Origin of the sequence: Rhodococcus sp. A14, from assembly GCF_011603105.1 — a bacterium.
Lineage (GTDB): Bacteria > Actinomycetota > Actinomycetes > Mycobacteriales > Mycobacteriaceae > Rhodococcus_F > Rhodococcus_F opacus.
Genome location: NZ_JAAOQS010000023.1, coordinates 1 through 99876, shown reverse-complemented (window position 1 = coordinate 99876; position 99876 = coordinate 1). Strand labels below are relative to the sequence as shown.

The window sequence follows — 99876 nt, the reverse complement described above, 5'->3', positions numbered from 1 at the left end:
CCCCGTTTCCCCACTTTCCCCCCTGTGCCCCGCGATGAACCGCGGGGTGGGGGCGTCGGCCCCTCGCGTTGTGCTTTCACCTGGGCTTTTACTGCTTTTTGGGCTGATGTGTGACCGAGCCCGATCGGCTCGGCTCGTGTCGGTGATCACGTCGGGAATTTTCCCCCACCTTCTGCAATAAGCGTTGACCAGCAAGTATTGGGCAAATTGGGCGACAACACGCTGTTATCCACCTTGTGAGTGGGGGAAAGTGGGGTACTGTGGTGCGCAGCGGGGAGCGAAGGTGAACCGCCCGGGCATACGGCGTTCGATACGAACGTGGTGGGAGGTGTCGAGTGTTTCTCGGTACCTACACGCCGAAGCTCGACGACAAGGGGCGGCTCACGTTGCCCGCAAAGTTCCGGGATGCGCTGGCGGGAGGGTTGATGGTCACCAAGGGTCAGGATCACAGCCTCGCGGTGTATCCCCGGGAAGAATTCACCGCTCTCGCACGCAAGGCCGCGGCCGCGTCGAGAAGCGATCCGGAGGCGCGAGCCTTCGTTCGCGGACTGGCGGCAGGTACCGATGAGCAGCACGCAGATGCCCAGGGGCGCATCACCCTCTCGGCAGATCACCGTCGTTACGCGGGTCTCTCCAAGGACTGCGTAGTGATCGGTTCGGTCGATTTCCTCGAAATCTGGGATGCGCAAGCCTGGCAGACCTACGTCGAGGCGAACGAGGAGAACTACTCGCAGGCAACAGGAGTCGCGCTCGGCGAGATCGTCTGAGCGTGACCGCGTCCCCGCGAATGCCGCGAGGCCTCTGTCCGACGGAACCCTGACGCACTTCCCCAGCGCCAGGTTTTCATTTCGGGCAGGGACCTCGAAGCATTCGCCACGGCAACTGGCCGACAAGAGAAGTTCGAGCAGTGAACCCCGGCTTCGGGCGCTTCACCCGCACCACAGAGCAGGAGCCGGAGGGATCATGGTGGATCACGAGGGGGAAGATTCCTCGCCCGCCGATGGTTTCGGTCACATCCCGGTTCTGCTTCACCGCGCAGACGAACTGCTGGGCCCCGCCCTCACCGTGAACGACCCGCAGGGCGGGGGAGCCGTCATGATCGACGCGACCCTCGGTCTCGGTGGTCATTCCGAGCACTTCCTGCGGACCTACCCTCAGCTGAGGCTCATCGCCCTCGACCGTGATCCGCACGCGCTCGAGATCGCCGGTGGCCGGCTCGCTCCGTTCGCCGATCGCATCACGTTCGTGCACACCCGCTACGACGGCATCGAGGATGCGCTCGCCCAGGCGGGCCTCCCCGCGCAGGAGTCGGTGCACGGGATCCTCTTCGACCTCGGTGTCTCCTCGATGCAGCTCGACGAATCGGATCGGGGATTCGCGTACTCGATCGACGCTCCCCTCGACATGCGGATGGACCCGACCACCGGCATCACCGCGGCCGAGGTCCTCAACACGTACAGCCACGGAGACCTCGCTCGCATCCTCAGCACGTACGGCGAGGAGCGCTTCGCAGGCAAGATCGCGTCGGAGATCGTCCGGCAGCGCGCGAAGGAGCCGTTCACCACCAGCGCAGCGCTGGTCGAACTGCTGTATCGCTCCATTCCTGCGGCGACCCGCCGTACCGGGGGACATCCGGCCAAACGGACGTTCCAGGCCCTTCGAGTGGAGGTCAACGGCGAGCTCGATTCACTGCGCGCCGCGGTCCCGGCAGCACTCGACGCGTTGACCGTCGGGGGACGCGTCGTGTTCATGTCGTACCAATCCCTGGAAGACCGGGTCGTCAAGCAGGAAATCACTCCCAGGTCGAAGTCGAAGAGCCCCGAGGGGCTTCCTGTCGAACTGCCGGGGATGGGACCGGAGTTCCGGATCCTCACACGGGGGGCGGAGCGGGCGTCCGAGCAGGAAGTCGAAGAGAACCCACGATCAGCCCCGGTGCGTTTGCGCGCTGCAGAAAGAATTGCCAGGAGGTCGGCGGCATGACGGTTCAGGTGAGTTCCACCGAGATGCGGCCCGCGCGGGCGGCCGCCCGGACGGGCGCGGCTGAGCGGGCGTACAAGAAGCGCACCCAGCGCGCGGCCGTGCACAGTGGATCCGCGATCGCCGTCTCCGGTAAGAACCGCACCGGCACGCTCACCGCCCGCATCCCGTTCGTGGCAACGATCCTCGTTCTGCTCGCGATGGGCCTGGCCATGACATTGCTGCTGACCACCCGGTCCGCGGAGGACTCGTACCAGCTGAGCGCCGCCCGCGCTCACAACCAGTCGCTCGCGGAGGAGAAGGCGGCACTCGAGCGTGACGTCGAGACCGCCAACTCCGCCCCGAAACTGGCGGAGGAAGCAGCCAAGCTCGGCATGGTGCCCGCCAACGATCCCGCTCGCCTCGTCGTCCACCCCGACGGCAGCGTCGAGGTCGTCGGAAAGCCGGCCCCGGCGTCGGGTGCACCCGTGCCGCCGCTGGACGTCGCCCCGCCCACCCAGCGTGGCAACGCCGTCGCGACCGCCCCCAACCGCGGGACGACGACGCAGTCGCCGCGCGCCACGCCGCAGCCCGGCAATGGCACCGAGATCCAAGCGCAGGGTGAACAATTGGTTCCCGTGATCCCCTCGACCACCGCTCCGACGACTGCTCCACCGTCCGGCGGTCGCCGGTGAGTCGAAGCGCACCGAGAAGTCGTCCCCGGCGCCCCAAGGGCGCCGGTTCGGCGTCCTTTCCGTTCAGACAACGGTACGGACGCCTGGTGATGTTCTTGGCGCTCGGCCTCGCCGCAGTGCAACTTCTGTGGATCCAGGTCATCGACGCACCACAACTGTCCGCGGAGGCGGCGAACCAGCGCACCACCACCGAGGTGGATCCGGCGCTGCGCGGGTCGATCACCGACCGCAACTCCAACCCCATCGCATTCACGATGGAAGCGAAGGCCCTGACGTTCCAGCCCGCACGGGTGCGGAAGGAACTCGAGGAGGCGAAGGCCAAGAGCGACACCGCCCCCGACGTCGACTCCCGTCTCGACGCTATCGCGAAGGAGATCCACGACCGGCTCGGCGACGCCGCACCCGAGAAGGATCTGAAGGAGAAACTGCACGGCGACGACACGTTCGTCTATCTGGCGCGCAGCGTCGACCCCAACATCGCCGCGCAGATCAGTGACAAGTTCCCGGAGGTCGGACTCGAACGCCAGGACATCCGCGAGTACCCCGGCGGATCCCTCGCCGCCAACCTCGTCGGCGCCACCGGCTGGGACGGTCACGGACTGCTCGGCCTCGAGGACTCGCTCGACTCCACTCTCGCCGGCACCGACGGCTCCCAGACCTACGACCGAGGTTCCGACGGCGCGGTGATTCCCGGCAGCTGGCGCGACAAGCAACCGGCGGTGGACGGGTCGAGCGTCGAGCTCACCATCGACTCCGACCTGCAGTACTACGTCCAGCAGCAGGTGCAGATGGCGAAGGACAAGTCCGGTGCGAAGGACGCGTCGGCGGTCGTGCTCGACTCCCACACCGGTGAGGTGCTCGCGATGTCGAACGACAGCACGTTCAATCCGGCGATCGGGGTGGGCAACAATCCGCGGACCGTGGAGATGGGCAACCTGCCGGTGAGCACGCCGTTCGAACCGGGCTCGGTCAACAAGATCGTCACCGCGGCGGCCGCGATCGAGTACGGGCTCACCACACCGGACGAAGTTCTCGAGGTCCCCGGCAACATCCAGATGTCGGGTGTGTCGGTGAAGGACGCCTGGGACCACGGGGTCGCCCCCTACACGGCCACAGGCGTGTTCGGTAAGTCCTCCAACGTGGGCACTCTGATGCTCGCCCAGCGCGTGGGGGAGGACCGCTACGCGGACATGCTGTCCAGGTTCGGTCTCGGCCAGCGCACCGACGTCGGGCTCCCAGGTGAGAGCGCCGGCAGCGTCCCCAGCCGCGACCAGTGGTCGGGGGGCACGTTCGCGAACCTGCCGATCGGCCAGGGCCTGTCGATGACACTGCTGCAGATGACCGGCATGTACCAGGCGATCGCCAACGACGGCGTCCGCATCCCGCCGCGCATCGTGAAGGCGACGGTCGACGCGTCCGGGAACCGGACCGAGACCGAGACGCCCGAGGAGGTGACGGTCGTCAGCCCCCAGACCGCGTCCACCGTTCGCGACATGTTCCGGTCCGTCACCCAGGACGACACGGGCAACCAACGGGGTACCGGGGTGCAGGCCGCCGTCGACGGATACCAGATCAGCGGCAAGACGGGCACCGCCCAGCAGGTCGATCCCGCCTGCAAGTGCTACTCGAACTCGAACTACTGGATCACGTTCGCGGGGATCGCCCCGGCCGACAACCCGCGGTACGTCGTCGGAATCATGCTCAACGCGCCGACACGCAGCGCGGACGGCTCCGGCGGGCAGTCCGCCGCACCGCTGTTCCACAACATCGCGTCCTGGATGCTGCAACGCGACAGCGTGCCGATGTCCCCGGACCCCGGACGCAGGCTGGTGCTGCAGGCCGATTGAGCGAAGGTCGGCCGAATCGGGTTCCGAGAGCTCTCGCGGTAATCTGACACGTCGGCCGTTCAGTGGACACGGACTTTTCCGTGGACGCAGGGAACTGCCGAGGTAGCACGCTGTATCGATCCGTGCACTACGCCGTTGTCAGTGAGAGTCGACATCCGAGAGGAGCCCGGTGCCTGTTCCGTCCCGCCCGCAGTCGGCGTCAGTGGAGGCGAAGGTCACAGACAGCCTTCGCCCCGCCCAGCCGGTCCGTACCACGGTGAGCGCTCTGGCAGCGCTCGCCGGAGCGAGGGTCGAGGCACCCACCGGAACCGCCGAGCACGTGATCGTCACCGGGGTGGATCTCCGCGCCCAGGGGATCATCGAGGGCGATCTGTTCGCGGCCCTTCCCGGGGCCCGCGCGCACGGCGCGGAATTCGCCGCCGACGCTCTCGCCTGCGGCGCGACCGCGATCCTCACCGACGAGGCCGGATTCGAGTTGGTGTCCGCACTGGGCTCCGACATGCCGGTGCTCGTCCACGACGACCCACGGGGTGTTCTCGGCGAGCTGTCGGCCACCATCTACGGCCGGCCCTCGGAGAAGATGCAGGTCATCGGTATCACCGGGACGTCGGGGAAGACCACGACCTCGTATCTCGTCGAGGCCGCGCTCACCGCCGCGGGGCGGACGACCGGTCTCGTGGGCACCATCGAGACCCGGATGAGTGGCCGCCGGGTGCCGAGCGCACTGACGACGCCCGAGGCGCCGCAGCTCCACGCCCTGTTCGCGGTGATGCTCGAGCAGGGCGTCGACACGGTGGTCATGGAGGTGTCCAGCCACGCGCTGTCGCTCGGCCGCGTCGACGGAGTCCGCTTCGACGTGGGCGCGTTCACGAACCTCTCCCAGGACCACCTGGACTTCCACCGCGACTTCGAGGACTACTTCGCCGCCAAGGCGCGGCTCTTCGCAGCCGATTCGTCCGTCCATGCACAGCACGCCGTCATCTGTGTCGACGACGTGTGGGGCCAGCGGATGGCCGACGTCGCGCGCGGCGCGCACTCGATGGTGACGACGGTGGGCACCACGCCGGAGAGTGAGGGCGCGGTGTGGACGGCGGGCCCGGCGACGGTGTCGTCCTCGGGCTCGCAGACCTTCGCGCTCACCACGGCCGAGGGCACCACACTCGACGTGGAGCTCCGTCTGCCGGGGCAGTACAACGTCGCCAACGCTTCCCTTGCCGTCGCGCTGTGCGCGGCGCTGGGTGTCGATCCGCGCGACGCCGTCGCGGGCATCGCCGGGGTCGACGTGCCGGGCCGGGTGCAGCGGATCGACCGAGGGCAGGACTTCCTCGCCGTCGTCGACTACGCGCACAAGCCCGCAGCGGTCGAGGCCGTGATCGCGACGCTGCGCGAGCAGGTGCACGGCCGCGTCGCCGTCGTCGTGGGTGCGGGCGGCGATCGCGACGCAGGCAAGCGGCCGCTGATGGGCGCCGCGGCCGCGCGCGGAGCCGACCTGCTGATCATCACGGACGACAACCCCCGCACCGAGGATCCGGCGAAGATCAGGGCCGCGGTCCGCGAGGGCGCTCTCGGAGTGCCCGAATCCGAGCGGGGACAGGTGTGGGAAGTAGCGGACCGAGCGAAGGCGATCGCCGACGCCGTCGGCTGGGCGCAGGCAGGCGACGTGGTTCTGGTCGCAGGCAAGGGACACGAGATCGGTCAGGAGATACACGGGGTGAAGTACCCATTTGACGACCGCGACGTACTGGGCGACGCGATCGAGCGACAGGTCGGAGGAGCGCGATGATCCCGATGACACTCGCTCGCGTCGCCGAGATCGTGGGCGGCGAACTGCACGACGTCGCCGATCCGTCGGCCGAGGTGACGGGAACGGTCGAGTTCGACTCGCGGAAGGTCACCGACGGGGGTCTGTTCCTCGCCCTGCCCGGCGCCCGAGTGGACGGCCACGATCACGCGGCCTCGGCGGTCGAGGCCGGTGCGGTCGCGGTCCTGGCGGCGCGCCCGGTCGGCGTCCCCGCGGTCGTCGTCACCCCGACACCGAGCGACATCCCGAGCAAGGCGATGGCACTCGAGCACGACACCGACGGATCGGGCGCCGCCGTGCTCTCGGCCCTCGCGAAGCTCGCGCGCGCATCCGTCGACGACCTCACCGCGAAGGGGCTCACCGTCGTCGGCGTCACCGGATCGGCGGGAAAGACGTCGACGAAGGATCTGCTCGCCGCCGTCCTGCGCCCCCTCGGCCCCGTCGTCGCGCCGCCCGGATCGTTCAACAACGAACTCGGCCACCCGTGGACCGCCCTCCGCGCGGACGCGGACACGGGATACCTGGTTCTGGAGATGTCGGCCCGCGGCCGCGGCCACATCGCCTCCCTCGCGACAATCGCACCCCCGAAGATCGGGGTCGTCCTCAACGTGGGTACGGCGCACCTCGGCGAATTCGGTTCGCGTGATGCGATCGCCGCCGCCAAGGGCGAACTCGCGGAGTCGCTGCCCTCGGCGGACGACGGTGGCGTCGCGATCCTCAACGCAGACGATCCGCTGGTGGCAGCCATGGCCCCGCGCACGTCGGCCCGGGTGGTCCTCGTCGGCCAGTCGGAGTCCGCGCACGTGCGGGCCACCGACATCGTGCTCGACGAGAAGGCAAGGGCGCGTTTCACTCTCACGGCGCCAGCGGGCAGTGTGCCCGTCGAGCTCGCCGTGCACGGCGAACACCAGGTCGGCAACGCGCTCGCCGCAGCGGCGGTGGCGCTCGAATGCGGGGCGGACCTCCAGCAGATCGCGCAGGCCCTCTCCGGTGCCGCCGCCGTCTCGGCGCGCCGGATGGACGTCCGCGACCGGCCGGACGGTGTGACCGTCGTCAACGATTCGTACAACGCGAACCCCGACTCGATGCGGGCGGCCCTGAAGGCGCTGGTGTCGATGGCCAGGACGGGCCGGGGTGCGGCGCGCCGGAGTTGGGCGGTGCTCGGAGAAATGGCCGAGCTGGGTCCAGAATCAGTGGTCGAACACGACGCCATCGGCAGATTCGCCGTCCGGCTGGACGTGAGCAGGCTGATCATCGTCGGAACCGGCAGGCCCGCCCGCGCCATGCACCAGGGTGCGGTCATGGAGGGTTCGTGGGGCGAGGAGTCGATGCTCGTCCCCGACATCGCCGGTGCGGTCGCCTTGCTCGAACAGGAACTGGCGCCGGGTGATCTGGTGCTGGTCAAGGCGTCGCAGTCCATCGGATTGTGGGAGGTTGCGGACACGGTGTTGGCGGGAAGCACGGGACAGAAGGGTTCGGAGGCTACGCGGTGAGACAGATCCTCTTCGCGGCGGGCATCGCGCTCGCCGTCTCGATTCTGCTGACCCCCGTTCTCATCAAAGCCTTCTCCCGTCAGGGATTCGGCCAGGAGATCCGTGTCGAAGGTCCGGCGAGCCACCAGTCGAAGCGCGGCACCCCGACGATGGGTGGCGTCGCCATCCTCGCCGGACTGTGGGCCGGCTACTGGGGTTCGCACCTGATCGGCATCGGCTACAACGCGGACGGGCCGTCGGCATCGGGACTGCTGGTTCTCGGTCTCACGACGGCGCTCGGCGGGGTCGGATTCCTCGACGACTTCATCAAGATCCGCAAGCAGCGCAACCTCGGTCTGAACAAGACAGCGAAGCTGGTCGGCCAGCTCATCGCGGCAGTGGCGTTCGGCATTCTCGCGCTGCAGTTCCGGGGCGCCAACGACCTCACGCCGGGCAGTGAACACCTGTCGTACGTGCGTGACATCGCGACGGTCACGATGGGCTCCGTCGTGTTCGTCGCGTTCTGCTACCTCCTGGTGAGCGCCTGGTCGAACGCGGTCAATCTCACCGACGGACTGGACGGTCTCGCTGCCGGTTCCATGAGCCTGGTGCTCGGCGCGTACGTGATCATCACGTTCTGGCAGTACCGCAACGCGTGCGAGACGAGTCCCGGCAAGGGCTGCTACGACGTCCGCGATCCGCTCGACCTGGCCCTGATCTGCGCGGCCGGTGCCGGTGCGTGCATCGGATTCCTGTGGTGGAACGCGGCGCCCGCCAAGATCTTCATGGGCGACACCGGTTCGCTGGCACTCGGCGGCATGCTCGCCGGACTGTCGATCACGACGCGCACCGAACTGCTGATGGTCGTGATCGGCGCGCTGTTCGTCGCCGAGGCGGCATCGGTCGTGATCCAGGTCGCGGTGTTCCGGTCGAGCCGAAGACGAGTGTTCCGGATGGCTCCGTTCCACCACCACTTCGAACTCGCCGGGTGGGCGGAAACCACGGTGATCATCCGGTTCTGGTTGCTGGCCGCCATCGCTTCCGCGATCGGGCTCGCGCTGTTCTACAGCGAGTACCTGGCAGCGATCGGGGGCTGACGACGTGGCAGAGGAACACGGCGGGCTCGACTGGTTGCGGGGTCGCAGCGTCCTCGTCGCCGGTGCGGGAGTCTCCGGCCGGGCCACCATCGAACCGCTTCGTGACCTCGGTGCGCTCGTCACCGTCACCGACGCGAACGTCGACGCCCTCGCCGAGTGCGCGCGTCTCGGCGCCGCGACCGTCCCGATCGACGATCTGCTCACCGAGCGGGACCGCGTCGCCGAGTTCGCGCTGGTCGTGACGAGCCCGGGGTTCCGTCCGGACGCGCCGCTGCTCTCGCTCGCCGCCGGGGACGGGGTGCCGATCTGGGGCGACATCGAGTTCTCCTGGCACGTCGACCGGGCCGGGCTCTACGGCCCGCCCCGGCGGTGGCTGGTGGTCACCGGAACCAACGGCAAGACCACGACGACCTCCATGCTGCAGTCCATCCTCGAGGCGGCCGAGCTGCCGAGTCTGGCCTGCGGCAACATCGGGCTTCCGGTACTCGACGCCCTGCGGCAGACCGAACCCCGGGCAGAGGTGCTGGCCGTCGAACTCTCATCGTTCCAGCTGCACTGGGCGCCGTCGGTCCGGCCGACCGCAGGCGCGATCCTCAACATCGCCGAAGATCATCTGGACTGGCACGGCGGGATGCAGCCGTACATCGATGCGAAGGCCCGCGCCCTGACCGGTGAGGTCGCGTTGCTGGGGCTCGACGACGAAGTCGCGTCCTCTCTCTTCTCCTCGTCCCTCGCAGACCGGACCCTGGGTTTCCGGCTCGGTGTGCCGGCGTCAGGCGAACTGGGTGTCGAGGACGGGTATCTCGTCGACCGCGCGTTCGCCGACGGCGAGCGGCTTGCCCCGGCCGAGGGGATCACCCCGCCCGGGCCTGCCGGACAGATGGATGCCCTGGCCGCGGCGGCTCTGGCCCGGGCGATCGGAGTTCCGCCGGACGCCGTCGCTGCAGGTCTGGCCGCCCACGTCGTGGGCCCGCACCGCGCGGCACACGTCGCCGACGTCGGGGGAGTGACATTCGTCGACGACTCCAAGGCCACCAACCCGCACGCCGCCCGCCCGTCGATCCTCGCCCACGAGCGGGTGGTGTGGATCGCCGGTGGTCTGCTGAAGGGTGCGCGGGTCGACGACCTCGTCCGCGAGGTGGCGGGTCGCCTCGCCGGCGCCGTCCTGCTCGGCCGCGACGCGAGGCAGATCGCAGAGTCCCTTGCGCGACACGCCCCCGAGGTTCCCGTGGTCACTGTCGAAACGGGAGACGATGCAGGTGTGAGTGCAGTCCCGCAGACCGCGACGCACCGGCTGGTGCTGCCGGCGGACACCGACAGCGACGCCGTGATGAGTGTCGTCGTGCGCGAAGCGGCTGCGCTGGCAACGGCGGGGGATTCCGTCGTCCTGGCGCCCGCGGCGGCCTCGCTCGACATGTTCGACAGTTACGGCCACCGGGGGCGCAGCTTCGCGGACGCCGTCGGCAGGCTCGACGAGTCGGACATCTCCAGGACGCTGCGATGACCTCCGCCGGAGCCCGCACCCGCCGCGTCCCCGAAGGACGGCGGTCCCCGCCCCGCACGGCGGCCGCCCCCGGGGTGGCGAAGCGTGCACCGTCGAGTCCCCGCACGCGCACGGCACCTCCGCGTGGCCCGCGCACCCGGATCGGGGCCTGGCTGTCGCGGCCTCTGGCGTCGTTCCACCTCGTGGTCACCATCGCGTTTCTGCTGACGGTCCTCGGCCTGGTGATGGTGCTGTCGTCCTCGAGCGTCGAGGCCTACGCCTCCGACGGTTCGGCATACACCCTCTTCACCCGGCAGGCGCTGTTCGCGGCTCTCGGGCTCGGCCTGTTCTACGCGGCGCTGCAGATCCCGGTCCGGGTGATGCGCGCCCTGTCGTTCCCGGCCTTCGCGGTCACGATCATCCTGCTGGTCCTGGTCCTCATACCCGGCATCGGCACCGTGTCCCAGGGCACCCGGGGTTGGTTCGTCGTGGCGGGATTCTCGTTGCAGCCCGCCGAGCTCACCAAGATCGCGCTGGCAGTGTGGGGTGCGCACATCCTGGCGTCGCGGCGCAGCGACATCTCCAGTATCCGGGACATGCTCGTTCCGCTGGTGCCGGCCGCGCTCGTCGCGTTCGTCCTGATCATCCTGCAGCCCGACCTCGGAACGACGGTCTCGCTGGCCATCATCCTGATGGCCCTGCTGTGGTTCGCGGGCCTGCCGCTGAAGCTGTTCATCGCGATCCTCGGGACCGGCTTCGGAGGAATCGTGATCCTCGCGCTCACCGCCGGCTACCGCTCCGCTCGCGTGCGCGAGTTCCTCAATCCCGGTTCCGACCCGCAGGGCATCGGGTACCAGTCGCGGCAGGCGATGTATTCGCTCGCCGACGGCGGCATCCTGGGGCGAGGGCTGGGGCAGAGCCGCGCGAAGTGGAGCTACCTGCCGAACGCCCACAACGACTTCATCTTCGCGATCATCGGCGAGGAGCTCGGATATCTGGGCGGCGCCGCCGTCCTCGGCTTGTTCGGACTGTTCGTGTACACGGGCCTGCGCATCGCGGCCCGATCCGCCGACCCCTTCCTACGCCTGCTCACCGGAACTGCGACGGTGTGGATCACCGGACAGGCATTCATCAACGTCGGATACGTGATCGGGCTGCTGCCCGTCACCGGCCTGCAGTTGCCGCTGGTGTCCGCCGGCGGAACGTCGACGGCCACCACACTGTTCATGTTCGGCCTCGTCGCCAACGCGGCGCGGCACGAACCGGAGGCGGTCGCGGCGCTGCACTCCGGACAGGACGGCCCGTTCGGTCGTCTCCTGCGGCTCCGCAAGCCGGAGGCGTATTCGCCGGTGCGGGCCGACGCGGCACGCGCCGAGGCGGTGCGCCGCGCCGAGGCCCGCCGGCGGGCCGGTCGGGAGATGGCCCCACGGACCCGCAGCGTCACATACGAGAAGGGCCGCCCCGAACGCGGCAAGGGCCGCACCCCCGAACGAGGTGCACGTCAACAGCGAAGCTCGGGTGGCCGAGCAGGAGAGCGAGGATTTCGTAGGTGAACGGCGACAAGTCCACCCTGTCGGTGATCGTGGCCGGTGGTGGTACCGCCGGGCACATCGAACCGGCTCTGGCAGTGGCCGATGCGATCAAGGCGATCGACGACACCGCGGTGGTGACCGCTCTCGGTACGGCGCGTGGCCTCGAAACCACCCTGGTTCCCGAGCGGGGCTACCCGCTCGAGCTCATACCGCCGGTGCCGCTGCCCCGTAAACCCACCCTCGACCTGCTGCGACTTCCCGGTCGGGTGCGCGCGTCGGTGCGCCGCACCCGCGAGGTGCTCGATGCGACCGGTGCCGACGTCGTCGTCGGATTCGGCGGGTACGTCGCGCTGCCGGCATATCTGGCGGCCGGCCCCGGACTGCTGCGCCGTCGGCGCCGCATTCCGATCGTGGTGCACGAGGCGAACGCCAGTGCCGGGATAGCGAACAAGATCGGTGCCCGCCGGGCCGCCCGGGTCCTGGCCGCGGTCGCCGGTTCCGGAGTCTCCGCACGCGGTCGCTCGGACGCGGAGATCCTCGGGATCCCGGTCCGGGCGTCGATCACCGGTCTCGACCGGGCGGCCCTGCGGGCGGAGGCGCGCGCACATTTCGGGCTCCCCGCCGACGGTCCCGTACTGCTCGTCTTCGGTGGTTCGCAGGGCGCGCGGTCGCTCAACGAGGCCGTGTCGGGCGCGGCCGAGTCGCTGGCAGCGGCCGGTGTGGCCGTCCTGCACGCGCACGGACCGAAGAACACCCTCGACGTTCCCGCGACACCGGGCGGCCCGCCGTACGTGGCCGTTCCCTACCTGTCGCGGATGGACCTCGCCTATTCGGCCGCGGACGCGGTGATCTGCCGGTCGGGTGCGATGACGGTGGCGGAGGTGTCGGCGGTGGGGCTTCCCGCGGTGTACGTGCCGCTGCCACACGGCAACGGGGAGCAGGAACTGAACGCGCGACCGGTGGTCGCCGCCGGAGGTGGAATGATTGTGGCCGACGGAGACCTGTCCGCCGGATTCGTCGCGGAGACCGTGATCCCTCTGCTGCGTGATCCCGCACAGCTCGAGGACATGGGGCGACGCGCGGCCGGCGCGGGTCACCGCAGCGCAGCCACCGAGGTTGCGCGCATCGTGCTCGACGTGGCCGCGCTGACAAGGGGAACCCGATGACCGACCTGCCCGCGGAGTTGGAACGTGTCCACATGGTCGGGATCGGCGGCGCCGGAATGTCCGGAATCGCGCGGATCCTGCTGGCCAGGGGTGGGCAGGTGTCCGGATCGGACGCCAAGGAGAGCCGCGGCGTCCTCGCGCTGCGTGCCCGCGGCGCGCACGTGCGGATCGGTCACGACGCCGGCGCGCTCGACCTGCTGCCCGGCGGCCCGACCGTCGTGGTCACCACGCACGCCGCCATCCCGAAGGACAACCCGGAACTCGTGGAGGCGGCCCGGCGCGGCATACCGGTGATCCTGCGACCCGCGGTGCTGGCCTCGCTGATGCAGGGGCACCGTACCCTGCTGGTGTCGGGCACCCACGGTAAGACGTCGACCACGTCGATGCTGGTGGTGGCGCTGCAACACTGTGGTTTCGATCCGTCGTTCGCAGTTGGCGGCGAACTCAACGAGGCCGGAACCAACGCCCACCACGGCAGCGGCGACGTGTTCGTCGCGGAGGCCGACGAGAGCGACGGTTCGCTGCTCCAGTACGAACCGGACGTCGTCGTCGTCACCAACGTCGAAGCCGACCACCTCGACTACTTCGGCAGCACCGAGGCGTACATCCAGGTGTTCGACGATTTCGCGGCGCGTCTGTCGCCCGGCGGTCTGCTCGTCTCCTGTCTCGACGATCCGGGGTCCGCGGCGCTCGCGCAGCGGGTGGCGGCGCGGGGACTGCCCGGTGTGCGGGTGCTGGGATACGGCAGCGCCGAGAACACCGACGGGGCCTTCGCACCCGTCGACGGCGTCGAGGTCGGCGCGCGGTTGCTGAGTTTCGAGGCCCGGGACGTCGGCGGAGTGCTGCAGTTCCAGCTGGCCGGCGAACAGTCGCCGAGGACGGTCCGGATGGGTGTGCCCGGCAGGCACATGGCGCTCAACGCTCTGGCCGCTCTCCTCGCCGCCCGGGAAGCCGGTGCCGACGTGGACGAGATCCTCGAAGGCATTGCCGGATTCGGGGGAGTGCACCGCCGGTTCCAGTTCACCGGCCGCGAGCACGGGGTCCGCGTGTTCGACGACTACGCGCATCACCCCACGGAGGTGCGTGCCGTGCTCGGCGCCGCCGCCGATCTGGTGCGCCAGCCCCACGAGGCCGACCGTCGCGAATCCGAGGACTCGGTGCGCAGCGGCAAGGTCATCGTGGTGTTCCAGCCCCACCTGTACTCCCGCACAGCAACATTCGCGGAAGAATTCGGGCACGCGCTCGACCTCGCCGACGAGGTCGTGGTCCTCGACGTGTACGGCGCGCGGGAAGAACCGCTCCCGGGTGTCAGTGGCGCCCTGGTCGCGCTGTCGGTGTCGAAGCCGGTGCACTACCAGCCCGACCTGTCGCAGGCGCCGCGGCAGGTCGCGGCCCTCGCGACCCCCGGGGACGTGGTGATCACCATGGGTGCCGGTGACGTGACGATGCTCGGCAACCAGATCCTCGACGCTCTGCGTGCGGCTCCGCACCACCACCCGTCGCGATGACGCGGGAGCGTCGGGGCCGGTCGGAGCGGCCGGACCGCCCTGTCCGCCGCGACGTCCAGCGCAGTCCGAGGCCGGGGCGTGAGGCCGGTGCCCGCGCGACGGCGAGCGATCGGACGTCCTCGCGTCGGCGCACCTCGACGGTCACCGACCCCGGAACGCGGCGCACCCGCGAATCGGCTTCGGCGGCACGGAAGCCCGCGGCGGCGGAGACGTCGCAGCGACCGTGGTACCGGCGGCCCGCGGTGATGGGCGTCGTCGGTGTCGTCGTGGTCGTGGCGCTCGGCCTCGTCGCCTGGTTCACGCCGCTGCTGTCGGTGCGGGAGACGGACGTCGCGGGGGCGACGTCCGTCTCCGAGGAGCAGATTCGCCAGGTGCTGGCGGTGCCGCAGGGGCAGCCGTTGCTGCGTGTCGACACGGAGGGCGCGGCTCAGCGGGTCGCCGCGATCCCGAAGGTGGCGTCCGCGCGCGTCCAGCGGGTGTACCCGTCCACCATCCGGGTCACGGTAACCGAGCGGGTGCCCGTCGTGTTCGTCGACAACCCTGGCGGTACCCATCTTCTCGACGCGGAGGCCGTGGACTACGAGATCGCACCGCCGCCGCCGGGGGTGCCGCGTCTGGTGACGGAGACGCCGGGGTGGGGCGACCCGTCGACGGAGGCTGCGATCGAGGTGCTGGAGTCGATGCCGCCTCAGCTCCGCGGTCAGGTGGGACAGATTGTGGCGAAGTCGATTTCGGATATCGCGGTGACGTTGCTCGACGGCCGGACCGTGGTGTGGGGCGGCACGGAGAAGTCCGAGCGCAAGGCTGCGGTCACCCTGCCGCTGCTCACCCAGCCCGGGCAGACGTACGACGTGTCGAGTCCCGACCTGCCGACGGTGCGGTGAGGGGTCGTGACCCGGATGCGAAAGAGTTGCGGGCGAGTTCGTCAAATAACTCGGCGCGTCTCGGCGCGCCTAATGGCGTATCCGTATGGCGGTGCATAGCGTTTCGCTCTAGTCGGGCAGCACTTGACATAACCGTAACCCTATGGTTGAGGTTGAGGGTTCAGGCTGGACTGATCTGTACGAAAGCGTGATACACACTCATGGAAGGCGAGAGCCGATGACGCCCCCGCACAACTACCTCGCCGTAATAAAGGTCGTCGGCATCGGCGGCGGCGGCGTGAACGCAGTCAACCGGATGATCGAGCAGGGACTCAAGGGAGTCGAGTTCATTGCCGTCAACACCGACGCGCAAGCGCTGCTGATGAGTGACGCCGACGTCAAGCTCGACGTCGGCCGGGAGCTCACCCGCGGGCTCGGAGCCGGCGCGGATCCCGAAGTCGGCCGCAAGGCCGCAGAAGACCACAAGGACGAGATCGAGGAAGTCCTCAAGGGCGCCGACATGGTGTTCGTGACCGCAGGCGAGGGCGGCGGCACGGGTACCGGCGGCGCACCGGTCGTGGCGAGTATCGCGCGCAAGCTCGGGGCCCTCACCGTCGGTGTCGTCACCCGCCCCTTCTCCTTCGAGGGCAAGCGCCGCGGTGGCCAGGCCGACACCGGCATCCAGTCGCTGCGTGAATCGTGCGACACCCTCATCGTGATCCCGAACGACCGCCTCCTGCAGCTCGGTGACGCCGCAGTCAGCCTCATGGACGCGTTCCGCAGCGCCGACGAGGTCCTGCTCAACGGTGTCCAGGGCATCACCGACCTCATCACCACCCCCGGTCTGATCAACGTCGACTTCGCCGACGTCAAGGGCGTCATGTCCGGCGCGGGTAGCGCGCTGATGGGCATCGGATCCTCGCGCGGCGAGGGCCGGGCCATCAAGGCCGCGGAATCGGCGATCAACTCTCCGCTGCTCGAGGCGTCGATGGAGGGTGCGCGCGGCGTGCTGCTCTCGATCGCCGGTGGCAGCGACCTCGGCCTGTTCGAGATCAACGAGGCGGCGTCGCTGGTGCAGGAAGCTGCCCATATCGACGCGAACATCATCTTCGGCACCGTCATCGATGATTCGCTCGGCGACGAGGTGCGGGTCACCGTCATCGCCGCCGGGTTCGACGGCGGCGCCCCCGCCCGTCGGCCGGTCGAGTCGGGCGCCGCCGGTCGCAGTGCCATCGGTGCCGGGCGGGCGGGCGAGGTCGGACAGCAGGCCGAGCAGCAGCACAGCGAGCCGATGTCGGTGACCCGAGAGACGATCAGCTCCCACCAGAGCCCGAGCAGTCTGCCGCCGCTTCCGGGAAACGGTCAGTCCCGTGCGGTGCCGGTGTCCGACGAGGAGGGTGAAGACGAAGTCGACGTGCCCTCCTTCATGCGTCGTTGAGTTCGTCGTCAGCCCCCGATTTCAGGGTTCGCCGGGTCGTCACCACCCGTGCCGGCGGGCAGTCCGTCGCACCGTACGACACGTTCAACCTCGGTGATCACGTCGGCGACGATCCGGCCGCGGTGGAGGCGAACCGGCATCGGCTGGCCGACAACATCGGCGTGGCCTTCGACCGCTTGGTCTGGATGGAGCAGATCCACAGTCGCAACGTGACCGTGGTCGACGGGCCCACCGACGTGCCGGTGCCCGCCACGGACGCGCTGGTGACGACGGTGCCGGGGCTCGCACTCGCGACCCTCAGCGCCGACTGCGTCCCGGTGCTGCTGTCCGACGACGAGGCCGGGGTGATCGCCGCCGTCCACGCCGGCCGGATCGGCGCCCGCATCGGCATCGTTCCGCGGGTGCTCGACGTCATGGTCGAGCAGGGGGCGCGGGTCGACCGGATCGGCGCGTTCCTGGGTCCGGCGGCGAGCGGCCGACAGTATGAGGTCCCCGCGGCGATGCAGGCGGACGTCGAGAAATTCCTTCCCGGCAGCGCCACCCGCACCGTCAAGGGGACCCCCGGCCTCGACCTGCGGGCCGGTCTGCGGAAGCAACTGCTCGACGCGGGTGTCTCGGGAGTGGCGGAGGATCCGCGCTGCACCATCGAGGACCAGACGCTGTTCAGTCATCGCCGGCAGGCCCCGACCGGTCGCCTCGCGGCGGTGATCTGGATGGATACTGGGCAAGACAGCATGTGACGACGGCCGCCGGTGGGCGGCGAGGATTCGGCGTGGGAGTGGAAACGATGGGCAGGGTCGGGGAGATCGAGGCTGCGCTGGGCGCTGTGCGTGCACGGCTCGACGCGGCGTGCCGGGACGCCGGCCGCGACCCCGCGGAGGTGTCGCTGCTGCCCGTCACCAAGTTCTTCCCCGAATCCGACGCGCGGATCCTGTACGACCTCGGGTGCCGCGAATTCGGGGAGTCACGTGAGCAGGAGGCCACGGCCAAGATCGCGGAGTTCCGGACCGCGGTGACGGATCCGTCGGTGCGGTGGCACATGATCGGACACCTCCAGCGCAACAAGGCGAAGGCCGTCGCGCACTGGGCGTACGCCATCCACTCGGTGGACAGCGAACGACTCGTCGGCGCCCTCGGCCGCGCGGCGACCGCGGCTCTCGAGGCGGGGGAGCGGCCCGAGCCGCTGCGGGTGCTGCTGCAGGTCAGTCTGGACGGCGATCCGCAGCGCGGCGGTGCCGCGATCGCCGACCTCGAACACCTTGCGGCGGAGGTGCAGTCGTCGCCGGGACTCGAATACCGCGGGCTGATGGCGGTTCCGCCGATCGACGCCGACCCGGACGCGGCGTTCGAGGAACTGGAGAAGATACACGCGCGGCTCAGGCGCGACCATCCGGATGCGACGGACCTCTCAGCAGGCATGACGAATGATCTCGAGCACGCTGTCCGACACGGGTCGACGTGCGTGCGTGTCGGAACCGCGCTGTTGGGTTCGAGGCCTATAACCTCGAAATAGATCGCCCAGGTGATCGCCAACCCGTCCACACCGCTGCGACCGGTCGCAGTTGGATCCTGTCCGCCGCGCCAAGGAAGGTCGATCAATGAGCAGTCTGCACAAGTTCAAGGCTTACTTCGGCATGGTTCCCCTCGACGACTACGAGGACGAGTACCTGGACGAGCCGGAACCTGCGCGCAGGCCCGCTCGCCCGGCGCGTGACAGTGGACGTGATCCGTACCTCGACCGCGACGACCGTGACTTCGCGGAGCCGGCCTTCAGCAAGGCCGCCTATGCTCCCGGCCGCCGGGACGACCTCGACGACGACTTCGACCGGTACGACGGCCCGCGGCACTCGTCCCGGGTCGAACCGGTGGCCGTCCGGTCGGCCCGTCCCAGTGCGAGCGGTGCTGTGCGCGGCAGCACCCGCGGCGCGCTGGCGGTCGACACGCGGTCCGAGCGGGTGGAGAGTCGTCGCGGACCCCTCTTCGACGAAGGGGGCCCGCTGTCCAAGATCACCACGCTGCGTCCCCGCGACTACGGGGAGGCCCGGACCATCGGCGAGCGGTTCCGTGACGGCACCCCCGTCATCATGGACCTCGTCGAGATGAGCAACGCCGACGCCAAGCGCCTCGTCGATTTCGCCGCCGGACTGGCATTCGCGCTGCGCGGGTCCTTCGACAAGGTGGCCACGAAGGTGTTCTTGCTCTCACCCGCAGACATCGACGTCTCCGCCGAGGAGCGTCGCCGCATCGCGGAAACCGGCTTCTACAGCCAGAAGTAAACCGGGGAGCGGGGGAAACGACCATCGGGATCCGAACGTCCGAAACGACGCGGGCCGCGGCGGCTGTGGCGGAGAAAGCCCTGGCCACGCGGCTCGTTTTGATCGGCCGGACATTCTCAGGCAGAGTGAAGGTGTGGCCTTGTTCTCGGTGATCTACTTGATACTGTTTGTCTTTTGGCTGCTACTCATCGGCAGAATCATTGTCGAGTTCGTACGGACCTTCGCACGAGACTGGCGGCCAACCGGCGTCGTGGTCGTCATCCTCGAAGCGATTTTTACGGTCACCGATCCTCCGGTCAAACTGCTCCGGCGGTTGATCCCCCCGATCAATCTCGGGGGGGTGCGGTTGGATCTATCCATCATGGTCTTGCTGTTCATCGTCTTCATCCTGATGTCGATCGTTCAGGGACAAGCGCGTGCTACGGGTCTGGTGTGACAGAATGGACCCCATTGATCCAGTCTTGTTTCACCGTTACGTAGACTGCGCTGTAACTGAATGCTTGCTAGACCGCCAAATGACGCGTGAAGGGATCCTTCCATGCCGCTGACTCCCGCTGATGTGCACAATGTCGCGTTCAGCAAGCCACCGATCGGTAAGCGGGGCTACAACGAAGACGAAGTCGATGCGTTTCTCGACCTCGTCGAGCAAGAGTTGTCGCGCCTGATCGAGGAGAACGCCGACCTTCGGCAGCGAGTAGGGGAGCTCGACAAGGAGCTCGCCGATGCGAAGAAGGCTCCACGCTCCGCGTCCGCAGCACAGACTCCCGCCCCCAAGGCGGAGCCGGCTCGTGTCGTCGAGCAGCCCAAGGCTCCCGCGCCGGCACCGGCTCCCGCCGCTGCGGCTGCGGCCGCTCCTGCACAGGGCGCCGACGCACACATGCAGGCCGCCAAGGTTCTGGGTCTCGCCCAGGAGATGGCGGACCGCCTCACGAGTGACGCGAAGACGGAGTCCGAGCAGCTGCTCGGCAACGCGCGCACCAACTCGGAGCAGCTGGTCAGCGATGCACGGACCCGTTCCGAGACGATGATCGCGGACGCCCGCCAGAAGTCGGAAGCGCTGATTACCGACGCTCAGACCCGGTCCGAGACCCAGCTGCGCCAGGCCAAGGAGAAGGCCGACGCGCTGCAGGCGGACGCGGAGAAGAAGCACACCGAGATCATGGCGACGATCAACCAGCAGCGTTCCGTGCTGGAGGGTCGTATCGAGCAGCTCAAGACATTCGAGCGCGAATACCGTGTGCGCCTGAAGTCGTACCTGGAGTCGCAGCTCGAGGAACTGGAGCAGCGGGGATCCGCGGTTCCGGTGGACGGCGGTCAGGATTCGTTCGCGCAGGGTGGATCGCAGTCCAATTACAGCCAGTCCTACGCCAAGGGCAATAGCTGACTGAGCGCGCGGTAGTTGCCCAGCCAGCGGCCCGGATAGAGGTTGAGCCGTGCTGGTCGTGACACTCGCTCTTGCAGCGGTGGGGTTCGCTCTCCTGGTGGTGGCTCTGATGACCGGTTCGGTCGTGTGGGCCTGGGGATGCATCGTAGTGTGCGTCGCCGGAGCGGTCCTGCTGCTCGTCAGCGCCCTCGCGGGCAAGAAGGCGGCGACCGTGCCGGGGCAACCCGCGAGCGGTGTTCCCGGTGAACGCGGTCCCGCTCGGGACGCGGACACGACGCCCGGTTCCGACGAGGGCGACTGAGCTGCCGCACGCCGGTGGCGGCTAGACTGCATTCAGCGAATAATTCAGTAACCGAGTTTCGCGGCGACGATCCGGCCATCACCGGGGAGCCTTCGGAAGAACGGCCGGTACGCCGGCTCAGTAGAACCGAACGGGTGGGCCCGTCACAGCCTGGCACCGAGAGGCGCCCTCCGGGGTGCAAGCGGGGTGGTACCGCGGTGGTGACGCAGGAGGCGTCTCCGTCGTCCCCGTGCCGAGTACGTCAGGCACGAGGAGATCGCGGTGACCGACACCAGCAACGTGACCAGCAGCAACGAGTCCTACCCCAAGGTCGACTACGGCGTCTCCCAGGATGCGGGTGTCCGGTTCCCCCAGATCGAGCAGCGTGTGCTGGCCGGCTGGGACGAGGACGACACCTTCCGGGCATCGGTCGCCCAGCGCGACGACGCCCCCGAATTCGTGTTCTACGACGGTCCGCCGTTCGCGAACGGTCTCCCGCACTACGGCCACCTCCTGACGGGGTACGTCAAGGACCTGATCCCGCGGTTCCAGACCATGCGCGGCAACAAGGTCGAGCGCCGATTCGGCTGGGACTGCCACGGACTGCCCGCCGAACTCGAGGCGGAGAAGCAACTCGGGATCAAGGACAAGTCCGAGATCGACGTCATGGGTCTCGAGAAGTTCAACGAGTACTGCAAATCCTCCGTGCTGCGGTACACGGACGAGTGGCGCGACTACGTCACCCGGCAGGCCCGGTGGGTCGACTTCGACAACGATTACAAGACCCTGGACCTCGACTTCATGGAGTCGGTCATGTGGGCGTTCAAGGAACTGTTCGACAAGGGCCTGATCTACCAGGGCTTCCGTGTGCTGCCGTACAGCTGGTACGAGCAGACGCCGCTGTCGAACCAGGAGACCCGGCTCGACGACGCGTACAAGATGCGCCAGGATCCCGCCGTCACGGTCGACATGCCGCTGCACGGTGAGGGCCCGCTCGACGGCGCCAACGCGATCATCTGGACCACCACGCCGTGGACGCTGCCGTCCAACCTCGCTGTCGCGGTGCACCCGGACATCGACTACGTCCAGGTGACGGGCGCCGACGGCAAGCGCTACGTGCTCGCCAAGGATCGGCTGGGTCACTATGCCCGCGAACTCGGCGAGGCACCCGAGGTGCTGTCGGAGCACAAGGGTTCGGACCTCGTCGGGCTCCGCTACGACCCGCCGTTCGACTTCTTCGTCGGACACGAGAACGCGCACCGCGTCATCTCCGCCGACTATGTCACCACCGAGTCCGGTACCGGAATCGTCCACCTCGCACCGGCTTTCGGTGAAGAGGACATGGAGTACTGCACGGCGAACGGAATCGAGATCGTGCAGCCGCTCGACCCGGGCGGCAAGTTCACGGCGATGGTGCCGCCCTACGAGGGTCTCCAGGTGTTCGACGCGAACCCCGTGATCATCAAGGACCTCAAGGCTGCTGGAAAGTTGCTGCGGCACGAGACGATCGAGCACTCGTACCCGCACAGCTGGCGCAGCGGGCAGCCGCTGATCTACATGGCGGTCCCGTCGTGGTTCGTCGCGGTCACCAAGTTCCGCGACCGCATGGTCGAGCTGAACCAGGACATCACGTGGGTCCCCGAGCACATCCGCGACGGACAGTTCGGCAAGTGGCTCGAGGGCGCGCGCGACTGGAACATCAGCCGCAACCGATACTGGGGCAGCCCGATTCCGGTGTGGGTGTCCGACGACCCGGCGTACCCGCGCACGGACGTGTACGGCTCGCTCGACGAACTCGAGCGCGACTTCGGGGTGCGCCCGACGGATCTGCACCGGCCGATGATCGACGACCTGGTGCGTCCGAACCCCGACGACCCCAGCGGGAAGTCGATGATGCGGCGCGTGCCCGAGGTCCTCGACTGTTGGTTCGAGTCCGGGTCGATGCCGTACGCGCAGGTGCACTACCCGTTCGAGAACCGCGAATGGTTCGACAGCCACTTCCCGGGCGATTTCATCGTGGAGTACAACGGCCAGACCCGCGGCTGGTTCTACACGCTGCACGTGCTGGCGACGGCGCTGTTCGATCGTCCCGCCTTCAAGACCGTTGCGGCCCACGGCATCGTCCTGGGCGAAGACGGACTGAAGATGAGCAAGTCCAAGGGCAACTACCCGGACGTGAAGGAGGTGTTCGAGCGCGACGGCTCGGACGCCATGCGCTGGTTCCTCATGTCCTCGCCGATCCTGCGCGGGGGGAACCTCGTCGTCACCGAACAGGGCATCCGCGAGGGTGTCCGGCAGGCGCTGCTGCCGCTGTGGAACGCGTGGAGCTTCCTGCAGCTGTACGCGCCGACGTCCGGTGAATGGCGCACGGATTCGACGAATGTCCTGGACCGGTACATCCTCGCGAAGCTGGCCGGAACCCGGGACGCCATCACCGGCGCGCTCGAGACGAACGACATCGCCGGGGCGTGCGACGAACTGCGCACGTTCTGCGACGCGCTGACGAACTGGTATGTGCGGCGGTCGCGTTCGCGCTTCTGGGACGAGGACAAGGACGCCGTCGACACCCTCCACACGGTGCTCGAGGTGGTCACCCGGCTCGCCGCTCCGTTGCTGCCGCTGGTCAGTGAGGTGATCTGGCGGGGACTGACCGGCGGACGGTCCGTGCATCTCGCGGACTGGCCTGCCCAGGGTGAGCTGCCGGCTGATGCGGAGTTGGTGTCGGCGATGGACGAGGTGCGGTCGGTGTGCTCGACGGTGCTGGGCCTGCGCAAGGCGCAGAACCTTCGGGTGCGGCTGCCGCTGCCCGAGGTGACGGTCGCGTCCGACGACGCGGAGCGCCTGCGCCCGTATCTGGGTCTCATCGCCGACGAGGTCAACGTCAAGAAGGTCGACCTCACCACCGACGTGGACGTGCACGGCCGGTTCGAGCTCGTCGTCAACGCGCGCGCCGCGGGGCCGCGCCTGGGCAAGGACGTGCAGACCGTCATCAAGGCCGTCAAGGCCGGTGACTGGTCGGAGAACTCGGACGGCGTCGTCGTCGCGGCGGGGATCGAGTTGCTGCCGGAGGAGTACACGCAGCGGCTGGTCGCCGCCGAACCGGAGTCGACGGCAGCCCTGCCCGATGGGGCCGGTTTGGTCGTCCTGGACTCGGCGGTCACCGAGGAACTGGAAGCCGAGGGGTGGGCGAAGGACCGTATCCGCGAGTTGCAGGACGCGCGGCGCGCCGCCGGGCTCGAGGTGTCCGACCGGATCACCGTCGTCCTCGACGTGCCCGCGGAACGGCGGGACTGGGCGCTCGCGCACCGGGAGCTGATCGCGGGCGAGATCCTCGCCGTCGAGCTGGAACTGGCCGAGGCGCCGGGCGACGCCGTCGAACTCGGTGAGGGTGTGCGGGCGGCGATCGCCAAGGCATGACCTGTCGGACCGGGCGGGTATTTTGCACCAGGTGAGTCGTCGGTGGGTGTTGCACCTCGACATGGACGCGTTCTTCGCGTCGGTCGAGCAGCTCACCCGGCCGACGCTCCGCGGCCGCCCGGTTCTCGTCGGTGGTCTCGGCGGACGCGGTGTCGTCGCCGGGGCCAGCTACGAGGCGAGGGTCTTCGGCGCGCGTTCGGCCATGCCGATGCATCAGGCCCGCAGGCTGGTGGGTCCGGGCGCGGTGGTGCTGCCGCCGCGGGGCCGCCTCTACGGCATGTTGAGCAAGTCCGTGTTCGACGCTCTCCGCGGCCCGATGCCGGTGCTTGAGCAACTGTCGATGGACGAGGCGTTCGGCGAACCGACCGAGCTGGCCGGGGCGGATGCGGCCACGGTGCAACGCTATTGCGAGGGACTGCGCGCCCTCGTGCTCGAGGAGACGGGACTGGTCGCGTCCATCGGCGCCGGGTCGGGCAAGCAGGTGGCCAAGATCGCGTCCGGTCTGGCCAAACCCGACGGGATCACGGTGATCCCGCCGGACGAGCAGCATGCCGTGCTGGACGAGCTTCCGGTGCGGAAACTGTGGGGCATCGGCCCGGTCGCGGAGGAGAAGCTCAAGCGGCTCGGCATCGAGACCATCGGCGGTTTCGCGCGGACCCCGGAATCGGAGGTGGCGTCCATTCTGGGCACCACGGTCGGACCGGGCCTGCACCGGCTGGCGCAGGGCATCGACAATCGGCCGGTCGCCGAACGCGCCGAGTCCAAACAGGTCAGTGCGGAGACGACTTTCGCCACCGACATCGTCACGATGGCCGAGTTGCGGGGTGCCGTCGAGTCGAGCGCGGCGTCCGCGTTCGGGCGCCTGCAGAAGGACGGCCGGGCCGCGCGGACGGTGGTGCTGAAGCTGAAGAAGGCGGACATGAGCATCGTGACGCGCTCGGTCACGCTGCCCTACGCGACCCTCGACCGTCAGATCCTCGTCGCGGCGGCGCAGCGGCAGGTGATCGATCCGCTCGAACTCGGGCCGGTGCGTCTGGTCGGGGTGGGATTCGCCGGACTGTCGACGGTCCGCCAGGGTTCGCTGTTCCCCGAACTGGACCTGGACGTCCCGGGCTATCAGGAGTCGAAGATCACGGAGGCGGGCCCCGACGACGGCCTCTCCGCGCCCACTCCCGCACCCGCCCGGGCGATCGACACGCGGTGGCATCCCGGTCTGGACGTGACGCACCCGGACTTCGGTCACGGCTGGGTGCAGGGGGCCGGCCACGGTGTCGTGACCGTCCGATTCGAAACGCGCACAACGGGTCCGGGGAAGGCGCGGACCTTCAAGGAGGACGACGTGCAACTCGAACGGGCCGATGTGGAAGGCTCGCTCGAGTGACCGGACCCACCGCCCGGACGACGGAGTGGAGACCGGCTCCACGAGAAGGTAGCCTCGGGCGCTGATGCTTACCCTTGGGTAACGTTGGCCCGGGTAGCGATAGATGCTCAGATCGTCCGAGAACGAACACCGAGAATGAAGAGGTTATTGAGTTGAAGCTTCGTAAGATCACGGTTGCCGGAGTAGCAATCGCCGCAGCCCTCACGATGTCCGCGTGTGGCTCCGACGAGAGCGACACGGCGACCAAGACCACGACGACGACTTCCGCAGCTGCCGAGACCTCGGAAGCCATCGAGGTGCCCACCGCGGCCGATCTCAACGCGCTTCTGGTGCAGGGCCTCGATCCGGCCACGCCGCTCGAGGTCAAGTCCGCCATGGTCGAGGGTTCGGAGCAGGATCCGGAGCTCATCAACCAGGTCGCCGCCGCCGCGAAGGCCAACAACGCCGAGGTCACCGTTCTCGACCCGGTCATCGACAATGGTGACGGCACCGCCAGCGGCCAGCTGCAGCTGACCGTCAACGGCCAGGTCCAGCAGGGTGGCGTTCCGGCCATCTTCGTTCCCGGCGAGAACGGAACGTGGAAGCTGTCGAAGATCACCGCATGCCAGATCGTGTCGCTCGCGCAGCTGACCTCGCCTGCATGCCCTGCCTGATTCCAGGCCGAACTGTGCGGTCCTGACGGATCGCCGCGTTCCCGCACCGATGCCGGTGTCCCCTCGGGGACACCGGCATCGGTCGTTCGTGGCCGGTCGGTTCAGCCGGCAGGTGCGGGCGCGAGCTTCGATACGGCGGTGCTCGTCAGGTCGCCGAAGACGCCGGCGTCGATCGGGTCCTGGCCCGTCGCGACCAGTTGGGTGACGGTGCTCCCGACGACGACCACCACCACGTCCGAGACCAGACTGACGCCCTCGCTGGTGGTGACGAGCCGGAACGCCACCGACGCGTCACCGGCGGGCTGCTGCTCGCGGCCGCCGACCCGGTACTGCACCTGCACGCCGTCGGCGTCCGTGCCGGCGTACTCGGTGCATCCAGCCAGCCGGTCCTGCACCACCGCGAAGGCCTGGGATGCGTCGGCGCCGGTGCCGTAGCTCGCCGCGTCCTGGTCGATGGTGGCGAAGTCCGGGCCGGTGAACCAGCCGGACGCCGACGCCACCGCGCCCGCACGCTGATCCGCGACGGGCGACAGCACCGCGCCGCATTCCGCGGGATCCGTGCTCGACTTGTCGGAGTCCGCCGACTCCGACGCCGGAGGCAGCCCCAGATCGTCCTCGGGGTCGGGCACGGGGGTGAATCCGACAGGAAGGTCGCCGACGTCGAGGAGGGCCGCCTTCAGTGCGGCCGGATCGGCGAACGGTGTGCCCGCCGCGTCCGGTGCTGCGGTCACCACCGGTCCGAGCGGCACAAGTGAGGCGGTGCCGCCGGCGTCGCCGGACGCGTTCGACGAGCACGCCGACAGCGCGAGCACGGCGAACAGGGAGCACGAGGCGGCGACGGGTCCGCGGCGCATCAGGAACCCCACCGGACCGAGTTCGACGTGGTCTGGTGCAGGCGGGTGGCGCCGTCGGGGTCGCTGTACTCCTGGTCGCCGCCCACGGTCACCGTCCCGGCGACGGGCAGCGGCAGGCCGAGGTCGACGGTCATGGTGCCCGAACCGTGCATCACGTACTGGTCGACGTTCAGCGTGCCTGCCTCCCCGGGCAGCTCCCAGACGGGGGACTTCGGCTTCTGGTCGATCGTGTAGTCGACGGTGAGGCGGTTGCCGTCCCGGGCGGTCAGGGTGGCCACGGTGGTCTGGTCGAGGGCGATGCCGCTCATCACCTGCTGACGGATCGTCCACTGGGCGCCCACTCCGACGGGCTCCGCCGGAAACGGGACCGTGCGATACACGGCCTGGTAGAACGCCTGCTCGATCGCGGAGCGCGCGATGTCCTGGGCTTCGGCGTCCGGACGCAGTCGCAGCGCGGTGATCGCACCGGTGGGGTCGACCGTGAAGCCGGCGCCCGAACCGGCGCTGGCTTCGAGCGCGCTGCCGAGGCGGTCGTCGGGGCTGGTGACGTCACCGAGCGTGAGGTCGACGGTGGTGCCGCCATCCGTGTCGTCGGTGGCCTGCCCGACGGCGGCGGTGAGGGGGAGTGTGATCTCGGGTGAGGAGAAGTCCTGGGCGGGCTGGTCGTCGATCTGCTGGAACACCTGCGCGCCGGTGGTCAACTGCACCTGCTGCGTGACCCCCGCCGGCGGTCTGCGTTGGATCACCTCGCGCGGCTCCTCGCCGGGCTGGATCAGTTCGACGGTGGTGGCGGAGATCGGGACGGTCACTTCGGCGGGAGTGGACGTGGACCCTGCGGGGTTCGACTCCGAGGAGTCGCCGTCACCTCCGCACCCGGCGGTCAGAGCGACCAGGGAGAGGGTTGCGGCGAGTAGGCAGAATCCGGGTCGCAGAGCTTTCGAGAACAGTGGCACGCCCCCAGGTTAGTGCGCGCGGGAGCGCGTGAACGGAGGCTTGCCTCCGTAGTGGATGATGAACGGGTGAGTCAAGACCCCACGGCAGAGAACGAGACCGACGCAGAAGACCGAAACGACGGTGACACGTCCGGCACCGCAGCGCCCCGGCCGGTGAAGCATCAGCGCAGGCTGCTGCTGTTCGTGATCGCCGGTGCCGTCCTGGCCGCGGACCTGTTGACGAAGATCCTCGCCGTCGCCAACATCGAGCCCGGCCGGCCGGTCTGGCTGATCGGGGACATCGTCTCGCTGCGGCTCGTGCGCAACCCGGGTGCGGCGTTCTCCATGGCCACCGGCATGACGTGGCTGCTCACGCTCGTCGCCGTGGGTGTGGTGATCGGCGTCGTCCGTATCGGCCGCACGCTGCGGTCGCCGTGGTGGGCGCTCGGTCTGGGGCTGGTACTCGGAGGCGCCCTCGGCAACCTCGTCGACCGGTTCTTCCGGGCGCCGGGAGTGATGCAGGGTCACGTCGTCGATTTCGTGTCCGTCGGCTGGTGGCCGGTGTTCAACGTGGCGGATTCCGGCATCGTGTGCGGTGCGATCCTGCTCGTCGTGCTCACACTGATAGGGCTGGAACCGGACGGAACACGTAAGGGGGTAGAGAAGTGAGGGAGACACGGTCGATGCCGGTCCCGGACGGGCTCGAAGCGATGAGGGTCGACGCCGGCCTCGCTCGACTGCTCGGTCTGTCGCGCACCGCGGTGGCTCAGCTCACCGAAGAGGGTTCGGTGCTCGTCGACGGCGCACCCGTCGGCAAGTCCGATCGTCTGTCCGCAGGCACCTGGCTCGAGGTGGAACTGCCGGAACCGCCGCGGCCGCTGACCATCGAGGCGGAACCCGTCGAGGGCATGGAAATCTTGTACGCCGACGACGACGTGGTCGCCGTCGACAAACCGGTGGGTGTGGCCGCCCACGCCAGCGTGGGCTGGACCGGTCCGACGGTGATCGGAGGTCTCGCCGCCGCGGGCTTCCGGATCTCGACGTCCGGTGCGCACGAACGCCAGGGCATTGTGCACCGGCTGGACGTCGGCACGTCCGGGGTGATGGTGGTGGCCACGTCGGAACGCGCCTACACCCTCCTCAAGCGCGCATTCAAGCAGCGGACCATCGACAAGCGGTACCACGCGCTGGTGCAGGGTCACCCGGATCCGAGCAGCGGAACCATCGACGCGCCGATCGGCAGGCACCGCAGCAACGACTGGAAGTTCGCCGTCACCGCGGACGGCAAGCCCAGCATCACCCACTACGACACGGTCGAGGCGTTCCAGGCGGCGAGCCTGCTGGACATCCACCTCGAGACGGGCCGGACCCATCAGATCCGCGTCCATTTCGCCGCACTGCGGCACCCGTGCTGCGGCGACCTCACATACGGGGCCGATCCGCGGCTGGCGGAACGTCTCGGGCTGGAGCGGCAGTGGCTGCACGCCCGGTCGCTCGGTTTCGCGCATCCCGCGGACGGGCGGTGGGTCGAGATCACGTCCAAGTACCCGAAGGATCTCGAGGACGCTCTCGGGGTTCTGCGGGCGAGCTGAGGTGAGGCGCCCGTACCCGAGCGGTACCGCGGTGCCGGCAGTGCTCACCGCCGTCGCCCTGATCGCGGTGACGGTCGTGCTCGGAGTACTGCACCCTGTCCGCCGGGCGCCCGTGTCGACGGACACGCTGGGCCCGGACAACGGGGAAGTGGTGGCCGACTACCTGGCCCGGGCGGACCGGTCGCTCGACGCGCCGGACGCGCGCCGCGAGCACTGGGCGCTGGTCTCGTTCACGCGTCCGGTGACGACGGAGGTCGTCCGGGACGCCGCGTCCGGCACCCGGGTGTCGCAGGTTCTCTTCCGTGTGCCCCTGGACCGGGTGCAGACCCCCCTCGTTCCCGTGTCCGTCGCGGCAGGCGATGCGGCGCTCGCACGGGCGAGCGTCCTGGCCGCCGGACGCGCCCAGGCGATGACGGGCGAAACGGAGCGGCAGGCGCAGATCGCGGCGGTGTCGTCGGAGGAACTCGCCGGGAACTGCGCGTGCGTGATCGGTGTCGTCGTCCGCGGTGATCACGAAGCCCTCACCGCGCTGCGGTCCGCCCCGGACGTCCGGGCGGTCGAGGCACTCGGAGCCGACGCCGTCGCCGGGCGGTTCGCCGTGCGCCCGCTGCTGCCGGAGCAGGTCGAGATCGTCGCGCCCGGCCCCGACGACGGCATCGTCCCGGGGAGCGGTTCGTGAAGGCGAGGAAGGCGGAAACCGTGGGCGCCGCCTGCGGAGTCGGCGCCTACGTGCTGTGGGGCGCGTTCCCGGCGTTCTTCGGATTGCTCGGCCCGGCCGGGTCGGTGGAGATCCTCGCGCACCGGGTGGTGTGGACGCTCGCGCTCATGTTCGTCGTCCTCGCGGTCTCGGGCCGGCTCCGGTCGCTGCGCGGGCTGAGTGTGCGCACCTGGCTCCTGGTCTCGGCCGCGTCGACGGCCATCGCGGTGAACTGGGGCACCTACATCTACGGGGTCACCTCGGACCGGGTGGTCGAGACCGCGCTCGGCTACTTCATCAACCCGTTGGTGAGCGTGCTACTCGGGGTCGTGATCTTCCGGGAACGGCTCGTCCCCGCCCAGATCGTCGCGCTCGCGCTCGCCGCAACCGCGGTGATCGTGATCACCGTCGACTACGGGCATCCGCCGTACATCGCGCTGACCCTGGCCGCGTCGTTCGCCCTGTACGGGCTGTGCAAGAAGGTGATGCCGCTCGACCCGCGGACGAGCCTGACCGCCGAGGGAATCGTGGCCGCGCCCGTCGCGATCGGTTACCTCGTGTTCCTCGCCCTCACCGGGGCAGGCACGTTCCTCGGGTTCGGGATCGGTCACACCCTGCTGCTGCTGGCCGCGGGACCGGTGACCGCGCTGCCGCTGTTGCTGTTCGGCGCGGCCGCGCAACGGGTGCCGTTGCGCACACTCGGCATGCTGCAGTACCTGACGCCTGCGCTGCAGATGGCGTGGGGCGTCGCCGTTCTCCACGAGGACATGCCCGCGTCGCGGTGGATCGGTTTCGCGCTGATCTGGGTGGCACTCGCGATCTTCAGTACCGATGCGCTGGTACGGGTCCGGCGCGAGCGGCGAAATACCGAACCGTCCCAGGCGCCCGTCCAGTAACTCGCGTCACGACTTCTCCGACATCCGCCGTCGGCGACCGGTGCTGTCGGTCCGAGGGCCTACACTCGTGAGGCTCCCAGACCTTCAGAGAGGCGCACGTGGCTGACTCGTTCGTACATCTGCACAATCACACCGAGTACTCGATGCTCGACGGTGCGGCCAAGGTCGGCCCCCTGTTCGAAGAGGCCGAGCGACTGGGGATGTCGGCGGTCGGCATGACCGACCACGGCAACATGTACGGCGCCAGCGAGTTCTACAACGTGGCGAAGAAGCAGGGCATCACGCCGATCATCGGCATCGAGGCGTACATCGCGCCCGAGTCCCGCTTCAACACCAAGCGCGTGCTGTGGGGCGACCGCAGCCAGAAGTCCGACGACGTCTCCGGTAGCGGCGCGTACACCCACATGACGATGGTCGCGGAGAACGCGACCGGTCTGCGGAACCTGTTCAAGCTGTCCTCGCTCGCGTCGATCGAGGGCCAGCTCGGCAAGTGGGCGCGGATGGACGAAGAGCTCATCGCCACCCACCACGAGGGCATCATCGCGACCACGGGCTGCCCGTCCGGTGAGATCCAGACCCGGCTGCGACTCGGCCACGACCGCGAGGCGCTCGAGGCCGCCGCCAAGTGGCAGGAGATCTGGGGCAAGGACAATTTCTTCCTCGAGCTGATGGACCACGGACTGTCGATCGAGCGACGAGTGCGTGAGGGCCTGCTCGAGATCAGCAAGAAGCTCGAGATTCCGCCGCTCGCCACCAACGACTGCCACTACGTCACCAAGGAAGCCGCGGAGAACCACGAGGCGCTCCTCTGCATCCAGACCGGTAAGACGTTGTCCGACCCCACCCGGTTCAAGTTCGACGGCGACGGCTACTACCTGAAGCCGGCCGCGGAGATGCGCGCGCTGTGGGACGACCAAGTGCCCGGCGCGTGCGACAACACACTGCTGATCGCCGAGCGGGTCCAGTCGTACGACGACGTGTGGGCGCACCACGACCGGATGCCGATCTTCCCGGTCCCCGAGGGCGAGACGCAGGGCACCTGGCTGCGCAAGGAGGTCATGCGCGGACTGGACCGCCGGTTCCCCGACGGACCGCCCGAGGAGTACCTCGCCCGCGCCGACTACGAGATCGGCGTCATCCTCGAAATGGGTTTCCCCGCCTACTTCCTCGTCGTCGGCGACCTCATCAACCACGCGCGGGAGGTCGGCATCCGCGTCGGCCCCGGCCGAGGCTCGGCGGCCGGTTCGCTCGTCGCCTACGCGATGGGCATCACCAACATCGACCCCATCCCGCACGGCCTGCTGTTCGAGCGGTTTTTGAACCCCGAACGCGTCTCCATGCCCGATATCGATATCGACTTCGACGATCGCCGTCGCGGCGAGATGGTGCGCTACGCGACGGACAAGTGGGGCAGCGACCGCGTCGCCCAGGTCATCACGTTCGGCACCATCAAGACGAAGGCGGCCATCAAGGACTCCGCCCGAGTCCAGTTCGGCCAGCCCGGTTTCGCGATCGCCGACCAGATCACGAAGGCGCTGCCGCCGCCGATCATGGCCAAGGACATCTCGGTGTCCGGCATCACCGACCCGAACCACGAGCGCTACAAGGAAGCGGTGGAGGTTCGCGCCCTCATCGACTCCAACCCGGACGTCGCGAAGATCTACCAGACGGCCAAGGGGCTCGAGGGCCTGATCCGTAACGCCGGCGTTCACGCCTGCGCGGTGATCATGTCGTCCGAACCGCTGATGGACGCGATTCCCGTGTGGAAGCGCGCCCAGGACGGTGCCATCATCACCGGCTGGGACTACCCGTCGTGCGAGGCCATCGGCCTGCTGAAGATGGACTTCCTCGGACTGCGGAACCTCACCGTCATCGGTGACGCCATCGACAACATCAAGGCGAACCGGGGGATCGACCTCGATCTCGACACCCTCGCGCTCGACGACCCGGCCACGTACGAACTGCTCTCCCGCGGAGACACTCTCGGCGTGTTCCAGCTCGACGGGAGCGCGATGCGCGACCTGCTGCGCCGCATGCAGCCCACCGGCTTCGAAGACATCGTCGCGGTGCTCGCTCTGTACCGGCCCGGTCCGATGGGCATGAACGCGCACAACGACTACGCCGACCGCAAGAACGGGCGGCAAGAGGTCAAACCCATCCACCCGGAGCTCGAGGAGCCCCTGAAGGAGATCCTGGCCGACACGTACGGCCTGATCGTCTACCAGGAGCAGATCATGCAGATCGCTCAGAAGGTGGCCGGGTATTCGCTCGGACAGGCCGACATTCTCCGCCGAGCCATGGGTAAGAAGAAGCTCTCGGTGCTGGAGGAGGCGTATGCCGGCTTCCGCGAGGGCATGCTCGCCAACGAATTCTCCGAGCCCGCCATCAAGGCGCTGTGGGACACCATCCTCCCGTTCGCCGGGTACGCGTTCAACAAGTCGCACGCGGCCGGGTACGGCCTGGTGTCGTTCTGGACCGGGTACCTCAAGGCCAACTATCCGGCCGAGTACATGGCCGGTCTGCTCACCTCGGTCGGTGACGACAAGGACAAGGCCGCCATCTACCTCGCGGACTGCCGCAAGATGGGGATCACCGTGCTGCCGCCGGACGTCAACGAATCCGAGGTCAACTTCGCCTCCGTCGGTGAGGACATCCGGTTCGGCATGGGCGCCGTCCGCAACGTCGGCGCCAACGTCGTGGGCTCGATCATCAAGGCGCGCAAGGAGAAGTCCAAGTTCGTCGACTTCTCCGACTACCTCAACAAGATCGACGCCGCCGCCTGCTCCAAGAAGGTCACCGAATCGCTGATCAAGGCAGGCGGATTCGACTCGCTGGGCCATCCGCGCAAGGGACTCATGCTCGTCCACGCCGACGCCATCGACGCGGTGATGGGCACCAAGAAGGCGGAGGCGATCGGACAGTTCGACCTCTTCGGCGGCGACGACGCCGACGAGTCGATCTCCTCGGTGTTCAACGTGAAGATCCCCGAGGAAGAGTGGGACTCGAAGCACCGGTTGGCGCTGGAACGGGAAATGCTGGGCCTGTACGTGTCCGGGCACCCGCTCAACGGCGTCGAACACGTGCTGTCGGCGCAGTCCGACACCGCGATCCCGACCATTCTCGAAGGCGACATCAAGGACGGCACCCAGGTCACCGTCGGCGGCATCCTCGCGTCGGTGAATCGGAGGATCAACAAGAACGGTCTCACCTGGGCGTCCGCGCAGCTCGAGGATCTGACCGGTGGTATCGAGGTGCTGTTCTTCCCGCAGGCCTACTCGGTCTACGGGATGGATGTCACGGAGGACTCCGTTGTGCTCGTCAAGGCGCGCGTGTCGATCCGTGACGATCGGATCTCACTCATCGCCAACGACCTTGCGGTGCCGGATCTCTCGGCAGTGGGGGTCGCGAAGCCACTGGCGGTCAGTCTGCCGCTGCGTCAGTGCACCAAGGACAAGATCGGCGCGTTGCGTCAGGTGCTCACACGCCATCCGGGCACGTCGGACGTGCACGTGCGGTTGATCGGCGGCACCGAGATCACGTTGTGGAAGGTGGACGACGTGCTCCGGGTGGAACCGTCGTCGGCGTTGATGGGTGATCTCAAGGCGTTGCTCGGACCGAGCTGCCTGTCCGTGTGACGGCTAGGGGCGCGGCGGGAAGAGGCGCCGCGCCCACCACACCACGACGGCCACCGCGGCGGCGGTGAGTACGGCCGCCTGCAGCGTCTGAGTGACGACGAGGATCGTGACGAAGACCAGCAGCGCGACGGCCAGTGCTTCCAGCTTGTAGAGGGGCCACTCGGCGCCGGCGAGATCGACGGTGCGCGCGGGGTCGCTGCGGCGAACCTCGCGGCGCAGCCATGCGTCGTGTGTCGTCATCGCAGGTCACCTCACTGACGGGGACCGGGGGAGTGGACGTCCCCCGCGTGGGATCAGGGTACTCGGAACCCGGAGTTCGGCGCAACGAACAAACGGATGCGGTTCTTCGCATGTGCGCTCGTTCGGTGGAATCGGTGGCGCGTTGTCGCGGATCAGGTGTTGACTGGACGCATGCCACTCACAGGTGAATACGAGCCCAGTCCGTCCAAGTGGGCAGCAGATCAGGCCGAGTTGATGGAATCCACCGATGGAGCCGAGGGCACGACGCTGGGCGGCAGGCCCGTCGTCCTGCTGACCACGCGCGGCGCGAAATCCGGCAAACTCCGCAAGACGCCGTTGATGCGTGTCGAACACGACGGGACGTACGCGATCGTCGCCTCGCTCGGCGGCGCACCCAAGAACCCGGTCTGGTACTACAACGTGAAGGCCGAGCCGCACGTCGAACTCCGCGACGGCTCGACCACACAGGACATGGTGGCCCGTGAGGTGACGGGCGAGGAGAAGACCGCTTGGTGGGACCGCGCCGTCGCCGCGTTCCCGGACTACGCCGAGTATCAGAAGAATACCGATCGGGAGATCCCGGTGTTCGTGCTCGAACCCGCCTGACGCCCGCACTGCCGCTGTCCTTCGCCGTTCGACCGTCCCCCGACCGGAGGCCCGATGAGAGCGAAAACCGTTGCCGATCAGCTGGTACGTCAATTACAGGACGCCGGCGTCCAGCGGATCTACGGAATCGTGGGCGACAGTCTCAATCCCGTCGTCGACGCGGTCCGGCGGTCGGGTGGCGCGGCGAAGGGTGGAATCGACTGGATCCACGTGCGTCACGAGGAGGCCGCCGCGTTCGCCGCGGCAGCGGAGGCGCAGGTCACCGGCAAACTGGCGGTGTGCGCCGGCTCGTGCGGTCCGGGAAATCTGCACCTGATCAACGGTCTCTACGACGCGGACCGCTCGGGGGCGCCCGTACTTGCGATCGCGGCGCAGATCCCGAGCGAGCAGATCGGTCTCGGCTTCTTCCAGGAGACCCACCCGGACCGCCTGTTCGTCGAGTGCTCCCGGTACGCGGAGCTGATCGGCAGTCCCGTCCAGGCGCCGCGCGTGACGGCGTCCGCCATCGCGCACGCGACCGCGCTGTCCGGTGTCGCGGTGATCACCCTTCCGGGCGACATCGCGGACCGCCCCGCCGAGGGGAAGGCGCCGTCGGTGCCGCACACCGGCGTACCGGCGATCGTGCCCGACCAGGCCGACGTGCAGGCGCTCGCCGACGCCGTGAACGGGGCGGGAAAGGTCGCGATCTTCGCCGGCGAGGGCGTGCGGGAGGCTCGCGAGGAGCTGCTGAGCCTGGCCGACGCGATCGGTGCGCCGATCGGCCACACGCTCCGCGGGAAGGAATGGATTCAGTACGACAACCCCTTCGACGTCGGTATGACGGGACTGCTGGGATACGGGGCGGCCCACGACGGCATGCACGGCGCCGACCTCCTGCTGCTCGTCGGAACCGACTTCCCGTACAACCAGTTCCTGCCCGACGGAGTCCGCACCGCGCAGATCGACTGGGCCGCACAGCGAATCGGCCGGAGAACGAACGTCGACCTGGCCGTGCACGGCGACGTGGCGAGCACGCTGCGTGCCCTAGCCCCGTTGATCCGGCGGAAGGACGATCGCCGATTCCTCGACGACATGCTCGAGAAGCACCGGACGCTGATGAACAAGGTGGTCGGTGCGTACACGAAACCCGCGAAGCAGCGCATCCCGATCCACCCGGAATATGCGGCGTCGATCCTCGACGACCTCGCCGCCGAGGACGCGATCTTCACCACCGACACGGGAATGTCGAACGTCTGGACGGCGCGCTACCTGACGCCGAACGGGTCGCGGCGTTTCCTGTCCTCGGCCCTGCACGGATCGATGGCGAACGCCCTGCCGCACGCGATCGGCGCCCAGGTGTGCGCGCCGGGCAGGCAGGTGGTCTCCGTGTCGGGCGACGGCGGGCTGTCGATGCTGCTGGGAGAACTGGTGACGGTCGCGATGTACCGGCTCCCGGTCAAGATCGTGGTGTTCAACAATTCCACTCTGGGCATGGTCAAGCTGGAAATGCTGGTGGACGGGCTGCCGGATTTCGGGGTGGACGTCGCGCCCGTCGACTACTCGGCGGTGGCGTCGGCACTGGGCATCTTCGCCCGCCGGATCGAGGATCCGGCCGACATCGAATCGGGTCTGCGGCAGGCGTTCGATCACGACGGACCGGCGCTCGTCGATCTGGTCACCGACCCGCTGGCGTTGTCGCTGCCGCCGACCATCACGGGCGGGCAGGTCACCGGTTTCGCGTTGGCGCTGTCGAAGATGGTGATGAACGGCGGTGTCGGCGAGGCCGTGAAGATGGCGAAGTCGAATGTCCGCAACGTGCCGCGACCGTCCCAGTTCGATCCGCGCGGCTGAACCCGACTGGTATCCCATGGCTGGAGAGTGGGAACATATCCGGGTGTCCACATCGCCCGATACCGCAGCCCAGAACATCACCTCGCCCCTGACAGTGGGCGACATCGACGCTGCCATCGAGCGAATTTCCCACGTGATCGACGCGACCCCGCTGCAGCGGAGCGAGCGCCTGTCGTCGCTGACCGGCGCGAACGTCTACCTCAAGCGCGAAGACCTGCAGGTCGTCCGCTCCTACAAGCTGCGCGGCGCCTACAACCTCATGGCCCAGCTCGATGCCGGCGAGCGTGCGGCCGGAGTGGTGACGGCCAGCGCGGGCAACCATGCGCAGGGCGTCGCTTTCGCCTGCCGGACAATGGAAATCACGGGCCGCATCTACGTTCCGTCGAACACCCCCAAGCAGAAGCGTGACCGCATCCGCGCGCACGGCGGCGAGTTCGTCGAGCTGATCCTGACGGGGGAGACGTACGACGCCGCTGCCGCTGCGGCCGCGGCCGATGTGCGGCGGACGGGCGCGACTATGGTGGCGCCGTTCGACGACGCCCGTACCGCGGCCGGACAGGGCACCATCGCCGCCGAGATCCTCGCGCAGCTCGGTGCGGCCCCCGATTCCGTGCTGGTCCCGGTCGGTGGCGGCGGATGCATCGCCGGCATCGCCACGTATCTGCGTGCGCACGCACCCAATGCGGCCATCGTGGGGGTGGAGCCGACGGGGGCGGCGTCGATGACGGCGGCCCTGGTGGCCGGTGGTCCCGTGACGTTGACGGAGATCGACCCGTTCGTCGACGGCGCGTCGGTGAAGCGGGTCGGCGACCTTCCCTACGCCGTGGTGTCCGCCCTCGGCGCCGAGGTCGCGACGCACACGTCGCTGGGCCAGTCCGACCGGTCGACCACGATCCGGCTCGATCCCGAGAGCTTCGTGATGGCCAACCTCGACGAAGGTGCGTTGTGCACCACGATGCTCGAGCTGTATCAGAACGAGGGCATCATCGCGGAGCCCGCGGGCGCCCTGTCGGTGGCTGCCCTCGGCAACATCACGTTCGAGCCGGGTTCCACGGTGGTGTGCCTGATCTCCGGGGGCAACAACGACGTCTCGCGGTACGGCGAGATCCTGGAACGCTCGCTGGTGAATCTCGGCCTGAAGCACTATTTCCTCGTCGATTTCCCGCAGGAGCCGGGCGCGCTGCGCCGCTTCCTGGACGAGGTGCTCGGGCCCGAGGACGACATCACCTTGTTCGAGTACGTGAAGCGCAACAACCGGGAGACCGGTGCCGCCCTGGTGGGTATCGAGCTGGGGAAGGCCGAGGGGCTCGGCGACCTGCTCGAGCGGATGGAGCAGTCCCGGATGCAGGTGGAACGCCTGGAGCCGGGGAGCCCCGCGTACCGCTACCTCACCTGAGCCGCTACTTCTGCAGCAGCCGCGCGACCACCTTGTTGTACAGCTCGGGCTCGGGCATGGGGAGCCCGAGCAGTGCGGACAGGTAGATCCCGTCGCCGACGAGCCGCACGATCTCGGCCTGCACGGGGTCGTCGATCTCGCTCTGGAGACCTTCGTCCCAGCCGCGCATCACCTCGGTGACGGCTTTCTGGATCTCGTCGTGCTGACCGTCGACGCTCCGTAGCGCGGCGATGGTCGAACGATAGAGGGCGAGTTCCTCGGTGGTGCTCGCGTCGGGAACCTGCAGATACCACTCGGACAGCGAGGTGCCGCCGGAGACGGCGTCGGCGAGCTGGGCGTCCGCCCGTTCGCCGAGCCGGCGCACCATGGCGGCGAGCAGCGCTTCCTTGCTGGGGAAGTGGTAGAGCAGTCCGCCTTTGGACACCCCGGCCTCCGTAGCGACCGCTTCGAGGGTCACCTGGGCTATCCCCACGTCGAGCAGCAGCTTCTCGAGGGCGTCGAGTATTCGATCGCGCGTACCGGCAGCCATGAAGAGGGACTGTACCCGGGAAATAACTTTACCGTCCGGACGGTTCACGGTAATGTAACGGAACTGTACCGGCTGGACGGTTCATCACCGTGTCAGTCTCTCGAATCGGAAAGTCGCAGGAAGATAAATGTCTGTCTCCACGGATCGCGGGATCAACGACGCCTACGGCGCGCCAGGTCAGTCCTCCGCATCACGCCGAGACTGGCTCGGATTGGTCGTCCTGGCCTTCGCCGTCCTCCTGATCGCCGTCGACGGCACCGTGCTCGACCTCGCACTGCCGTTCATCAGCGCCGACCTCGAACCCAGCAGCACGCAGCTGCTGTGGATCATCGACGTCTACTCGTTCGTCCTCGCCGGCCTGCTCATCACGATGGGCACGCTCGGCGACCGGATCGGGCGGCGTCGCCTGCTGCTCCTCGGCGCCGCCGGATTCGGCATCGCCTCGCTGATCGCGGCGTGGTCGCCGACACCCGAGATGCTGATCGCGGCCCGCGTTCTGCAGGGAATCTCGGGTGCGACGCTGATGCCCGCGACACTCGGTCTGATCCGCACGATCTTCGTCGACCCGCGCCAGCGGACCCTCGCCATCGGCGTGTGGGGTGCGATGGCCGGTGGCGGCACCGCGGCGGGCCCGCTGATCGGCGGCTGGCTTCTCGAGCACTTCTGGTGGGGCTCGGTGTTCCTGATCAACATCCCCGTGATGCTGGTTCTGATCGCCGTGGGACCGCTCGTGATCCCCGAGTCGAAGGACCCCGCCCCGGGACGCTTCGACCTGCTCAGCGCGGCGCTGTCGATGACGACGATGCTGCCGTTGGTGTACGCGGTCAAGGAGACCGTGGTGCACGGTGTCGACCCGGTGCTCCTCGTCGTCGGACTCGTCGGCGTCGTGTCCGGTGTGGTGTTCGTACGCAGGCAGAAGGCGATGAAGGACCCGATGATCGACATCGGCCTGTTCGCCAAGCCGGCGTTCTCGACCGCCGTCCTCACCAATCTGCTGTCCATCTTCGCGCTGGCCGGTGTGCTGTTCTTCGGCTCGCAGTACCTGCAGTTGGTGCTGGGCAACAGCGCATTCGAATCCGGTGTGCTGATGTTGCCCGGCATGCTGATGAGCGCGATTACCGCACTCGCGGCGGCCTGGATGGTGCGCCGGTGGGCCACCTCGCGCGTGCTCGGCGGCGGTCTCGCGATCGCGGCTGTGGGTGCGGCACTGATGCTCACGCTCGGTGTGGACGGCGCCCCGACGATGTTCGTGATCGGCTTCGGCCTCGCAGGCGCCGGTGTCGGTATCGCACTGACCCTGACGTCCGACCTCGTGGTCAGCGCCGTCGAGCCCGAACGGGCCGGCGCCGCCTCCGCGGTGTCCGAGACCGCATACGAACTCGGCATCGCACTCGGCGTCGCGGTGCTCGGCAGCGTCGTCATGGCGATCTTCCGGAACGGCCTCGACACGTCGATGCTGCCGCCGGAACAGGTCGAGCCCGCCCAGGGCACGCTCGGCGCCGCCGTCGCGGAGGCCCAGCACCTGCCCGAGGCGGCCCGGTCGGTGTTCCTGGAGTCCGCGCAGTCGGCGTTCGTCGACGGCATGCACGTCGCCGCCGGCGCGACGGCCGTGATCCTGTTCGCGACCGCCATCCTCGTCCTGCGGATGCTGCGCGACCGTCAGGGTGAGCTGTCGAGCACCACGAACGAGTGACCCGGTAGCACCGTCGCCGACGCAGTCTCGTCCTGAGTCGGCGGCTCCCACCACAGCACGGGGGAGCCGCCGACCGGGACGCTCACCGGTTCGGCGCCCAAGTTGCACGCGAGACGAAGCGCACCGCGGTGCACCACGATCCACTGCTCCGCCTCGTCGTAGTCGACGGACAGGTTCTCGAGCCACGGATCCGTCAGCTCGGCGCGGTCCCGACGGAGGTGCAGCAACGAGCGATAGCAGTCGAGCAGCCGGGCATGCGGTTCGCGGACCAGTTCGTCCCAGTCGAGCTTCGACCGCTCGAACGTCTCCGGGTCCTGCGGGTCGGGAACATCGTCCGTGCTCCAGCCGTGCTCGGCGAACTCGGCCTTACGCCCCTCCGCCGTCGCCCGCGCGAGTTCCGGTTCGGGGTGGGAGGTGAAGAACTGGAACGGGGTGCTCGCCCCCCACTCCTCACCCATGAACAGCATCGGCGTGAACGGCGAGCACAGCACGAGCGCGGCCTTCACGGCGAGCTGCCCGGAATCGAGATACGTGCCGGGACGGTCGCCGACCGCCCGGTTGCCGATCTGATCGTGCGTGCACGTGTACGTGACCAGCGAACTGGCCGGGGTCCGGCGGGTGTCCAGCGGCCTGCCGTGGGTGCGACCGCGGAACGTCGAGAACGTGCCCGCGTGGAACCACCCCTGGCGCAGGGTGTCGGCGAGGCAGGCCATCGAACCGAAATCTCCGTAGTAGCCCTGTCTCTCGCCCGAGACGGCGGCGTGGATGGCGTGATGCACGTCGTCGTCCCACTGGGCGTCGAGGCCGCAGCCGCCTGCCGACCGCGACGTGATCAGGCGCGGATCGTTGAGGTCGCTCTCGGCGATGAGCGTCAGCGGCCGCCTCAGGTGCGCGGACAGCCTGCGGGTCTCGATGGCCAGGTCCTCGAGAAGGTGGGTGGCGGTGTGGTCGACGAGCGCGTGGACCGCGTCGAGGCGCAGCGCGTCGATGTGGAACTCGCGGAACCACCGCAGCGCGTTGTCGATGATGTAGCGGCGGACCTCGCCGCTGTCCGGTCCGTCCAGATTGATGCTCCGGCCCCACGTGTTGGCGCCCTGCGCCAGGTACGGCCCGTACCGGTCCAGGTAGTTTCCCGACGGTCCGAGGTGGTTGTACACGGCGTCGAGGACCACGCCGAGACCGCGGGCGTGGCACGCGTCGACGAGGGTCTGCAGCCCGTCCGGTCCGCCGTAACCCTCGTGCACCGTGTACCAGAGAACCCCGTCGTATCCCCAGTTGTGGGTCCCGTTGAACCCGTTGACGGGCATCAGTTCCACGAAATCGACGCCGAGGGCGACGAGATGGTCGAGCTTGGCGACGGCAGCCGCGAACGTGCCCTCCGGGGTGAACGTGCCGACGTGCAATTCGTAGACGACGGAGCCGGCGAGCTGCCGCCCGGTCCACCGCGAGTCGGTCCAGAGGCTCTCGTCGAGCGTGTGGAGCTGCGACGGACTGTGGACTCCGTCGGGCTGGCGCGGTGACCGGGGATCGGGAAGCGGGGTGTCGCTGTCGTCGAGGACGAACGCGTACCGGGAATCCGGCGACGCGTCGACGTCGGCTCGCCACCATCCGTCCGGTGACGGGGTCATGTCGTGGCGTCGGCCGTCGACCTCCACAGAAACGGATTCCGGAATCGGGGCCCATACCTCGAATGTGTGCACCCGATCAGCATGCCTCGACGCGGCGGGCCGCGCAGGACAGTCAGCTTTCGGGCGTGCCGGAGTCCTCGACCTCCTCGATGATCTCGGCGCCGAGAACGGACAACCGGTGTTCCTCGGCGTCCTGCACGGTGCCGAAGTCCTGCTCCTCGAGTACGTTACGGTCCTTGTCGAGGTATCGATACGTAGCCATGTCCCCACGATGGCACACGCCGGCAGAGATGGCGGCGAGTCGGCCCTTTCGCCCCGGTTCCGGAAGTAGCAAGCTGGGAGTACGGACTCGAACGTCGCGAGGAGCAGACATGCACGTAGCAGTGGGAGACCGGTTGCACGTTCAGGGCAGGGTGGTCGGAGTGCACGAGACGACCGCCGAGGTCGTGGAGGTACACGGAGAGAACGGCGCACCGCCCTATCTCGTCCGGTACGACGACGGCCACGAGGCGCTCGTGTTTCCCGGATCCGATGCCTGGGTGGAACACCCGAAGTCGTAGGTATCGGGCGTTTCGCCTGGTCGATGCGCGGCGAATCGCTGTGCCACATTGGTTGCACGATTGATGTATCGAATGCGTCTATCGTGAGCCCATGCCCGAAACGGCCAAGAGGCCCTACAGTTCGCCGCTGCGAGCGGAATCGGCGCGCCGGACCCGTCTCCTCGTCCGGGACGCCGCGGCCCCGGCTGTTCATCGACCGCGGATACGTCAGCACGACGGTGCGGAACGTGGCCGAGGCCGCCGGGGTGTCGACCCGCACGGTGTTCACCGCGTTCCCCGGTGGCAAGGCGGAACTGTTCCACGAGGTACTTCACGCCGCCATCGAGGGTGATACCGCCGCGGCCCACACGCCCGTGCCCCGGGACGGCGACCCCGTCGAACGGATCCTCGACCAGATGGTGGGATTCAGCACCGACGTCCTGGAGCGGGCCGGGACCCTGATGACGACGTCGATCGAATCCTCGGGAGCGGACGACGACATGCGGCGGTTCGCCGACGAGGGGGCGCGGGCCTCGGCCGAGAATGCGATGACGCTCGCCGAGGGACTCGCCGCGCACGAACTGCTGCGTCCCGAGATCTCCGTCCAGCGGGCCGCCGACGTGCTGTTCACGGTCGTGTCGCCGCAGGTGTACTCGATGCTGCGCCGGCAGTGCGGGTGGGACGTCGACGAGTACCGGAACTGGGTGAAAGCGACGATCCGGGCGAGTCTGCTCCACTGATGGGGCGCGCCTACGGCAGCAGGATGAATTTGCCCGCCGCGTGCGGCTTCCGAAGATCGGCGTGCGCGCGCGCCGCCTCGGACAGCGCGTACGTGCGCGCGACGCGCACCCGCACGTCGCCGTTGCCCGCGAGGTCGACGAGGAAGACGCGGGCCCGCTTACGCGGTTCCATCCCGTCCGGCCCCCGCGCGCCGACGATCCGGAAGCCCGCTTCGGCAGGCCAGGGCCCGGGGACGGTCGTCACCAACCGCGACCGGTCCCGCACCAGTTCCACGGAGACGTCGATCGACTCGTCACTGCCCGCGGTGTGGATGACGGCGTCCACTCCGTCGGGCGCCAGGACGCGGACCCGATCGCCCAGACCGGCGCCGTAGGACACGGGGGCGGCGCCGAGCGACCGGACGTAGTCGTGGTGCTCGGGGCGCGCCGTGCCGATGATCGTGGCGCCGCGGGCACGCGCCAACTGCACGACGAACGACCCCACGCCACCGGCCGCTCCGTGCACGAGCAGCAGGTCGCCGGCGCCGACGTGCGCCGTGTCGAGGGTGTCGACCGCGGTGGCACCCACCGCGAGAAGTCCGGCAGCCTCGTTCCACGGCAACGACGCCGGTTTCGGGATCACCGAATCACCGGACACGACAAGTCGATCCGCGTACGACTCGGACACCGGATACACGATCACCTCGTCGCCCACCGAGATCGGGCCCACCGGTCCCGCCGCGGCGTCACCCACCTCGGCGACGACGCCCGCGGCCTCGCTGCCCAGCCGCAAGGGCAGGGCGTCCGGGTCGGCGCCGAACGCGCCGCTGTAGAGCTTGTAGTCGATCGGGTTGACCCCGATGGCGCGAACCTCGATCACCACCTCGCCGGGGGCGGGATTCACTGCCTCGGCGTCGACGAGCGCGAGGACCTCCGGCCCTCCGTACGCCCGGGCAACCACACGGCGCGACATACAAGAGCCAGTACCCCTGTGAGTACTTGTTAACCGCGGGCGGTTAACAAGTACTCACAGGGCCAGAAGCGCAACGGGATAGCGGGAGAACAGTGTCGACGTGTCGACTCGGCCGCCGGTGTACGTCGCGGACGTGAGCAGGTCGGTCCAGGAGCCGTCCGGGAGGGAAACGGTGGTGTCGCCCCAGCCGCGTTGCTCCAGGCCGACGGTGTGCCGGGTGGCCAGCGCCACGACGTCCGCGGACGACCCCTGGGGGCCGCGGGCGAAACCGATCAGATGCTGCGCCGCGGTCCCCGACGCGAAGACCGGCGCATAGGTCCCGCCGACGAAGCTGTCCGGACGTTCCCGGCGCAGGCGCAGAGCCGTGCGGACGACGTGCATCTTCGCCGCGCCCGTCGCATCGAGCGGAGGAGTGCCGAGTCCCGCGAGCACGCTCCGTCGCACGTCGTAGTCGACGGGACGGCGATTGTCCGGGTCGACGAGCGAGTCCTCCCACAGCTCGGTTCCCTGGTACACGTCCGGGATCCCCGGTCCGCACAGCTGCAGGAGCTTCTGGCCGAGCGAGTCCGACCAGGCGTGCGGGGCCAGCTGGGTGCACAGTGAACCGAGCGCCTTCCCGACCGTGCCGTCGATCACCGTGTCCAGCCAGCGGTGGAGGTCGCTCTCGAAGTCCTCGTTCACGTCGTGCCACGACGTCCGGGTTCCGGCCTCACGGACCGCTTTCTCCGCGTAGGCGTGGACGCGGTCGCGGAAGTCGGGCACGTCGCCCGCAGCGCGGCCGTCGACCGGCCACACCCCGAACAGGTTCTGCCACAGGAACAGTCCGGTGACGGGATCCGGGCTGGGTGCGATGCGTTCCCACTGATCGACGCATTCGGCCCACAGGTCCGGCACCTGCGACAGGATGCCGATCCGGGCCCGGACGTCCTCCCCGCGCTTGGTGTCGTGCGTCGAGAGCGTCGTCATCGCCCGCGGCCACCGGGTGGCTCGCTCGGCTGCGGCCAGGTGGAATTCGGCGGGGGAGACGCCGACGTTCGCCGGATTGCCACCCACCTCCTGCAGTGACACCAGCCGGGCGGTGCGGTAGAACAGGCAGTCCTCCACGGACTTCGCCATCACCGCACCGCACACCTGCTGGAATCGGGTGGCCGCCTCACCGCCGGCGATCAGGGCGGCGGCGAGGGCGGACAGCGCGTCGGACCGTTGCGGTTCACGCCGCAGGACGTCACCGATCACGCGCTTCGCCAGCCCGGCCAGCGGACTGTAGTCGGACCGGTACACGGGCATGGCCGCGACGACGTCCGTGACGGCGTCACGCAGGTCCGCATCGCCGCAGTCGGTGCCGGTCTCCGCGCGGATCGCACGGACGAGGCGCCGGACCTCGGGGTCGAGGATGGTTCCGGCGACGTCACGTTTGATCGCGGTTTCGTGCTCGTGAATCCACGTCGCGTCACCCCGGTCACCCGTGCGGGACGCCGACAGGGCAGTGAGCGCGGGAGCTCCTGACGTGTCGACGAAGATGCCGCCGAGTTCGGCCAGTGCGTCGTAGCCGGTGGTGCCCGCGATCGGAAGGTGGTCGTCCAGTGGTTCGGTGTGGCCGAGGATCTTCTCGATCACGAGCCACCGGTCCGCGCCGATCAGCCCGCGCAGCCGGTCGAGATACTCGGCCGGATCGGACAACCCGTCGGGATGGTCGATGCGCACTCCGTCGATCAACTCGTCCGCCACCCAGTTCCGCAGTTCGCGGTGCGCGGCCTCGAACACGCGCGGGTCTTCCTGGCGGATACCGGCCAGTTCACTGACCGCGAAGAATCGGCGGTACCCGATGAGCCCGGAGTCCCACGGGACCAGGCGGTAGGACTGCGCGTCGTGCACCGACGCCGGTTCGGCCGCGTCGGTGCCGGGGGCGATCGGGAACCGGTGCTCGTAGAACGCGAGCAGGGGCTCGGGTCCCGAGCGGTCGACGGTGAGGGACTCGAGATCGGCGTCCGATCCGAGGACGGGCAGCGCGAGTCGCCCGCCCGCGCCGTTGTCGTCGCTCCAGTCGATGTCGAAGAAGTCGGCGAACTCGGAGCGGCGACCGTGCGTGAGGACGTCCCACCACCACGCGTTCTCACGCGGATTCGCGACACCCACATGGTTGGGGACGAGGTCGACGACGATGCCCATGCCGCGGCCCCGCAACTCCTGGGCCAGCGCGGCCAGCGCCTCCCGCCCGCCGAGCGCCGGGGACACGCGGGTCACGTCGGTGACGTCGTAACCGTGGGTCGATCCGGTCGTGGCCGTCAGGATCGGCGACAGATAGACGTGGGAGATCCCGAGGTCGTCCAGGTAGTCGGCGACGGCGGCGGCGTCCGCCAGGGTGAAGCAGTCCCCGCGCAGTTGCAGTCGGTACGTGGCCGTGATCGACATCGTCGTCCCCGGCTCAGGCGGTCCGGCGCAGCACGACCAGCGACCGGGCCTCGACCTGCAGCGAATTCCCGGCCTTGATCACCGCTTCCTTCGCCCCCGTCGGGACGGCGGTGTCGAGCACGACCGCCCATTCGTCGGCGTAGTCGGAGTTCGGCGTGGAGAACTCGATCTCTTCGTCGTGCGCGTTGAAACACAGCAGGAACGAGTCGCCGACCACGCGCTCGCCGCGGTGGTTGGGTTCGGGAATGCCCTCGCCGTTGAGGAATACCGCCAGCGACTTCCCGAAACCGCTGTCCCAGTCCTCTGGGGTCATCTCCTCACCGGCTGGGGTGAGCCACGCGATGTCGCGGGTCTGGTCACCGCTGCGGATGGGTGTGCCCTCGAAGAACCGGCGACGACGGAACACCGGATTCTTCATGCGCAGTGCGATCACCCGTTTGGTGAACTCGACCAGGTCGGCGTTGGAGTCCGCCAGCGACCAGTCCATCCACGACAGTTCCGAGTCCTGGCAGTACACGTTGTTGTTGCCCCGCTGGGTGCGGCCCATCTCGTCGCCGTGCGCCAGCATCGGCGTCCCCTGGCTCAGCAGCAGGGTGGCCAGGATGTTGCGGCTCTGCCGCCCGCGCAGATCGAGGATCTCCGGATCGTCCGTCGGTCCCTCGACGCCGCAGTTCCAGGACCGGTTGTGGCTCTCGCCGTCGTTGTTGCCCTCGCCGTTGGCCTCGTTGTGCTTCTCGTTGTACGACACCAGGTCGCGCAGGGTGAACCCGTCGTGGGCGATGACGAAGTTGATGCTCGCGCCGGGGCGGCGCCCGGTCGCCTCGTAGAGGTCGGACGAGCCGGTGAGCCGGGACGCGAATTCGCCGAGCGTCGCGGGTTCGCCGCGCCAGTAGTCGCGGACCGTGTCCCGGTACTTGCCGTTCCACTCCGTCCACAGGCCCGGGAAGTTGCCCACCTGGTACCCGCCCTCGCCGATGTCCCACGGTTCGGCGATGAGCTTGACCTGGCTGACGATCGGATCCTGCTGGACGAGGTCGAAGAACGCGGAGAGCCGGTCGACGTCGTGCAGTTCACGGGCGAGCGTGGACGCGAGGTCGAACCGGAATCCGTCGACGTGCATCTCGGTGACCCAGTACCGCAGCGAGTCCATGATCAGTTGCAGCGTGTGCGGGTGCCGGGCGTTGAGACTGTTCCCGGTGCCCGTGTAGTCCATGTAGTGCTCGGCGTCGCCGTCGACGAGCCGGTAGTAGGCGGCGTTGTCGATGCCGCGGAACGAGATGGTCGGACCGAGGTGGTTGCCCTCGGCGGTGTGGTTGTAGACGACGTCGAGGATGACCTCGATGCCCGCCTCGTGGAACGAGCGGACCATCGCCTTGAACTCCGACACCGCGGCGCCCGGCTTCTCCGCCGACGAATACCCGGTGTGCGGGGCGAGGAAGCCGAAGGTGTTGTAGCCCCAGTAGTTCCGCAGCCCCTTGTCGAGCAGCGTCTGATCGTGCATGAACTGGTGCACCGGCATCAGTTCGATCGCGGTGACACCGAGGTCGACGAGGTGGTCGATGATCACCGGATGCGCGAGGCCCGCATACGTGCCGCGAAGCTCTTCCGGCACACCGGGATGCGTCGCCGTCATGCCCTTGACGTGGGCCTCGTAGATCACGGTGTCGTGGTACGGGTGTTTCGGTGCGCGGTCGGCAGCCCAGTCGAAGAACGGGTTGATCACCACCGTCGTCATCGTGTGGCCGAGCGAGTCGTGTCCGGGCAGTCCCGGCGTCGAGATGTCCTCGGGCTCCGCTGCGAGCTCGGCGGCGTCCTCGGCCTCGATGTCGTCGTCCGAGTCGACGGCCTCGACGGCATCCTCCGATTCCTCCGGGGCGGGCTCGGCGGGCGCGTCGATGTCGTAGGAGAACAGGGACCGGTCTCCGTCGAACTCGCCGTCGAATGCCTTGCCGTAGGGGTCGAGGAGGAGCTTGCTGGGGTCGCAGCGGTGCCCGGCCGCGGGATCCCAGGGACCGTGGATCCGGTACCCGTACCGCTGACCGGGAACGACGGTCGGCAGGTACGCGTGCCACACGTAGCCGTCGACCTCGTCGAGGCGTACGCGCGTCTCCGTGCCGTCCTTCGCGATCAGGCACAGGTCGACCGCCTCGGCGACCTCGGAGAACAAGGAGAAGTTCGTCCCGGCCCCGTCGTAGGTGGCGCCCAGGGGGTAGGCGCTGCCGGGCCACACGGGAATGGGCGTGGTGCCGGTCGACTCGCTTGCTTCCATACCGAGAACACTAGCCCGCGTTCGCGTCGCTCTCAGCTCGACGAGAGCGGGCTATCGGCCCGGGGTGGAGCTCCGTGCGGCAGCAAGCATTCCGGTTGTGATCTTCCGCACGTCCTCGCTGGTGCACACGTACGGCGGCATCGCGTAGATCAGGTTCCGGAACGGCCGCAACCAGACCCCGGCGGCCACCGCGGCGTCGGTGGCGGCACGCATGTCGACGGGTTCGGCGAGTTCGATCACGCCGATCGCGCCGAGCACCCGGACGTCCCGGACGCCGGGGAGTTCCCGGGCCGGTGCGAGTCCCGATTCGAGTTCGCGGCGCACGGCCTCGACCTCGCCTCGCCAGTCGCGCGACAGCAGGAGTTCGATCGACGCCACCGCGACGGCACAGGCGAGCGGGTTGGCCATGAACGTGGGACCGTGCATCAGTCCGCCGGCGTCCCCGGCGCTGATCGTCTCGGCGACGTCGGTGGAACAGAGCGTCGCCGCGAGGGTCATGTACCCGCCGGTGAGGGCCTTGCCGACGCACATGATGTCGGGTCGGGCGCCGGCGTGGTCCGCGGCGAACAGCTCGCCGGTGCGGCCGAAACCGGTCGCGATCTCGTCGAACACCAGCAGGAGCCCGTGCTCGTCGCAGATCCGCCGCAGCTCCGACAGGTACCGGGGGTCGTGGAAGCGCATGCCACCGGCGCCCTGCACCACCGGTTCCACGATGACGGCCGCCAGTTCGTCGGAGTGGGAGGCCACCAGACGCTCGAACTCTGCGACGTACCGCGGGTCGAACTCGCGGGGCGGGGGTCCGGCGAAGACCTGCCGTGCCAGGACGTCCGTCCACAGGGAGTGCATGCCGCCGTCCGGGTCGCAGACGCTCATCGGGGCGAACGTGTCGCCGTGATACCCGCCGCGCCAGGTGAGCAGCCGGTGTCGCTCCGGCCTGCCGCGACTGCGCCAGTACTGCAGGCACATCTTGACGGCGACCTCGACGGACACCGAACCGGAATCGGCGAGGAACACCTTGTCGAGTCCGTCCGGGGTGATCTCCACGAGCAGCTGGGCCAGTCGCGCGGCCGGTTCGTGGGTGAGCCCGCCGAACATCACGTGGCTCATCCGCCCGAGCTGCGCCGTCGCCGCCGCGTCGAGGACGGGATGCCGGTAGCCGTGGACCGCGGCCCACCACGAACTCATGCCGTCGACGAGTTCACGTCCGTCGGCGAGAGTGAGGCGCGTCCCGCTCGCCTCGGCCACCACGAGCGGGGTGGTCGAGGCGGGGAAGGCGCCGTACGGATGCCAGAGCAGCGAGGCATCGAGGGACGTGATGTCGTCGACGGACAGGCTCGGGGAGGTCACGGTCTCGACCCTAGCCACCCGAAGAAAACCGGGCCCACCCGGGTTGAACACCGTTCAAGTCGCGTATCGTGCCGGGGGTGAGTACCGACCGCACCTTCACCACCTGGCTCGACGACGTCGAGGACCAGCGGCGCGCCGCGGGACTGCGCCGCGAGTTGCGTCCACGCGCGCCGGGCAACGCGCTCATCGATCTGGCATCCAACGACTACCTCGGACTCGTACGGCACCCGGAGGTGCTGCACGGCGCGATGACCGCGCTGCGCCGCTGGGGTGCGGGGGCCACCGGCTCGCGTCTGGTCACGGGATCGACCACCGAACACGAACTGCTCGAGACGGAACTCGCCGAGTTCGTCGGCGCCGAGGCCGGGCTGGTGTTCTCCTCCGGTTACACCGCGAATCTCGGTGCCGTCACCGCACTGTCCGGCGCCGGATCGCTGATCGTCTCCGACGCGGGCAGCCACGCGTCGCTGGTCGACGCGTGCCGCCTGTCCCGGGCCCGCGTGGCCGTCGCACCGCACGCCGATCTCGACTTCGTCCGCAGCGCACTGGCCACCCGGACGGAGGAGCGGGCGCTGGTCGTCACCGATTCGGTGTTCAGCGCGGACGGTGATCTCGCACCCCTCGTCGACCTCCACCGGGTGTGCCGCGACCACGGGGCGTTCCTCGTCGTGGACGAGGCGCACGGCGTCGGAGTCCGCGGCGCAGGGGGCCGCGGACTCGTGCACGAGGTGGGGCTCGCCGGCGAACCCGACATCGTCGTCACGGCCACGCTGTCGAAGTCGCTGGCCAGTCAGGGCGGTGCGGTGCTGGCGTCGGAGAAGGTGCGTGCGCATCTCGTCGACGCCGCGCGCACGTTCATCTTCGACACCGGACTGGCCCCCGCGGCCGTCGGCGCGGCGCGGGCGGCACTCGCCGTTCTGCGGCGGGAACCGCACCGTGCCGAGTCCGTCCTGGACCGTGCGCGGGATCTCGCGCGGTTCACCGGAGCAGGGGCACCCGAGTCCGCCGTCGTCTCCGTGATCCTCGGCGACCCGCAACGCGCCGTCGACGCCGCAGCCGCCTGCCGCGAACAGGGACTGCACGTCGGCTGCTTCCGGCCCCCGTCGGTGCCGGAGGGCACGTCGCGTCTGCGGCTCACGGCGCGCGCGACGCTCGACGCGGACGAACTGGCGCGGATTGAAGCCGTGCTGACCGACGTCCTGGCGGGAGCGTCGGCGTGAGCATCCTGGTGGTCACCGGCACGTCGACGGATATCGGTAAGACGGTGGTCACGGCGGCGCTTGCGGCGGCTGCACGCGAGGCCGGCCTGTCCGTGGCGGTGTGCAAGCCCGCGCAGACCGGCGTCGCCCCGGGAGAACCGGGCGATCTGGCCGAGGTGACCCGACTGTCCGGCGTGACGACGGTGGTGGAGCTGGCCCGCTACCCCGAACCACTCGCCCCCGACACCGCGGCCCGGCGCAGCGGGCAGCCGATGCTGCGGTGCGCCGACGTCGTCGAGACGGTCCGCGCACTCGACGACCGGCACGATCTGGTGCTCGTCGAGGGTGCGGGCGGCCTGCTGGTGCGATTGGGCGCCGAGGGCTTCACGCTCGTCGATCTCGCGCGCGCCCTCGACGCACCGGCTGTCGTGGTCGCCGCGGCCGGGCTCGGCACGCTCAACCACACCGAGCTCACGATCCGGGCACTGTCGTCGGCCGGTCTCGCCTGCGCCGGAACGGTGATCGGGTCGTGGCCGGACGAGCCCGGGCTCGCCGAGCGGTGCAATCTCGACGACCTGCCGGCCGTGACCGGGGTCGACGTCGTCGGCTCGGTGCCCGCGGGCAGCGGACGCCTCGGCTCCGCGTCGTTCGGCGCGGCCGCCTCCACGTGGTTCGACGGCACCTGGCTGAAGGCGACGCTCGCGGGCCTCTGAGCTGGGGCGGTCAGGATTCGGCGAGCACCGACAGCACGTTGCCGGCGGGGTCGGTGAACCAGGCGATGTCGGGACCGTTGCCGCGCATGATTCCCTTGTCGTCCTGATCGAAACTGCCGTACCGCAGGAACCGTATCCCGCGCTCGGTGAGCGCGTCGACGGCCTTCTCGACGTCGTCGACGGCGAAGTTCAGGATGGTGAACGTCGCCGGCGTGTGGTCGGGTTTGGGATAGATCAGCACCACTGGCCCCTGGGGGAGGTGCAGGCCCAGCAGGCCCATCTCCTCTTCGGTGACCTCGAGGCCCAGGGCGTCGGTGTAGAAGGACTTGGCCGCGGCGATATCGTCGACGGCGAATCCGCTGAATGCTCTCGCATTGCTCAACATGGCTGTTCTCTTTCCGTGCTGTCGGTCAGGACATCTCGGCCCGCGCCTGCGCGCTGAGCTGGATGATCTGGACGTAGTTGCCGTCGGGGTCCACGGCGGTGCCGAACCAGCTGCCGTCACGATCCTCGAGCGGGGACAGCCACGTCGCGCCGAGTTCGTCGATCCGGTCTGCTGCGGCGCGGGCGGCGGTGACCTCGACGTTGAGGAGTACGCGTCCGGGTTCGGGATTCGTGTCGCCGACGTCGTCACGCCGGTCGAGCATGATGTAGAAGCCGTCGAAGTCGAGGACGTCGTAGCCCGGCTCGCCGGGGGTGCGTTCGACCTTCGGCGAGAACGCGGCGGTGTACCAGTCCCGTAGTCGGTCGGGCTGAGTGCTGGCGAGCAGGATGCTTCCGATCGTGGCGTCGGCCATGATGTCCTCCCGGTGGGTGTGCGTTGTCGGTGGTCCTGCAGATATGGACTCGGCCGCCCCGCGAAATTCATCGCCACGGAGTTTCCGAGGTTCCGAAAGCTGCACCGTCCCCTCCGAATGTCGGTAGTGTGATTCGTGTCACGGCTACATCCGGCTGGGTTGGGAGGGGTCACATGTCGACCTCCGAAATGCTCGAATTGAATCGCACCATCGACCGCCTTCGGCGCGCTGTCGGTTCGTTGCGATCGATGTACGGCGACGCCGCATCCGTGCGGCGACTGAGCAACGATCTGGAGCGGCTCGAGATCGACGCGCGGGACCTCGACTCCTCGCCACCGAACGTCGTCCACCGGGAACCGGTGGAGCGAATCAAGGTGTCGGACACCCCGTACGACGCGTCGATGTGGCTCGGTGTCGACGACGAGGGGCTGGGCGGGCTCCACTACGAGCGCGGATGAGCGCGCCGCCGAAGAATCCCGAAAGTGCCGGTGTGGGGGCGCCGACGCGTGCCCGGATCGCGGAACGCACGCTCCGCACCGACCGGTGGTGGCTCGCCCCGCTGCTGACGGTGCTCGGCCTGTCCGTCTTCGTGGTGTACGCATCGGTCCGGTCGTGGGTCCGCACCGCGTACTTCGTCGAGGACTATCACTACCTGACGCCGTTCTACTCGCCGTGCCTGAGCGATTCGTGTGTGCCCGGTTCGAGCGACTTCGGGACACCCATCGGCGAGTTGCCGATGATCATCCCGCTCGGGTTCCTGGTGCTGCCGTTCCTGCTCGGCTTCCGGCTCACCTGCTACTACTACCGCAAGGCCTATTACCGGTCGGTATGGTTCTCGCCGCCCGCGTGCGCGGTCGCGGAGCCCCATCGAACCTACACCGGTGAGACGCGCCTGCCGCTGATCGTCCAGAACGCACACCGCTACTTCTTCTACGTCGCACTCGTCGTCTCGCTGATCAACACGTACGACGCGATCCGCGCGTTCCACGGCGCCGACGGCGGATTCGGAATCGGGCTCGGCACACTCATCATGGTCTGCAACGTGATCCTGCTCTGGGCGTACACCGTCTCGTGCCATTCCTGTAGGCATGTCACCGGCGGCAGGCTCACCCACTTCTCCAAGCACCCGATCCGATACCGGCTCTGGACCTGGGTCAGCACACTGAACACCCGGCACATGCAGCTCGCCTGGACCACCCTCGCCACACTGATCGTCACCGACTTCTACGTGATGCTCGTGGCCAGCGGGACCATCTCCGACCTGCGCCTGATCAACTGACTTCACCGAAGAGGGAGTGGAATGACGGAAGTCGAACGGCACCAGTACGACGTCGTGGTCATCGGTGCCGGCGGCGCCGGACTGCGAGCGGTCATCGAGGCCCGGGAACAGGGCCTGTCCGTCGCCGTCGTCTGCAAGTCGCTGTTCGGCAAGGCGCACACGGTCATGGCGGAGGGTGGCTGCGCCGCCGCGATGGGAAACGCCAACGAGAAGGACACGTGGCAGACCCATTTCCAGGACACGATGCGGGGCGGCAAGTTCCTCAACAATTGGCGAATGGCCGAACTGCACGCCCGCGAGGCTCCCGACCGGGTATGGGAACTCGAAACGTACGGCGCCCTGTTCGACCGGACCCCCGACGGCCGGATCAGCCAGCGCAACTTCGGCGGTCACACGTATCCGCGGCTCGCCCACGTCGGTGACCGCACCGGACTCGAACTGATCCGCACCATGCAGCAGAAGATCGTGTCGCTGCAACAGGAAGATTTCGCCGCCACCGGCGACTACGAGGCCCGGATCAAGATCTTCGCCGAGTGCACCATCTCCGAGCTGACCAAGGACGGCGACCGGATCTCGGGTGCGTTCGGATACTGGCGCGAGAGTGGACGGTTCGTTCTGTTCGAGGCACCGGCCGTCGTGATGGCCACCGGCGGGATCGGCAAGTCGTTCAAGGTGACGTCGAACTCGTGGGAGTACACCGGCGACGGTCACGCCCTCGCCCTGCGCGCAGGCGCCAACCTCATCAACATGGAGTTCGTGCAGTTCCACCCCACCGGCATGGTGTGGCCGCCCAGCGTCAAGGGCATCCTCGTGACGGAAGGCGTCCGCGGCGACGGCGGGGTCCTGAAGAACTCCGAGGGTGAGCGGTTCATGTTCTCGTACATCCCGCCGGTCTTCAAAGGGCAGTACGCGGAGACCGAGGAAGAGGCCGACGGCTGGTACAAGGATTCCGACAACAACCGCCGCACACCGGATCTGCTGCCCCGCGACGAGGTGGCCCGCGCCATCAACTCCGAGGTCAAGGCCGGGCGGCAGACCCCGCACGGCGGCGTGTACCTCGACATCGCCTCGCGCATGCCCGCCGACGAGATCGTCCGGCGGCTGCCCTCGATGTACCACCAGTTCAAGGAACTCGCGGACGTCGACATCACCAAGGAGCAGATGGAGGTCGGGCCCACCTGCCATTACGTGATGGGGGGCATCGAGGTCGACCCCGACAGCGGGTCCTCCAGCGTCGCGGGTCTGTTCGCCGCGGGGGAGTGCTCGGGCGGGATGCACGGCTCCAACCGGCTCGGCGGCAACTCGCTGTCCGACCTCCTCGTGTTCGGGCGTCGCGCCGGACTGGGGGCGGCGGAGTACGTGAAGTCGCTGCAGGAGCGGCCGGTCGTCTCCGCGGACGCCGTCGATGCGGCGGCGCGGATGTTGTTGTCGCCGTTCGATCCCGCGGTCGGGGATGGCGGCACCACCGAGAACCCGTACACGCTCCACACCGAACTGCAGCAGACCATGAACGACCTCGTCGGCATCATCCGGAAGGAAGACGAGATCGTCCGTGCCCTGGAGAAACTCACGGAGATCAAGGGCCGCATCGGGGGCGTGGAGGTCGAGGGGCACCGCCAGTTCAACCCGGGATGGCACCTCGCCGTCGACCTGCGGAACATGGTGCTGGTCAGCGAATGCGTCGCGCAGGCGGCTCTGCTGCGCACGGAAAGTCGCGGTGGGCACACCCGCGACGACCACCCGAGCATGGAGGCCGAGTGGCGCAACACTCTGCTGGTGTGCAGCGTGGTCGGCGACATGTCCGCGCATCCCGATTCGGTGGTGCCGGACGTCACCGTCACCCGCGAGCCCCAGCTCCCGATGCGCGCAGAGCTGTTGGAGCTCTTCGACATCGACGAACTGGCCAAGTACTACACCGACGCCGAACTCGCGGAACACCCGGGAAGGAAGGCCTGAGATGGGTTACGACGCGCAGTTCCGGGTCTGGCGCGGCGACGCCGACGGCGGCGCACTCCAGGACTACTCCATTCCCGTCAATGAAGGTGAGGTGGTGCTCGACATCATCCACCGGTTGCAGGCGACGCAAACCCCGGACCTGGCGGTGCGATGGAACTGCAAGGCGGGCAAGTGCGGCTCGTGTTCCGCGGAGATCAACGGCCAGCCACGGCTGTTGTGCATGACGCGGATGTCGACGTTCACGGAAGACGAGGTGGTGACGGTCACACCGCTGCGGGCGTTCCCGGTCATCCGGGATCTCGTCACCGACGTGTCGTTCAACTACGCGAAGGCGCGGGAGATCCCGTCGTTCACCCCGCCGCCGGGGCTCGGGCCGGGCGAGTACCGGATGCAGCAGATCGACGTCGAACGGTCGCAGGAATTCCGCAAGTGCATCGAGTGCTTCCTCTGCCAGAACACCTGTCACGTCATCCGTGATCACGACGACAACAAGCCGGCGTTCTCCGGGCCCCGCTTCTTCATCCGCGTCGCCGAACTGGAGATGCATCCACTCGACACGGCCGACCGTCGTGAGGCGGCGCAGGAAGAGTTCGGCCTCGGGCTCTGTAACATCACCAAGTGCTGCACCGAGGTGTGCCCCGAAGGGATAAAGATCACCGACAACGCCATCATTCCGATGAAGGAGCGGGTGGTCGACCGACGGTACGACCCCATCGTCTGGTTGGGCAACAAGCTCTTTCGCCGCGGTTAGCGCCTCCGGCACCCGTGAGTACTTATTAACCGCGGGCGGTTGATAAGTACTCACGGGCGCGTCAGCGCACGGCGTGGAGGTTGCGGGCGGTGGGCGACTTCTCGACCGATTCGGGGTCGGGGTCGGTGCCCAGGATCCGGTCGGCGGTTCCCGAGGTGGTGACGGTGAACCAGTAGTGCTCGTTCTTGTAGTGGTGATGGCGATGGTTGCGCCAGATCGCGCGGTACAGGCGGGAGTTCGGCTTGTAGTCGCTGTGGATGAGGTAGTGCGTCCATTCGTAGAGGACACCCAGGACGCTCAGCACCGCCAGGAACGTCAGTCCGAGTCCGGTGCGCGGGAACGCGAGCAGTGAGACGGCTACGAGAACCGGGATCAGCCACATCAGTGTCTGCCACGGGATGAAGACGAGCGGTACGTCCCGGGGGTCGACGTGGTGCTCGCGGTGCTTCCGGGCGAGCAGTGAATCGACGGTCAGGCCCAGGACCTTTCGGGGCTTCCAGTGCAGGATGCAGACGTGGATGACCCATTCGGCGAACGGGAACACGGCCAGCATCACCAGCGGAAGCACGGCATCGGTCAGCTGCCAGTCGCCGACGATCAGGCGGGCGGCCACCGCGGCGACCAGCATGCCGCCGATCATCCACGGGGAGGGGTGGCGGCGGAACTGGTCTGCGGCGTCGCGGAGGGTGATCGACCTGCGCTGGCGGCGATCTGCGGGAGGTTTCGTGGTCATGTGTCCTTCTCCGAATCGTGTTGGTGCAGTGCGTCGATTACGGCGGTCACGGCCGCCGTGCCGAGGTCGAGGAGGGTGGTGGCGGTCTGGGCCGCGGCGACTTCGTCGTGGGCGGAGATCGCCTCCGCCAGCTGGGAGTACAGGTCGGTGCGGCCGACTTCCGCGACCATGACGGCGGCCATCGCCGTCATGGTCGGTTCGTACGCGTTGCGGAGGCTGTTGAAGATGAGCCGGAATGCGATGGAATCGGCCGTGTCGACCACGCGCTCCCAGAAGGCCAGGGCGCCGACCTGCTGCGCGACCGGGTCGCTGTCCGAGGCGAGACGATCCACGGCGACGCGGAGAGCGGCACCCGACTCGTCGGTCGCCCGGCCGGCGGCGAGCCGCGCGACCTGCACGCCGATCATCCGCCGGGCCTCGAGGACGCTGCGGACCACGGCCCAATCGGGTACGCCGTCGCGGACCAGCAGCTGGGACAGCAGTTCGGGCCCGCCGTGCTGCCGGAAGTCGCGCACCGAGGTGGCGTCGCCCTGCCGGACCTCGACGAGTCCGGCCTGGGCCAGCTTCTGGATCGCCTCCCGGACCGCGGGCCGGGACACCCCGAAGGCTTCGGCCAGACGTCGTTCGCTCGGCAGGGCGTCGCCGGCGGCGAGGTCGCCGCCCAGCACACGCGCGGTGATCTGGTCGAAGACTTCGGTGGAGGCGGATTTCCGCGCGATCGGCTCGAACATCATGACCACGACACTAAGGCGGCGATAGGTAAGAGGTCAAGTGGTCTTACCAGTGGCTCACGTGCCGAAAAGGCTCCGGACGAACGCACTGGTGTCGGGCAGGGACGCGGGCATGGTGTACAGATGGCCGGTCGGATACGTCCGGAACACGAACTGCTGCCCGTTCGCGGTGAGGTCGGCCGTGAGTTTCCAGGTGAGGGGGATGGGGACGACGTCGTCGAACAGTCCCTGTCCGATGAACAGCGGCCGGTCGTAGCCCCGCACGGGAACTCCCAGCGTGATGCGCAGCGCCGCCAGGACCGCCGGGTCGTCGAGGGGGCGGGACATCAACTGGCCGATCGAGATCCCGTCGAGTTGCGGGGCCGCCTCTTCGTAGCAGAGCGATTCGACGCGATTCAGGACGTCGACGCCGAGCGGTGTGAGGTAGCTGTCGATATCGAGGTCGGGCCGCGACGCACGCAATCCGGCGAGCGCGTACGCCACGAACACCGTGCTCCCGGTCAGGGGGAGCTGTGGGAATCCGGGGCCGACGAGCGGTGCGAGGTTCTCCAGATTGGACGGGGCGCCGGTGGCGACGGTGCCGCGGAAGTCGAGGTCGGGTGCGTACGTGGTGGCCATCGAGGCGGCGACGAGAGCGGCGTGACCGCCCTGCGATTGGCCGATTGCGACCCACCGGTTCGACAGGGACGGCGTGACGGTCCGCGCCGCGCGCACCATGTCGATCACGCTGTGCGCCTCCGTCGGGCCGTCCAGGTACGGGTGCACACCGGGTGTGCCGAGGCCGACGTAATCCGTTGCGACGACGGCGTAGCCCTGGTCGAGCCAGTGCTGGACGTACGGTCCGACGAGTTTTCCCGTCACCGTCGGCGCGCACTTGTCGGCGATGCCGACCGTTCCGTGGGCCCAGGACACGACGGGCCACCCGCCGGGCGGCGCCTCACCGGGGGGCAGTAGGACCGCGCCGGTGCTGAGCGCGGGTTCGTTCATCGGCCCCGTCGTCCAGTAGGTGACGTACGTGGCGTCGGCGACGCCCGGAGGCCGCGCGTCCGGCGCCACCGGCGTCGCGACGACGACGGCACCCGGATCGCCGCCCGCAGTCTGTGCTGCCGCCGGGGTGGGCGCGCCGAGGAGCGACAGTGCGAGTGCCGCCGCGAGAACCGTTCCGGTGCGGCGGCCGAGCGAAGACGTCATCGCGTCCGTCCCTGGGCCGTCGGAGGCGCCGCGCGGTCCTCGAGTGGCCGACGCGGCGTCGACTCAATTGTGCGCGCTCAGGGGCGGTGGGCGGAGTCTTTCAGTCGTGCGCGAATTCCGTCGACGAACAGCGACAGGCCGAAGTCGAACCGGACCGCGGGATCGCCGGCGAGGAGATCCTCGTCGTACGCCGCGATCGGGGACTGCGGGGCGTCGGGGGAGAGGGCCGCCCGGGTGAGGGCGCCGGCCGACTCCATCTGCGCCCGCGACTGCTCGTCGACCGTGTGGCCGAGGACGTAGTATAGCAGCGAGTAGGACGACAGTTCCGCGTGTTCGCGGGACAGTCCGGATCGCAGACCGACTGCGGCGAAGCTTTCCCGGACCCGGGAGTTGGTCATGCGGGACGCATACGTGGCGGAGACCAGTTCGGCGCCGTCGCGGTGGGCGAGCAGTGCGGTGCGGAGCCGGTGGGCCAGTTCGGTGAACTCCGCGTCCCAGCCGGGGGCCGTGACCGGTGCGTCGACGTCTTCGAGGATCTTGTCGGCGAGGGCCCCGAGCAGGGTCTGCTTGTTGGGGAAATGCCAGTACAGCGCACCCGGCTGCACGCCGAGGGCCGTCGCGAGTCTGCGCATCGTGAGGTCGGCGAGGCCGAACTCGTCGAGGATGGCCATTGCGCCGTCGAGTACGTCGCCGCGTCGCAACTGCACTGTGTGATCTCCCAATCTTGTCGAAAGCCCGCTTCGGCTTTGACAGTATTCCACCACGGATCTAACGTGAACACCGTTCAACTTGTACGGTGTTCAATTTTTCGGTCCAGTCGATTCACAGCACGTGATCGGCCCCGTTTTCCAGGAGATACGTGTGACATCGGCCCCGGTACAGACAGATATCCTCGCCCTCGCGCGTGAGCAGGTTCTCGAGCGCGGTGACGCGCTGAACGAGAGTCAGGTGCTCGAGGTTCTGCAACTTCCCGACGACCGGCTCGAGGAACTGCTCGCCCTCGCGCACGACGTGCGCATGAAGTGGTGCGGTCCCGAGGTCGAGGTCGAGGGCATCATCAGTCTCAAGACCGGCGGCTGCCCCGAGGACTGCCACTTCTGCTCGCAGTCCGGCCTGTTCCAGTCGCCGGTCCGCGCGGCGTGGCTCGACATCCCGTCGCTCGTGGAGGCCGCGAAGCAGACCGCCAAGTCCGGCGCCAGCGAATTCTGCATCGTCGCCGCCGTCCGCGGCCCCGACGAGCGGCTGCTCGCCCAGGTCGCTGCCGGCATCGAGGCGATCCGCAACGAGGTCGACATCCAGATCGCCTGCTCGCTGGGCATGCTCACCCAGGAGCAGGTCGACCAGCTCGCCGCGATGGGTGTGCACCGCTACAACCACAACCTGGAGACGTCGAAGTCCCACTTCCCGAACGTCGTCACCACCCACACGTGGGACGAGCGCTGGAACACCCTCCGCATGGTGCGCGAAGCGGGCATGGAGGTGTGCTGCGGCGGCATCCTCGGCATGGGCGAGAGCCTCGAGCAGCGCGCCGAGTTCGCGGCCAACCTGGCCGAACTCGAACCCGACGAGGTGCCGCTGAACTTCCTCAACCCGCGTCCCGGAACCCCGTTCGGCGACCTCGAGGTCCTGCCCGCGAGCGAGGCCCTCAAGTCGGTCGCCGCGTTCCGCCTCGCGCTGCCCCGCACCATCCTCCGCTTCGCAGGCGGTCGCGAGATCACGCTCGGGGACCTCGGAGCCAAGCAGGGCATCCTCGGCGGCATCAACGCCGTCATCGTCGGCAACTACCTCACGACCCTCGGCCGCCCGGCCGAACAGGACCTCGACCTGCTCGTCGATCTGCAGATGCCGATCAAGGCCCTGAACGACACCCTGTGACGATCCGGGCAGAGGCGACCATGGGCGACCGCCCCGAGGATCGGGTCGACCGCCCCGAGGATCGGGTCGACGGCACCGAGGAGCGCTACAACCCGTACACCGGCCGCCGCGTGGTGGCCGGTGTGGACGACGCGGTCCCCACCGCCGCGCAGCTGGGGCTTGAGCCGCCCCGCTTCTGCGAGGCGTGCGGCCGCCGGATGGTGGTGCAGATCAGCCCGGACGGCTGGTGGGCGAAATGTTCCCGCCACGGTGTGTTCGACTCGATCTACGGCGGACGGCGGTAGCGTCGGACGGGTGACCACGCTCCCGCGCTTCAGGCTTCGATCTGCCGCCGGAATCTTCTGCGGGACGGTGGTGGCGAGCGCGCTCGCCGGGGTGTTGTGGGGAGTCCTCGCACCGCCCGAGCACCTGCTGGTGGTCGCCCCCGACCGTGGGGTGTCGCTGACAGGGGAGAGCCTGCACCGGTTCGACGCGATCGGGATGTTCGCCTGCGCGGGCCTGGTGGTCGGCATCCTCACCGCGGTCGCGGCGTGGACGGCGCGGACGAGTCGCGGCCCGGTGGCGCTGGGCGCGGTCCTGGCAGGCAGTGTGGTCGGGGCCGGGGTGATGGCGCTCGGTGGAATCGGCGTGGCTGCGCTGCGGTTCCCCGACCCCGACACCTCGACCGCAGGCACCGTCGTGGCGGTCGCGCCGGGAATCGGAACCCTGCTGGTGCTGATCTTCCAGCCCCTCGTCGCCTGCGCGGTGACGTTGGTGCTCGCCGCGCTCAACCCGTACGACGATCTCGGTGTCAGCGATCCCCCGGTCGAACTCGACGAGCCGGAGGAGCGCGACGCGTCCGTTACCTCGTGACCGAGGTCCGCATCCGTACGTCACCGAGGAGGCGCCCGCTGGCGAGAGCGCCGATGCGGCGGGTCGCGAACCGGGTGCTGACCGACGACACCCAGTTCATCAGCCCGGAGACGACGCTCGGCGGGGTGCTGCGCCGGTCCAGGGCACGCAGCGCTGTCGTGACCACCTGATCCGCGGTCTGCATGCGGCCGACGGCGGCGTCCTCGGAGCCGACGACGTCGAAGAACTCGGTGCGGGTGGGGCCCGGGCAGACGGCGAGCACGGTGAGGCCCGTGCCTCGCGCCTCGGCCCACAACGCCTCCGTGAAATTGAGGACGAACGCCTTCGTCGCCCCGTAGACGGCCATGCCCGGAGTCGGCTGGAACGCTGCGGTGCTCGCGACGTTCACGAGTGCGCCGCGTCCCCGGAGCAGGTCGGGCAGGAACGTGTGCGACAGCTCGACGAGGGTGGTGACGTTGAGCTGGATCTCGGAGGTGAGGCGCTCCAGGTCGGCGGAAGCGAAATCTCCGTGCGTTCCGAATCCCGCGTTGTTGATCAGTGAGTCGACGCGGATGTCGCGGGCGGTGAGTTCGCTGCGCAACCGCTCGCCGGCACCTTGTGTCGCGAGGTCGAACGGGAGCACGGTGACCGACACGTGGTGCGCGGCGCGGAGTTCGGTGGCGAGTTGTTCGAGGCGGTCGGCGCGGCGGGCGACGAGGACGAGATCTGCTCCCCGCTCGGCGAACCGGCGGGCGAATTCGACGCCGAGGCCCGCGCTCGCGCCGGTGATGAGGACGGTGGTTCCGGATATGTCGAAGGACATGTCTGCTCCTAGCGGTGGGGTGCCTCGAATGTAGTCAGTGTCATCTATGTAGGCAATGACAACATTTTGCTAGGCTGGCGGCATGTCCGTCGCCGAACAGCCCTACCACCACGGGAGTCTTCGTCGGGTGCTGCTCGCGCGCGCCGAGAGCACGCTCGAGAAGGACGGTGTCGACGGACTCTCCCTCCGGCAGCTCGCTCGTGAGGCCGGGGTCAGTCACGCCGCACCCAGCAAGCACTTCCGGGACCGTCAGGCGCTGCTCGACGCACTCGCGGAGTCCGGTTTCCTGCGCCTCACCGCCGCTCTCGAACGCGCGGTCGAGGAGGCGGAACCCCACGCCCGGGCCCGCTTCGCCGCGCTCGCCGGCGCCTACGTGAGCTTCGCGCTCGAGCATCGCGAGTTGCTGGCCCTGATGTACGGCAACAAGCACGCGCCCGGAGCCGCCTCCCAGGTCGTGGAGGCCGGCCACGCCTCGATGGACCTGACGGTCCGTATCGTCACCGAGGCCCAGGCCGCGGGCGACATCGGACCCGGGGACGCGTCGCGCATCGCCCTCATCGCGTTCGCGACGTTCCACGGGATCGCGACCCTGGCCGCCGGCGGAATGCTCGACGGCGCGCCGGTGGACGAAGTCGTCACCGCCGCATCGGACACGTTCTGGCGGGGTCTCGCCCAGGCGTGAGTCCGACGCCCTGACGTGTGGAGGCGGCCTGACGCGCGGGGTCAGCTCGGCGGTCGAAGCGCCGCGAACTCGTCCGTCACCCGCAGCGTGGAGTCGGTGAACCGGTAGAGCGCGGCCGGGCGCCCACCGGTGCGGCCCGACGGTGCCGTGTTCCCGGTAGGAGTCAGCACCCCACGTCGTCCGAGGACGCGCTGGAGATTGGTCGCATCCACCTGGTACCCGAGTGCGGCGCAGTAGATCTCACGCAGCGTCGACATGGAGAACTCGTCGGGGGCCAAACCGAACGCGATGTTGGTGTAGGAGAGCTTGGCCGCGAGGCGGGTCCGGGCGTGCCGGACGACGGTGCCGTGGTCGAACGCCATCTCGGGGAGCGCGGACACCGGGTGCCACGCGGTGTCCGGCGGCAGCTGCGGGTCGGCGGGGAGGGGCACGAGCCCGAGGAAGGTCGACGCGATGGTGCGCGGGCCCGGCACTCGATGCGGATCGCTGAACACCGACAGCTGCTCGAGGTGGGAGACCTCCTGCACGTCCACCTTCTCGGCCAGCTGGCGTCGCGCGGACGTGGTGAGGTCCTCGTTCTCGTGGAGCAGTCCGCCGGGTAGGGACCAGGCGCCCGCCTGGGGATCGAGGGCCCGTTGCCACAGCAGCACGGCGAGCTCACCGGTGCCCGCCGCGTGACGCGCATCACCGCCTTGACCTGCGGTGATGTGGTCGGGGAAGTGGCGAACCTGGAACACCGCGGTAAGCACTTCATGCGTGGTGTTACTATTGGGCATGTTTTCGATCCTAAGTCGAAAACCTCGATTGCGGAAATTCGGGCCAGCCCGCCCGAGTTCACGGTGAAGGAGCAAGCCATGACGACCACGACGTTGTGGGCGGGTACCAACCCGCAGATTCAGGACGGTCCCGGCGGTTACGCGGGCGTCGAGGCGAGCGAAGAGTGGGCTGCCGAGATCAAACGGCTGGCACGTGAGCGGGGAGCGACCCTCCTTGCGCACAACTACCAGTTGCCCGCCATCCAGGACGTGGCCGACCACGTAGGCGACTCCCTGGCACTCTCGCGCATCGCCGCCGAAGCCCCCGAGGACACCATCGTGTTCTGCGGCGTGCACTTCATGGCCGAGACCGCGAAGATCCTCAGCCCCGCCAAGACCGTCCTGATCCCGGACGAGCGCGCGGGCTGCTCGCTCGCCGACTCGATCAACGCCGATCAGCTGCGGGAGTGGAAGGCGGAATTCCCCGACGCCGTCGTCGTGTCGTACGTCAACACCACCGCCGAGGTGAAGGGTCTGACGGACATCTGCTGCACGTCGTCCAACGCCGTCGACGTGGTCGCGTCGATCGACCCCGACCGTGAGGTCCTGTTCCTTCCCGACCAGTTCCTCGGCGCACACGTCAAGCGCGTCACCGGCCGGAAGAACATGCAGATCTGGGCGGGTGAGTGCCACGTCCACGCCGGCATCAACGGCGACGAACTCACCGCGCAGGCCAAGGCGCACCCCGGTGCCGAACTGTTCGTGCACCCCGAATGCGGTTGCGCCACCTCGGCTCTCTACCTGGCCGGCGAAGGGTTCGTGCCCGAGGACAAGGTGAAGATCCTCTCGACGGGCGGCATGCTCGACGCCGCCCGCGCGACCGGGGCGAAGCAGGTTCTCGTGGCCACCGAGGTCGGGATGCTGCACCAGCTGCGCAAGGCTGCGCCGGAGGTCGACTTCCAGGCCGTCAACGACCGCGCGTCCTGCCCGTACATGAAGATGATCACTCCCGCGGCCCTGCTCCGCTGCCTGCTCGAGGGCAAGGACGAGGTTCACGTCGATCTCGAGACCGCAGAGCGTGCCCGCAAGTCGGTGCAGCGCATGATCGAGATCGGAAACCCGGGCGGCGGCGAGTGAGCAGCCCGGCCCGGGGGATTTCCTGGGAAGAGCACGCCGACCTCGTGGTGGTGGGCGGTGGTGTGGCCGGACTGACGGCCGCACGCACCGCCTCGCTGCGCGGACTGACCGTGCTCACCGTCAGCAAGGGCGGGGTGACGGACACCGCGACGCAGTACGCGCAGGGTGGTATCGCGGTGGTGGGTGACGCCCTCACCGATTCGGTGGCCTCGCACGTCGCCGACACGTGCGAGGCCGGGGTGGGCCTGTGCGACGAGGACGCCGTGCGGTCGATCGTGGCGGGCGGCCGTGATGCCGTGGCCGCGTTGACCGATCTGGGCGCGGTGTTCGACCGCGGCCGCGACGGCGCCGTCTCGCGCACCCGCGAGGGCGGCCACAGCACCCGGCGGATCATTCACGCCGGCGGGGACGCCACGGGCGCGGAGGTGCAGCGCGCTCTGGGTGCCGCCGGCCTTCCGGTCCTGTTCGACAGTTGCGCCGTACGGGTGCTCACCGATGCGCGCGGCGTCACCGGCGTGCTCGTGGATTCGCCGCGCGGACTCGGCGTCGTCCACACACCGGCCGTCCTCCTGGCGACCGGCGGACTCGGGCAGCTGTACGCCTGCAGTACCAACCCGCCCGGAGCGACCGCGGACGGCATCTCTCTCGCGCTCGACGCGGGCGCAGCCGTCGCCGATCTCGAGTTCGTGCAGTTCCACCCGACCGTCCTGTTCACTCCCGGCGGTCTCGGACGGCGTCCGCTGATCAGCGAGGCCGTCCGCGGCGAGGGCGCGATCCTCGTAGACGCCAACGGCGATTCGGTGACCGCGGGTGTGCATCCGCGCGGCGACCTCGCCCCCCGCGACGTCGTGTCGCGGGCGATCGCGTCGAGGCTCCGGGACCTGGGTCACGACCACGTCTACCTCGACGCGCGTCACCTGTCCGGGTTCGCGCAGCGGTTCCCGACCGTGACGGCGTCGTGCCTGGAAGCCGGGATCGACCCGCGCGAACAGCTGATCCCGGTCGCGCCCGCCGCGCACTACTCGTGCGGCGGAGTGGTCACCGACGTCGACGGACGCACCGCAGTCCCCGGTCTCTACGCAGCGGGAGAGGTGGCCCGCACGGGGCTGCACGGAGCGAACCGGCTGGCCTCCAACAGTCTCCTCGAGGGCCTGGTGGTCGGCGAGCGGGTCGGCGGCGCGGCCGTCGACCGCGCCGGCCTCCGCGTCGAGGCAACCGCCCCCGAGCAGCGTGCCCTGCCGTCCGCACCGCGGGAGCTGGTGCAGCAGTTGATGACCGGCAACGCCTCCGTCGTCCGGGACGGTGCCGGCCTCGAGGCGGTGGCCGCCGCCCTCGCCGGCGCGCCGCGCACGGTGCCCGAGGGGGAGACCGCGCTCGAAGACGCCGCGTTGACCCTGACGGCGTCCGCGCTGGTACTCGCGGCCGCCGCGCGGACCGAAAGTCGTGGTTGCCACACCCGCAGCGACTACCCGCAGACGTCCGACGAGTGGCGCCGCAGCACGCATGTACGCCTCCGTGACGGCGAACTCGAGCTTCTCGAACCCCAACTGACAGGAGTGCTGTGATGTCCGACCATGTCCTTCCCGACGGTCTGGACGCGGCCGAGGTGCGTGCGCTCGTGCGTCTCGCCCTGGACGAGGACCTGCGGTACGGACCGGACGTGACGTCGTCGTCCACGGTCCCGGCGGACGCGGTGGCGAAGGCGTCCGTGGTCTCCCGTGCGCACGGCACCGTCGCCGGCCTCGACGTGGGACTGCTGGTGCTCGACGAGGTGATCGGGGCGGGCCGCTACCAGATTCTCGACCGGGTCGCCGACGGCGCCCGCGTCGTGCCGGGCCAGGCCGTGCTGACGGTCACCGCGCCCACGCAGGGGCTGCTCACCGCGGAGCGGACGATGCTCAACCTGGTGTGCCACCTGTCCGGCATCGCCACCGCGACGTCCGCCTGGGTGGACGCGGTCGAGGGCACCGGGGCGAAGATCCGGGACAGTCGCAAGACGCTGCCGGGACTGCGCGGCTTGCAGAAGTACGCCGTGCGGGTGGGCGGCGGCGTCAATCACCGCATGGGCCTCGGCGACGCGGCACTGATCAAGGACAACCACGTCGCGGCCGCCGGTTCGGTGGTGGCGGCGCTGCGGGCGGTGCGCGCGGCGGCACCGGACATCGAGTGCGAGGTGGAAGTCGACAGCCTCGAGCAGCTCGACGAGGTGCTGGCCGAGAACGTCGAACTGGTGCTGCTCGACAACTTCCCGCTGTGGCAGACGCAGATCGCGGTGCAACGCCGCGACGCGAACGCCCCCGGCACCAAGCTGGAGTCGTCGGGCGGACTCACGCTGGACGTCGCGGCCGAGTACGCCGGGACCGGAGTCGACTACCTCGCGGTCGGCGCGCTCACCCATTCCGTCACCGTGCTGGATCTCGGCCTCGACATGTGAACCCACCCGTGAGTACTTCTCAACCGCCCGCGGTTGAGAAGTACTCACGGGTCAGACGGCGCGGCGGACTGTCGCCAGGAATGTGGCCGCGACGAAGAACAATCCGGAGAACGTCCGGTTGGTGGCGCGCTGCTGGCGTGGTGACCGCATCAGCCGCAGGACCTTCGACGCCAGCCCGGTGTATCCGGTCATGACGACGACGTCGACCGCGATCATGGTGGCGGCGATGATCAGGTACTGGGGGAGCAGGGGCGCCGACGGGGTGATGAATTGCGGGAGCACCGCGAGCATGAAGACGACGGCCTTCGGGTTGCTGGCATTGACCAGGAACCCGCGCAGGGTCATCGCGGGCCCGCTGGTCTCGGCGACCTCGCCGTCGACGCCGGACACATCGGTCGCATTCGCCCGCCACTGGCGGATGCCGAGATACACCAGGTAGGCGACGCCGAACCACTTGATCACCGTGAACGCGAGGGTCGAGTTCGCGAGCAGCGCCCCGAGTCCGGCGGCGACCACCGCGATCTGCAGCAGCAACCCCAGCTGCAGACCCGCGATGTTCCAGTAGCCGCGTCGGAGCCCGAACCGCATCCCCGTGGCCATCGACGCGATCGCGCCGGCCCCCGGGGACAGACTGATCACGCACGAGGCCCCGAGCACTGCACACCACATCTGCCACGACACCAGGTGATGGTACGTCGCGCCCCGGGCGGTACTCGTTCTACGGGGGATCGATACAGCTGAGGGGCGGATCCACGAGGGAACAGAGTGCGGCAGGGCGTTCGGGTCCGTAGCCGGGCGGGAGACCGTTCGCGACGAGGTCCCGGTAGGTGGTCACCGCTTCGGTCGGTCGCCGGGTGAGGGAGGGGTCGGTCAGCGCGTCGACGGTGAACAGACCGAACCGGGGACGGTACGTGCCCCACTCGTAGTTGTCGGTGATCGACCAGTAGTTGTATCCGATCACCGGGGCGCCGTCCGCCCGCGCCCGCTCCAGCCAGTAGACGTGATCGCGGAGATGATCGGACCGGGTGTAGCCGTCCGGGCGCGGTTTTCCGTCGTCGGTGGGCATGCCGTTCTCCACGACGTACAGCGGTAGTCCCGGGAATTTGCGGGTGTACCGCATCAGGGCGTGGTAGATGCCGTCCGGTTGGGGGCTGATGTCGTAGAAGGCGTCGGTGACCGCATTGGCCGCGGTGACGTTGTCGGGGGAGAGGCCGTAGTAGTAGTCGACGCCGAGGAAGTCGAGCTTGTCGCGGACCCGGTCGACGAAGGTGGCGTCGAGCGCGTCCATGGCGGCCGGGACGTACGCGAGGTTGCTGCTCACCCGGGCGCCCGGGTCGTTCTCGTGGATCAGGTCGTAGGCGCGGCGGTGGACCTCCACGAGCCGGTCGAGCATCTGCGGGACCCGGTCGGGGCCGACACCGCCGAACGTCAGCTCCTTCTGCACGTACACGGTCGGTTCGTTGATCGTGATCCAGAGCGCGCCGAGACCGGAATAGCGCTCGATCACCCTCTGCGCGTTCGCGAGCCAGTCGTCGACGGTGTCCGGGTTCGTCCACCCACCCTGATCGGCGACCCACCCCGGATACACCCAGTGGTCGAGCGTGATCATCGGGGTCATCCCGCGGCTGGTGATCTCGCGGACGACGTCGTCGTAGTACCGCAGTTCGGTCTCGTCCCACACGCCCGGGGCGGGCTGCACGCGGGCCCATTCGACGCCGAACCGGAAGACGTCGACACCCAGGTCCGCGGCGCGGGCGATGTCCTCGGTGTACCGGTGACGGAAGTCGACCGAGTTGCCGATCGCGTCGTGGGTCCGCCCCGAGTCGGAATACCGCCGCCAGTTGCTGTCCGGTGAGGAACCCTCCGATTGGAACCCGGACGTTGCCACGCCCCACAGGAAGTCGTCGGGGAGAGGGGCGGCGTGCGCCGCGGTGGCGGGCGCCAGCAAGCACAGCAGGACCGCGCCGGCGCCCAGGAGTCGCGAGGGAGTCCGCATCGGCCGAAGAGTAGCGGAAACGCTGTCCCGACTGCGCCGATTGGGGGATACTGATGAGTAGGACTACCCGCCAGTAGGAGGCGCGTCATGGTCGACACCTCAGCTCCGAAGGTCACCGAAGAAGAAGCACGAGCGGTCGCGGAGGAGGCGAGGGAATCCGGCTGGGACAAACCCTCCTTCGCGAAAGAACTGTTTCTGGGACGGTTCCGGCTGGATCTGGTTCATCCCTTCCCCCGCCCGGCTACCGAGGACGCCGCGAAGGCCGAGGAATTCCTCACCCGCCTCCGCGCCCACTGCGAGGAGATGGACGGCAGCGTCATCGAATCCCAGTCGCGCATTCCCGACGAATACGTCCGCGGCCTCGCCGACCTCGGCTGCTTCGGCCTGAAGATCTCGGAGGAGTACGGCGGCCTCGGACTCTCGCAGGTCGCGTACAACCGGGCGTTGATGCTCGTCGCGTCGGTGCATCCGAGCCTGGGAGCGCTGCTGTCGGCTCACCAGTCGATCGGCGTCCCCGAACCACTCAAGCTGGCAGGCACCCCCGAGCAGAAGCGCGAGTTCCTGCCGCGCTGCGCACGCGGAGCTATCTCCGCGTTCCTCCTCACCGAACCGGACGTCGGTTCCGACCCCGCGCGCCTGGCGTCCTCCGCGACCCCGATCGAGGGCGGTGCCGCCTACGAACTCGACGGCGTGAAGCTGTGGACGACCAACGGCGTCGTCGCCGAACTGCTCGTCGTCATGGCGCGGGTACCCAAGAGCGAAGGTCACCGCGGCGGCATCTCCGCGTTCGTGGTCGAGGCCGACACCCCGGGCATCACCGTCGAACGACGCAACGCGTTCATGGGACTGCGGGGGATCGAGAACGGCGTCACCCGGATGTACAAGGTCCGCGTTCCCCGCGAGAACCTGATCGGCCGGGAAGGTGACGGACTCAAGATCGCGCTCACCACCCTCAACGCGGGCAGGCTGGCGATTCCGGCGATGTGCGCCGGGGCCGGGAAGTGGTCGCTGAAGATCGCCCGCGAATGGTCCGGGGTACGGGTCCAGTGGGGCAAGCCCATCGCCGAGCACACGGCCGTCGCCAACAAACTGTCGTTCATGGCCGCGACCACCTATGCCCTCGAGGCCGTGGTGGACCTGTCGGCGCAGATGAACGACGAGGGTCGCAACGACATCCGGATCGAGGCGGCGCTCGCCAAGCTGTGGTCGTCCGAGATGGCCTGCGTCATCTCCGACGAGCTGATCCAGGTCCGCGGCGGTCGCGGATACGAGACGGCGGCGTCGCTGGCCGCCCGCGGTGAACGCGCGGTGCCGGTGGAACAGCTGGACCGCGACCTGCGCATCAACCGGATCTTCGAGGGTTCGAGCGAGATCATGCGGCTACTGGTCGCGCGCGAGGCCGTGGACGCGCACCTCACGGCCGCGGGCGATCTCGCGGACCCGCACGCCGACACGGGTGCGAAGGCCCGCGCGGCCGCCAAGGCGAGTGGGTTCTACGCGAAGTGGCTGCCGCAACTCGTGGCAGGCAAGGGGCAGGTGCCGACGTCCTACAGCGAATTCGGTGTCCTGGCCAAGCACCTGCGGTTCGTCGAACGGCACTCCCGCAAGCTGGCCCGCTCCACGTTCTACGGGATGGCCCGGTGGCAGGCGGCGCTGGAGAAGCAGCAGGGCTTCCTCGGCCGGGTCGTCGACATCGGCGCCGAACTGTTCGCGATGTCCGCCACGTGCGTCAAGGCGGAGATGCAACGCGAGGAGAACGAAGCCGAGGGCGCGGCCGCCTACGAACTCGCCGACGTGTTCTGCCGGCAGGCGGCGCTGCGGGTCGAGAAGCTGTTCGACGGTCTGTGGCACAACACCGACGACGTGGACAAGCAGGTTGCGCACTCGATCCTCGAGGGACGTTATGCGTGGCTGGAGCGGGGAGTGGTCGACCCCAGCGAAGGCACCGGTCCGTGGATCACCGAGTGGACCCCCGGCGCGTCCACCGAGGAGAACCTGGCGAGGAGGTTCCTGCACTCCACCCGCCTCTAGGCCGTCCGGTTCCCCGCCACGGCTCGGCGGTACCCTCCGAGGAGACGCGCACACCAGCGTGGCACCCGCCTGCGTTCTCGGACGCGGGCGGGACGAGCCGAGGGACCACCAGTGCGCAGCTTCATGTGTCGTAAATGCGGCCAACGACTGTCGTTCGAGAACAGTCTCTGCCTGAAATGCGACAGCGCTCTGGGATTCCACCTGCCGAGCCGGTCCATCGTCGTCCTCGACGGCGCGGACCGGGCGGTGGCGGATGGCGCGGACCGCGCGGTGGTGGACGGCGCGGACCGCGCGGTGGTGGACGGCGAGACCTGGGTGCGGTGCGCGAATGCCGGCCCGGCGAAGTGCAACTGGCTCGTCCGGAAAGACGACGTCCAGAGCCTGTGCACGTCGTGCCGGCTGACGCGGACGCGTCCCGCGGACGGTGACGACGCGGGCATGGCCGCGTTCGCGACCGCCGAGACCAACAAGAGGCGGGTCGTTCTCGAACTCGACGAACTCGGTCTCCCGATCGTCCCCAAGTTCGAGGACCCGGACACCGGGCTGGCCTTCGACCTGCTGTCGAGCGCACGGACCCGGGTGGTGACCGGGCACGCCGGCGGGGTGATCACCCTCGACCTGGCCGAGGGCGACGACGTGCACCGGGAACAGCTGCGCGTCGAGATGGACGAGCCCTATCGCACGCTCGTCGGCCATTTCCGGCACGAGATCGGGCACTACTACCAGTTGATGCTGATCCGGGGCGACGCCGAGCGCACCCGATTCGAGGACCTGTTCGGGGATCCGGACCAGGACTACCAGGCCGCGCTGAAACGTCACTACAGCGAGGGCGCGCCGAAGGGCTGGGGCCGGCTCTACGTGTCGTCCTACGCCACGATGCACCCCGCCGAGGACTGGGCGGAGACCTTCGCGCACTACCTACACATTCGTGACGCCCTGGACACCGCGGCAGCCTTCGCGATGGCGCCCGCCGGAGCGACGACGGGCAGCGAACTCAGCGGTGACGTGGGGTTCGACCAGATCATCGACTGGTGGCTGCCGCTGTCGTGGGCGCTGAACCAGATGAACAGGTCGATGGGCCACCACGACCTGTATCCGTTCGTGCTACCGGCCGCGGTGCTGGAGAAGATGCGGTTCATCCACTCACTGATCCAGCCCGCCCCGGTGTGGGACGAGCCGGCACCGGTGTCGACGGAAACCCGGTCGGCCGCCGACCGGTGAAAACGGGGTGCGCCTATCCTGGATAATCGGTGTCGAGCCCTGTTCTTCGCAGAACAGTCCGCTCGTCCGAGACACCGTGTCCCGACAGTCGCAGAGAGGACCTCTCATGCTCGCCCGCACCGACCTTCGTGGTCGTACCCCTTCCACGGCCGAACTTCGCGCCGCACTTCCTCGAGGTGGAGTGGATGTGGACGCGGTCCTGCATCAGGTTCGCCCCGTCGTCGAGGCGGTCCGGGAGCGCGGCGCCGACGCGGCGCTCGAGTTCAGCGAGAAGTTCGACGGCGTCCGTCCCGCGCAGGTGCGGGTGCCGCAGTCCGAGTTGGACCGCGCGCTCGGCGAACTCGATCCGGCCGTCCGCGCCGCCCTCGAGGTCGCGATCGAACGCACCCGCAAGGTCCACGCCGACCAGCGTCGCACCGACACCACCACCGAGGTCGTCCCGGGTGGCACCGTCACCGAACGGTGGGTGCCCGTCGACCGTGTCGGGTTGTACGTCCCCGGCGGCAACGCCGTCTACCCGTCCAGCGTCGTGATGAACGTGGTCCCGGCGCAGGCCGCCGGTGTCCGGTCCCTCGTGGTGGCGTCGCCGCCGCAGTCGGAGTTCGGTGGTCTGCCGCACCCGACCATCCTCGCCGCGGCCGCCCTTCTGGGCGTCGACGAGGTGTGGGCCGTCGGCGGCGGACAGGCCGTCGCCCTGCTCACCTACGGCGGCACCGACACGAACGGCGCCGAACTCGCCCCCGTCGACCTCATCACCGGCCCCGGCAACATCTACGTCACTGCCGCCAAGCGCCTCTGCCGTGGCCTCGTCGGCATCGACGCCGAGGCGGGCCCCACCGAGATCGCGATCCTCGCCGACCACACGGCCGACCCGGTGCACGTCGCGGCGGACATGATCAGCCAGGCCGAGCACGACGTGATGGCCGCGAGCGTGCTCGTCACCTCCAGCGTCGAACTCGCCGACGCCGTCGACACGGCGCTGGCCGCGCAGCTCGAGATCACCAAGCACAAGGAGCGCGTCACCGCCGCGCTGTCCGGCACGCAGTCGGGCACCGTCCTGGTCTCCGACGTCGAGGCCGGACTGCGGGTGGTCAACGCGTACGCCGCCGAGCACCTCGAGATCCAGACCGAGAACGCCACCGCCGTCGCCGCGAAGGTGACCAGTGCGGGTGCGGTGTTCGTCGGCCCGTGGGCGCCGGTCAGCCTCGGCGACTACTGCGCCGGGTCCAACCACGTCCTGCCCACCGCGGGCTGCGCCCGGCACTCCTCGGGCCTGAGTGTGCAGACGTTCCTGCGCGGCATCCACGTCGTCGACTACTCCGAATCCGCGCTGAAGGAGGCCTCCGGCCACGTCATCACCCTCGCGAACGCCGAGGACCTGCCCGCACACGGTGAGGCCGTGCGGCTGCGGTTCGAGGCGCTGCGGTGACCGCGGCGAACGTGCCGGGTTCGTCGATCGGGGTGGACGCCCTGCCGATCCGGGAGAATCTGCGTGGCAAGTCGGCATACGGGGCGCCGCAGCTGACCGTCCCGGTTCAGCTGAACACCAACGAGAATCCGCACCCGCCCACGAAGGCCCTCGTCGACGACGTCGCGGAGTCCGTGCGGGAGGCAGCGCGGGAACTGCACCGCTACCCGGACCGTGATGCGGTGGCTCTGCGCACCGACCTCGCCGCGTACCTCGTCCGCCAGACGGGGGTGCCGGTGACGGTCGACAACGTGTGGGCGGCCAACGGGTCCAACGAGATCCTGCAGCAGCTGCTGCAGGCGTTCGGCGGTCCCGGTCGCAGCGCGATGGGCTTCGTGCCGTCGTATTCGATGCACCCGATCATCGCGGACGGCACCGAAACCGAGTGGCTGCCGATCTTCCGGCGCGCGGACTTCGCGCTCGACGTGGACGCCGCGACCGCGGCGATCGCCGAGCGCAGGCCCGACGTCGTGTTCGTGACCAGTCCCAACAACCCGACCGGGCACAGCGTCGGCATCGCGGAACTGCGCCGGGTCCTCGACGCCGCACCGGGCGTCGTGATCGTCGACGAGGCGTACGCCGAATTCTCCGACGCCCCCAGCGCCCTGACGTTGATCGACGAGTACCCGTCGAAGCTCGTCGTGTCGCGGACGATGAGCAAGGCATTCGCGTTCGCCGGCGGCCGACTCGGATACCTCGCGGCCGCACCGGCATTCATCGAGGCGCTGCTCCTGGTCCGGCTGCCGTACCACCTGTCGGTGGTCACGCAGGCCGCTGCCCGCGCGGCGCTGCGGCACGCGAACGAGACGCTCGCCAGCGTGCACGCTCTCGCAACGGAGCGGGTGCGGGTGTCGAAGGCATTGGAGGACACGGGGTTCCGCGTCATCCCCAGCGACGCGAACTTCATCCTGTTCGGTGAGTTCACCGACAGTGCCCGCGCCTGGCAGGCCTATCTCGACCGCGGAGTGCTCATCCGGGACGTCGGCATCCCCGGATACCTGCGCGCCACCGTCGGGCTGGCCTCCGAGAACGACGCCTTCATCGTGGCGAGCGACGACATCGCGGCCACCGAACTCACCAGCTCAGGAGACCGAGGATGACCGACCGCATCGCCCGCGTGGAACGCACCACCAAGGAATCCAGCATCACCGTCGAACTGAACCTCGACGGCACCGGCATCGTCGACGTCTCCACCGGGGTCCCGTTCTTCGATCACATGCTGACCGCGCTCGGCTCCCACGCGAGTTTCGACCTCACCGTCCACGCGAAGGGCGACATCGAGATCGAGGCGCACCACACGGTGGAGGACACGTCGATCGTGCTCGGCCAGGCGCTCGGTCAGGCGCTCGGCGACAAGAAGGGCATCCGCCGGTTCGGTGACGCGTTCATCCCCATGGACGAGACGCTCGCCCACGCATCGGTCGACGTGTCCGGTCGTCCGTACTGCGTCCACACCGGCGAACCGGAACACCTGCTGCACGCCGTCATCGGCGGCTACCCGGGCGTGCCGTATGCGACGGTGATCAACCGGCACGTGTTCGAGTCGATCGCGCTCAACGCGCGGATCGCCCTCCACGTGCGGGTGCTCTACGGACGCGATCAGCACCACGTCACCGAGGCCGAGTTCAAGGCCGTCGCCCGCGCACTGCGCGAGGCGGTCGAACCGGATCCCCGCGTCACGGGTGTGCCGTCCACCAAGGGCAGCCTGTGATCCGGGCGCATTCGTGAGTGTCGTCCTCGTCTACGTCCTGTTCATCGCCGCGGGGATCGCGGCGGGCGGCGCGTACTCCATGTGGAAGTTCAACAAACTGGCCTCGGGCGTGCTGCTGGCACTGGCGGTGCTGGCAGCCGTGGCGGGCGTTCTCAGGTTGATGTAGTGCCCGTCGCAGTGGAGTCGCGCCGCGGCCTGCTCCGCACCCGCGGCATGCCCGCCGCGATGGTGATGGGCGCCGCGGCGTTCGGCGGCTGGGCGGTGCTGCTGCCCGTCGTTCCGCTGATCGTCTCGCTGTCCGGTGGCTCGGACACGCTCGCCGGCAGCGTCACGGCCGTGTTCATGGCCGCGACCGTCGTCACGCAACTCGGTGTGCCCCGGCTCCTGCGCAGGTGGGGGCATCGCTGGGTGCTCGCCGCCGGCTGCATGCTGCTCGGGCCGCCGTCGCTGCTCCTCCTGCTGTCCACCGAGGCGATCCCGGTGCTGGCCGTCTCGGCCGTCCGGGGATCGGGCTTCGGCATGCTCACCGTCGCCAGCAGTGCGCTGGTCGCCGAACTCGTTCCCCGCGAGATGCTCGGCCGCGCCACGGGTGCGCAGGGAATCGCGGTGGCCGCCGCGCAGATGGTCGGGCTGCCCGCGGGGCTCGCGATCATGCAGCACTGGTCCGCGACCCCCGTCTTCGTGATCGGCGCTCTCATTCCCGCTCTCGCGGTGGTCGCGATCACGCGCCTCCCCGCCATCCACGCTCCCGCGGATCGCACGTCGCAGGGCCGCATCCCGCTCGCCGTCCTGCTCACGCCGTGGCTCGCGATCGCGATCTCTGCGGCCGCATTCGGCGGTCTGTCCAGCCTGCTGCCCATCGCGATCTCGGAGCGAGCCTCGCTCGCCGGGGTGATCCTCGCTGTCTCGAGCGGTGCGACGCTGATCGGGCGATACGCCGCGGGATCGTTCTCCGACCGGCTGGGGGTGGGCCGCGCCCTGGTTCCCGCCCTGACGTTCGTGTGCCTCGGCCTGGTGCTGTTCGCCGTCGCGGCGGCGACGAGTGCGCCGGTGCCGCTGCTGGTGTGCGCGGCCCTGGCCTTCGGATTCGGATTCGGGGCGGTGCAGAACGAATCCCTCGTCATGATCTTCACCGCCGCGGGACCGGCTCGTTTCGGCTCGGCGAGCGCCGGCTGGAACATCGGGTTCGACGCCGGAACCGGTTTCGGTTCCCTCGCACTCGGAGCCGTTGCGTCGGCGGCCGGGTACTCCTGGGTGTTCGCGGTCGCGGCGACGGCCGTCGCGGTGGTCCCGGCCGCCGGGATGGTCGTCGGCCGCGCCCTCGGGCGTCGTGCGGCCGCCGGATAAGGTTGTGTCATGACCGTCTCCACGATTGCCGTCCTCGACTACGGCTCCGGCAACCTGCATTCGGCCACCCGCGCTCTGGCCCGGACCGGCGCGCGCGTCGAGGTCACATCCGATCACAAGGTCGCACTCGCGGCCGACGGTCTGGTCGTTCCCGGCGTCGGTGCCTTCGCCGCGTGCATGGAGGGACTGCGCGCGGTCCGCGGGGAGCGGATCATCGGTCAGCGTCTGGCAGGCGGACGGCCGGTCCTCGGGATCTGCGTCGGCATGCAGATCCTCTTCGAACGCGGAGTCGAGTTCGGCGTCGAGGCGGAAGGCTGCGGCGAATGGCCCGGCACCGTCGAACGGCTCCAGGCCGACGTGCTGCCGCACATGGGATGGAACACGGTCGAGGCGCCGGAGAACAGCACGCTGTTCGCCGGCATCGATCCCGACACCCGGTTCTACTTCGTCCACTCGTACGCGGCCCAGTCCTGGGACATGCCGACGCCGGAGCGGCTGGCGCCCCCGGCCCTGACGTGGGCCGACCACGGCGGCAAGTTCCTCGCCGCCGTCGAGAACGGCGCGCTGTCCGCCACCCAGTTCCACCCCGAGAAGTCCGGCGACGCGGGTGCCGAGCTGCTCCGGAACTGGGTTCGCAGTCTGTGACCGAACCCGGGGACGGGCGCGGCGACCTGTCGATCGGCAGGCTCGCGGTGTACGCGATGGGCGCCGCCACCGCGGTGCTGGTCCTCGCCACCGCGATCATTCTGGTCGTGAAACCGGGCCCCGTCCTCGGACTGATCGTCGGACTGCTCGGTGTCGCAGGCGCGATCGCGGCCATGGGCTACGTGTCGAAACGCATGACCCGCAACGCCTACGGTCCCGATCCCGAGGACCCGGAGCCGGGTTCCGACCGCTGAGCGACTAGGGTTGTCGCACGTGAGCCTGGTCCTTTTGCCTGCTGTAGATGTCGTCAACGGTGAAGCTGTTCGCCTCGTCCAGGGGGAGGCAGGAAGCGAGACCGGATACGGCTCGCCTCGTGATGCCGCCCTCGCGTGGCAGAACGACGGTGCCGAGTGGGTCCATATCGTCGACCTCGACGCCGCGTTCGGCCGCGGCTCCAACCGTGAACTCCTCGCCGACGTGGTGGGCGAGCTCGACGTCCAGGTGGAACTGTCCGGTGGGATCCGCGACGACGCGTCGCTCGAGGCCGCACTGGCCACGGGCTGCGGACGCGTCAACCTCGGTACCGCCGCCATCGAGAACCCCGAGTGGTGTGCCCGCGCCATCGCCAAGTACGGCGAGAAGATCGCCGTCGGTCTCGACGTGCGTCTCGTCGACGGTGAATACCAGCTCCGCGGCCGCGGCTGGGTCACCGAGGGCGGAAACCTGTGGGAGACCCTCGCCCGCCTCGACAAGGACGGCTGCTCCCGGTACGTCGTCACCGACGTCAGCAAGGACGGCACCCTCACCGGCCCCAATCTCGAACTCCTCGCGCAGGTCTGCGCTGCCACCGACGCTCCCGTCGTGGCCTCGGGCGGCGTGTCCACCATCGACGACCTCCGGGCGATCGCCGGACTCGTCGATCAGGGGGTCGAGGGATCCATCGTCGGCAAGGCGCTGTACGCGGGGCGGTTCACCCTCCCCGAGGCGCTCGCCGCGGTCTCGGGCTGAGTTCCCGCCATGACCCTGTCCCGTGATCCCCGGGAGCTCCTCGCCGTCGCCAGTGAGCTGCTCGACGGCGTGCACGAACGGTTCGTCTCGGGCGTGGGTGCGCCCAGCGCCGTCCACAAGGGTCCCGACGACTTCGCGACCGCCGTCGACCTCGAACTCGAGAAGCGGCTGACCGGTGAACTGCGCGACCGGACCGGCATCGATGTCCACGGCGAGGAGTTCGGCGGCCCCGACCTGGGCAGCGGACCCGTGTGGGTGCTCGACCCCATCGACGGCACGTTCAACTATTCGGCCGGTCTGCCCACGGCGGGCACGCTGCTCGCGCTGCTCGACGACGGGGTTCCCGTTCTCGGTCTCACGTGGCTGCCGCTCGTCGGGCGGCGGTATGCGGCCGTCGCGGACGGTCCGCTGCTCGAAGGTGGCACGCCCCTGCCTGCGCTCGGGCGTACGTCGCTCGCGTCGTCGATCGTGGGCTTGGGCGCACTGAACATCGACAGTCGCGGGCGCATCCCCGGCGCGTACCGGCTGCAGGTCCTCGCGCAGCTCAGCCGGGTGTCGTCGCGGATCCGGATCCACGGATCCACCGGTGTCGACCTCGCGTTCACCGCGGCCGGAATACTCGGCGGCGCGGTGGTGTTCGGCCACAATGCGTGGGACAACGCCGCCGGTGTCGCGTTGGTGCGCGCCGCGGGTGGTGTGGTGACGGATCTGGGCGGCAAGCCCTGGACGGTCACGTCCGACTCGGTGCTCGCCGGAGCGCCCGGAGTGCACGGCGAAATTCTCGATATCCTCGGATCACTGGGTGATCCTCGTTCCGAGCCTTCAGGAGGGCGTACGCAATGACTCTGGCGGTTCGAGTGATCCCGTGTCTGGACGTCGATGCCGGACGCGTCGTCAAGGGCGTCAACTTCGAGAACCTGCGGGACGCGGGTGACCCCGTCGAGTTGGCTGCCGCGTACGACGCTCAGGGAGCCGACGAGCTCACGTTCCTCGACGTCACCGCGTCCACCGCGGACCGGGGCACCATGCTCGACGTGGTGAGCCGGACGGCGGAGCAGGTCTTCATTCCGCTCACGGTCGGCGGCGGTGTCCGCACCGTCGAGGACGTCGACCGGCTGCTGCGCGCCGGCGCCGACAAGGTCAGCGTCAACACGGCGGCGATCGCCCGGCCCGAGTTGCTCCGCGAACTCAGCGAACGCTTCGGCTCGCAGTGCATCGTGCTGTCGGTCGATGCGCGGACCGTGCCGCAGGGGCAGCCGGACACCCCGTCGGGGTGGGAGGTCACGACGCACGGCGGCAAGCGCGGGACCGGTATCGACGCGGTGGAGTGGGCGGTCCGCGGCGCCGAACTGGGCGTCGGGGAGATCCTGCTCAACTCGATGGACGCCGACGGCACGAAGGCCGGTTTCGATCTGCCGATGATCCGGGCGGTGCGCGCCGCCGTGCATGTGCCGGTGATCGCCAGCGGGGGAGCGGGCGCCGTCGAGCACTTCGCACCCGCGGTCGGCGCCGGCGCGGACGCCGTCCTGGCGGCCAGTGTCTTCCACTTCGGCGACATGACGATCGGCGACGTGAAGAAGTCCATGCGTGAAGAAGGGATCACCGTCCGATGAGTCTCGACCCCGCCATCGCGTCCCGGCTCAAGCGCAACGAGGCAGGACTGTTCAGTGCCGTCGCGCAGGAACGGTCGACGGGCGACGTCCTGATGGTGGCGTGGATGGACGACGAGGCCCTCGCTCGCACGCTCGACACCCGCAAGGGCACGTACTACTCCCGGTCCCGTCAGCAGTATTGGGTGAAGGGCGAGACGTCCGGTCACACGCAGTACGTCCACGAGGTGCGGCTCGACTGCGACGGCGACTCGGTGCTGCTCGTCGTCGATCAGGAGGGGGCGGCGTGCCACACGGGCACCCACACCTGCTTCGACACCGACGTGCTCCTCGCCGCCGAGTAAGGCGCCTCGGCGTTCGGGCAGAGTGCCCGCCATGCCCTCGGGCAGAGGGCCCGCATGCCGTTCATGCTTGTGTATGACCGGTCAATGACCACTGTGGTCAGCCTCGGCAGGAACGATTGCTCACTGGGTCCAGCTCGCGAGGCCTGCGGGTGATGGCCCGGACTGTCTGTTCGACGAACTTCGTTGGTTGCAGGAGCGTCCAGTCAAACCGTTGCCGCTGTTCATCACACTGTTCCCGCTCAGTCGGATCGAACACCACCGTGCGCGCCAACTACCGAGCGTATGCACATCCGCCCACCCGCTTACGGTGGGGCCGTGCCCCGGAGTCCGTCCACCGCTTCCCCGAGACGGGGCGCCGCGTCTCGCGGAGGGTGAGGCGCCCCACCCGGTTTCCGGCAGGTGACAGTCACTCTCGCGTAGGCCCCCACGGCTTCGGCCGGCCCGCGTCGAACGCCACGAGCCGCCGCCCGCGCTTCCGATCCCAGGAACCGGCGTACGGCACGGCGGTGAGAAACCGTGCCGCCCCTGGGCCCGCACTTCGTGGTGGACAACCGCTCGGGCGAGCTACACGTCGACGTGTGCGACGCCGGCCGCAGCGCGCCCTCGCCCTCCGCTGACAGGGCGACACCCGCCGTGACCACGCGGATCGGGGATCGTTGAGCATGCCGTGACCTCTAAATATGAAGCGAGGCTGCTAGCGTAGGCCTCTTTACTCGGGACCCAGGAGCGCTCCGCATGAAGTACACCGTCTCGATCGAGATCGCCCTGCCGCGGGAGACAGTGGTACAGCTGCTCGCCGACTCGGCACACCTGCCGAAGTGGCTGCGGGGTCTGGTGCTGCACGAGCCGCTGAGTGGGGTGCACGGGCAGGTCGGTACCCGATCGCGGGTCGTGATGCAGATGGGGAAGCAGAAGATCGAGTGCACCGAGACCATCAGGCGTCGGGAACCGGCAGACCTGCGCGGGATCCCGAAAGGGAGCGTCGTTCACTTCGACCGCGAGATCGTCGGCGAGGGCATGTGGAGCGCCGTGCGCGACCGGCTGACCGAAGTCGGTCCGGAGATGACGCTCTGGGTGAGCGAGAGCGAATACCGGTTCAGCGGCGTGTTGATGCGGCTGGTGGGGCTCCTGATGCCCGGTGCCTTCCGCAAGCAGTCGCAACAGCACATGCAGGACTTCAAGGCGTTTGCCGAGCAGGGGAACGACGTCCGCGCAGCGAAGGACTGATCTACGATCAGCGCTCGTCTCTCGAAGAGTGATGAGACGGTCATGGCCCGGCGAAGGTCATCCGGATCATCGACCAGTTGATCTCCGAGATTCCGCGGCGGTGCGGGGAGGTCGAACTCGCGGTCGCTGCAGTGGCCGGTCGACCAAATCTCCCTGTGACTGCGCTCGGGTCCGAAAGGAGAGCGGACTGACCTCGAGGCTGCTGTAGCCAGCGTGCAGCGCCTGGCGCTCGGGGATCAACGGTTGCACCGGGAGGTCGAAGCACCGAGCGGAGTTGTCGATCTCAGGTCGCGCAAGCGAACGTGAGCGACGGTCGATGAGCCGCCGAATGATTTTGTGGCACAGTTCGTCCTATGCCATTGATTCAGATCAGTCAGACGCCGGGACTCACCGCGGAGCAGAAGCGCGCCACGATCGAGGCGGTCACCAAGGCCTACGCCGACGCGACGGGCAAGGATCCCGCGAAGGTGTGGGTGACGATCACCGAGGTCCCGCGCGACAGCTGGGGTGTCGGCGGGACGCCGCTGGGGTGAGCTGCCGGGGCGCCGTTGGGGTGCGTTGCCGGGGCGCCGTTGGGGTGAGTGCTGTCAGGCTCTGCCGGTTCCCGATGCGATGCTCTTGTCGAGTTGGGTGAGCATGGCGCCGGACAGTTCGGACAGCTGACGGACCTGGTCGGCGGACAGTCCGTCGAAGATCAGGGATCGGACGGATTCGACGTGCGGGGGCGCGGCCTCGACGACCTTGGCCATGCCCTCGTCTGTGAGGACGGCGTCGGAGCCGCGGCTGCCGCGGATGCTCTCGCGGCGTACCCAGCCGGCTTTTTCCATCTTGGTGATGACGTGGGACAGCCGGGACAGGGACGCGTTGGCGCGCTGGGCGAGCAGGGACAGCTGCAGGCGCCGGTTCGCCTCGCCGGAGAGCGAGGCGAGGACGAAGTACTCGAAGTGGGTGAGTGCCGAGTCGCGTTGGAGCTGGGTGTCCAGTGCGGCGGGGAGCCGGGTGACCAGGGCGATGAGGGTGAGCCAGGCCTCCTGCTGCTCGGCGTCGAGCCATCGGGTGCCGGGCTCTGCCGGCGTGCCCTCGTCGTTACCACTCATCAGTGGTGTCCTCCATCCGTACGTCGATCCACGCGTGCAACGTGTTCAACATAGTTAGCACGTCGTGGGCCGGACCGTGCGTGGGGAATAGTTGCCGGGCCCACGCGTTGACTCCTATAGTAACTTGAAGGTTCAACATTGAGCCTCGATGTTGGATCTCGATCCGAAGGAGTCGCGATGACCGCCACCATGCCCGCACTGTTCCTCAGTCATGGTGCGCCTCCGCTGGTGGACAGCGAACTGTGGGTGTCGCAGCTGGCGAAGTGGGCAGGCGACCTGCCGCGGCCGAAGGCCATCCTCATGGTGTCGGCGCACTGGGAATCGGCGCCGCTCACGATCGGGTCCACCACCACCGGCACCCCCCTCGTCTACGACTTCGGTGGCTTCCCCGAACGCTTCTACCGGACCACGTACGAGGCGCCCGGCGCCCCCGAACTCGCGGCGCAGGTCGTGGCCCTGATGCCCGACGACGAGGCCGTGTCGCACCAGCCGCACCGCGGCCTCGACCACGGCGCCTACGTTCCGTTGACGGTCATGTACCCCGACGCCGACATCCCGGTCCTGCAGATCTCGCTGCCCACGCTCGACCCGCAACGACTGCTGCACCTCGGGGAGCGGCTGCGTCCCCTGCGCGAGCAGGATGTCCTGATCGTCGGTTCCGGATTCACCACCCACGGGCTGCCGTTCCTGCGCGACCCGTCACCCGACGCGAAGGCACCCGGCTGGTCGTCGGAGTTCGACGCCTGGGCGGACGAGCGTCTCGCCGCGGGCGACGTCGATTCGCTCATCGACTTCCGCTCGCTCGCGCCGGGCATGCCGTACGCCCACCCGACGATCGAGCACTTCGCGCCGCTGTTCGTCACGCTGGGCGCCGCGAGTGATCCCGAGCAGATCCCCCGGCAGGTCATCGACGGCTTCTGGATGGGGCTGGCCAAACGGTCGATTCAGGTGGACTGACGCGTCCGGAGGAAGGCCAGCGCCTGGTCGCCGTGCGTGTTGGCGCGGAACTCGCTCGAGATGACCTCGAGCACGGTGCGGTCGGTGTCGATGACGAACGTCGACCGCTTGACCGGGGCGAGCTTGCCGAGCAGTCCGCGGCGGACACCGAACTTCTCCGCGACGGCTCCGTCGGCGTCCGACAGCAGTGGGTAGTCGAACGACTGCTCCTGCGCGAACGACGCCTGCTTCTCCACCGCGTCGGTGCTGATCCCGGCGCGGGACGCGCCCACTGCGGAGAACTCGACTCCGAGGTCACGGAAATGGCAGGCCTCGGCGGTGCACACCGGCGTCGACGCCGCAGGGTAGAAGAACAGCACCAGAGGGCCGTCCTCGAGAAGGCTCGACAGAGATCGCGCGATGCCGTCCTGATCGGGCAGGGTGAATTCCGGTGCGAGCTGACCTGGCTTCATGACAGCCGAGGCTACCCGCGCACGCAGACACGACGAGTGCGCCTGGGATGATGGTCGGCATGCACGGCGAGCCCACCACGATTCCCGCACCCGAGTCCGCCGCCACCCCGGCCGACGGCGGGTCCGACTCGACCACCACGCGCGAGCAGTTCCACGCTCTCGCCGCCGAACACCGGGTGGTCCCGGTGACGCGCAAGGTGTTGGCTGACGCGGAAACTCCGCTGTCGGCGTACACCAAGCTGGCGGCGAACCGGCCGGGGACCTTCCTGCTCGAGTCGGCGGAGAACGGCCGATCGTGGTCGCGGTGGTCGTTCATCGGCGCGGGCAGTCCCGCTGCGCTCACCGTCGTCGACGGCGAGGCCGCGTGGTACGGCAACGTTCCCGCGGGCGCACCGTCCGGCGGCGATCCGATCGCGGCCCTCGGCCAGACGCTGGAACTGCTCCGCAGCGAGCGGCTGCCCGACCTGCCGCCGCTGACCGGCGGAATGGTCGGCTTCCTCGGATACGACGCGGTGCGCCGGATCGAGCGAATCGGCGAGCACGCCACCGACGATCTGCAGATCCCCGAGATGGTCATGTTGCTGGCGACGGACCTCGCGGCCGTCGACCACCACGAGGGCGCCATCACCCTGATCGCCAACGCGGTCAACTGGGACGGCACCGACGAACGCGTCGACGAGGCCTACGACTCCGCGGTCGAGCGGCTGGACCGGATGACGCACGCCCTGTCGGCCCCGGCGTCGTCGACCGTGTCCACGTTCGCAAAGCCCGCCCCCGACTACCGGCGTCAGCGCACCACCGAGGGCTTCGGCGCCGACGTGCAGAAGCTCGTGGGAGACATCGAGGCGGGCGAGGCCTTCCAGGTCGTGCTGTCGCAGCGCTTCGAGATCGACTGCACCGCGGACCCGATCGACGTCTACCGGATGCTGCGCGCCTCCAATCCCAGCCCGTACATGTACCTGCTCAACGTGCCGAACGGCGACGGCGAAACGGCGTTCTCCATCGTCGGTTCGAGCCCGGAGGCCCTGGTGACCGTGTCGGAAGGCGTCGCCACCACGCACCCGATCGCGGGAACCCGCTGGCGCGGGCACACCGAGGAGGAGGACATCCTGCTCGAGAAGGACCTGCTCGCCGACGAGAAGGAGAACGCGGAGCACCTGATGCTCGTGGATCTGGGCCGCAACGACCTCGGGCGCGTGTGCGAACCGGGCACGGTGAAGGTCCACGACTACCGCCACATCGAGCGGTACAGCCACGTGATGCATCTCGTCTCCACCGTCACGGGTCACCTCGCGGACGGCAAGCATGCCCTGGACGCCGTCACCGCGTGCTTCCCGGCGGGCACCCTGTCGGGCGCGCCGAAGGTCCGGGCGATGCAGCTGATCGAGGAACTCGAACCCACGCGCCGGGGCATCTACGGCGGCATCATCGGGTACCTCGACTTCGCCGGCGACGCCGACACCGCCATCGCGATCCGGACCGCGCTGATCAAGGACGGCATCGGGTACGTCCAGGCGGGTGCGGGTGTCGTCGCCGACTCGAACCCCGAGTACGAGGACACCGAGGCGCGGAACAAGGCGATGGCGGTGCTCAGCGCGATCGCGGCGGCACACACGCTCCGGACCCTGGGAGGCGACACGCAGTGAGTGACGCGTCGGAGACGGCCCGGGAACCCGGGCAGGCGGGACGTCGCCGGTCGATGATCTCGGTGCTGCTGCTCGCGGTCGCCGCGGTGTGCCTGTGGGGTGCCTCCCGGATGACGTGGGTGGAGGTCACCTCCTCCGACGGACTCGGTGAGGAGCGCACGTCGGCGCTCGTCGGCGGCACGTGGGCCGCGGCGCTCACGCCGCTGGCGCTGACCCTGGTCGCCGCGATCGCCGCGTCGTTCGCCGTGAAGGGCTGGGCGCTGCGGGTGCTCGGTGTCCTCGTCGCGGTCGTGGCCGTCGCGGCCGCGGTCCCCGCGGTGGGGTTGATCGTCTCGGGCGCCTCCGGCGACGAGGCGGGCCGGCTGGCCGAGTTGCCGGGCCGCGCCGAGGTCCAGTCGGTGTCCGTGCACGTCGGTCCCGCCGTTCTCGCGCTGGTGGGCGCCCTGGCGGCGCTTGCCGCCGCGGTGGAACTCGTCCGCCGTCCGCGGGTGCGGGCCGGGCTCTCCTCCAAGTACGACAGCCCCGGTGCGCGTCGGGACGCGGCGAAGAAGGCCGGCACCGATTCCGCCGAGGGGCCCGTTACCCAGCGCATGCTCTGGGATGCCCTGGATGCGGGGGAGGACCCCACGGTGGAAGACAAGAAAGCCGAACCTGTCGACCAAGTTGACGGACCGGACAAAGACCCGGGGACCCGAACGTAAACAGAATCAGAGTGCCATCTAGGCTGACTTCACCCCTGATGATGTTCCTCACATCGGGTTTCTGCCCAGAAAGGACTCGGGCCACGATGACCGTTCTCGACTCGATTCTCGACGGGGTGCGCGCCGACGTCGCCGCCCGCGAAGCCGTCCTTGACTTCGCCGCAGTCAAGGCTGCCGCCGCTGCCGCACCGCCGGCCCTCGATGCCGCGGCCGCCCTGCTCGAGCCGGGCATCGGAGTCATCGCCGAGGTCAAGCGGGCCAGCCCCTCGAAGGGCGCGCTCGCCGACATCACCGATCCCGCCGAGTTGGCCGCCGCCTACCAGGCCGGTGGTGCCCGGGTGATCAGCGTGCTCACCGAGGAGCGCCGGTTCCAGGGGTCCCTCGCGGACCTCGACGCGGTCCGCCGCGCGGTGAGCATCCCGATCCTCCGCAAGGACTTCATCGTCGGGCCGTATCAGATCCACGAGGCCCGCGCGCACGGCGCCGACGTCGTGCTGCTCATCGTCGCCGCCCTCGAGCAGGACGCGCTCGCGTCGCTGATCGACCGCACCGAGTCGCTGGGCATGACGGCCCTCGTCGAGGTCCATACCGAGGAAGAGGCCAACCGTGCGCTCGAGGCGGGCGCAAAGGTCATCGGTGTCAACGCCCGCAATCTCAAGACGCTCGAGGTCGACAAGAACACGTTCGGCGAGATCGCTCCCGGGCTGCCCACCGAGACCATCAAGATCGCCGAGTCCGGTGTGCGCGGCACGGCCGACCTGCTGGCCTACGCCGGTGCGGGAGCCGACGCGGTGCTGGTCGGCGAAGGCCTCGTCACCAGCGGGGATCCGCGCAAGGCGGTGGCCGATCTGGTCAACGCCGGCGCTCACCCGTCCTGCCCCAAGCCGTCACGCTGACGTTGCGCCGGAGGAACTGACCCGGACGGCGGCGGAACCCGGCGTTGGGGCAGACTGGACCTGTGACTTCACGTAATCAGGAAACCGTCTTCAAGGGTGGCAATCTGCCGACTGCCAGCGCCGGAATCGCCGAGCGCACGACGCACGACCCCGACGCCGGAGGACACTTCGGCGTGTACGGCGGACGGCACGTGCCCGAGGCCCTGATGGCAGTGATCGAGGAGGTCACCGCCGAGTACGAGAAGGCCCGCGCCGACGACGCGTTCCTGAACGAACTCGATCGTCTCCAGCGCGACTACACCGGCCGTCCGTCCCCGATCTTCGAGGCGACACGGATGAGCGAGTTCGCCGGTGGGGCGCGGCTCATCCTCAAGCGCGAAGACCTCAACCACACTGGCTCGCACAAGATCAACAACGTGCTCGGTCAGGTGCTGCTCGCCAAGCGCATGGGCAAGACCCGCATCATCGCGGAGACCGGCGCCGGCCAGCACGGTGTCGCCACCGCCACCGCCTGCGCGCTCCTCGGCCTCGAATGCGTCATCTACATGGGTGCCGTCGACACCGAGCGGCAGGCGCTGAACGTCGCCCGCATGCGGTTGCTGGGCTCCTCGGTGGTGTCGGTCGAGTCGGGGTCGAGGACCCTGAAGGACGCCATCAACGAGGCGCTGCGCGACTGGGTCACCAACGCCCACAACACGTACTACTGCTTCGGCACTGCTGCCGGGCCGCACCCGTTCCCGACCATCGTCCGCGACTTCCAGCGCGTGGTCGGCCTGGAGGCGCGTGCCCAGGTGCAGGCGCTGACGGGCCGGCTGCCCGACGCGGTGACGGCGTGCGTCGGCGGCGGTTCCAATGCCATCGGCATCTTCCACGCGTTCCTCGACGACCCGGCCGTGCGGCTGGTCGGCTACGAGGCCGCCGGTGACGGCGTCGAGACCGGGCGGCACGCCGCCACGTTCGCGGCGGGCACCCCGGGCGCGTTCCAGGGCGCGTACTCGTACCTGTTGCAGGACGAGGACGGCCAGACCATCGAGTCGCACTCGATCTCCGCGGGCCTCGACTACCCCGGTGTCGGACCGGAGCACGCGCTCCTCAAGGACATCGGCCGCGCCACCTACGAGCCGGTCACCGACACGGAGGCCATGGACGCGCTGCGTCTGCTGTCCGAGCGTGAGGGCATCATCCCCGCCATCGAGTCCGCCCACGCCGTCGCCGGGTCGCTGCGACTGGGCCGCGAACTGGGGGAGGGCGCGATCATCGTCATCAGCCTGTCCGGGCGCGGCGACAAGGACATGGACACGGCCGCCAAGTGGTTCGGACTGTTCGATCCCGACGATTCGACCGAGACCACCACGACTGACAAGGAAGGTTCGGCCAAGTGAGCGAACGACTCTCGCGCCTCGCCCCGACGTTCGCGCAGTGCCGCGAGGAGAAGCGCGCCGCGCTCGTCGGGTACCTCCCGGCCGGTTTCCCCACCGTGCAGGAGTCCATCGACGTGTTCAAGGCGATGGTCGAATCCGGTTGCGACATCGTCGAGGTCGGCATCGCCTACTCCGACCCGGTGATGGACGGGCCCACCATCCAGGCGGCGGCCGAGACGGCGCTGCGGAACGGTGTCCGGGTGCGTGACGTGTTCACCGTCGTCGAGGCGATCGCCTCCGTGGGCGGCAAGGCCGTCGTGATGACGTACTGGAATCCGGTCCTGCAGTACGGGGTCGACAAGTTCTCCCGCGACCTGGCGAGCGCGGGTGGCCTCGGCCTGATCACGCCCAACCTGATCCCCGAGGAGGCCGGCGAGTGGATCGCCGCGTCGAAGGAACACGACCTCGACCGGATCTTCCTGGTGGCGCCGTCGTCGACCGAGGAACGCCTCGCGATGACCCTCGACGCCAGCAGCGGCTTCGTGTATGCCGCGTCCACGATGGGTGTCACCGGCGCCCGTGACGCGGTGTCGTCGATGGCACCCGAGCTGACGGCCCGCATCCGCGCCCACTCGGACATCCCGGTGGGTGTCGGACTGGGTGTCCGCTCCGGCGCGCAGGCCGCCGAGATCGCCGCGTACGCCGACGCGGTCATCGTCGGATCTGCGCTGGTCACGGCCGCGGAGAGCGGTCTGGACGCGGTGCGCTCGCTCACGAAGGAACTCGCCGAGGGCGTTCGCTCCGCTACCGTGGCGTCGTGACTTCCACTGTGGACATACTGGCCTACATTCCGAGTCCGCCTCAAGGGGTCTGGTATGTCGGACCGGTGGCCCTGCGCGCGTACGCGCTGTTCATCATCGTCGGGATCGTCGTCGCGATCGTGTGGGGTGACCGTCGCTGGGTCGCCCGCGGTGGCGAGAAGGGCACCGTCCTCGACATCGCCATCTGGGCGGTGCCGTTCGGCCTGATCGGCGGCCGTCTCTACCACGTGATGACCGACTGGCCGACGTACTTCGGGGAGGGCGGCGACCCCGTCGACGCCCTGAAGGTGTGGCAGGGCGGCCTCGGCATCTGGGGCGCCGTGGCGCTCGGCGGCGTCGGCGCCTGGATCGGTTGTCGTCGCCGCGGCATCCCGCTGCCTGCGCTCGGCGACGCGGTCGCGCCCGCAATCCTGCTGGCGCAGGCGATCGGCCGGCTCGGAAACTACTTCAACCAGGAACTCTACGGTCGCGAGACCGACGTGCCGTGGGGGCTCGAGATCTTCGAGCGGCGCAACGACGTGGGCCAGGTGTCACCGCAGCTGATCGACGGGGTGTCGACCGGCGAGGTCGCGTTCGTGGTGCATCCGACGTTCCTGTACGAGGCGCTGTGGAACGTGCTGATCGTTCTCCTGCTCGTGTGGGTCGATCGCCGCTTCCGCATCGGTCACGGCCGCCTCTTCGCCCTGTACGTGGCCGGATATTGCGCCGGCCGCTTCTGGATCGAACTGATGCGCAGCGATCATGCGAGCCTCATCGCCGGTGTCCGCGTGAACTCGTTCACCTCCGCCCTGGTGTTCGTCGCGGCCCTGGTGTACTTCTTCGCCGCGACGAAGGGCCGTGAGGACCCGGCCGAATTGCGGCCTGCCGACGGCGAACCGGTCGATAGCGAGACCATGGAGAAGGAGCCCGAGAAGAACGTCGAGGACGAGGGCACGGACGAGGACGCGCCCGCATCGGAGCCGGTATCGGACGACAAGGCCGCGAGTACTGCGAGTACCGGCGGCGAGGCGGGCACGAAGACCATCGACAGCAAGAAGGATGACGCGAATGACTGAACCGGGGAAAGCATCCGACGATTCCGGCAAGGGTGCATCCGAGGACGCACACAAGGTCGACCTGGGGAAGAGCAGCGACGGCACCGAGAACAGCACCGAGTCGAGCCCGCCGCCCGAGTTCGGCTCACCCTTCGATTACGACGCCACCGCCGAGGCCTCGCTGTCCCAGCCGCCGGCCACGTCGGACGCGACACCGTCACCGGGTTCGACCGGCACCGGACCGGGCTGGGACACCTACTCCGGTGTCGGTAACGGCCCGGGCTGGGGGTCCACGCCCACCTACCCGTCGCCGAGCGGCACCGAGCCGACGGCCCCGTTCCCGAACGTGGGCGAGCCGACTTCGCCGACAGCGCCCTACACCGGGTACGAGAAGCCCCAGCAGCAACCGGACGGTCCCACCTACGGCGCACCCGACCCCAACTACGGCGCGCAGTACGGGGCGGCTCCGCAGTCGTCGCAGGACTACCAGCAGCCCGGGTACCAGCAGCCGGGGTACGGACAGCAGCAGGGTTACCCCCAGCAGGGGTTCCCGCCGCCCGGATACGCCCCCGCCGGCTACAACGCGTACGCCGATCCGTCGGCGCCGTTCGGCAGGCACCCGCTGACGGGTGAGCCGTACTCCGACAAGTCCAAGCTGACCGCCGGCCTGCTGCAGATCTTCCTCGGCGGTTTCGGAGTCGGACGGTTCTACCTGAACCAGCCCGGCATCGCCGTGGCGCAGATCGCCGTCACGTGGCTCACCTGTGGAATCGGCGGAATCTGGCCGCTGGTCGACGGCATCATGATGCTGACCGGAAGCGTGAAGGACAAGTACGGACGACCTCTGCGGGAGCAGTGACGATCCCCGACCGAACTGTGGCCCGTGTTGCTGATGCGACACGGGCCACAGTGCTGTCCGGGGCCGGATTCGGCATATCTTGCGAGGTATCGGTCCTGGTAAGCTGAGCGCGCCGGGTGTATGTCCGGTTACAACCTTCACGGGCCGATGCTGTCCCGGTAGACCCCCGAAAAGCAGTTAGCGCCCGTCGTGGCGACCCCGCTAGCGGAGGCCGCCGACAGCACGTGCGGAGCGCACACACTGGTGGTCTTCCTGGCCGATGTGGAGGTATATCGGTGCTGTTCTCTCAGTTGCCTGGTCCCCAGGGCTTGTACGACCCGGACCAGGAAGTCGATTCCTGCGGCGTCGCCATGGTCGCGGACGTGCACGGCCGCCGCTCACACTCCATCGTCTCCGACGGACTCCTCGCACTCGAGAATCTCGAGCACCGCGGTGCGGCAGGATCGGAACCGAACAGCGGCGACGGCGCCGGCATCCTCCTCCAGCTCCCCACCGAATTTTTCGGGGACGTCGTCGACTTCGATCTCCCGGCGCCGCTCGAGGACGGCGGCAGCACGTACGCGGCGGGAATCTGCTTCCTCCCGCAGGACGCGCAGGCACGGGCGGCGGCGCAACGACGCGTGTCCGACCTCGCGGCCGAGGAGGGGCTCGAGATCCTCGGCTGGCGTCGGGTGCCCGTCGATCCGGACGGCGCGGACGTCGGCTCCACGGCCCGGGCCTGCGCGCCGCACATGAGCCAGTTGTTCGTCACCGCACCCGCCGTCGGCGGGATCCGGCCCGGCGAGCTGGCACTCGACCGCCTTGTCTACGCGCTGCGTAAGCGGGCCGAGCAGGTCACTCCCGAGGTCGAGTCCGAGGGCAGCGGCGTGTACTTCCCGTCCCTGTCGAGCCGGACCGTCGTCTACAAGGGAATGCTGACCACGTCCCAGCTGTCCCGGTACTTCCCGGACCTGCGCGACCCGCGGATGGCGAGTGCGATCGCGATCGTGCACAGCCGGTTCTCGACCAACACGTTCCCGTCCTGGCCGCTCGCGCATCCGTTCCGGTTCGTCGCGCACAACGGTGAGATCAACACGGTCCGCGGCAACCGGAACCGGATGCGCGCCCGCGAGGCGTTGCTGTCGAGTTCGGTGATCACGGGCGACCTGCGCAGGCTGTATCCGATCTGCACACCCGACGCGTCGGATTCGGCGTCGTTCGACGAGGTCCTCGAATTGCTGCACCTCGCCGGCCGCAGCGTGGCGCACGCGGTGATGATGATGGTGCCGGAGGCGTGGGAGAACGACTCGTCGATGTGCCCCGAACGCCGGGCGTTCTATCAGTTCCACGCGTCGCTGATGGAGGCGTGGGACGGACCGGCGTGTGTGACGTTCACCGACGGGACCGTGGTCGGCGCCGTGCTGGACCGTAACGGCCTGCGTCCGGGACGCTGGTGGCAGACCGTCGACGGGCGGGTGGTCCTCGCGAGCGAGAGCGGTGTCCTCGACGTCCCGCAGGCGGAGGTCGTGGCGAAGGGCCGCCTCGAACCGGGGCAGATGTTCCTGGTCGACACGTCCGAGGGCCGGATCGTGCCCGACGAGCAGATCAAGATGCGGCTCGCGGCGGAGCGGCCGTACGCGGAGTGGCTGTACGCCGGTCTGCTCGAACTGAAGACGCTGCCGGATCGCCCGCACGCGCAGCACAACCACGAGTCGGTGGTGCGACGGCAGGTGGCGTTCGGGTACACCGAGGAGGATCTGCGGATCCTGCTCGCGCCGATGGCCGCGTCCGGCGGCGAGCCCCTCGGCTCGATGGGGACGGACACCCCGATCGCCGTCATGTCGCAGCGTTCGCGGCTGCTCTACGACTATTTCGTCGAACTGTTCGCGCAGGTCACGAATCCGCCGCTCGACGCGATCCGTGAAGAGATCGTGACGTCGCTGTCGCGGGTCATGGGACCGGAGCAGAACCTGCTCGAGCCGACCGCGGCGTCGTGCAGGCAGATCGTGCTGCCGTGGCCGGTGCTCGACAACGAAGAGCTGAACAAGATCATCAACGTCAACGCGGACGGCAACCATCCGGGGCTGGCCGCGGCGGTGCTGCGCGCGCTGTACGACGTGGAACGCGGCGGTGCGGGGATGGCCGAGGCGATCGAGGAATTGCGGGCTCAGGCGAGCGCCGCGATCGCGGACGGCTATCGGACGCTGGTGATCTCGGACCGTGACTCCGACCACACCCGCGCGCCGATCCCGTCGCTGCTCGCGGTCGCCGCGGTGCACCATCACCTGGTGCGGACCAAGGAACGCACCAAGGTGGCGCTGGTCGTCGAATCCGGTGACGCCCGCGAGGTCCACCACCTGGCGCTGCTCATCGGGTACGGGGCCGCGGCCGTCAACCCGTACCTCGCGATGGAGTCGATCGAGGACCTCGTGTCCGAGGGCGAACTCACCGGCGTCGAGCACACGATCGCCGTGCGGAACTATCTCACCGCTCTCGGCAAGGGTGTGCTCAAGGTGATGTCGAAGATGGGCATCTCCACCGTCGGCTCGTATACCGCGGCGCAGGTGTTCGAGGCGATCGGCCTGGACCGCGATCTCGTCCACGAGTACTTCACGGGCACCGTCAGCAAGCTGGGCGGCGCCGGTCTCGACGAGATCGCCCGCGAGGTCACCGTCCGTCACCGGCAGGCGTACCCGGACAACCCGGCCGAGTTCGCCCACCGGCGGCTCGAGGACGGCGGCGAGTACCAGTTCCGCCGCGACGGCGAACTGCACCTGTTCACCCCGGAGACGGTGTTTCTGCTGCAGCACGCCACCCGCACCGGTCAGCACACGGTGTTCGCGAAGTACAGCGAGGAGGTGAACCGCCTGGCCGAGGCCGGTGGCGCACTGCGCGGCCTGTTCACGTTCCGGGAGGGTGTGCGCCCGCCGGTGCCGCTGGACGAGGTGGAACCGGTCGAGCGGATCGTCACCCGGTTCAACACCGGCGCGATGAGTTACGGCTCGATCTCCGCCGAGGCTCACGAGACGATGGCCGTCGCGATGAACAATCTCGGCGGACGCTCCAATACGGGCGAGGGCGGCGAGAACGTCGACCGTCTCTACGATCCGTCGCGCCGCAGCGCCGTCAAGCAGGTGGCGAGCGGGCGGTTCGGTGTCACCAGCGACTACCTGATCAACGCCAGCGACATCCAGATCAAGATGGCGCAGGGCGCCAAGCCCGGTGAGGGCGGCCAGTTGCCGGCGTACAAGGTGTACCCGTGGGTCGCGGAGACCCGGCACTCGACGCCGGGGGTCGGGCTGATCTCGCCGCCGCCGCACCACGACATCTACTCGATCGAGGATCTCGCCCAGCTGATCCACGACCTGAAGAACGCCAACGACCGGGCCCGGGTCCACGTGAAGCTGGTCAGCTCGGTGGGTGTGGGAACGGTCGCCGCCGGCGTCAGCAAGGCGCACGCCGACGTGGTCCTGATCTCCGGGAACGACGGCGGAACCGGCGCCACCCCGCTGACGTCGATGAAGCATGCCGGGGCGCCGTGGGAGATCGGGCTGGCCGATGCCCAGCAGACACTCGTGCTCAACGGTCTCCGCGACCGCATCACCGTCCAGTGCGACGGCGGGATGCGCACCGCGCGGGACGTCGTGGTCGCGGCGCTCCTGGGTGCGGAGGAGTTCGGGTTCTCGACGGCCCCGCTGATCGTGGCGGGCTGCATCATGATGCGGGTCTGCCACCTCGACACCTGCCCGGTCGGTGTCGCCACCCAGAACCCGGAACTCCGCAAGCGGTATACCGGCAAACCGGAGTTCGTGGAGGAGTTCTTCCGCTTCGTCGCCGAGGACGTGCGCCGGTACCTGGCGGACCTCGGGTTCCGCAGCATCGACGAGGCCGTCGGTCACGCCGATGTCCTCGAGACCGCGCAGGGGATCGCGCACTGGAAGAATCGCGGACTCGACCTGACCCCGATCTTCGCCGTGCCCACCGGGCCGGACGGGGCTCCGCTGCCGCAGCGGCGCCGGGACCGCGATCAGGACCACGGACTGGACCGGGCGCTGGACCGGACGCTCATCCAGCTGGCCGAGGGTGCCCTCGAGGACGCGCACGCCGTGGAGATCGAGATGCCGGTGCGCAACGTCAACCGGACCGTCGGCACGCTGCTCGGTGCGGAGGTCACCCGCCGGTACGGCGCCGCCGGGCTGCCGGACGACACGATCCGGCTCACGTTCACGGGTTCGGCGGGGCAGTCGCTCGGCGCGTTCCTGCCGCCGGGTATCACCATCGACCTGACCGGTGACGCCAACGACTACGTCGGCAAGGGGTTGTCGGGCGGGCGGATCGTGGTCCGTCCCGCCGACGACGTCCTGTTCGTTCCGGAAACCCAGGTGATCGCAGGCAACACCCTGCTCTACGGCGCCACCTCGGGCGAGCTCTATCTCCGGGGCCGCGTCGGCGAACGCTTCTCGGTGCGCAACTCCGGTGCGTCGGCCGTCGTGGAGGGCGTCGGCGACCACGCCTGCGAGTACATGACGGGCGGGCGGGTCGTGATCCTCGGCCCGACCGGCCGGAACATGGCGGCCGGGATGTCCGGCGGCATCGCCTACGTCCTCGACCTCGACCCCGAGGACGTGAACCCGGCGATGGTGAAGCTCCTGCAACCCGACCCGGACGACCTCGACTGGTTGTGCGGCGCGGTCACCCGCCACCACCGGTGGACCGGTTCCGCGGTGGCGGCGTCGGTGCTCGCCGACTGGCCCCGGCGCTCCGCGTTGTTCACCAAGGTGATGCCGGTGGACTACCAGCGGGTGCTGGACGCGACCCGGATCGCCAAGGCCGAGGGACTCGACGTCGACACTGCGATCATGGAGGCGGCACGTGGCTGATCCACAGGGCTTTCTGCACATCGTCAAGAAGGAGGCGCGCAAGCGTCCGGTCGCTGAGCGGGTGCACGACTGGCACGAGGTGTACGCGCCGCAGAGTCCGGCGGAGCGGGCCGCCGAGGTGTCCGAGCAGGCCGCACGGTGTATGGACTGCGGAATCCCGTTCTGCCACTCGGGAAGTGCGGGCTGCCCGCTGGGCAACCTGATCCCGGAGTGGAACGACCTGGTGCGGCGCGGCCGCTGGTCGGCGGCCAGTGAACGCCTGCATGCCACGAACAACTTCCCGGAGTTCACGGGGCGGGTGTGTCCGGCGCCGTGCGAGTCGGCGTGTGTGCTCGCCCTCGCCGACACCCACACGACCGGCAGCGTCACCATCAAGCGGATCGAACAGGCCATCGCCGACGTCGCGTGGGAGTCCGGCACGGTGGTGCCCAAGCCGCCGATGATCGCCACGGGCCGCAAGGTCGCGGTGGTCGGTTCCGGTCCGGCCGGTCTCGCGGCGGCACAGCAGCTGACCCGGGCGGGGCACGACGTCACCGTCTACGAGCGCGACGACCGGCTCGGGGGACTGCTGCGGTACGGCATCCCGGAATTCAAGATGGAGAAGGCGATCCTCGATCAGCGCCTGATGCAGATGCGCGCCGAGGGAACGCACTTCGTCACCGATTGCGAGGTCGGCGTCGACCTCACCGTGGAGCAGATGCGCGAGAACTTCGACGCCGTCGTGCTCGCGATCGGCGCGCTCCGGGGCCGTGACAACACGACCGTCGAAGGCAGGGAGCTGAACGGGATCCACCTCGCGATGGAACACCTCGTCACCTCGAACAAGGAATGCGAGGGTGACGGTCCCGCGACGATCACCGCCAAGGGCAAGCACGTCGTCATCATCGGCGGCGGCGACACCGGGGCCGACTGCCTCGGAACGGCGCACCGCCAGGGCGCGCTGTCGGTGACCCAGCTGGACTACAACCCGGAGTTGCCGACGGAACGGGACGAGGCCGCGACGCCGTGGCCGGCGTGGCCGATGGTGCTGCGCACGTCGCCCGCGCACGCCGAGGGCGGTGTCCGCCGGTATCAGGTCGCGGTGCAACGCTTCCTCGGTGACGAGAACGGGAACGTCCGATCCATGGTCCTCGCCGAGGTCCGGGTCACCCGCGAGGACGGCACACGCATCATCACGCCGGTCGGCGAGGAGATCGAATTGCCCTGCGAACTGGCGCTTTTCGCGATCGGATTCGAGGGTGTCGATCTCGGACCGCTGCTCGACGACTACGGGCTGTCGCCCACCCGGCGCGGATCGCTCTCCTGCGGACCGGATTGGCAGACCACCGCACCCGGGGTCTTCGTCTGCGGGGACGCGCACCGCGGCGCGTCGCTCGTGGTGTGGGCGATCGCGGAGGGCAGGTCCGCGGCGCACGCCGTCGACGTGTATCTGACCGGGGCGTCGGACCTCCCGTCGCCGGTGCATCCGACGGCGCTCCCGCTGGCAGTCGTCTAAATGGAGAAGGGCGCGCGGGACGACTAGGCTCGAGGCCGTGAACCGACGCACGAAGATCGTATGCACACTTGGACCTGCTACCGCCACCGGTGACCGTATTCGCGAGCTCGTCGAAAGCGGTATGGACGTGGCGCGGCTGAATTTCAGCCACGGCGAACACGCCGACC

General features: G+C 68.9%; 93 protein-coding genes and 1 pseudogene. 72 read left to right on the top strand and 22 right to left on the bottom strand.

Features of this window, described 5'->3' with window-relative positions; genetic code table 11:
- Positions 1–335: 335 nt before the first annotated feature.
- From mraZ to G9373_RS15015, 22 genes are all read left to right on the top strand, one after another.
- Positions 336–767, top strand: a complete 432-nt coding sequence (gene mraZ, locus G9373_RS15120; RefSeq protein WP_005247637.1) for a division/cell wall cluster transcriptional repressor MraZ — start codon at positions 336–338, stop codon at positions 765–767.
- 196 nt (positions 768–963) lie between these two features.
- Positions 964–1980 (top strand): 16S rRNA (cytosine(1402)-N(4))-methyltransferase RsmH, encoded by a 1017-nt coding sequence (rsmH, locus tag G9373_RS15115; RefSeq protein WP_005260190.1) that lies wholly within the window; start codon positions 964–966, stop codon positions 1978–1980.
- Positions 1977–2651 (top strand): hypothetical protein, encoded by a 675-nt coding sequence (locus G9373_RS15110; RefSeq protein ID WP_005260195.1) that lies wholly within the window; start codon positions 1977–1979, stop codon positions 2649–2651. Before rsmH ends, G9373_RS15110 begins: the two co-directional genes overlap by 4 nt.
- Positions 2648–4498, top strand: a complete 1851-nt coding sequence (locus tag G9373_RS15105; RefSeq protein WP_037204871.1) for a penicillin-binding protein 2 — start codon at positions 2648–2650, stop codon at positions 4496–4498. Before G9373_RS15110 ends, G9373_RS15105 begins: the two co-directional genes overlap by 4 nt.
- A 169-nt stretch (positions 4499–4667) precedes the next feature.
- Positions 4668–6281: a UDP-N-acetylmuramoyl-L-alanyl-D-glutamate--2,6-diaminopimelate ligase gene (locus G9373_RS15100; RefSeq protein WP_167115618.1), complete on the top strand. Its 1614-nt coding sequence runs from the start codon at positions 4668–4670 to the stop codon at positions 6279–6281.
- Positions 6278–7792, top strand: a complete 1515-nt coding sequence (gene murF, locus G9373_RS15095; RefSeq protein ID WP_054248934.1) for a UDP-N-acetylmuramoyl-tripeptide--D-alanyl-D-alanine ligase — start codon at positions 6278–6280, stop codon at positions 7790–7792. The genes G9373_RS15100 and murF overlap by 4 nt, the downstream gene beginning before the upstream one ends.
- A complete protein-coding gene (gene mraY, locus G9373_RS15090) occupies positions 7789–8868 on the top strand; it encodes a phospho-N-acetylmuramoyl-pentapeptide-transferase (RefSeq protein WP_005247625.1) in 1080 nt (359 codons plus the stop codon). The genes murF and mraY overlap by 4 nt, the downstream gene beginning before the upstream one ends.
- Before the next feature lie 4 nt (positions 8869–8872).
- A complete protein-coding gene (gene murD / locus G9373_RS15085) occupies positions 8873–10372 on the top strand; it encodes a UDP-N-acetylmuramoyl-L-alanine--D-glutamate ligase (RefSeq protein WP_120660697.1) in 1500 nt (499 codons plus the stop codon).
- Positions 10369–11904 (top strand): putative lipid II flippase FtsW, encoded by a 1536-nt coding sequence (ftsW, locus tag G9373_RS15080; protein WP_064080879.1) that lies wholly within the window; start codon positions 10369–10371, stop codon positions 11902–11904. The genes murD and ftsW overlap by 4 nt, the downstream gene beginning before the upstream one ends.
- Positions 11901–13049 (top strand): undecaprenyldiphospho-muramoylpentapeptide beta-N-acetylglucosaminyltransferase, encoded by a 1149-nt coding sequence (gene murG / locus G9373_RS15075; RefSeq protein ID WP_005247177.1) that lies wholly within the window; start codon positions 11901–11903, stop codon positions 13047–13049. Before ftsW ends, murG begins: the two co-directional genes overlap by 4 nt.
- Positions 13046–14557, top strand: a complete 1512-nt coding sequence (gene murC / locus G9373_RS15070) for a UDP-N-acetylmuramate--L-alanine ligase (RefSeq protein ID WP_005260207.1) — start codon at positions 13046–13048, stop codon at positions 14555–14557. Before murG ends, murC begins: the two co-directional genes overlap by 4 nt.
- The gene (locus G9373_RS15065; RefSeq protein WP_240960505.1) at positions 14554–15441 is read left to right on the top strand and encodes an FtsQ-type POTRA domain-containing protein; all 888 of its coding nucleotides are present in this window, start codon (positions 14554–14556) and stop codon (positions 15439–15441) included. Before murC ends, G9373_RS15065 begins: the two co-directional genes overlap by 4 nt.
- Before the next feature lie 217 nt (positions 15442–15658).
- Entirely contained in the window at positions 15659–16858 is a 1200-nt protein-coding gene (gene ftsZ / locus G9373_RS15060; protein WP_005247614.1) for a cell division protein FtsZ, read from the top strand.
- Positions 16855–17598: a peptidoglycan editing factor PgeF gene (gene pgeF / locus G9373_RS15055; protein WP_120660698.1), complete on the top strand. Its 744-nt coding sequence runs from the start codon at positions 16855–16857 to the stop codon at positions 17596–17598. Before ftsZ ends, pgeF begins: the two co-directional genes overlap by 4 nt.
- A 47-nt stretch (positions 17599–17645) precedes the next feature.
- Positions 17646–18371, top strand: coding sequence for a YggS family pyridoxal phosphate-dependent enzyme (locus G9373_RS15050; protein WP_043793872.1), 726 nt, complete (start codon positions 17646–17648; stop codon positions 18369–18371).
- 85 nt (positions 18372–18456) lie between these two features.
- Positions 18457–19134, top strand: a complete 678-nt coding sequence (locus tag G9373_RS15045; protein ID WP_005574458.1) for a cell division protein SepF — start codon at positions 18457–18459, stop codon at positions 19132–19134.
- 133 nt (positions 19135–19267) lie between these two features.
- Positions 19268–19570, top strand: a complete 303-nt coding sequence (locus G9373_RS15040) for a YggT family protein (RefSeq protein ID WP_005247609.1) — start codon at positions 19268–19270, stop codon at positions 19568–19570.
- Between the two features lie 102 nt (positions 19571–19672).
- Complete coding sequence (locus G9373_RS15035; protein ID WP_005260217.1) at positions 19673–20518, top strand: DivIVA domain-containing protein; 846 nt, start codon at positions 19673–19675, stop codon at positions 20516–20518.
- Positions 20519–20567: 49 nt separating this feature from the next.
- Positions 20568–20819: a hypothetical protein gene (locus G9373_RS15030; protein WP_005574455.1), complete on the top strand. Its 252-nt coding sequence runs from the start codon at positions 20568–20570 to the stop codon at positions 20817–20819.
- A 261-nt stretch (positions 20820–21080) separates the two neighbouring features.
- Positions 21081–24215, top strand: coding sequence for an isoleucine--tRNA ligase (gene ileS, locus G9373_RS15025; RefSeq protein ID WP_005574454.1), 3135 nt, complete (start codon positions 21081–21083; stop codon positions 24213–24215).
- Between the two features lie 46 nt (positions 24216–24261).
- Complete coding sequence (locus G9373_RS15020; RefSeq protein ID WP_005574452.1) at positions 24262–25596, top strand: DNA polymerase IV; 1335 nt, start codon at positions 24262–24264, stop codon at positions 25594–25596.
- A gap of 152 nt (positions 25597–25748) precedes the next feature.
- On the top strand, positions 25749–26249 hold the full coding sequence (locus G9373_RS15015) for a hypothetical protein (RefSeq protein ID WP_005247603.1): 501 nt from the start codon (positions 25749–25751) through the stop codon (positions 26247–26249).
- A gap of 101 nt (positions 26250–26350) precedes the next feature.
- On the opposite strand, the gene G9373_RS15010 is transcribed toward G9373_RS15015, so the two are convergent.
- Both G9373_RS15010 and G9373_RS15005 read right to left on the bottom strand, forming a co-directional pair.
- Positions 26351–27103, bottom strand: coding sequence for a sensor domain-containing protein (locus tag G9373_RS15010; protein WP_043793866.1), 753 nt, complete (start codon positions 27101–27103; stop codon positions 26351–26353).
- Complete coding sequence (locus tag G9373_RS15005) at positions 27103–28056, bottom strand: hypothetical protein (RefSeq protein ID WP_005260231.1); 954 nt, start codon at positions 28054–28056, stop codon at positions 27103–27105. Before G9373_RS15005 ends, G9373_RS15010 begins: the two co-directional genes overlap by 1 nt.
- Before the next feature lie 51 nt (positions 28057–28107).
- Between G9373_RS15005 and lspA the strand changes: the two genes are divergently transcribed.
- From lspA to dnaE, 5 genes are all read left to right on the top strand, one after another.
- A complete protein-coding gene (gene lspA / locus G9373_RS15000; RefSeq protein ID WP_169694893.1) occupies positions 28108–28704 on the top strand; it encodes a signal peptidase II in 597 nt (198 codons plus the stop codon).
- Positions 28701–29627: an RluA family pseudouridine synthase gene (locus tag G9373_RS14995; RefSeq protein ID WP_005260233.1), complete on the top strand. Its 927-nt coding sequence runs from the start codon at positions 28701–28703 to the stop codon at positions 29625–29627. Before lspA ends, G9373_RS14995 begins: the two co-directional genes overlap by 4 nt.
- 1 nt (position 29628) lies before the next feature.
- Positions 29629–30306 carry a hypothetical protein gene (locus G9373_RS14990; protein WP_167115615.1) on the top strand — a complete coding sequence of 226 codons (678 nt, stop codon included), beginning with the start codon at positions 29629–29631 and terminating at the stop codon, positions 30304–30306.
- A complete protein-coding gene (gene rarD, locus G9373_RS14985; protein WP_005574447.1) occupies positions 30303–31220 on the top strand; it encodes an EamA family transporter RarD in 918 nt (305 codons plus the stop codon). The genes G9373_RS14990 and rarD overlap by 4 nt, the downstream gene beginning before the upstream one ends.
- Before the next feature lie 98 nt (positions 31221–31318).
- Entirely contained in the window at positions 31319–34855 is a 3537-nt protein-coding gene (gene dnaE / locus G9373_RS14980; RefSeq protein WP_167115612.1) for a DNA polymerase III subunit alpha, read from the top strand.
- A gap of 3 nt (positions 34856–34858) precedes the next feature.
- On the opposite strand, the gene G9373_RS14975 is transcribed toward dnaE, so the two are convergent.
- On the bottom strand, positions 34859–35095 hold the full coding sequence (locus G9373_RS14975) for a hypothetical protein (RefSeq protein WP_167115610.1): 237 nt from the start codon (positions 35093–35095) through the stop codon (positions 34859–34861).
- Positions 35096–35266: 171 nt separating this feature from the next.
- Here G9373_RS14975 and G9373_RS14970 point away from each other — a divergent pair, with 171 nt between their 5' ends.
- The 3 genes from G9373_RS14970 to ilvA are packed head-to-tail and all read left to right on the top strand — an operon-like array spanning position 35267 to position 38927.
- A complete protein-coding gene (locus tag G9373_RS14970; protein WP_005260240.1) occupies positions 35267–35701 on the top strand; it encodes a nitroreductase family deazaflavin-dependent oxidoreductase in 435 nt (144 codons plus the stop codon).
- A gap of 54 nt (positions 35702–35755) precedes the next feature.
- Complete coding sequence (locus tag G9373_RS14965) at positions 35756–37531, top strand: pyruvate dehydrogenase (protein ID WP_167115607.1); 1776 nt, start codon at positions 35756–35758, stop codon at positions 37529–37531.
- A 43-nt stretch (positions 37532–37574) separates the two neighbouring features.
- On the top strand, positions 37575–38927 hold the full coding sequence (gene ilvA / locus G9373_RS14960) for a threonine ammonia-lyase IlvA (protein WP_039951284.1): 1353 nt from the start codon (positions 37575–37577) through the stop codon (positions 38925–38927).
- A 4-nt stretch (positions 38928–38931) separates the two neighbouring features.
- Here ilvA and G9373_RS14955 read toward each other — a convergent pair whose 3' ends face one another.
- Entirely contained in the window at positions 38932–39456 is a 525-nt protein-coding gene (locus tag G9373_RS14955) for a TetR/AcrR family transcriptional regulator (protein WP_005260248.1), read from the bottom strand.
- A gap of 127 nt (positions 39457–39583) precedes the next feature.
- On the opposite strand from G9373_RS14955, the gene G9373_RS14950 reads away from it, so the two are divergent.
- Positions 39584–41149 carry an MFS transporter gene (locus G9373_RS14950; protein WP_054248509.1) on the top strand — a complete coding sequence of 522 codons (1566 nt, stop codon included), beginning with the start codon at positions 39584–39586 and terminating at the stop codon, positions 41147–41149.
- On the opposite strand, the gene treZ is transcribed toward G9373_RS14950, so the two are convergent.
- Positions 41116–42849, bottom strand: coding sequence for a malto-oligosyltrehalose trehalohydrolase (treZ, locus tag G9373_RS14945; protein WP_005563003.1), 1734 nt, complete (start codon positions 42847–42849; stop codon positions 41116–41118). The genes G9373_RS14950 and treZ overlap by 34 nt on opposite strands.
- A 40-nt stretch (positions 42850–42889) precedes the next feature.
- On the bottom strand, positions 42890–43039 hold the full coding sequence (locus G9373_RS14940) for a hypothetical protein (RefSeq protein ID WP_005260252.1): 150 nt from the start codon (positions 43037–43039) through the stop codon (positions 42890–42892).
- 109 nt (positions 43040–43148) lie between these two features.
- Here G9373_RS14940 and G9373_RS14935 point away from each other — a divergent pair, with 109 nt between their 5' ends.
- The gene (locus G9373_RS14935) at positions 43149–43337 is read left to right on the top strand and encodes a DUF1918 domain-containing protein (RefSeq protein ID WP_005563004.1); all 189 of its coding nucleotides are present in this window, start codon (positions 43149–43151) and stop codon (positions 43335–43337) included.
- A gap of 91 nt (positions 43338–43428) precedes the next feature.
- Positions 43429–44056 (top strand): annotated as a pseudogene (locus G9373_RS14930) (helix-turn-helix domain-containing protein).
- A 10-nt stretch (positions 44057–44066) separates the two neighbouring features.
- Here the strand turns inward: G9373_RS14930 and G9373_RS14925 are convergent.
- The 4 genes from G9373_RS14925 to G9373_RS14910 are packed head-to-tail and all read right to left on the bottom strand — an operon-like array spanning position 44067 to position 51036.
- Positions 44067–45008 (bottom strand): NADP-dependent oxidoreductase, encoded by a 942-nt coding sequence (locus tag G9373_RS14925; protein ID WP_133984429.1) that lies wholly within the window; start codon positions 45006–45008, stop codon positions 44067–44069.
- Between the two features lie 54 nt (positions 45009–45062).
- Positions 45063–47420 (bottom strand): malto-oligosyltrehalose synthase, encoded by a 2358-nt coding sequence (gene treY / locus G9373_RS14920; protein ID WP_167115605.1) that lies wholly within the window; start codon positions 47418–47420, stop codon positions 45063–45065.
- Between the two features lie 13 nt (positions 47421–47433).
- Positions 47434–49689 (bottom strand): glycogen debranching protein GlgX, encoded by a 2256-nt coding sequence (gene glgX, locus G9373_RS14915; RefSeq protein ID WP_005563008.1) that lies wholly within the window; start codon positions 49687–49689, stop codon positions 47434–47436.
- Positions 49690–49740: 51 nt separating this feature from the next.
- The gene (locus tag G9373_RS14910; RefSeq protein ID WP_054248060.1) at positions 49741–51036 is read right to left on the bottom strand and encodes an adenosylmethionine--8-amino-7-oxononanoate transaminase; all 1296 of its coding nucleotides are present in this window, start codon (positions 51034–51036) and stop codon (positions 49741–49743) included.
- Between the two features lie 77 nt (positions 51037–51113).
- Here G9373_RS14910 and G9373_RS14905 point away from each other — a divergent pair, with 77 nt between their 5' ends.
- Together G9373_RS14905 and bioD are read left to right on the top strand one after the other, a co-directional pair.
- Positions 51114–52256, top strand: coding sequence for an 8-amino-7-oxononanoate synthase (locus G9373_RS14905; protein WP_005563010.1), 1143 nt, complete (start codon positions 51114–51116; stop codon positions 52254–52256).
- On the top strand, positions 52253–52948 hold the full coding sequence (bioD, locus tag G9373_RS14900) for a dethiobiotin synthase (protein ID WP_167115602.1): 696 nt from the start codon (positions 52253–52255) through the stop codon (positions 52946–52948). The genes G9373_RS14905 and bioD overlap by 4 nt, the downstream gene beginning before the upstream one ends.
- Positions 52949–52958: 10 nt before the next feature.
- Here bioD and G9373_RS14895 read toward each other — a convergent pair whose 3' ends face one another.
- Positions 52959–53333, bottom strand: a complete 375-nt coding sequence (locus G9373_RS14895; protein ID WP_167115599.1) for a VOC family protein — start codon at positions 53331–53333, stop codon at positions 52959–52961.
- Between the two features lie 25 nt (positions 53334–53358).
- The gene (locus G9373_RS14890) at positions 53359–53745 is read right to left on the bottom strand and encodes a VOC family protein (protein ID WP_167115596.1); all 387 of its coding nucleotides are present in this window, start codon (positions 53743–53745) and stop codon (positions 53359–53361) included.
- A 173-nt stretch (positions 53746–53918) separates the two neighbouring features.
- Here G9373_RS14890 and G9373_RS14885 point away from each other — a divergent pair, with 173 nt between their 5' ends.
- Genes G9373_RS14885 through G9373_RS14870 form a run of 4 tightly spaced genes read left to right on the top strand, consistent with a single transcriptional unit; the run spans position 53919 to position 57731 of the window.
- Complete coding sequence (locus tag G9373_RS14885; RefSeq protein WP_005247567.1) at positions 53919–54203, top strand: hypothetical protein; 285 nt, start codon at positions 53919–53921, stop codon at positions 54201–54203.
- Positions 54200–55024, top strand: a complete 825-nt coding sequence (locus G9373_RS14880; RefSeq protein WP_005260277.1) for a hypothetical protein — start codon at positions 54200–54202, stop codon at positions 55022–55024. The genes G9373_RS14885 and G9373_RS14880 overlap by 4 nt, the downstream gene beginning before the upstream one ends.
- 21 nt (positions 55025–55045) lie before the next feature.
- Positions 55046–56980 (top strand): fumarate reductase/succinate dehydrogenase flavoprotein subunit, encoded by a 1935-nt coding sequence (locus G9373_RS14875; RefSeq protein WP_120660706.1) that lies wholly within the window; start codon positions 55046–55048, stop codon positions 56978–56980.
- A 1-nt stretch (position 56981) separates the two neighbouring features.
- Positions 56982–57731, top strand: coding sequence for a succinate dehydrogenase/fumarate reductase iron-sulfur subunit (locus G9373_RS14870; protein ID WP_005247561.1), 750 nt, complete (start codon positions 56982–56984; stop codon positions 57729–57731).
- A 61-nt stretch (positions 57732–57792) separates the two neighbouring features.
- On the opposite strand, the gene G9373_RS14865 is transcribed toward G9373_RS14870, so the two are convergent.
- The 4 genes from G9373_RS14865 to G9373_RS14850 form a co-directional block, all read right to left on the bottom strand.
- The gene (locus G9373_RS14865) at positions 57793–58464 is read right to left on the bottom strand and encodes a sterol desaturase family protein (RefSeq protein ID WP_133984425.1); all 672 of its coding nucleotides are present in this window, start codon (positions 58462–58464) and stop codon (positions 57793–57795) included.
- A complete protein-coding gene (locus G9373_RS14860; RefSeq protein ID WP_007297412.1) occupies positions 58461–59198 on the bottom strand; it encodes a GntR family transcriptional regulator in 738 nt (245 codons plus the stop codon). The genes G9373_RS14865 and G9373_RS14860 overlap by 4 nt, the downstream gene beginning before the upstream one ends.
- Positions 59199–59252: 54 nt before the next feature.
- Entirely contained in the window at positions 59253–60386 is a 1134-nt protein-coding gene (locus G9373_RS14855; RefSeq protein WP_005568727.1) for a lipase family protein, read from the bottom strand.
- Between the two features lie 77 nt (positions 60387–60463).
- Positions 60464–61093 carry a TetR/AcrR family transcriptional regulator C-terminal domain-containing protein gene (locus G9373_RS14850; RefSeq protein WP_005568724.1) on the bottom strand — a complete coding sequence of 210 codons (630 nt, stop codon included), beginning with the start codon at positions 61091–61093 and terminating at the stop codon, positions 60464–60466.
- 154 nt (positions 61094–61247) lie between these two features.
- On the opposite strand from G9373_RS14850, the gene bioB reads away from it, so the two are divergent.
- Genes bioB through G9373_RS14835 form a run of 3 tightly spaced genes read left to right on the top strand, consistent with a single transcriptional unit; the run spans position 61248 to position 63113 of the window.
- Positions 61248–62261 (top strand): biotin synthase BioB, encoded by a 1014-nt coding sequence (gene bioB, locus G9373_RS14845; RefSeq protein WP_005260291.1) that lies wholly within the window; start codon positions 61248–61250, stop codon positions 62259–62261.
- The gene (locus G9373_RS14840; RefSeq protein WP_005568723.1) at positions 62258–62545 is read left to right on the top strand and encodes a hypothetical protein; all 288 of its coding nucleotides are present in this window, start codon (positions 62258–62260) and stop codon (positions 62543–62545) included. The genes bioB and G9373_RS14840 overlap by 4 nt, the downstream gene beginning before the upstream one ends.
- Positions 62546–62555: 10 nt before the next feature.
- Complete coding sequence (locus G9373_RS14835) at positions 62556–63113, top strand: DUF2567 domain-containing protein (RefSeq protein WP_054248067.1); 558 nt, start codon at positions 62556–62558, stop codon at positions 63111–63113.
- Here G9373_RS14835 and G9373_RS14830 read toward each other — a convergent pair.
- Positions 63103–63915, bottom strand: coding sequence for an SDR family oxidoreductase (locus tag G9373_RS14830; RefSeq protein WP_065491639.1), 813 nt, complete (start codon positions 63913–63915; stop codon positions 63103–63105). The two genes, G9373_RS14835 and G9373_RS14830, sit on opposite strands and share 11 nt — an antisense overlap.
- Before the next feature lie 82 nt (positions 63916–63997).
- Between G9373_RS14830 and G9373_RS14825 the strand changes: the two genes are divergently transcribed.
- The gene (locus G9373_RS14825) at positions 63998–64597 is read left to right on the top strand and encodes a TetR/AcrR family transcriptional regulator (protein ID WP_005568834.1); all 600 of its coding nucleotides are present in this window, start codon (positions 63998–64000) and stop codon (positions 64595–64597) included.
- A 41-nt stretch (positions 64598–64638) separates the two neighbouring features.
- On the opposite strand, the gene G9373_RS14820 is transcribed toward G9373_RS14825, so the two are convergent.
- Entirely contained in the window at positions 64639–65373 is a 735-nt protein-coding gene (locus G9373_RS14820) for an NUDIX domain-containing protein (protein ID WP_007297405.1), read from the bottom strand.
- Positions 65374–65451: 78 nt separating this feature from the next.
- Here G9373_RS14820 and nadA point away from each other — a divergent pair, with 78 nt between their 5' ends.
- From nadA to nadC, 3 genes are read left to right on the top strand one after another with little or no spacing between them, the layout of a single operon-like run.
- Positions 65452–66489, top strand: a complete 1038-nt coding sequence (nadA, locus tag G9373_RS14815) for a quinolinate synthase NadA (RefSeq protein ID WP_005260307.1) — start codon at positions 65452–65454, stop codon at positions 66487–66489.
- On the top strand, positions 66486–68054 hold the full coding sequence (locus G9373_RS14810) for an L-aspartate oxidase (RefSeq protein WP_064080633.1): 1569 nt from the start codon (positions 66486–66488) through the stop codon (positions 68052–68054). Before nadA ends, G9373_RS14810 begins: the two co-directional genes overlap by 4 nt.
- Complete coding sequence (gene nadC / locus G9373_RS14805; protein WP_120660708.1) at positions 68054–68923, top strand: carboxylating nicotinate-nucleotide diphosphorylase; 870 nt, start codon at positions 68054–68056, stop codon at positions 68921–68923. Before G9373_RS14810 ends, nadC begins: the two co-directional genes overlap by 1 nt.
- A gap of 51 nt (positions 68924–68974) precedes the next feature.
- Here nadC and G9373_RS14800 read toward each other — a convergent pair whose 3' ends face one another.
- A complete protein-coding gene (locus G9373_RS14800; RefSeq protein ID WP_005260313.1) occupies positions 68975–69604 on the bottom strand; it encodes a LysE family transporter in 630 nt (209 codons plus the stop codon).
- Between the two features lie 37 nt (positions 69605–69641).
- The gene (locus G9373_RS14795; protein ID WP_167115593.1) at positions 69642–70919 is read right to left on the bottom strand and encodes a family 1 glycosylhydrolase; all 1278 of its coding nucleotides are present in this window, start codon (positions 70917–70919) and stop codon (positions 69642–69644) included.
- Between the two features lie 87 nt (positions 70920–71006).
- On the opposite strand from G9373_RS14795, the gene G9373_RS14790 reads away from it, so the two are divergent.
- From G9373_RS14790 to G9373_RS14720, 15 genes are all read left to right on the top strand, one after another.
- On the top strand, positions 71007–72950 hold the full coding sequence (locus tag G9373_RS14790; RefSeq protein ID WP_005260317.1) for an acyl-CoA dehydrogenase family protein: 1944 nt from the start codon (positions 71007–71009) through the stop codon (positions 72948–72950).
- Positions 72951–73061: 111 nt separating this feature from the next.
- A complete protein-coding gene (locus G9373_RS14785) occupies positions 73062–74171 on the top strand; it encodes a putative zinc-binding metallopeptidase (RefSeq protein WP_005564085.1) in 1110 nt (369 codons plus the stop codon).
- Between the two features lie 106 nt (positions 74172–74277).
- Positions 74278–75600: a histidinol dehydrogenase gene (hisD, locus tag G9373_RS14780; RefSeq protein ID WP_167115590.1), complete on the top strand. Its 1323-nt coding sequence runs from the start codon at positions 74278–74280 to the stop codon at positions 75598–75600.
- Positions 75597–76739, top strand: coding sequence for a histidinol-phosphate transaminase (locus G9373_RS14775; protein ID WP_005260322.1), 1143 nt, complete (start codon positions 75597–75599; stop codon positions 76737–76739). Before hisD ends, G9373_RS14775 begins: the two co-directional genes overlap by 4 nt.
- Entirely contained in the window at positions 76736–77350 is a 615-nt protein-coding gene (hisB, locus tag G9373_RS14770) for an imidazoleglycerol-phosphate dehydratase HisB (RefSeq protein WP_007297399.1), read from the top strand. Before G9373_RS14775 ends, hisB begins: the two co-directional genes overlap by 4 nt.
- Before the next feature lie 13 nt (positions 77351–77363).
- Positions 77364–77516 carry a hypothetical protein gene (locus G9373_RS14765; protein WP_007297398.1) on the top strand — a complete coding sequence of 51 codons (153 nt, stop codon included), beginning with the start codon at positions 77364–77366 and terminating at the stop codon, positions 77514–77516.
- Positions 77516–78697 (top strand): MFS transporter, encoded by a 1182-nt coding sequence (locus tag G9373_RS14760; RefSeq protein WP_005260329.1) that lies wholly within the window; start codon positions 77516–77518, stop codon positions 78695–78697. Before G9373_RS14765 ends, G9373_RS14760 begins: the two co-directional genes overlap by 1 nt.
- A 9-nt stretch (positions 78698–78706) precedes the next feature.
- Positions 78707–79342: an imidazole glycerol phosphate synthase subunit HisH gene (hisH, locus tag G9373_RS14755; RefSeq protein ID WP_005247515.1), complete on the top strand. Its 636-nt coding sequence runs from the start codon at positions 78707–78709 to the stop codon at positions 79340–79342.
- Positions 79339–79596 carry a membrane protein gene (locus G9373_RS14750; RefSeq protein ID WP_005247513.1) on the top strand — a complete coding sequence of 86 codons (258 nt, stop codon included), beginning with the start codon at positions 79339–79341 and terminating at the stop codon, positions 79594–79596. Before hisH ends, G9373_RS14750 begins: the two co-directional genes overlap by 4 nt.
- A 19-nt stretch (positions 79597–79615) precedes the next feature.
- On the top strand, positions 79616–80350 hold the full coding sequence (priA, locus tag G9373_RS14745) for a bifunctional 1-(5-phosphoribosyl)-5-((5-phosphoribosylamino)methylideneamino)imidazole-4-carboxamide isomerase/phosphoribosylanthranilate isomerase PriA (RefSeq protein ID WP_005247511.1): 735 nt from the start codon (positions 79616–79618) through the stop codon (positions 80348–80350).
- A gap of 9 nt (positions 80351–80359) precedes the next feature.
- Positions 80360–81193: an inositol monophosphatase family protein gene (locus G9373_RS14740; protein WP_005260332.1), complete on the top strand. Its 834-nt coding sequence runs from the start codon at positions 80360–80362 to the stop codon at positions 81191–81193.
- Positions 81190–81963 carry an imidazole glycerol phosphate synthase subunit HisF gene (gene hisF / locus G9373_RS14735; RefSeq protein ID WP_005247506.1) on the top strand — a complete coding sequence of 258 codons (774 nt, stop codon included), beginning with the start codon at positions 81190–81192 and terminating at the stop codon, positions 81961–81963. The genes G9373_RS14740 and hisF overlap by 4 nt, the downstream gene beginning before the upstream one ends.
- Complete coding sequence (gene hisI, locus G9373_RS14730) at positions 81960–82304, top strand: phosphoribosyl-AMP cyclohydrolase (protein ID WP_007297394.1); 345 nt, start codon at positions 81960–81962, stop codon at positions 82302–82304. Before hisF ends, hisI begins: the two co-directional genes overlap by 4 nt.
- Before the next feature lie 735 nt (positions 82305–83039).
- Positions 83040–83531, top strand: a complete 492-nt coding sequence (locus G9373_RS14725; protein ID WP_167115587.1) for an SRPBCC family protein — start codon at positions 83040–83042, stop codon at positions 83529–83531.
- 353 nt (positions 83532–83884) lie between these two features.
- Entirely contained in the window at positions 83885–84064 is a 180-nt protein-coding gene (locus G9373_RS14720) for a 2-hydroxymuconate tautomerase family protein (protein ID WP_005247502.1), read from the top strand.
- 54 nt (positions 84065–84118) lie between these two features.
- Here the strand turns inward: G9373_RS14720 and G9373_RS14715 are convergent, their stop codons facing one another.
- A complete protein-coding gene (locus G9373_RS14715) occupies positions 84119–84628 on the bottom strand; it encodes a MarR family transcriptional regulator (protein WP_005260338.1) in 510 nt (169 codons plus the stop codon).
- A 177-nt stretch (positions 84629–84805) separates the two neighbouring features.
- Here G9373_RS14715 and G9373_RS14710 point away from each other — a divergent pair, with 177 nt between their 5' ends.
- Complete coding sequence (locus G9373_RS14710) at positions 84806–85585, top strand: class III extradiol ring-cleavage dioxygenase (RefSeq protein ID WP_005564099.1); 780 nt, start codon at positions 84806–84808, stop codon at positions 85583–85585.
- On the opposite strand, the gene G9373_RS14705 is transcribed toward G9373_RS14710, so the two are convergent.
- On the bottom strand, positions 85573–86037 hold the full coding sequence (locus G9373_RS14705) for a peroxiredoxin (RefSeq protein WP_005260343.1): 465 nt from the start codon (positions 86035–86037) through the stop codon (positions 85573–85575). The two genes, G9373_RS14710 and G9373_RS14705, sit on opposite strands and share 13 nt — an antisense overlap.
- 59 nt (positions 86038–86096) lie before the next feature.
- On the opposite strand from G9373_RS14705, the gene G9373_RS14700 reads away from it, so the two are divergent.
- The 10 genes from G9373_RS14700 to G9373_RS14655 form a co-directional block, all read left to right on the top strand.
- Positions 86097–87683, top strand: a complete 1587-nt coding sequence (locus G9373_RS14700) for an anthranilate synthase component I (RefSeq protein ID WP_039951282.1) — start codon at positions 86097–86099, stop codon at positions 87681–87683.
- A complete protein-coding gene (locus tag G9373_RS14695) occupies positions 87680–88384 on the top strand; it encodes a TIGR02234 family membrane protein (RefSeq protein ID WP_005564104.1) in 705 nt (234 codons plus the stop codon). Before G9373_RS14700 ends, G9373_RS14695 begins: the two co-directional genes overlap by 4 nt.
- Before the next feature lie 86 nt (positions 88385–88470).
- Complete coding sequence (gene trpC / locus G9373_RS14690; protein ID WP_005260348.1) at positions 88471–89280, top strand: indole-3-glycerol phosphate synthase TrpC; 810 nt, start codon at positions 88471–88473, stop codon at positions 89278–89280.
- Positions 89281–89342: 62 nt separating this feature from the next.
- On the top strand, positions 89343–90662 hold the full coding sequence (gene trpB, locus G9373_RS14685) for a tryptophan synthase subunit beta (RefSeq protein WP_005260350.1): 1320 nt from the start codon (positions 89343–89345) through the stop codon (positions 90660–90662).
- Positions 90659–91462: a tryptophan synthase subunit alpha gene (gene trpA, locus G9373_RS14680; protein ID WP_005247486.1), complete on the top strand. Its 804-nt coding sequence runs from the start codon at positions 90659–90661 to the stop codon at positions 91460–91462. Before trpB ends, trpA begins: the two co-directional genes overlap by 4 nt.
- A complete protein-coding gene (gene lgt / locus G9373_RS14675) occupies positions 91459–92517 on the top strand; it encodes a prolipoprotein diacylglyceryl transferase (protein ID WP_167115584.1) in 1059 nt (352 codons plus the stop codon). Before trpA ends, lgt begins: the two co-directional genes overlap by 4 nt.
- A complete protein-coding gene (locus G9373_RS14670) occupies positions 92510–93355 on the top strand; it encodes a TM2 domain-containing protein (protein ID WP_167115581.1) in 846 nt (281 codons plus the stop codon). The genes lgt and G9373_RS14670 overlap by 8 nt, the downstream gene beginning before the upstream one ends.
- Before the next feature lie 275 nt (positions 93356–93630).
- Positions 93631–98214, top strand: coding sequence for a glutamate synthase large subunit (gene gltB, locus G9373_RS14665; protein ID WP_167115578.1), 4584 nt, complete (start codon positions 93631–93633; stop codon positions 98212–98214).
- On the top strand, positions 98207–99709 hold the full coding sequence (locus G9373_RS14660; RefSeq protein ID WP_005260358.1) for a glutamate synthase subunit beta: 1503 nt from the start codon (positions 98207–98209) through the stop codon (positions 99707–99709). The genes gltB and G9373_RS14660 overlap by 8 nt, the downstream gene beginning before the upstream one ends.
- 37 nt (positions 99710–99746) lie before the next feature.
- On the top strand, positions 99747–99876 hold a 130-nt coding region (locus G9373_RS14655; RefSeq protein ID WP_167115575.1), incomplete at its 3' end, for a pyruvate kinase.

Bases quoted from the DNA above. Each gene is read 5' to 3' on its own strand.
- hisB (WP_007297399.1), top strand. From the start codon at position 76,736: ATGACCGACCGCATCGCCCGCGTGGAACGCACCACCAAGGAATCCAGC.
- G9373_RS14855 (WP_005568727.1), bottom strand. From the start codon at position 60,386: ATGACGTCTTCGCTCGGCCGCCGCACCGGAACGGTTCTCGCGGCGGCA.
- rsmH (WP_005260190.1), top strand. From the start codon at position 964: ATGGTGGATCACGAGGGGGAAGATTCCTCGCCCGCCGATGGTTTCGGT.
- hisF (WP_005247506.1), top strand. From the start codon at position 81,190: ATGACTCTGGCGGTTCGAGTGATCCCGTGTCTGGACGTCGATGCCGGA.
- nadC (WP_120660708.1), top strand. From the start codon at position 68,054: ATGTCCGACCATGTCCTTCCCGACGGTCTGGACGCGGCCGAGGTGCGT.
- treY (WP_167115605.1), bottom strand. From the start codon at position 47,420: ATGTCGATCACGGCCACGTACCGACTGCAACTGCGCGGGGACTGCTTC.
- G9373_RS14705 (WP_005260343.1), bottom strand. From the start codon at position 86,037: ATGAAGCCAGGTCAGCTCGCACCGGAATTCACCCTGCCCGATCAGGAC.
- G9373_RS14740 (WP_005260332.1), top strand. From the start codon at position 80,360: ATGACCCTGTCCCGTGATCCCCGGGAGCTCCTCGCCGTCGCCAGTGAG.
- G9373_RS14795 (WP_167115593.1), bottom strand. From the start codon at position 70,919: ATGCGGACTCCCTCGCGACTCCTGGGCGCCGGCGCGGTCCTGCTGTGC.
- G9373_RS14790 (WP_005260317.1), top strand. From the start codon at position 71,007: ATGGTCGACACCTCAGCTCCGAAGGTCACCGAAGAAGAAGCACGAGCG.
- G9373_RS15065 (WP_240960505.1), top strand. From the start codon at position 14,554: ATGACGCGGGAGCGTCGGGGCCGGTCGGAGCGGCCGGACCGCCCTGTC.
- ftsZ (WP_005247614.1), top strand. From the start codon at position 15,659: ATGACGCCCCCGCACAACTACCTCGCCGTAATAAAGGTCGTCGGCATC.
- G9373_RS14725 (WP_167115587.1), top strand. From the start codon at position 83,040: ATGAAGTACACCGTCTCGATCGAGATCGCCCTGCCGCGGGAGACAGTG.
- G9373_RS14830 (WP_065491639.1), bottom strand. From the start codon at position 63,915: ATGTCCTTCGACATATCCGGAACCACCGTCCTCATCACCGGCGCGAGC.
- G9373_RS14950 (WP_054248509.1), top strand. From the start codon at position 39,584: ATGTCTGTCTCCACGGATCGCGGGATCAACGACGCCTACGGCGCGCCA.
- G9373_RS14820 (WP_007297405.1), bottom strand. From the start codon at position 65,373: ATGCCCAATAGTAACACCACGCATGAAGTGCTTACCGCGGTGTTCCAG.
- G9373_RS14925 (WP_133984429.1), bottom strand. From the start codon at position 45,008: ATGTCGCGCCGTGTGGTTGCCCGGGCGTACGGAGGGCCGGAGGTCCTC.
- G9373_RS14825 (WP_005568834.1), top strand. From the start codon at position 63,998: ATGTCCGTCGCCGAACAGCCCTACCACCACGGGAGTCTTCGTCGGGTG.
- G9373_RS14935 (WP_005563004.1), top strand. From the start codon at position 43,149: ATGCACGTAGCAGTGGGAGACCGGTTGCACGTTCAGGGCAGGGTGGTC.
- G9373_RS14955 (WP_005260248.1), bottom strand. From the start codon at position 39,456: ATGGCTGCCGGTACGCGCGATCGAATACTCGACGCCCTCGAGAAGCTG.
- glgX (WP_005563008.1), bottom strand. From the start codon at position 49,689: ATGGAAGCAAGCGAGTCGACCGGCACCACGCCCATTCCCGTGTGGCCC.
- G9373_RS15035 (WP_005260217.1), top strand. From the start codon at position 19,673: ATGCCGCTGACTCCCGCTGATGTGCACAATGTCGCGTTCAGCAAGCCA.
- G9373_RS14880 (WP_005260277.1), top strand. From the start codon at position 54,200: ATGAGCGCGCCGCCGAAGAATCCCGAAAGTGCCGGTGTGGGGGCGCCG.
- G9373_RS14860 (WP_007297412.1), bottom strand. From the start codon at position 59,198: ATGATGTTCGAGCCGATCGCGCGGAAATCCGCCTCCACCGAAGTCTTC.
- hisD (WP_167115590.1), top strand. From the start codon at position 74,278: ATGCTCGCCCGCACCGACCTTCGTGGTCGTACCCCTTCCACGGCCGAA.
- G9373_RS14710 (WP_005564099.1), top strand. From the start codon at position 84,806: ATGACCGCCACCATGCCCGCACTGTTCCTCAGTCATGGTGCGCCTCCG.
- G9373_RS15110 (WP_005260195.1), top strand. From the start codon at position 1,977: ATGACGGTTCAGGTGAGTTCCACCGAGATGCGGCCCGCGCGGGCGGCC.
- G9373_RS14715 (WP_005260338.1), bottom strand. From the start codon at position 84,628: ATGAGTGGTAACGACGAGGGCACGCCGGCAGAGCCCGGCACCCGATGG.
- G9373_RS14970 (WP_005260240.1), top strand. From the start codon at position 35,267: ATGCCACTCACAGGTGAATACGAGCCCAGTCCGTCCAAGTGGGCAGCA.
- G9373_RS14875 (WP_120660706.1), top strand. From the start codon at position 55,046: ATGACGGAAGTCGAACGGCACCAGTACGACGTCGTGGTCATCGGTGCC.
- G9373_RS14890 (WP_167115596.1), bottom strand. From the start codon at position 53,745: ATGGCCGACGCCACGATCGGAAGCATCCTGCTCGCCAGCACTCAGCCC.
- G9373_RS14865 (WP_133984425.1), bottom strand. From the start codon at position 58,464: ATGACCACGAAACCTCCCGCAGATCGCCGCCAGCGCAGGTCGATCACC.
- trpC (WP_005260348.1), top strand. From the start codon at position 88,471: ATGACCGTTCTCGACTCGATTCTCGACGGGGTGCGCGCCGACGTCGCC.
- nadA (WP_005260307.1), top strand. From the start codon at position 65,452: ATGACGACCACGACGTTGTGGGCGGGTACCAACCCGCAGATTCAGGAC.
- hisH (WP_005247515.1), top strand. From the start codon at position 78,707: ATGACCGTCTCCACGATTGCCGTCCTCGACTACGGCTCCGGCAACCTG.
- G9373_RS14700 (WP_039951282.1), top strand. From the start codon at position 86,097: ATGCACGGCGAGCCCACCACGATTCCCGCACCCGAGTCCGCCGCCACC.
- G9373_RS14885 (WP_005247567.1), top strand. From the start codon at position 53,919: ATGTCGACCTCCGAAATGCTCGAATTGAATCGCACCATCGACCGCCTT.
- murF (WP_054248934.1), top strand. From the start codon at position 6,278: ATGATCCCGATGACACTCGCTCGCGTCGCCGAGATCGTGGGCGGCGAA.
- G9373_RS14965 (WP_167115607.1), top strand. From the start codon at position 35,756: ATGAGAGCGAAAACCGTTGCCGATCAGCTGGTACGTCAATTACAGGAC.
- G9373_RS14895 (WP_167115599.1), bottom strand. From the start codon at position 53,333: ATGTTGAGCAATGCGAGAGCATTCAGCGGATTCGCCGTCGACGATATC.
- murC (WP_005260207.1), top strand. From the start codon at position 13,046: ATGACCGACCTGCCCGCGGAGTTGGAACGTGTCCACATGGTCGGGATC.
- G9373_RS14975 (WP_167115610.1), bottom strand. From the start codon at position 35,095: ATGACGACACACGACGCATGGCTGCGCCGCGAGGTTCGCCGCAGCGAC.
- G9373_RS14670 (WP_167115581.1), top strand. From the start codon at position 92,510: ATGACTGAACCGGGGAAAGCATCCGACGATTCCGGCAAGGGTGCATCC.
- G9373_RS15045 (WP_005574458.1), top strand. From the start codon at position 18,457: ATGAGCAGTCTGCACAAGTTCAAGGCTTACTTCGGCATGGTTCCCCTC.
- G9373_RS14870 (WP_005247561.1), top strand. From the start codon at position 56,982: ATGGGTTACGACGCGCAGTTCCGGGTCTGGCGCGGCGACGCCGACGGC.
- hisI (WP_007297394.1), top strand. From the start codon at position 81,960: ATGAGTCTCGACCCCGCCATCGCGTCCCGGCTCAAGCGCAACGAGGCA.
- G9373_RS14720 (WP_005247502.1), top strand. From the start codon at position 83,885: ATGCCATTGATTCAGATCAGTCAGACGCCGGGACTCACCGCGGAGCAG.
- ftsW (WP_064080879.1), top strand. From the start codon at position 10,369: ATGACCTCCGCCGGAGCCCGCACCCGCCGCGTCCCCGAAGGACGGCGG.
- G9373_RS15050 (WP_043793872.1), top strand. From the start codon at position 17,646: ATGGGCAGGGTCGGGGAGATCGAGGCTGCGCTGGGCGCTGTGCGTGCA.
- G9373_RS14940 (WP_005260252.1), bottom strand. From the start codon at position 43,039: ATGGCTACGTATCGATACCTCGACAAGGACCGTAACGTACTCGAGGAG.
- G9373_RS15010 (WP_043793866.1), bottom strand. From the start codon at position 27,103: ATGCGCCGCGGACCCGTCGCCGCCTCGTGCTCCCTGTTCGCCGTGCTC.